This window comes from Pseudomonas sp. GQ91, from assembly GCF_059758795.1.
In genome coordinates this window covers 1-112,512 of sequence record NZ_JCAXED010000007.1, presented here as the reverse complement: position 1 = coordinate 112,512, position 112,512 = coordinate 1, and the positions used below count along the sequence as shown (strand labels likewise).

Genomic DNA, 112,512 nt, shown 5'->3' with positions numbered 1-112,512 from the left:
TTGGCGCGCATCTTTGCCATCGGCCAGTCAGGCATGAGTCACCACCTGAAGGTGCTGGCCCAGGCCGATCTGGTGGCGACGCGTCGCGAGGGCAATGCGATTTTCTACCGCCGCGCCCTGCCCCACTCCGAACAATTGGGTGGCAAGCTGCATGCCGCGCTGCTGGAAGAAGTCGACAACCTGGCCCTGCCCGCCGACGTGCAATCGCGGATCGCCGAGGTACATGGGCAGCGTGCCGCCGCCAGCCAGGACTTTTTCTCACGGGTCGCGGACAAGTTTCGCGCCCAGCAGGACTTGATCGCCGGCTTGGCGCAATACCGCGAAAGCGTATTGGCGCTCCTCGACAAATTGAGCTTCAGCGCCCACGCCACGGCATTGGAAGTCGGGCCAGGCGACGGCGGTTTCCTGCCGGAACTGGCACGCCGCTTTGAACAGGTCACGGCGTTGGATAACAGTCCGGCGATGCTGGAGCTGGCGCGTCAGGTGTGCGAACGCGAACGCTTGGGCAATGTCCGCCTGCAATTGGCCGACGCCTTGAATAATGTGGGCCTGCAGGCCGATTGCGTGGTGCTGAACATGGTCCTGCACCATTTCGCCGCGCCGGCCGATGCCCTCAAGCAAATGGCCGCTCTGTTGCAACCGGGCGGCAGCTTGCTGGTCACGGATTTATGCAGCCACAACCAAAGTTGGGCCAGGGAGGCCTGCGGTGATCTATGGTTGGGGTTTGAACAGGACGATCTGGCCCGTTGGGCCACCGCTGCGGGACTCGCTCCCGGGGAAAGCCTCTACGTAGGCTTACGTAATGGTTTCCAGATTCAGGTCCGCCACTTTCAGCGGCCGGCTGGCGACACTCACCATCGGTAAATATCAGGAAACCTTCGAGATGAGCGAATACTCCCTTTTCACCTCCGAGTCCGTGTCTGAAGGGCATCCGGACAAAATCGCCGATCAGATTTCTGATGCGGTGCTGGACGCCATCATTACCGAAGACAAGTTCGCCCGCGTGGCGTGCGAGACGCTGGTGAAAACCGGCGTGGCCATCATCGCTGGCGAAGTCACCACCTCGGCCTGGGTCGATCTGGAGCAGATCGTTCGTGACGTGATCACCGACATCGGCTACACCAGCTCCGACGTCGGCTTCGACGGCGCAACCTGCGGCGTGATGAACATCATCGGCAAGCAGTCGCCTGACATCAACCAGGGCGTCGACCGTGCCAGACCTGAAGATCAAGGTGCCGGCGACCAAGGCCTGATGTTTGGCTATGCCAGCAACGAAACCGAGGTGCTGATGCCCGCACCGATCACCTTTTCGCACCAGCTGGTGCGGCGCCAGGCCGAAGCCCGTAAAAGCGGCCTGTTGCCGTGGCTGCGCCCAGATGCCAAGTCCCAGGTGACCTGCCGTTACGAGGGCGGCAAAGTCGTCGGCATCGACGCCGTTGTACTGTCGACCCAGCACAATCCGGAAGTCTCCTACAACGACTTGCGCGAAGGCGTCATGGAGCTGATCGTCAAGCACGTCCTGCCTGCCGAACTGCTGACCAAGGACACCCAATTCCACATCAACCCGACCGGCCAGTTCATCATTGGTGGCCCGGTGGGCGACTGCGGCCTGACGGGTCGCAAGATCATCGTCGACAGCTATGGCGGCATGGCCCGTCACGGCGGTGGCGCGTTCTCCGGCAAGGATCCATCCAAGGTCGACCGTTCCGCGGCCTATGCCGGTCGCTACGTGGCCAAGAACATCGTCGCCGCCGGCCTCGCCGAGCGTTGTGAGATTCAGGTGTCCTACGCCATCGGTGTCGCCCAACCGACATCGATTTCGCTGAATACCTTCGGCACCGGCCGCATCAGTGACGACAAGATCGTCAAGCTGGTGCGCGAAGTGTTTGATCTGCGCCCTTACGCAATCACCACCATGCTCGACCTGCTGCACCCGATGTACCAGGAAACCGCGGCCTACGGCCACTTCGGCCGTACCCCTGAACAGAAGACCGTTGGCGACGACACCTTCACCACGTTCACCTGGGAAAAAACCGACCGCGCCAACGACCTGCGTACCGCTGCCGGCCTGTAATCGGGGTCGGCCTGCCCCAGGCCGACCCCAATGGCACCGTCAACGTCTCGGGTGGCCTGTTCCAGTCAGCAGACACACCCGGTAAAAAGCCCCGCGCCCGCGGGGCTTTTTTATCCGCGCTCGCTTGCCTTAGGCTGGGCACCCTTTCCGAGCAAGGATGCTCATGATGACCTCGCGACTGTTGATCTATCTGCTGCTTTTGCTGTGCCCTGCCCTCGCCTGGAGCGATGAATGCCCGGCCTGGCCACCCGCGCAGGCCAAGGACGAGATAACGGCGCTGCAGCGCCAGATCACCCTCTGGGATGACCATTACCATCGGCTCGGCCGCTCATTGATCAGCGACGAGCTTTACGATCAGGCCCGCCAACGCCTGGGCCAGTGGCGCGAATGCTTTGCCCAGGAAGCGCCGCCCGCCGACCATCCGCTGGCCAGTTCTCGCGGGACCTTGCGCCATCCGGTCCCGCACACGGGCCTGGAAAAACTCGCTAGCCAGCCTGCGGTGGAGGACTGGATCCGTGTGCGCGACGGCCTGTGGGTCCAACCCAAGGTCGATGGCGTGGCCGTGACCTTGATCTACCGGGCTGGTCACCTGGTCCAGGCCATCAGTCGTGGCGACGGCGTGTTTGGCCAGGACTGGTCCGCCTCGGCGCGCAAGATTCCGGGGATTGTGCAAAAACTGCCCGAACCCATCGACCTGTTGGTGCAGGGCGAGCTTTATTGGCGCCTGGACAATCACGTCCAGGGCACACAAGGTGGCATGAACGCCCGCGGTAGAGTTTCCGGGCTGATGAACCGCCAGCAACTCAGCGACGTCGACGCCGCCGGCATTGGCTTGTTTGTCTGGGCCTGGCCCCAAGGGCCGGCGGACCTCAAGGAGCAACTCGACACCCTGGCACGCTGGGGCTTCAGCGACAGCCGGCGGTATAGCCAACCCATCGGCAACCTCGAGGACGCACGTTACTGGCGCGTTTTCTGGCACCACCATCCGCTGCCCTTCGCCACAGACGGCATCGTGCTGCACCAGAATCGACGCGCCCCGGCCAACCGTTGGCAGGCCAGCACGCCGTACTGGGCCGCCGCCTGGAAGTACCCGGTTGTCAAAGCCCTGGCGCAGGTAAGAAAAGTGAATTTCAAGATCGGCCGCACGGGCCGTATAACGCCAATCCTGGAGTTGGATCCGGTGCTGCTGGACGACCGCCAGATCCGGCGAGTCAGCGTCGGCTCCTTGAAACACTGGCAGGAGCTGGATATCCGTCCCGGCGATCAGGTTTCCATCAGCCTTGCTGGCCAAGTGATCCCAAGGCTTGAACAAGTCATCTTGCGCAGCCAGACACGGGTCGAGGTCGAGGTGCCAGTGGCGAGCGATTTTCACCCTCTAAGCTGCTGGCAATTGATCCCGGGCTGCGAGGAACAGCTACTTGCGCGCTTGACCTGGCTGAGTAGCAATCAGGGGCTGGACCTCCCGCATATTGGCCGCGAGACCTGGAGCACACTGATCCAGGCCGGTCAAATCAATGGCTTGGTCGATTGGTTGAACCTTGATGAGGCAGAGCTTGCTAACATTGACGGACTCGGTGATCGAAGCAGCGAACGCCTGCTTGCCAGTTTGCGCAGTGCCCGCCAGCGACCATTCGTACAATGGTTGAGTGCTCTGGGTGTTCCGCCCACTGCGCGCAATAACCTGGAAGGCGGCTGGAATGCCTTGACCACTCGGGATGCTCGAGCCTGGCAAGCCGAAGCGGGAATCGGCCCGGGACGCGCCGTACAATTGAGCGCGTTTTTCCACGACCCGCATGTCGTGGCCATCGGCGAAACATTACGTGCCATTGGAATAGATGGCTTCTAGCGCGCTATCAGTCAGATTAACCGGTGCCGGCAGAAACCATCCTGCTCACCTTACAGCGACCTTGTTTACCTTGGAGTCTTTATGAAATTTCTTGCACCGCTCGCCCTCTTGACCGCCGCCTTCGCGAGCACACCGCTGCTGGCCGACGAAGCCGCATCGCAACTGACCGGCTGTGCCGCCAAGCGCCAGGCCATCACCACTCAGATCGAGCAGGCAAAAGCCCACGGCAACGATGCACAGCAAGCCGGCCTGGAAAAGGCCTTGAGCGAAGTCACCACCCATTGCACCGACGCCTCCCTGAAAAAGGAGCGTGAAAACAAGGTGCTCGATGCCAAGCACGAAGTCAGCCGTCGCCAGGCAGACCTCGACAAGGCCATGAAAAAGGGTGACTCCGAGAAGATCAACAAGCGCAAAGACAAGCTCGCCGAGTCCCGCAAGGAGTTGCAGGACGCCTTGAACGAGTTGGACAAGTAAGTCGCAGACGCTCTTCTTGTGCGGGCCGACTCAGTGATTGCGGAACTGTTTATGACAGGCGCTGCAGGCATCTTCGACTTTCTGCACCGCCGGCCCCAGGTTACTGGCTTTGTACGGCTGCACCTGGCTGGCGATTACCAACTCAGCGGTGGCCGTCTCGAGGTTGCGCGCCAGTTCCTGGAAAAGCGCCTGTTTTTGCCAGACATCGTCCGTGGCGCTGGTGTGATCTTCTTCGCGCACCTTCGGGAAATGTTTCCAGGGCTCATGGGACAGTTTGTCCAGCGCAACCGCGCCCTCGGAAAATCTTGCCCCGTCGAATGGCACCCGTCCACGCAGCATGCCACCCAGGTCTTCACTGGTTTTGAGCATCTGCTTGAAAATCGCCTTGCGCTGGCCCAACGGCGAATCGGGATCAACCCCGCCGCAAGCAGACAAGGTCAGGCAGGCCAGCAGTACAAGCGTCAGTTTTTTAAAAGTCATGGTGGCTCAGTCACGGAAAACGGCGGCCAGTATCCCCGCCCCGCCCGCAAAGACCAATAGCCCTATTAATAATATGGATTGCCGGAGCCGCCACTGACTCGGGTGATCATCTCAGGAATTGCATGCATGAATGTCCCGCTGAACCCCTGGAGCCGCCGCCTGGCGTGGGCTCTTCCGATGATCGCGCTGCTCGCCGGTTGCGACGGCGGCAACGCCCCGCAACCCAAACCAGAAGCCGAAAAGCCCCACGCCATCGCGACCTATGTCAGCACCACGTGGGACGCCTTGCCGGTGGTATCCGACAGCGACCTGCAAGCTGGCTTCGAATCCTGGCGCAGCGCCTGTCAACGGCTCAAGAACGACCCGATCTGGGGAACCACCTGCGCGGCGGCAACCAACGTTCCGGCGACCGCCAACGATATCCGCGGGTTCCTGAAGGCGCAGTTGGATGTCTACAGCCTGCGCTCGAAGGACGATACGCCGAATGGCTTGATCACCGGTTACTACGAGCCGGTGTATCCGGGCAGCCTGACCGAGACCGATACCGCTCACGTCCCCGTGTTCGGGGTGCCTGACGACCTGATCATCGTCAACCTGGAGAGCATCTACCCGGAACTCAAGGGCAAGCGTCTGCGCGGACGCCTGGAAGGACGCGTACTAAAACCCTACGACGATGCCGGTACCATCAACCAGCAAGGCTCCAGCGCCAAGCCCATCGCCTGGCTGACCAACCCGATGGACCTGCAATTCCTGCAAATCCAGGGCTCTGGTCGCATCCAGCTGGCCGACGGTCGTCAACTGCGCGTGGGCTATGGCGATCAGAACGGCTTTCCCTATCGTCCTATCGGTCGCTGGCTGGTGGAACAAGGCGAGCTGAAAAAAGCCGACGTGACCATGGGCACCATCAGCGCCTGGGCCAAGGCTCATCCCGAGCGTATTCCGGAACTGCTGGCGAGCAATCCCAGCTACGTGTTTTTCAGCGCCCGCCCCGACAGCAATGAAGGCCCGCGCGGTTCGCTGAACGTGCCGCTGACCGCTGGCTACAGTGTGGCAGTGGATCGCAAGGTGATTCCGCTGGGCAGCCTGCTATGGCTGTCGACCACGCGCCCCGACGGCGCGCCGATCGTCAGGCCGGTGGCGGCCCAGGATACCGGCGGCGCAATTACCGGCGAGGTCCGCGCCGACCTGTTCTGGGGCACCGGCGATGCAGCGGGTGAACTGGCCGGAAACATGAAACAGCAAGGCCAGATCTGGATGCTGTGGCCCAAAGGCGCGGTGCTGCCCAAAGTGCCGGATGCGCCTGCAGGAAGCTGAAGAGCAAATCCGGGAGCGGCGGTGTGACTTGCCGCTCCCAGACTGAACCGCGTCCAGCCTTTACATTGATACGAAAAAGAAAGACGCAATCAGCGCCATGCCCACAAACCACACCAGCGAACGCAATATTGCCCAGTCCGCCAGGTAGCAAATGATGTAGAGCAAGCGACTGGTGATGAACAGCACCGCCAGCACGTTGATGGTCACCAGTTCCGCGTTGCCCGCCATGTGCGCAATGATCACGGCCGCGGCAAACGCCGGGGTCACTTCAAAGCTGTTGAGCTGCGCGCTGTGGGCACGCCGGGCAAACCCCTCGAGCGTTTCCAGGAAGGCCCGGGGGTCATGGTTTTGCCGTGGCCCGAACTTGCCCTCACTGAACTTGGCGACGCCGGTACACACGTACGGCAGAAAAATTGCGATCAACACACACCAGAAAGCCACTGTCATTACTCATTCCTTTTTTTGGTTTTATCCGACGCTCAGAACTTCATCACGCACATGCCGATCAGTTCCCGCCCACACGCTATGAGGCGCGGCCGGCCGAAAGGTTCTTCCGGTATCACCTAACTGACAACTTACCCGGATCATTCGGTCCGCCCACAGCGCGGCAGCTTAGACACTAGCTCACTTGCCCGGAACACGCTGCATGTGCGCCTTCGTCTCGCCTCACGGCACCTTCTTGGAGCGCTGCGCTTGCGGTGGCTCCGCCGTCGGCTTGGGTACGCTGCTTTCACTGCGAACCTGCGCATGACTGATCAGGGCGAAGATAAAACTGCCACCGATAATGTTGCCGGCAAGCGTCGGTCCGGCAAACACCAGCCAGAAATCTTCCCACGGCAACTCGCCGGCGAACACCAGGTAAGAGACTTCCGCCGAACCTACGACAATATGGGTGAAGTCACCCAACGCCATGAAGTAGGTGATCAGAATAATGATCCAGACCTTCGCGCTTTCCATCGACGGGATCATCCACACCATGGTCGCGATCATCCACCCGGCGACAATACCCTTGGCAAACATCTGGCCGCTGTCGTTCTCCATGACCTTGCGCCCGATCTCCAGAAAAGCCAGGTCGGTCTTGGCATCGAAAAGCGGCAGATGCAAAATCACATAAGCGACCAACAACGTGCCGCACAGGTTGCCCACCAGCACCACCGTCCACAACCGCAGCAGTCGCCCGGCGTTGGCCAGCGTCGGCTTGCTCATCACCGGCAATACCGCGGTCAGGGTGTTTTCGGTGAACAATTGCTGGCGCGCCAGAATCACCGCCAAAAAGCCTGCGCAGTAACCAAAGCTGCTGATGACCTTGAAAGTTTCCTCGTCCGGCAGGCGTGCGGTGAGCAAGCCCATGCCCATCAGTGAAAGGCCCATGGTCAGACCAGCGGCCAACGCCGACCACCACAGCGCGGCAACGCTGCGCTCCAGCTCCTGATCCCCCTGGGTGCGAATGATTTCATGCAGAACCGCCGCCCGGGGCGGCTGATTCTTGTCCACATCCTGCTGTTCTTCCGCGGAGAGGTCGGCGGACTTGTCGTCTGTTTGGGTGACCATAATATTCCTGAATCCAAGGGAGGCCTGTAGCTACGACAGACTGGATCCGAAGCTGTTCACTGCAGCTTTGGTCAAGCCCGCATGCGCCAGGCCTTGGCCATCTCCACAGTGGTGGAGTGCTGCACTTTTTTCCAGGGCCGATTGCGCGCCACGTAGTGCTCGGCGATGCCATCGAGCACTTGATTGATTTGAGAAGCCGTGGTGGCCCGCGCCAGGTTTTGCTCGGCGCGCCGCAGCAAGGCGATGTTGCTATCCGGCTGTCCGGGGCGAAACAGCGACGGATAAATCACCTCCCGCGTGAAGTTATCGGCAATCACCGCGATGTCGCGTCTGCGCATTTCGGCCACCGCGCGGGCCATGACATGGGACACAGCCGTCGGCTGCACAGCACTGAATTGCAATAACTGCTGATAGTTGCGGTTATCCGCGGTATTGAGCCTTTGGCCCAACCATTCGACCTGCTCCGGACAACTGGCAAGCGCATCCAGATTACGCAACGCCCGCGCCAACCCGGGTGTCAGCAGCAGCGCTGGCGTCGCGTTGGCCTGGACGATGGCGGATTCCACGGCATGCAGCGCCAGCGACGCGTCGTGCCGGAACCGCAGCACGTCAGTGCATGCCCCGCTTTCCTGCAGCCGATTCACCGCCTGGGCCAACAGTTGGTCATCCATGGCCAGTACCGCGGCGTCCAGCGATTCGAACAGATGCCGTTCACGCACACTGGCGCGCGCCTGCAAATGCGCGTCGACGGCGCGGCGGGAGAGCTCTTGCAAATGGTCTTTCACCGCGCTGGGCATCGTGAAATTGACCGTGCCATTGAGCCAGCCTCGAAAATCACCCTTTTCACCGTTCAACGGCAGCGTCACGGTCTGGTCAGCGAAGGCCTTCAATCTGGCGCGTTTCAGCTCGCTGGCCGCCGTACAGGGAACGCCGCTGATGCAGTCGGTCAGGCTGCTGGCAAACCCGACCCGCACCACCGGTTTCAACGGCACTTCGGACTCGAACTTGATAATCAACTGTTCAGTCCGGTTCAACAGGCTTTCGGCGAAAGATCGCTGGAACAGCTCCTTGACCGGTGTATTGAGGAGCATGCCGCCGTCTTGAAAGGCCACTTTCTCGGTCGCCGCCTGAAATGGCTGGCCTTGTTCAACCGGCGAGCTGAACAGGATCGGCAGCGCGCCAGAGATATGAGCGGCATGGGCGATATCCATGTCCGGCGTCAGCTCGGCATTGAACACCACCAACTGTGGCCGTCCGTCGAACATCCCCGTGCCGGTGATACTGAGTTGCTTGATCGCCGGAATATGCCGACTCAACACCTGCAGGTCGCGGAACGTGGTGGTGCCGCCTGCGGCAAGCCTGCCAGCGATGGCGACTATCTCTGCCGCACGGCGGTTTTCGGGAAGGCGGGCGATATGGGCCAGCACGGCGTGCCGCGATTCAGTGCGCACCAGGGTTTCCAGGGGCGCGGCATCTGACTGCAGGCGCGGCAGCAGGGTCAGCAGCAATTGCGAGTAGCTGCCCACCGGGCCCGGCAGGCGCCCTAGCACTTTGCCGAGACTCGAACCGGCATTTTGCAGCCAGGCGACAACCGGGGTCTTACTGTTCAACAGCTTGGGAAGCTCAATAGTGTCCGATAACGTATCGAACGCTTCAGCATCCATGCCACTGGCCAGCAGCGCAGCTGAAATCCCCCCCGCAGACGAACCGATAATCACCTGGACGCCCTCTAGCGCGTGCTTATCCTCAAGCGCCTGGGCCACCCCGGGAAACGCGATACCCTTGGCGCCACCGCCACTGAGCACCAACCGCGAAACGGCCGGTGGCGATACCAGCAGTTCCACCACGCCATTGCTGTATCGACTGAGATCCAGCTTGCGCTCGCCCACGCCCTCCAACAACGAGGTTTTTGAGCCCCGAGGACGAACAAGCGCATTTATCGGACTGCCGAGCAGCGGCACTGCCAGCCCCGCACCGAGGACGTCCTGGCGGTCTACAGCTGAACATTGCGGCCCCGGCGGTGGAACATGAGTTGGGGCGAGGACCTTCATAAACACGCGCTCTCCTTAAGGGGTAGCCCTAAGTGTGGTGAGCGCGTGCGGGAATGATCCGTGCAGAATCATCCAGTCGCAAAAAACCGATGCCGTCCGTTACTGGCCGGGCGCCTCGTCCTGAAACTGATCCTTGACGTATTTGATCTCGGTACGCCCATGGGGCGCGGGCAGGCCATCTTCACCCAGGTTGACGAAGACCATCCTTTCCACCGTCAGAATGCTCTTGCGGGTGATCTTGTTGCGCACTTCACACATCAGCGTGATAGAGGTGCGACCGAACTCGGTGGCGGTAATGCCCAGCTCGATGATGTCGCCCTGGCGCGAAGCACTGACAAAATTGATTTCGGAGATGTACTTGGTCACCACGCGCTGGTTGCCCAGTTGGACGATGGCATAGATCGCCGCTTCTTCATCGATCCAGCGCAGCAGGCTGCCGCCGAACAGGGTGCCGTTGGGGTTGAGGTCTTCGGGTTTTACCCATTTGCGGGTGTGGAAGTTCATGGTCACTCCAAAGCGTCTGGCGAAATGATGGGCAACATCATGGCAGAGCCCGGACCCAAGCTCTATGCGCCATTGCCTATCAACCCCATGAGCGAACTGCATGCCGCCGACAGAAAGGCTTGGGAAGTACCGCGTACACGGCTATAATCGCCCCCGTTTCACAACGGTCATCGTCGATTGATACCGTTCTCCCGCCACCTGTCCGAGGGGCGCTGCAGCAGGCCTGGCCTGTCAGGCTCGGATGGGGCGTTGTCCGGCCTGGTTGTCCTGGCTGGATACTAAACGCACAACGGCGCCCATTCGCACACTACGAATGGAGGCTCTTCATGAGCGCTGTAAACACGCCTGCAGATTTCAACGACTACAAAGTCGCCGACATGTCCCTCGCTGCCTGGGGCCGTCGCGAGACCTTTATCGCCGAATCCGAAATGCCGGCCCTGATGGGGCTGCGCCGCAAATACGCTGCTGAGCAACCGCTCAAGGGCGCGAAGATTCTCGGCTGCATCCACATGACCATTCAGACTGCCGTGCTGATCGAAACCCTGGTTGCCCTGGGTGCCGAAGTGCGCTGGTCGTCCTGCAACATTTTCTCGACGCAAGACCAGGCCGCTGCCGCCATCGCCGCTGCCGGCATTCCTGTTTTCGCCTGGAAAGGCGAGACCGAGGAAGAGTACGAGTGGTGCCTGGAGCAAACCATCCTCAAGGATGGCGCGCCATGGGATGCCAACATGATCCTCGACGACGGCGGCGACCTGACCGAGCTGCTGCACAAGAAGTACCCGCAGATCCTCGACCGCGTCCACGGCGTGACCGAAGAAACCACCACCGGCGTACACCGTCTGTTGGACATGCTGGCCAAGGGCGAGCTGAAAATCCCGGCCATCAACGTCAACGACTCGGTGACCAAGAGCAAGAACGACAACAAGTACGGCTGCCGTCACAGCCTCAACGATGCGATCAAGCGCGGCACCGACCACTTGCTGTCGGGCAAGCAGGCGCTGGTGATCGGCTACGGTGACGTGGGCAAGGGTTCGTCCCAGTCGCTGCGCCAGGAAGGCATGATCGTCAAGGTCTCCGAAGTCGACCCGATCTGCGCCATGCAAGCTTGCATGGACGGTTTCGAAGTGGTTTCGCCGTTCATCGACGGCGTCAATGACGGTACCTCCGCCAGCATCGACGCGGCCCTGCTGGGCAAGATCGACTTGATCGTGACCACTACCGGTAACGTGAATGTCTGCGATGCCAACATGCTCAAGGCCCTGAAAAAGCGCGCCGTGGTCTGCAACATCGGTCACTTCGACAACGAAATCGACACCGCTTTCATGCGCAAGAACTGGGCATGGGAAGAAGTGAAGCCGCAGGTACACAAGGTTCACCGTACCGGCGCGGGCGATTTCGACCCACAGAACGACGACTACCTGATCCTGCTGGCCGAAGGCCGCCTGGTAAACCTGGGCAACGCCACCGGTCACCCAAGCCGCATCATGGATGGCTCGTTCGCCAACCAGGTCCTGGCCCAGATCTTCCTGTTCGAGCAGAAATACGCCGACCTGTCGCCGGCCCAGAAAGCCGAGCGCCTGACCGTGGAAGTACTGCCGAAGAAACTCGACGAAGAAGTGGCCCTGGAAATGGTCCGTGGCTTCGGCGGCGTGGTGACCCAACTGACCAAGACTCAGGCCGACTATATCGGCGTGACCGTTGAAGGCCCGTTCAAGCCGCACGCCTACCGCTACTAAGTAACCAGCTCTCCCCCTGTCGGAGCGGGCCTGTGTGGGAACCGCTTGTGTGGGAGCGGGCTTGCTCGCGATAGCGCAGTGTCAGTCAAAGCAGTCACGACTGACCCACCGCATTCGCGAGCAAGCCCGCTCCATACAAGCCCGGTCCCACAATGACGGTGAACACCTTCAGGCTTTTTGAGTTTCCAAGGATAAAACCATGTCCCAAGACCGTCGCTACAGCTTCGAGTTTTTCCCGACCAAGACCGATGCTGGGCATGAAAAACTGATGGCAACTGCGAAGCAGTTGGCCAGCTACCACCCCGATTTCTTCTCCTGCACCTACGGCGCGGGCGGCTCGACCCGTGATCGCACGATCAACACCGTGCTGCAGCTGGAAAGCGAAGTCAAAATCCCGGCCGCACCGCATTTGTCATGCGTGGGCGACAGCAAGGACGACCTGCGCGGCCTGCTGACCCAGTACAAGGCTGCCGGCATCAAGCGCATCGTCGCCCTGCGCGGTGACCTGCCATCCGGCATGGGCATGGCCAGCGGCGAGTTGCGCTACGCCAATGACCTGGTGAGCTTCATTCGTGAAGAGACCGGTGATCACTTCCATATCGAAGTGGCCGCTTATCCGGAGATGCACCCCCAGGCACGCAATTTCGAAAACGATCTGCAGAATTTCGTGCGCAAGGTCAATGCCGGCGCCAACAGCGCGATCACCCAATACTTCTTCAACGCCGACAGCTACTTCTACTTCGTCGAGCGTGTGCAGGCCATGGGTGTGGACATTCCAGTGGTCCCGGGCATCATGCCGATCACCAACTACAGCAAACTGGCGCGTTTCTCCGACGCCTGCGGCGCGGAAATCCCGCGCTGGGTGCGTAAACAACTGGAAGCCTACGGTGACGATGTCAAAAGCATCCAGGCATTCGGCGAACAGGTTATCAGCGAAATGTGTGAAACTTTGCTGCAAGGTGGCGCACCAGGGTTGCACTTCTATACCCTGAACCAGGCCGAACCGAGCCTGGCCGTCTGGAACAACCTCAAGCTGCCACGCTAAGGGTCGTTTTGTGCTGTACCCAGGCCCTCTTGATACGAGGGCCTTTGTCGTTCTACATGCCAACGGAAACCCGCAGTCCATGAATACAGCGTCCTCGACTCCCCGCCCGCAGCTGGTTTACCTGGTGTTCGGCGCCGAGACTTATCATCAGGAGGCGGTATTCAGCATCGCCAGCGCCTTGGCCAACCTGCGGGACACACCGGACGCCGTTCTCGATATCCAGGTTTTCAGCGACAACCCCGAGCCCTACCGGCTGTTGCCGGTGCGCGTCCGAGCGCTGGATGAAGCCACCCGCAAACGCTGGAGCGAGCCCCACGGGTATCACTTCCGTACCAAACACGTGGTGCTGCGCCAAGTGCTTTCCGAGTCGGAACTGGCACTGCTGATCGACACCGACACCTTTTTCCATCACTCGCCCATGGCGCTGTTCGAGCGAGTCCAGCCGGGCACCCTGCTGTGCAACGCGTTCTACACCAAGTACGGCGATAACCACGAAAGCATCCTGTACAGCGCATTGCGCCAGCGCCTGCTGGACATGGGCGTGGCCGACGACGAGATGATGACCCTCAATTCCGGGGTCATGGGCCTGACGCAACAGGACGCACATATCCTCGACCGTTCCATCGAGCTGATGGACGAACTCTTCCCCCATGCCCAAGGGGCGTACACCCTGGAAGAGTTCTGCCTGTCCATCGCCGCCTACCGCACGCTCAAGGTGCGCGAATGTCCGGACTTGATTCACCATTACTGGAGCCGCAAGCAACTGTTCCGTGCCAAGGTCAAGGCCTGGATCGCCAAGCACGCAGCCGACCCCACTTGCCCCGCGGCGCTGGACGACACTCGCCAGGTTTCCGCCCACCTGCCGCGCCCACCGCGCCTGCAGCGCATGATGTATAAGCTGATCACCCTGGTATTGCCCAAGCATCAGCAGCAGTTCATCCGCGAAATCCTGTATGGCTGCTATGAACATGAAAATGAGTTCGACCAGGCCTGTGGCCCGGTCTGGTGGGACAAGGCGCGCCAGAACCAGGAAGAGCGCCAGGGCCGCCCGATCGACGCCCATCTGCTGGAACACTGGTTCGCCAACCCCGTCGTGCGCCTGATCCTCGGGGAGCGCCGCCGCGCCATCTATGAACACCTGATGAAGTCTTCGTCACACTGAAGATTCACTAGCGCTCGCTGAAGATACCCATGCCAGAGCTTCTCTTTAACCGGAGAGCGTCGTAACCTCAGGGCATGCCCGTCATTTTCCGGTTGTTGTCCGCTGTTCTCTTCGCTTGCCTGAGCCTCACCGCCCAAGGCGAACAACTGCGCATTGTCACTGAACCCTGGGCCCCTTACGTCTACGAAGAAAATGGCAAGATGCGCGGGCTCGATTACGAGACCACCGTGATCATCTTCCAGCGCCTGGGGATCGACGTGCAATGGCAGTTCCTGCCTTGGAAACGTTGCCTGGCGATGCTTGAACAAGGCCACGCCGACGGCGCGCTGGATATTTTTCACAGCCACGAACGAGACAATCTACTGCTTTACCCCAGCGAACCGCTGTCCCAGGTCGAGTTCGTGATGTTCTACGCCAACGCGCGCCCTCACCCGTTCCAGACACTGGATGATCTGCGGGGCCTGACGATCGGCACCTCGCCCGGCTACCTCTATAGCGCCGAATTCCGCGAGTCCAGGCTCTTCACTCGCGAGCCAGCCCCCAGCCATGAGGCCAACTTCGGCAAGCTGGCCCGTGGGCGGATCGACCTGCTGATCACCGATCGCCGGGTCGGCCAGCATGCGATAAAAATGCTTGGGCTAGAGAAACAGATCAGTCAGGCGCCGAAGGTGATCAGCAGCCAGCAACAGTTCCTCGCCGTACGCCGTGGAGCCGGCATGGACCTGTTGATCCAGCGCTTTGGCGCCGAACTCAAGCGCTTCAAGCAAACCGCCGCCTACGCGGCCTTGAGCGAAAAATACGCAGGTTCCAGTAAAAAAATGGTCTTATCAGCGCCTTTGGAGCAAACCGTTGAGCAGCAGGAAAGCAGCGCACGCTGATTGCTCTGTTATACTCCGGCCTTTCCGCCAGGCTTACGCCCGGACGTTGGGTCGACAAAACGCCCCCCGATGCAGCTACTGCGCAGCTTTCACCGCCCGCGCGAGCCTTCGAGGTGCTGTCAGCCCCAGCTGGACCGGACGGGATTGCGTTCCTCTAAACGCCATTCACTCCCGGCAAGATTATCCCTTTGGGCCAAGCCCTAACTAAAACAGGATTACTCATGTCCTTTGCTTCCCTCGGTCTCTCCGAGGCTTTAGTCCGCGCCATCGAGGCAGCGGGCTATACCGAGCCTACTCCGGTGCAACAGCGGGCCATCCCCGCCGTGTTGCAAGGTCGCGACCTGATGGTTGCGGCGCAGACAGGTACTGGTAAAACCGGCGGTTTCGCCCTCCCTATCCTGGAGCGGTTGTTCCCTGGCGGTCACCCGGACAAGTCCCAACGTCACGGCCCGCGCCAACCCCGCGTACTGGTCCTGACCCCAACCCGCGAACTCGCCGCCCAGGTGCATGACAGCTTCAAGGTGTATGCCCGCGACTTGAAGTTCGTCAGCGCCTGCATCTTCGGCGGCGTCGGCATGAACCCACAGGTCCAGGCCATGTCCCGCGGTGTGGATGTGCTGGTGGCCTGCCCGGGTCGCCTGCTCGACCTGTGTGGCCAAGGCAGCGTCGATTTGTCTCACGTCGAAATCCTCGTGCTCGACGAAGCCGACCGCATGCTCGACATGGGCTTTGTGCACGACGTGAAGAAAGTCCTCGCGCGACTGCCGGCCAAACGTCAGAACCTGCTGTTCTCGGCAACGTTCTCCAACGACATCACCGCGCTGGCGGGCAAGTTGTTGCATAACCCCGAGCGCATCGAAGTCACGCCACCGAACACCACGGTCGAACGTATCGAGCAGCGGGTGTTCCGTCTCCCCGCGAGCCACAAGCGTGCATTGCTGGCCCACTTGATCACCGCCGGCGCCTGGGAACAGGTACTGGTCTTTACCCGCACCAAGCACGGCGCCAACCGCCTGGCCGAGTACCTGGACAAGCACGGCCTCACCGCTGTGGCGATCCATGGCAACAAGAGCCAGAACGCGCGGACCAAAGCCCTGGCCGACTTCAAGGCCGGCAGCGTACGCATCCTGGTCGCCACCGATATCGCCGCACGCGGCCTGGATATCGACCAATTGCCGCACGTGGTCAACTTCGAGCTGCCGAACGTCGACGAAGATTATGTGCACCGCATCGGTCGTACCGGGCGTGCCGGGCGTTCGGGCGAGGCCATTTCCCTGGTCGCGCCGGACGAAGAAAAGCTGCTGAAAAGCATTGAACGCATGACCAAGCAGAAAATCGCCGACGGCGACCTGATGGGCTTCGATGCCAGCGCCGTGGAAGCCGAAAAACCGGAAGTACGCGAGCGTCCTGACGTGCGTAACCCACGCAACCCACGCGGACCGAAGGGCGATGGCCCGAACGGCGGCGGTGGTGGCGGTGGTCGCCGTGACAAGGGCAAGGACAAGGGCGGCAAGGACAAGGCTTCGACCAACAGCCGTGGCGAACGCCCGGCCCGTGAGCAGAAGCCCCGCGAAGGCACCCCGGCCCGCGAACAGCGCCAGCCAAGCCAACCGCCCCGCGCCGCCGCTGACCGTGCCCCGGACGAGTTTCTTGACGACGATATCGATAACTTCGGTAACCGCGTGGACTACGTGCCCCAGGCCAAGCCGGCCCAGGATCGCGGTCGCCGTCCAGGCGCCCCGGCACAGGGCGCGGGTTCAGGCGCGCCGCGTAACGGCCAGTCGCAAGGTCGCCAGAACGGCCCACGCAGCAGCAACGGCAGCACCACCGGTACGCCGCCAGCCAAGCGCAATGGTCCACGTAACGGTGCTCCGCGTGACGGCCAGGCCCGTCGCGAAGACTCGCGCAATCGCCGCCCGGCGCGCGATGATCAGCCACGTTCATCCGAGCCGGCCGTGCAGAACCCGCGTGGCGGTCCTGCGCCGAAGATCATCCACAAGGAATCGAAAGCCGATCGCTTTCCGACCCCTGAGCAGTTGGATCAACTGCCGGGCCGTCCGCGTGGTGAAAAGCCAGCGTTGCTGACCCGCAACCGCTGATTTTCAAGGCGTCATAAAAAATGCCCCGCATCGAAAGATGCGGGGCATTTTTGTGTGCCGGACGAAAGTTACTTCGTCTTGACACCTTCCAGCGTGATGTCCAGATCCAGCGTCTGCGACGTCGGGCCTGGGCCTTTGATGCCGAAGTCGTTCAGGTCAAGCGTGGTCTTGGCGTTGAAGCCTGCACGCTCGCCGCCCCATGGATCCTTGCCTTCACCGTTGAATACAGCCTTGAACACGACAGGTTTGGTCACACCGTGCAGGGTCAAGTCGCCCGTGACATCAGCGGTTTTTTCGCCGGTGGGTTTGACACTGGTGGAGACGAACTTGGCTTCCGGATACTTCTTCACATCCAGGAAGTCAGCGCTGGCAATGTGCTTGTCACGCTCGGCGTGGTTAGACCACAAGCTGGCGGTTTTCAGGTCGACCGCGATTTTGCTGGCTTCCGGCTTGGCGGAATCCCAAGTGAACGTACCGTCGAAGTCCTTGAACGTACCGTTGATGAAGCTGTAGCCCAAGTGGCTGATTTTCCAATCGACAAAGGCGTGTTGACCTTCTTTGTCGATTTTGTAGTCAGCCGCCATCACCTGACCGGCAGACAGCAGAGCGGTACCGATTGCCAGAGCGGCGAGAGTCTTTTTCAACATGCTTTCTATTCCTTGTGAGTCGAGGTTGAACATCAGGCTTTGCGCCCCAGCATACGAGCCAGGGTCGCATCACGATCGATAAAGTGGTGTTTCAGGGCCGCCACGCCATGCAGGCCGGCGAAGATCACCAGCCCCCAGGCCAGGTAAAAATGCACCTCGCCGGCGACATCGGCCTGGTCCGGTAGACCGGAAACCACGGCGGGAATGTCAAACAGGCCAAACACCGGGATCCCCGCACCGTCGGCGGTGGAAATCAGGTAGCCGGCAATCATCACTGCAAACAGCCCGATATACAGCAACGCATGGCCAAACGCCGCGCCAATACGGGTCATGCGGCTATAGCTGGGCAGCGCTGGCGGCGGCGGGCTGAGCAAGCGCCAGACAATGCGCAGCAGCATCACGGCGAACAACGTAATCCCGATGCTTTTATGCAAGTCAGGCCCCTCTTTGCGCCAGGCACTGTAATAGTCGAGACCGACCATCCACAGGCCCAACGCGAACAGGCCGAATACCACCAGGGCCACGCCCCAGTGCATAACAATGCTGACCCAGCCATAGCGAGCCGATGAATTTCGTAATTGCATTACCCATATCCCCAAAAGCCATGCTCAAGACTAACGCTATATCTATCGATATAAAGCGGAAAATTTTGCTTTGAAGTATCGAGAAATACGATCTTGAGCCTAGAAACAATAAATTAACCAGAGATTAAGGACTATCCGGGCTAAACGTGACAGACCGTCCTGCTACAGCATCCAATTCACCTGCAATGGGTTGTGACACCGCTGCGCATTGCATAGGCTTGCGCGATTGTTTCGCCCGCGCGCGGCGCGACCTGCTTCGAGGAGAATGAACATGGGTTTGAATAACCAGTGGATGCAACGCGACCTCGCGGTGCTCTGGCATCCCTGCACCCAGATGAAAGACCACCAGCAACTGCCTCTGGTCCCGATCAAGCGGGGCGAAGGCGTGTGGCTGGAAGACTTTGAAGGCAAGCGCTATCTCGACGCCGTCAGTTCCTGGTGGGTCAACGTGTTCGGCCACGCCAACCCGCGCATCAATCAGCGCATCAAGGATCAGGTGGATCAACTGGAACATGTGATCCTGGCCGGCTTCAGCCATCAGCCGGTGATCGAACTGTCCGAGCGCCTGGTGCAGATGACGCCGGAAGGCCTGACCCGGTGCTTCTACGCCGACAACGGATCATCGTGCATCGAAGTCGCGTTGAAAATGAGCTTCCATTATTGGCTCAACCGCGGCCTGCCGAACAAGAAACGCTTCGTCACGCTGACCAACAGCTACCACGGCGAAACCATCGCCGCGATGTCGGTGGGCGATGTGCCGCTGTTCACCGAGACCTACAAGGCCTTGCTGCTGGACACGCTGAAAGTGCCGAGCCCGGACTGCTACCTGCGTCCTGAGGGCATGAGCTGGGAAGAGCACTCGCGCCATATGTTCCAGGCCATGGAGCAAACCCTGGCGGATCACCACGCGAGCGTTGCGGCGGTGATCGTCGAGCCGCTGATCCAGGGCGCTGGCGGCATGCGCATGTACCACCCGGTCTATCTCAAGTTGCTGCGCGAGGCCTGCGATCGCTACGGCGTGCACCTGATCCACGACGAAATCGCCGTCGGCTTCGGCCGCACCGGCAGCATGTTTGCCTGTGAGCAGGCGGGCATTCGTCCGGACTTTCTCTGCCTGTCCAAGGCGCTGACCGGCGGTTACCTGCCGTTGGCCGCCGTGGTCACCACCGAGGACGTCTACAGCGCGTTCTACGACGACTACCCGACCCTGCGCGCCTTCCTGCATTCCCACAGCTACACCGGCAATCCGCTGGCGTGCGCGGCGGCCCTGGCGACGCTGGATATCTTCGAAGAAGACAACGTCATCGAAAACAACAAGGCCCTCGCCACACGCATGGCCACCGCCACCGAACACCTGGTGGAACATCCGCATGTCTCGGAAGTGCGCCAGACCGGTATGGTGCTGGCCATCGAGATGGTCCAGGACAAAGCCAGCAAAACGGCCTACCCCTGGCAAGAACGCCGCGGCCTGAAAGTGTTTGAGCATGCCCTGGAGCGCGGCGCGTTGCTGCGGCCGTTGGGCAGCGTGGTGTATTTCCTGCCGCCCTATGTGATCACCCCGGAGCAGATCGACTTCCTGGCCGAGGTGGCCACTGAAGGCATCGATATCGCCACCAACAGCACAGTCAGCGTGTCAGTACCAAAAGACTTCCACCCAGGCTTCCGCGATCCCGGCTGATTCCCCAGAACCCTGTAGGAGCGAGGGCTAGGCCGCCCCCGTTCCGACCTAAACCTGTTCAGAGAACCGAAATGAGACTGTCCCGTTTTTTTGTCGACGCGCCGCTGAGCATTGGCGACCACCCGTTGCCTGAAGCCCAGGCCCATTACATCAGCCGCGTACTGCGCATGGGTGAAGGCGATGCCGTGCAATTGTTCGACGGCTCCGGGCAGGAGTTTCGTGGCTCGTTGCTGGAGGTCGGCAAAAAGCACGTCACCGTGCAACTGACGGAACGCTTCGCCGGCCAGGCCGAATCGCCCTTGCACATCCACCTCGGCCAGGGCTTGTCCCGGGGTGAGCGGATGGACTGGGCGATCCAGAAAGCCACCGAACTTGGCGTCATGCAAATCACCCCGATCTTCAGTGACCGTTGCGAAGTACGGCTCAAGGACGAACGCGCCGACAAGCGCCTGCTGCACTGGCGCCAGGTCGCAATCAGCGCTTGTGAGCAATGCGGGCGTTCGACCGTACCAGTGATTCATCCACCGCTGTTGCTGGCGGATTGGTTGAAGCAAACCGAGGCTGACCTGAAGTTGGTACTGCACCCGGTGGCCGAGCCGCTGGTCAGTCATGCCAAGCCGTCGAGCCTGGCTTTCTTGATCGGCCCTGAAGGAGGCTTGACCGACCACGAAGTCGAGACTGCCCAAGGCGCAGGCTTCCAAGCGGCCCGCCTCGGCCCGCGGGTGTTGCGTACCGAGACCGCGCCGGTAGTCGCACTCTCCGTCGCTCAGCAACTGTGGGGCGACTTCTAACCCGCCTTATAAACCCACTCAAAAAAATGTGGGAGCGGGCTTGCTCGCGATGACGGTATATCAGTCGAAATATCCAGTGACTGATACACCGCCATCGCGAGCAAGCCCGCTCCCACATGTGGAAGGCATGTTTATTCCACCGGATCACTCACCGGTTTGGCAATGATCGCTTTCAGCTCACGGGTCATCGGGAACTCCAGGTTCAAGCCCTTGGGGGGGATTGGCTGTTCGAACCAGCGTTGGTAGATACCGTTGATTTCCCCCGATCGGTACAGCTCGGCCAGGGTATCGTTGACCACCGCCAGAAACTGCGGATCGTCCTTGCGCACCATGCAACTGTAGATTTCCCGCGACTGCTCCTCGCCCACCACGACCCAGTTGTGTGGGTCCCTGGCCTTGGCGCGTTCGCCGTAGAGCAACGCGTCATCCATATAGAACGCCGCCGCACGGCCGCTCTCCAGCATCTTGAACGCTTCGCCATGGTCCTTGGCGCTGACCACCGACATATTGAGCGTGTGCTCGAAGTTATAGCGCTTGAGAAAACGCTCGTTGGTGGTACCGGCGGTGGTCACCACGTTCTTGTCCCTGAGGTCGGCGAAGCTTTTGATACCGCTGTCCTTGGCGGTCAGCAACTGGCCCTTCACGTAGATAAAACCGTAGGAAAACGCCACCTGCTTCTGGCGCTCGGCGGTCACGCCAGTAGAGCCGCATTCCAAGTCGACAGTGCCGTTCTGCACCAGCGGAATACGGGTCTGGGAGGTCACCAGGTTGTATTTCACGTTGAGCGTGGGCAGTCCGGTCTTTTGTTGGATGCGCTCGACAATCTTGCTGGCCAGGTCCACCGAGTAACCCATGGGTTTACCGCTGTGATCGCCGATATAGGAAAACGGCACCGATGCATCGCGGTAACCGAGAGTGATGCTCCTGGCTTCGGCAATCTTGGCCAAGGTGCCGTCCAATGGCGCCTCGGCTGCCTGGGCTTGAGCGCCCAGCAACAGTGCCAGTGCACCGCCTAACATTCGCCTGCCGCGCAATCCGCCGGGAGCGATACGGCGATCCGGCAAATCCCTTAGCCACACTGTGTGCATTGTCTTTCTCCGTGGGTTTTCTTGTCATCAACCGCGCACAGGCGGCCGTTGCTGTTGATTCGGGTAAGGGTCATGGATCTGTCCTAGGCGGCGCGAGGCGCAAGGCCCTGCATGTCGATGGAAGTCGTGTGCTGGCCAATCAGTTCAGTCAAGACTTGGCCGCTGCCGCAGGCCAGGGTAAAGCCGAGCGCGCCATGACCCAGGTTGAGCCACAGGTTGCGATAGACACTGGCACCGATCAGCGGCACGCCGCTGGGGGTGGCCGGGCGCATGCCGGCCCATTCGGTGGCCTGGGCATAATCGCCGGCCAACGGAAAGGTTTCGCAAGCCTGGCGCTTGATCAATGCCAGGCGCTTGGGCTCAAGGCGGGTGTCGAAACCAACGATGTCGACCATCGCCGCCACCCGCAGCTGCTTACCGATACGAGCATAGACAACTTTGCGGTCGTAGTCGGTGATGCTGATCGTCGGCGCCCGATGCTGCGCCCCAATCGGCACACTCAAGCTGTAGCCCTTGAGGGGATACAGCGGCAGCGCCATGCCAGGCAACGCCAGCGCCGGGCTGCGCACCCCCGCGGCCAGCACCAGGTGCTCGACCGGCATGACTTCACCGGCCAGTTCAATGGCCTGCACCGTACCGTGGGCGTGACGGATGCCGGTGACCTTGCGCCCCAACAAAAAAGTACAACGCCCCGAGGCTTGCAGCCGCGCTGCCAATTGCTGGCAAAAGCCATGACAGTCCGCCACTTCCTCATTGGGCGTGTAGATCCCGCCGACAAAACGCGCAGCGCCAAGGGTCGGTTCCAGCCGCTTGCAATCGGCCGTCGACAACACCTGCTGTTGCAGGCGATCGAACACTTTGTCTCGCGCATGCGCGAACGTGTGGTGGCTGCGGAATGTCACCAGTTTGCCGTTGCGCTGCCAGTCGAAGCCGTCCAGCCGATCCTCGTCGCGCCATTGCTGCAAGGTGTTTTGACTCAATGACGCCAGACGCAACAGGTGGCCGGCATTGCGCTTGTTGACCGACGCGCGGCAGGCGCCAAGAAAGGCCGCCATCCAGCGCCATTGCGCCGGGTCCAGGCGTGGCCGCAGTTTCAATGGCGAATCGCCGCGCAATAGCCAGCCGATAGCTTGCAACGGCACGCCCTTGTCGGCCAGCGGCGCGACGTAGCGATAGGAAAGCTGACCGCCGTTCGCAAAACTGGTCTCACTGGCCAGGCTTTCACGCGCCTCGATCACGGTCACGTCCATGCCGGCGCGGACCAGCGCATAGGCACTCGCCAGACCGATGACCCCACCCCCAATGATGCACACCCGCTGCGCCATGTCGTTCCCGCTCGTTGTATTCAGCGGCCAAGCGTAGCGGCAGGTGACAGGCGCCAGACAATGAATAAAGATGGACCACCTATAAGCAAAGGTTATGGACTCGTCATGCGCTTGCGTCATATCGAAATTTTCCAGGCCATTCGCCAGACCGGCTCGATCAGTGCCGCCGCTCAGTTGCTGCACGTCTCGCAACCCGCGGTGACCAAAGTGCTGCAACACGCCGAGCTGCAGCTGGGTTTCCCGCTGTTTCTGCGGATACGCGGCAAATTGCAGCCGACCCCGGAAGCGCTGGCCCTGGAGCGCGAAGTCGATAAGGTCAGCGAAAGCCTGCAAGGCGTCAGGCGGCTGGCGCATAACCTGCGGCGTGAGCCCGGTCAGAGCCTGCGGATCGGCGCCACGCCGGCCTTGGCGTTATCGCTGTTGCCACCGGCAATCGGTGAATGGACCCAGCGCTATCCGAACATTGCCTGTGAATTGTCCAGTGCCCACAGCCGTGAACTGGTGCAGAGCCTGTTGATGCGCGAGATGGATGTCGCATTGACGCTCAAGTCCCCGGACCATCCCGGGCTCAAGGCCCAGGCGCTGGCCCACGGCGTACTGGTGGCGCTGGCGCCGCGAGGTTATTGGCCGCAGGCAGAACTGACCAATCCGTTGCCCTTGAGGGGGCTGGCGGGGGCGCCGTTGATTGGTCTGTCCAGCGCCGACCCGTTGTCGGCACGGCTCGACAATTACCTGGAAGCCGTCGAGCCGCCACCTCGGGTGCGTATTTCGGTACAGACTTATTCACTGGCCCGCGCCATGGTGGAATCCGGCGCCGGGTTGGCGGTAATCGACCCGTTCACGGCGCTGGGCGCGTCGGCCACGGCGACCTGCATTCGTCCGCTGGCGCCGCCGCTGCCCATCACGTTGTACGCCCTGACCCGCGTCGATGAACCGCCGCCGCATATGCTCGCCAGCCTGCTGGAAATCTTCGGCAACCGGGCGCAAGAACAGTTGGATCGACTGTAAACGCACCTCGTCAAAGCACCACACATCCAATCTGGGCTTGCCTTAATGCGGTTGAGTTTTTTGTAGGAGCGAGGGGGGCGCCTAGCCCTTGCTCGCGAAAAACGTCAACGATAACGCGTGTTTCCTGAATAAACGCGGCGCCTATGAGTTTTTCGCGAGCAAGCTCGCTCCTACAAAAACTCAACGGTATTAGCCCACATACGCCAGCTCTCACAGTTTTAATCCCTGTGTCGGTTAAAGCACATACCGCATGATCGCCACAAAATGCAGCAGGCTGCCGCCGATCACAAACAAATGCCAGATTCCGTGAGAATGCCGCAAGCGGTCCTCCAGGGCAAAAAAGAGGATACCCACGGTGTACAACACGCCGCCCGACGCCAGCCAGATGAACCCCGTCGTGCCCAGCGCAGCGATCAGCGGCTTGACCGCCACCAACACGATCCAGCCCATCACCGCATAGATCACAATCGACAGGATCCGTGCTTCAGAGCGCGGCTTGATCTCCTGCAAAATGCCGATCACCGCCAGCCCCCAGACAATCCCGAACAGCGTCCAGCCCCAGGGCCCGCGCAGGGTCACCAGGCAGAACGGGGTGTAGCTCCCGGCAATCAGCAGGTAGATGGAAAAGTGGTCGACCTTCTGCATGATCTGTTTTCTGCGCCCGCGCACGCTGTGATAAACCGTCGAGGCGCTGTACAGCACCAGCAGCGTGAATCCGTAGATGGCCACGCTGACGATCTTCCAGGGACTGCCATCCAGACTCGCCACCACCAACATCCACACCGCACCGGCAAATGCCGCGATGGCACCGAGCAAATGGCTCCAGGCGTTGAATCGTTCTCCGTGGTACATCTGTCCGTCATCTCCCGTGTTACCGATTGGCTGGCAAGCCTCCAGCCTTGCGCATAAGAGTGCAAGGCTAATGTGATGTTCCGGGGACAGCGCTGGGAGCCCGGCGGTTTTGCGGGCACAATCGAGGGCATTCGAACAAGAGTCACCGCCATGCTGATCGACGAAGAGTTCACCCTCAAGAAGCTGGAAATCTTCCTGGCGTTCATGCGCACCGGCAACCTGGCCCGCGCCGCCGCCGAGTTGCAGACCAGCAATGTCAGCGTCCACCGCGCCATCCATTCCCTGGAAAACGCCCTGCGCTGCCCGCTGTTCAAGCACGAGGGTCGCAACCTCACGCCGCTGGAGAGTGCCTATGTGCTGGAGGAACGCGCGCAAAAGCTGGTACAGGAAGTGGTCGACAGCGTGCGCCTGACCCGCGAAGCCGCAGGTTTTTCCGCCGAGCGCTTCAAGCTCGGCGCCCTGTATTCGCTGACCGTGAAGACTGTACCGCAGTTGATCATGGGCCTGAAGATCCGCCGCAGCGAGCTGAATATCGACCTGATCCTCGGCTCCAATTTCGACCTGCTGTACAAGCTCAAGAACATGGAAGTCGACGCGATCCTGATCTCTCTGGACGAACACGCCAGCGACCCGGACTGTGCACAGATCCCACTGTTTTCCGACGATATCTACCTCGCCACACCGGCCGATTCACCTTTCGACCGCGCACACGAAATCGACCTGGCCGAAGTCCGCCACGCCACGTTCATCACCCTGACCCAAGGCTTCGCCACGCACCAGGATGGCAACCGGGTGTTCAAGCAGGCGGGCTTCGAGCCGAAGGTGGCGATGCAGGTCAACGATATCTTCACCCTGCTGAGCATGGTCAGCTCGGGCGTGGGGTATGCGCTGCTGCCGGGCAGGATTGCGGCGGTGTACGAGAATCGGGTCAAGCTGATTCCCCTGCAGGCACGTTACCGGTTGCAGCAGCACATCGGGGTAGTGTTCTTGAAGGCCAAGGAGCGTGATCCGAACTTGCTGGCGTTGCTCGCGGAGTGTCGGATGTATGCCAACCGACACTTGGCGGTCTGAAATACCGCCATCGCGAGCAAGCCCGCTCCCACATTTGAAATGCATTGCAATGTGGGAGCGGGCTTGCTCGCGATGGCGCCCGATCATTCAATCGAGACTACCGGATCAGCCCATCAGCCCGCGCATCATCAGGAACAACAACGACGGCCCGAGCAAACACCCCAGCGCCGTATAGAACGCCGCCGTCAGGCACCCGTAAGGCACCAGTTTCGGGTCGGTCGCCGCCAGTCCGCCCGCCACACCGCTCGAGGTGCCCATCAGCCCACCAAAGATCACCGCGCTGCGTGGATTGTTCAGGCCGATCAGCGGCGCCACGAACGGTGTCATGACCATCACCAGAATGGCCTTGATCAACCCGGCCGCGATGGACAGCGCCATGACCTCGGAACTCGCGCCAATCGCCGCGCCGGTCACCGGCCCGACGATGTAGGTCACCGCGCCCGCGCCGATGGTGGTCAGGCTGACCGCATCGGTGTAACCAAAGGCCATCGCCACGCCCACACCGGCAATAAACGATGAACCGACCCCGACAAACAGCGCCAGCACACCCACATACCCGGCGCGTTTAAGCTCATCGACACTGACCCCGAAGGCGGTGGCGACAATCGCGAAATCCCGCAGCATCGCCCCACCCAGCAGGCCAATGCCCGACAACAACGGGATATCCACCACGCCTTTCGAGCCACCGGTGAAGGCGCCGCCGACATAGGACAGCACCAGGCCCAGCAGAATCGCGATGGCCGAACCATGCAAGCGACCTTTGGTGAAGTTGTCGGAGATCCAGTAGGACACCCACATCGTCAAACCAATCAGCGCGAAACCGCTGATCAAGCCGTAGCCCGTAATGACTTTCATCAAGGATTCATACATGGCGATCACCCCACCGACTTGGTAGTGGAGGCAGCATCCGGCTCACTGTTGCCGATACGTACCAGGACGGGCACCAGGGCAAACGCCACCACCACCGCACAGGTTCCGGCCAGGATCGCCATGGGGCCGCCACTGATCGCGCCATAGACGTTTTGCTGGGCCGCCATCGCCACCACGATCGGGATGTAGATCGCCGCCCAAAAAGTCAGGCCTTGTTCCGACTTGCCGGTAAACAGGCCGCGCTTGCCCAGGTAGCTGCCAAAACCAATCAGCAGCAACATCGCGATGCCGACCCCACCGACGTTAGCCGGAATACCCAGCAACTTGCCCAGCAGCTCGCCGATAAACAGCCCGGTCAGGGTACATATGGCCAAGAACGCCACACCGTAAATAATCATCTTGGTAATCCTCTTTATGCTTATTCGAAATTGTTGTTGTTGTGCTTCGAAAGCCAAGGTCACGCTTTATCGGTGGTGGCTGCCCTCCTCTCGCAGGAGTGCCTGCAAGGTGTCCAGGCGCGTCCCCTCGAAGGCCATGACACGGCCTTGTTCAAACACGCGCCGCGACAAACCGCTGAGCACCGCGCCCGGAGGCAATTCGATTTGCAAGCGCACGCCGCGCTCATACGCACCTTGTACGGTGCCGCGCCAGTCGACGACGCGGCACATGTTGAAGGCCAAGTCGTCGCGCAACTGTTCGGGGTCGCGCATCGGGCGGGCGCGACTGCTGCTCAGGTAACGGATGGTCGGGGTCTTCAACGTGACCCCGGCAAACGCCGCCGCCAGCGCCTGGGCGGGTTGCTCCAGCAGCGGGCAATGCGACGGCACACTGACCGCCAGACGCTTGGCGACCCCGCGCCCGCGAACGCGTTCGGCGACGGCTTGCATGGCCGCATGACTGCCGGCGATGACGCTTTGGTTATCGGCGTTGATATTCGCCAGGTACACCGGGGTCTGCCGGCTGTGGACCTGGGCCAGCAACGCTTCCACGGCGGCCAGGTCCAGGCCGATGATCGCGGTCATGCCGTAGCCATCGGGATAAGCCTGCTGCATCAACTCGCCCCGCAGACTGACCAGTTTCAGCGCATCGCGAAATTCCAGCGAGCCCGCAATCACCGCTGCCGGGTACGCGCCGATGGACAGGCCCGCGACGTAATCCGCTGTGTGCTCCAGCAAACGCGCACTGGCGACCCCGGCGATCAACAGGCACAGCTGCACGGCGCGGGTAGACGTCAAAGCCTGCGCTGAATCGAGTTGGCGTACGTCTTCGCCCAAACTGTCGCTGGCCTCTTGCAGCACGTGGGCCGGCAACTGCGCGAGCATACCCGGACGCTGCGCGCCCTGGCCTGGAAACACCAGAAGGCTGCTCATGCAACGGCCTGCCACGGATCGCGCACCAATCGCGCGCCGTCGCTGGCCTTGAGCAGTACGCGCGCGGCGGTGCCGGCCCATTCGCGCAAGGCGAGCGCGCCCAAGGGGGTTTGCAGTTGCACGTCCACCGGGCAGAGCGCCGTGTCCAACAACGCCAGCCATTCAGCGGCCTCGCGTCGGTCCATTGGTTCGGGCGTGCACACAATCAGGTCCAGGTCACTGTCGGCATGCAACGCCTCAATGCCGCTGGCCAACTCAAATCCGGCGCTGCCGCTGACGCCCCAATCCAACGGTTCCAGCAAGGGCCGCAGTTGATCCAGTGCGCGCAGGGCGGGCAAATCCCGTGGCGAGGTCACATTGCGTAATGCCTGCGGGGTGACCCGCCGCTCAATTGCCTCAAGCGGCATCAACGTTGCGTAGCGTTGCTCGCGTAACGGGCCACGCACGCCGACCGGCAGCCAACCGCCGTCGACCACGGCGCGGCGCACCACCACCGGGTGTCCCGCGCGGACCGCGTCCAGCACCCAGTCCGGTGCATCGACCGGGAGCTGGGCCGGGGTCATGCCCCAGAGCAAGTCGTGCGCGTTCACCATTGCTCCCGCAGCAACTGACGAACGTGACTGGAGGCCGCGCGATGGGGCGCGCCGAGGCGACCGCTCAAGTCACGGCCGCCGCGCCGCACATCCGTGATGGCCTGCACCAGGCAGTCGCTGACCCGCGCCACGTCGTCGGCCGTGGGCTGCTCAATGTTGTTGACCGACAAGGTCTCCCACAGCAAACCCAGGCTGGCGAAACTGTCGATGTCATAGGCCATCGGCGGCACGCTGGCGGCCAGCGCTTCCAATTCTTCGACACTGCGCAAGGTCACCCGTGCCGCCGAGGCTTTGCCCATGGCATGAACCATGACGCCCGGATCGCGCAGGGCAATCAGGCGATTGGCTTGATAGCCGTGGGCGAGAAACGCCCCGGACATGGCCTTGCCCACCAGCAAGCCGATCACCGGGTGCCCGGCCAGCCGCGCGCGGGCGTAGCTGTCGGCGGCGGCGGCCAGCGCCTGGTGAATGCCCAGCGCCTCTTCGCGCCGTCCATAGGCCTGGCTCGGCACATCGACGATGGCAATCACCGGGCGCTTATCGCCGCTGGCAATCACTTCATCGACCGCCTTGGCCAAGCCCCAGCCTTCGAGCAAACCGACTTCACCGCTACGGGCACGGGGAAACCGATTGTGGCCATCGGGCACCACCGCGATAACGCGTACGGTTTGCTCGCCGAGCAGCGCATCCGCGACTTTCAGCGAGTCTGGCAAGCCGCTGACGGGCGTCGCGCCGGCACTCAACGCGTTGAACCACTGCACACCTCTCATGGGCGTTCTCCCTGATACAGATCACGAACCGCCGCCGCATCGATTTGCGGTTCGGCGTCCAGCGTGGCCAGGCGCGCCAGGTAGTCATCGGCTTGGCGACTGCGTTGGCTTGCCGGCAAACCCTGGTGCAACAGTTCAGTGACTTGCTGTTGGATCCGCGCCACATCGTCCGCCACATAACGGTCGGCCAAGCCACTGTTAAAGCGCTGTTCGCCGCCGGTCAGGCTCCAGATGAATGGCCGGTCGCGGGAATCGTATTCTTCAAGGCCGGCTTCCTGCTCAATCACTTGCGGGCCGTTCAAGCCCAGCCGTGCTTCGCGGGTCACCAGCAAGTAACTGCACAAGCCCGCGGCGATGGACATGCCGCCAAAACAACCGACGCTGCCCGCCACCACACCGATCACTGGCTGGTACTGGCGCAGGTCGACAATCGCGGCGTGGATATCGGCAATCGCCGCCAGTCCAAGGTTGGCTTCCTGCAAGCGCACACCGCCGGTTTCCAACAACAGCACCGCGCGGGTGGGAACACCGTTGCGGTTGTCTTCGGCGGCCAGTTCCAGGGCGCCGGCGATTTTCGCGCCACCCACTTCACCCAGGCTGCCGCCCTGGAAATTGCCTTCAATCGCGGCGATCACCACCGGCAATCCATCGATCAGGCCCTTGGCGATCACCACACCGTCGTCCGCTTGCGGCACGACGCCCTGACGACTCAACCACGGCGACATCACTCGCTGAAACGGGTCGATCAGTTCCCGGTAACTGCCGGCATCCAGCAAGGCCTTGGCCCGCTGCCGGGCACCCAGCTCGACAAAACTGTGTTTGCTGCGCAAATCAGTCATGGCCGACCTCCTCGAAACCTTGTTCCAGGCGCAGGCGCACCACGCCGGGCGTGGCGCCGAAGTCGTGGATATCAATGTTCAGGGCCGGTGGGGTCTGCTCCTGGAAGATCCGCTCGAACAGGTGCTGCCAACGTTGCCCGGCGCCGTTGACCGAGGTTTGCACCTGGATCGTCAAGGTGCCCGCGGTGCCCGGTTCCAACAACACTTCCAAGTCACCGGAACCGACACACCCCACCAGCGCACGGCCTTTTGGCGGCTGCCCGGCGGGGAATTCAAAGGATAAGGTTTCCATCAAAACGCTCCATCGCAAGACTCGATGCGGTCGATAAACAGGCAAGCGGCCAGCAGGTCGGCGGCGCCTCCGGGGGAAGCATTCAAGGCGAGCAACTGCTGATCCAGTTCGTTCAGTCGACGCCGCCCGGCCAGACTCGCGCTGCCGCCCGCATCCAGCACCGCTTGCGCGCCCTGTTGCATGGTCTGCAAGCCTTCGGTGCCGGCGCGGTAGAGCACGCAGGTGTCGGCCAGTCGGGTCATGATCGCCAGCAGTGCGTCGAGGCGGGCGTTCTGTTCGCCGTGCGGGTGCGCGCGGCTTTTTTTCAGCTGCGGCAGGCCGCGTTGCAGCACCGATGGGAAACCCAGTTGGGCTTCTTCGCGGGCGCCATGAGCACCGTAGCGGCGGGCAACTTGTGCGCCATGGCTCAGCGCTTGCGGCGCATGCCGGTCATTGAGCAGCGCCAGGCGCGCCGCCCGCAAGGCCAGCGCATTGGCGTTGCGTGATTCAGGCGCCAGGGCGGCGGCGGCGACCAGCAATCCAAGGGCCCAGATCGCCCCACGGTGAGTGTTCACGCCTTGGGTGGTGGCGAGCATTGACTGTTCGCCTTCGCGGCCGATTCGCCCTAGCGCCTCGCGCAACGGCAGGCCGATTTCACCCAGTGCGATCGCCGCCTCGGCCATTTCCTTGAAGGCCGGCCACAGGGACAGCGCCGACGCATGCATCAGGCCCAGGTGCAGATCGTTGTGGGCCCCATTGCCACGCCGATCCACCAGGGCCGGCTTCGGCGAAAGATCCGCTTCGTCGATCAAGGCCTCTACCGCCAGGTCAGCCAGTTGCTCGGCCAGCGTCAGTGTGTGCAGTTTGAGTGCGTGCATTTACCAGCTCCTGAACTTGGCGGGCGGGTTGTACAAGCCACCGGACCATTCCACCAGATCAGCCACGCTTTTCGCGGCCAGCAGCTCGCGGGTGGCGTCGGTGCGGCGGATACCGAGGTCTTCCGGCAAGGCGATCAACCCCTCGCGGCGCATGCGCGCGGTGTCCTTGGGGTTGTGGCGCAGGCCGATGGCGGTGACGCCGGCCACCGCCGCAATCATCGCCTGGCGCTCTTCCACGGAACGCGCCTTGTACAGGTAGGCAATGCCTTCTTCGGTGAGCAAGTGGGTCACGTCGTCGCCGTAAATCATGATCGGCGCCAGCGGCATGCCGCTCTTGCGCGCCACTTCCACCGCATCGAGGGTTTCGACGAAGGTCGGTTTGCCGCCTTCCTGGAACGTTTCGACCATTTGCACCACCAGCTTCTTGCCGCGCTCGAGCAAGGCTTCAGGCGCATCGCCGTGGCGCATGTCGAGCCAGGCTGGCGTGCCGTGACGCCGACCCCGCGGGTCGTGGCCCATGTTCGGCGCCCCACCGAAACCGGCGAGGCGACCGCGCGTCACGGTGGAGGAATGGCCGTCGCCGTCCACCTGCAGGGTGGCGCCGATAAACAAGTCCACGGCGTATTGCCCGGCGAGTTGGCAGAACATCCGGTTGGAGCGCATGGAGCCGTCGCGACCGGTGAAAAACACATCCGGACGGGCGGCGATGTAGTTTTCCATGCCTAGTTCGGTACCGAAGCAATGCACGCTTTCGACCCAACCGCTTTCAATGGCCGGGATCAAGGTTGGGTGAGGGTTGAGCGTCCAGTTACGGCAGATCTTGCCTTTGAGGCCGAGGGATTCGCCATAGGTCGGCAGGATCAGCTCGATCGCGGCGGTGTTGAAACCGATGCCGTGGTTCAGCGACTGGACATTGTGTTTCTCGTAGATGCCACGGATCGCCATCATCGCCATCAACACATGCACCGGTTTGATGTGCCGTGGATCGCGGGTGAACAGCGGTTCGATGTAGAAAGGCTTGTCGGCCACCACCACGAAATCGACCCAACTGGCCGGGATGTCGACGCGGGGCAAATCGCTGACATCGTCCACCAACTGGTTGACCTGGACGATGACAATGCCATCGCTGAACGCCGCGGGCTCGATCAGCGCCGGGGTGTCTTCGGTGCTGGGGCCGGTGTAGATATTACCGGCGCGGTCGGCCATGAAACCGGCGGACAGCACCACGTTGGGGATCAGGTCCACCACCAGCCGTGCGTAAAGTTCGATGTAGGTGTGAATCGCGCCGACTTCCAACAGCCCGTCTTCCAGCAGTTGGCTGATGCGCAGCGATTGGGTGCCGGCGAAGGAGAAATCGAGCTTGCGCGCAATGCCCTTTTCAAACAGGTCCAGGTGCTCGGAGCGCCCGACGCTGGGCATGATCATGTGCAAGTCGTGAAGCTTGGCCGGGTCGGCCTTGGCCAGGGAACGCGAGAGAAAATCCGCCTGCTTCTGGTTGTTGCCTTCCAGTACCACGCGGTCGCCGGGCAGGATCAGCCTTTCAAGCGCCTCGACGAGCCTGTCACTGGGGATCACCGCACCGTCGGCAATGGACTTGACCAGCTCGAGTCGCCGCCGCTTTTCATCGCGCCGCCGCGTCCAGCGCGAATCGGGGTTTATTGTTGTTGTCATGCTCGCTCCACGGGTTCGCTGTCGTGGGCTTACCTTAGGAGCGAATCACGGGCCCATCAATCAAGCTCGGCGGCGAACTGTTACGGCTGGAGTAACGGTGCGCATCACCTGGCGTCACGGGCGTTAATGCGCTGACGCCAGACCGTCCAGGCTAAAGCGAGCGCTGCCACCGCATGAAAACTCAAGACCGCCGTCCGCGCCCCGGTCCACAACCCGAGCAAGCCCTGCACATACACGGGCAGCAGGAACAGCAGCAATACCACCAACATGCCGGCGCCCAGCTGCTCCCAGTTTTTCAGTCGACGAGGACCGGCGGCTATCGCGTAACCCAAGCCTGCGCCCAGGAACACCACCAACAGGCTCGCTATCTCATGCTCCGTCGCCACGGGCCGTTGCAGCAGTGCCGGTAACAGGGAAGTAACGAACAGCACGAATGCACAGGCACCGATAAAAAAGAACGCGTACTCGAAGATATTCAACAGTCGATCACGAATGAAGGTACGGGCCTGAGTGTCTTCAGCCTCGTCAGGCCCTTGGGATATGGCCACCGCGAGCAGGCCAGAGCCAAGGCCACCCAAGGTCATCACCACCAGGTTGCTCACCACCGTTTTGAGCGCTTTTCCGTCGTCATCAAGATTGAGGCTTTCCAGGTACAACAAGATAATCACCGCACCGGCTGCGCTGACCACAAATCCCCACAGCTTCCCGCGGTTCGACTCGAACCTCATCGTCAAGCTCGCGGTCGCCACCAGCACCGCGAACCACATCAACAAGGCACCGGTAAACGGGCTCAGGTTGTACAACCAGGCAAATACGTCGAATAGCCACATTGCGTCGTTACTTCCACCGAAAGACTCCTCGGGTTATCGGCATATGTTCTGGGAGCTTTATCTGAGTATTCGCAAGTCCCAAACCGGGACCGATCGTTCCCTGTTTGGGACCGATCAAGTATCAGGGTGCAGGCGAAGGAGACAGCTGTTCCAAGGCCCGCTCCACCAACATCTGGCCCAGTTCGGTCATTTGCTGGATCGCAAGCATCACACCGCGCTGGGAACCCACCAGTTCAAAAGCCAGGCCGCCAGTCAAGGCGTTGAGTGAGGCAAGGGTTTCGCTGGCGTTGATCAACAGGGTTTCGGTGTTTTGGTGAGGATTAACGCTGAAGAGGCCGGATGAGGCGGGCGAATTGGGTGTGGGTTTGAACATGATAAAGCTCCTAAACAGTCAGTAAGGAGCGCCACCAATTGCTTGCACGCGAATGAAGGTGGCGACCGTGCGCAGGTGTGCAAGACCGGGCCTGTTTAGGACACCCAGCAGGTCCGAGGACCTCCTGCGCGCAGCCGCCATAAAGCAGCGAGCACAAAAAACGCCCGTTGGTTAGCTGGGCGTTTGCACGCCTAAACAGTTTCGTCGGACTTGCACGTCCGTGTCACCGTTTTTTGCGATGACCGTCAAAGACTAGGCTCGAAGGGGGCGAGCGACAAGTTCATGTGGGGCGCGAAAACTCGCGGGAAAAATCTGAAGGCATCATGCCGCGCGATCATTCCTACAGGCTTTTAGGGTTGTTACTCAGATGTCGTCTCTCTAGCCTTTGGAATTTGAATCAACTCGCTGGCGGAGCAGGATAAATAAGGTCCTTGTGGGAGCTGTCGAGCCCCGGCGAGGCTGCGATAGCAATCTGCCAGGCGACATAAATGTCGGCAGCTCCGCCCTCATCGCAGCCTCGCCGGGGCTCGACAGCTCCCACCTTTGATCTCCATCAGTCACAGGGATTTTGTTCAGGCCAACCCGGCCTCCACCAGCAGCGCTTCCAGCCCCATCAGGTCCGGGACCTTCGCCACCTGTTCGCCGATTTGTACCGCCGCCAGTTCCAGCGGGCAGAGCGGCACATCCACGTAACTCAACTGGCTGTCGACTTTGTATGAGCGCGGGATGCCCTGAATCACCAGCGCAATGAATTTCAGCGTCGCCCGTCCGCCCAGGGCATTGAGCACCACGATCCGTGCGTGCTCGCCCATTGCGCTGGCGCCACCGCAGGCGGCTTCAAAGCTGATCAGCGGCAGCTGCTGGTCGCGCCAGGTCACTTGGCGCAAGTACCACGGCGGTGCGTCACTGGCGGGTTCGCCGCGCTGGAAGTCGATCAGCTCCGCTACCGCCACGTTGGGCAACAACAGGTGACGGTCGGCCAGGGGCAGCAGCAGTCCGGTGAGTTGGCTGGCTCGATGATCAAGCATGTTTCGGGCTCCAGTAGGCGATGCTCTCCAACAACACCGACTCCTGATAAGGCTTGCCGAGGTAATCGTTGACGCCGATGGCCATCGCCCGGTCGCGGTGTTTCTGCCCGGTGCGGGAAGTGATCATGATGATCGGCAGGTGCTTGAGCCGTGGGTCGTTGCGCACCTGAATGGCCACTTCGAAACCGTCCATGCGTGGCATTTCAATGTCCAGCAACATCAGGTCGGGCGTGTGCTCTTCGAGCACGGCGATGGCGTCGACGCCGTCTTTGGCGGTCAGCACGTTCATGCCGTTGCGCTCCAACAGCCGGCTGGTGACTTTGCGCACCGTGACCGAGTCGTCCACCACCAGCACCCGCAACCGGCGTTTCTGTTGCGGCTCGTTGAGCGCCGGCAGCATGCCCGACGCTTGAGACGGCAAGGCGGGAGCCAACGCGCGAATATAGGCCAGCAGGTCGATAATCAGCACCACCCGGCCGTCCCCGAGGATCGTCGCCCCCGACAGCCCTTGCACCGTGGCAAATTGCGGGCCCAGGCCCTTGACCACAATCTCGCGAGTGCCGGCCATGGCGTCGACCTGCACGGCAACCTTTCGGTCATTGCAGTGCATCAGCAACACCGGCAACGGCTGGTGTTGACCCAGCAGTTCAGGCCGGGCGACGGTGTGCAAAAGCTCGCCCAGGTAATGCAACTCATAGCGCTGCCCAGCGTATTCATACACAGGAGGATCAAGTTGGTAGTGCCCCTCCAGTTCATCGGGCAGCACCCGCACCAGGCCCTGGATGGCGTTCAGCGGAATCGCGTATTGGTCGTCAGCGCACTGCACCATCAACGCCCGATTGACCGACACGGTGAACGGCAAACGAATCCGGAAATGCACACCCGCCCCGGGCGTGGAATCGATGACCATCGTGCCGCCAAGCTGGCGCACCTCTTCATGAACCACGTCCATGCCTACGCCACGCCCGGAAATCTGGGTGATTTTCTCGGCGGTGGAAAAGCCCGGTTGCAAGATGAATTGCAGCACATCGCGGTCGCTGATCTCGACGCTGGGGTCGAGCAAGCCGCGCTTGATCGCCTTGCGCCGCACCGCGTCCAGGGGCACGCCCGCGCCGTCGTCGCGCATGTCGAAGATGATGTCGCCACCTTCATGGGTCAGGTCCAGGGTGATCCGGCCTTTCTCCGGCTTGCCCGCCAACAGACGCGCCTCACGCGACTCCAGGCCGTGGTCGACCGCGTTGCGCAGCATATGCTCCAGCGGCGCGACCATGCGTTCCAGTACATTGCGGTCCATCTCGCCCTCGGCATTGCCGACCACGAACTCAACCTCCTTGCCCAGCTCGCTGGCCACTTGCCGCACGATGCGCTTGAGGCGCGGCAGCATGCGCTCGAACGGCACCATGCGCGTGCGCATCAAGCCTTCTTGCAGCTCAGTGTTGATCCGCGCCTGCTGCTGCAACAGGTTTTGTGCGTCCTGATTGCGCTGGTCGAGGGTTTCCTTGAGGTCCAGCAAGTCGGAGGCCGATTCAAACAGCGCACGAGACAGCTGTTGCAGTTGGGAATGGCGGTCCATTTCCAGCGGGTCGAACTCCTCGTAGCCCAACCGTTCGGCCTCGGCCTGCTGGCGGCTGAGGATCCGGCCCTGGGTTTCGATGTCGAGGCGGCGCAGTTGATCGCGCATCCGTTCGATGGTGGTCTCCACCTCGGTCAGCGCGAGGCGCGCATCGTTGACCTGCTGTTCGATACGCCCACGGAAAATCGAAGTTTCACCCGCCAGGTTGACCAGGTCGTCCAGCAGCTCGGCGGAGATTTTCACCATGTCCGCCGCCGGGTCACTGACGGCCGCCGCCTCGGGCTTGCCGGCAGACAGCGTCAGCGGGGCAGCGTGTTCCTCCGCCGGGCGAACCAGGCTTCTGATCCGCTCGATCAAGCGTTCCACCGACCCCACGGGCATACCCGCCGCCACCGCATCGACCATTTGCGCCAAGCGGTCGTGGCAGCCTTGCAACAGCGCGAACAGCTCCGCCGTGGATGACAGCAAGCCCGCCGACAAGCCTTCGTAGAGAAATTCCAGCTCATGGGCCAGGTCGCCTATCGGACCGATTTCGACCATCCGCGCACCGCCCTTGAGGGTGTGCAGATCCCGCAGCAGGGTTTCCACTTCCTGGCGACCTTGAGGGTCGGCCTGCCAGCGCACCAGTGCGGCGCCGGAACTGTCGAGGATATCCGCCGCTTCTTCGAGAAAGATCTCCAGCAATTCGGGATCACTGCCCGCCGCATCGGGTGCTGGCGGCGCTGAAGCGGCTATAGCGCCAGGCTGTTGGCGCCACTCGCGCAATTGACTGATCAACGTGCCGGAATCACTCAATGCTTGCTGCTGTTGCAATTGCTCCAACTGCAGCGCCAGGTGTTCGTGGCTGGCCATCAACCGCTGCGCCACTTCGTTGGAATAGCTGTAGCGCCGGTCGACCAGGCCTTCGTAAAGGGTCTCCAGCTCCAGCGCCAGATCGCCCACCGGACCGATCCCGGCCATGCGCGCGCCGCCTTTGAGCGTGTGCAAATCGCGTTGCAGAGACGGCAACGGCGCCGCGTTTTCGGGATCGAGCAACCAGCGCTTGAGGGACTGCCCGGCGCTGTCGAGGATATCCACGGCCTCTTCAAGGAATATCTCGACGATTTCATCGTCTAGCGCCGTGCTCTGCTCCAACTGTGCAGTGGCGGTGACCAACTCGGAAATACTCAGGCCGCGACTGCCATCGCTCTTGATCAGGCCAGTGGCGGCCGGGTCGAGGCCTTCTTCCAGCAGCTCGCGCAAGGCCCGCACCCGCAGCGGCGCGGGGCTGATTTCCTGGCCGGCGGCCAATTGATCGAGCATGTTGATCAGCGCTTCATGGGCCTGTTCGGCCTCGTGAAAAAAGCGCTCGCTGACGGCCAGGCTGCTCTCTTCCACCGCGCCATACAGGTCGAGCAGGGCTTCGCACAGCGCGTCCATCGGGTGTAGATCCGCCAGGTGCGCACCCTCGCCCAGGGTGGTCAACTCTTCCAGCAAGGCGCTGAGTTCCTGGCGCTCGCCGGGATGTTGCCGCCAGCGATGCAAAAGACTTTCGGCGTCGAGCAAGATGTCCATGCCCTGTGCCAGGAAGTTGCTGATCAACTGCGGATCACGCTTGATCCGCTTGCCTGCGCTCGGGCCGTTGATAAAGGCTTCAAGCTGGCTGTCGAGACGCCCTTGAATGCGCTCGATCAAATCGGCGGCACCGCTGATCGGCGCATGAGGCTCGCGGTCCAACTGACGCAAACCGCGCTGCAGCAGTGCTTCGGCTTCCAGCAGCAAGTCGATTTCGTCCAGGTCCAACGCCAACCGATGGGCCTTGTATTCACGGGTCAGGTGGTCCAGCGGCCGCGCCAGCTCAGCGATGGATAGCACGCCGGCCATATAGGCGCTGCCCTTTAGGGTATGCAGCGCGCGTTGCAGTTCGTCACTGACCTGCAACGGCATCTGCTCGGTGGCGCGCTGCAAAAAAAGGTTGATGCTGTCGAGATGGCTTTGAACCTCATTGCGGAAAATCTCCAGCAGCAAGGGATCCAGGGCGGGCGTGTCTTCCTCCTGCCTCTGCGGTAACTCGACACCCACGGCCAAGGCATGGGCTTGTGCCGCCAAGTGATCTACGTCATCGCGTTGACGCTGGGTACCGGCAGCGAAATCCGCGATCAGCTCAGGCAGCACTGCCACGGCATCCTCCAGAATCGCCTGGACCTCCGCCCCCGGCGCCACACTGCGTTCCAGCACCCGGTTGAGCAAGTTTTCCACGGCCCAGGCCAATTCCGCCAGCACCAGGGCGCGAACCATGCGCCCGCTGCCTTTGAGGGTGTGAAAGGCTCGGCGTATTTCGCTCAAGGTGGACTTGTCTTTCAAGCCCGCCGCGCCGTCCGGTACATGGCGATGCAAGACCTCGAGCACTTCTTCGGTTTCTTCAAGGAACACGTCCCGCAGCTCGTCGTCCACCGCTTGCTCATCGGCGGGCGGCGGCAGCAGGCTCCCGGGGCGTTGCAGCGCCGGCGGATTGAGGCGCGAGGTCGGATGGGCCAGCGCCTCGGCCAGCGACGCGGTTGACGGCCGCGGCTCATCGCTGGCCAGCGGCACAGCCTGGCGCCAAGGCAACGGGTTTTCGCTCGGGGCATAACCCAGCGCTGTCAGCCCCTCAAAGGTCACATCCAGCACCCGTTCGCCAGGCGCGTCCGGGTCCTGGAGCATGCGCTCCAGGTAGTACTCCAGGCTGGTGAGCACATCGGCGAAATGCGCAAGCGACACTTCGGCAGGCGCCACCTTGCTGCTCATCAGTTGTTCATCGACATAGTCATTGCACGCGCGCATCAGGCGCGCGGCGCGGGGCAACGGGATCATCGCCAAAGCGCCGCGGACCTGGGTCAACAACTCGGGCACCGACTCCAGGCGCTGCGAGTCCCAGCCTGCCTCAAGGCAATCGATGAGCAGTTCCCGGGCCTGTCGGAGACACTGGCACGATTCCTTGATGACCATCTGGTGGATCCGGGTCAGGTCGGTCGTCGGCAATCGGCTTTCTTCGCGGCTTTGCGGCTCGACGGTACCCACCATCCCGGCCAGGGTCGCTTCGACGTAGAGCAACGCTCCCGCAACGTCCATCAGTACCGCGTCGTTCGGCTCACGCTGGCCCTGGGCCAAACCCAACACGACCGCCAACTGGTCGATGATCACTTTGCGCGGCTGGCCGAAACCCAATACCGCCAAGGTGTCGGCGATCTGTCGCAAAGGTGCCAACAGACTGTCGAGGTCGGACGCATGCTGACGGTCGCTGCGCACGAACAGGTCCAGGCGCTCCTTGACCCGTACCAACTCTTCACACAACGCCCCCAGCACCGAGCCCATGGCATTGCGATCGGGCCCCGCCAGGCGCGCACGCTCGGCGTCCACCAGCGCGCTATCGGGCAAGGCTTCGTCCAGGCCGTAGCGTTCCTTGAGGCTTTGCATGCGCGGCGTCGGCCGGGTGACCTTGGCGATGTAGAACAACAGACTCTTGAGCAACTCATCCGGCGCCGGTGTGTTAATCGCGCCGATGCCGTGGGTTTGCAAGCGCTTGAGTTCCTGGTCACACGCCTTGAGCAGGCTGCGCAGCGCCGGACTGTTGGCGATAACGCCGGTGAGCATGCCTTCGGCCAGCGCCGAGGTGACTTGCCACAGCGGCAACAGCGGCGCGCCGTGGCACAACGCTTCGAGCTGGGCGAACACCCGCGCCATATCTTCCAGGTTGCTGGGGCCATGGTCTTCACGCAACAGCCCGGCCAGCCCCTGCTGCAGCATTTGCCGCCATTGTCGCACGTGCTCGGGGAAATCCTCTGGCGCACGCTGGGCCAGGGCATCTTCGGGCAGCGGCGCGATCACCAGCAGTTGCGGGCTGAACAGACTGGTTTCCGACAGCAGGCTTTTGCCATGCACGCTACGCAGATCGTTGAGCAGCGGCAGGACCACCAGCGGCAAGTCCCGACGCGCTCCGTGGACCCGGTCCAGGTACAACGGCAATTGCCCCAAGGCGTGTTGCAGCAGGCGAACCCCCTCATCACGCTGGCTGACGCGCCCGCCTTGCAGAGCCTGGGCCAAGTGCTCCATTTCTTCGGCAAGCAGCGCCGCGCCATAGAACTCGACCATTTGCAGGGCGCCGTGGACCTGATGAATGCCCGCGAGGCACTGCGTGATCGCCTCGCCGCTCGAATCGTCGACATAGGCGTCCAACGCCGAACGCGCCTGTTTCAGGGTGTCGGCGATTTCGCCCTTGACCCATTCGAGGGCAACGTAGTCGTGCCGGTCAACCATAACGGCTCCCATCTGAATTAACCGTGGGGTTCAATGGTGGGAGCGGGCTTGCTCGCGATAGCGGTGTGTCAGATACGGATAAGGTGACTGACACACCGTTATCGCGAGCAAGCCCGCTCCCACACAAGCCCGCTCCTACAGAGGGGCTGCGGTGATGTTGAGGGTGCATTTTATTCATCGGTCTTGCGGGCGGGCGGCAAGGTAAAGCCCGATACCGAGCGCCGTAACTGGTTGGCCATTTTCGTCAGGTTGCCAATGCTTTCGGCGGTGGCGGTGGAGCCTGACGAGGTCTGGCTGGTGATCTGCTGGATCACGTTCATGGTCAGGGAGATCTGCCCCGCCGACGACGTCTGCTGTTGTGCCGCGTTGGAGATGCTCTGGATCAACGCCGCCAGGGTCTTGGACACGCCTTCAATCTCTTCCAGCGCCACTCCGGCGTCGTGGGCCAGTCGCGCGCCGCGTACCACCTCGGTGGTGGTCTGTTCCATGGAGATCACGGCCTCGTTGGTGTCGGCCTGAATCGCCCGAACCAGCGTTTCGATCTGCCGGGTGGCCGCCGACGAACGCTCGGCCAACCGCTGTACTTCATCGGCCACCACCGCAAACCCACGCCCGGCATCGCCCGCCATACTGGCCTGGATGGCTGCGTTGAGGGCGAGAATGTTGGTCTGTTCGGCGATATCGTCGATCAGGCTGACGATGTCACCGATTTCCTGGGATGACTCGCCCAGGCGCTTGATGCGCTTGGCAGTGTCCTGGATCTGTTCGCGAATGTTGTCCATGCCATGGATGGTGTTATGCACCACCTCATTGCCCTTGTTGGCGATCTCCACCGAGCGTTCGGCCACTGCCGAGGATTCAGCCGCGTTGGCCGAAACCTGATCGATGGACTGGGCCATCTGGTTGATCGCCGTCGACGCTTCGGCAATCTGCTGCGCCTGGTGTTCGGACGCCTGGGCCAGGTGCATGGCGGTGGCCTGGGTGTCCTGCACCGCGCCGGCCACCTGGCCGGCCGTGAGGTTGATGGTCGCCACCAGGTCCCGCAGTTGATCCACGGAATAATTGATCGAATCGGCGATGGTGCCGGTGAAGTCCTCGGTCACCGAGGCGGTTACCGTGAGGTCGCCGTCGGCCAGGTCTTCGATTTCGTCCAGCAGGCGCATGATCGCGTTCTGGTTGCGTTCGTTTTTCTCGGCGGTTTCGCGCAACTGGCGATTGGTCTCGCGCACCATTACCAGGCCGATCAGGATGATCGAGGCCAGCGCCAGCAAGCCCAGGACATAGCCGCCAATCGTGTCGAGCGTGCGCCCGTCCGCGAGGTTTTCAAACCCCGTGGCCAGGTGCGAGGCTTCATCGAGCAGGGTTTGCGACAGGCTGAAAATGTTGCTTGCTGAAGCGCGCACCTGGAACAATTGCGGCGAAGTTTCAAGGATTTCGTCCACGGAGCCGGAGACGAACTCGAACAGCTCGGCTATTTCCGCCAGCCGCGCGCGCGCGTCGGGGTCTTGCACCTCGGTGATCTTCAACGCGGCGTTGCCCTGGAGCATGCCGCCGAGCACCTGGCCAAAGCGGTTGGCGTCGCGTCCAAAGGCGTCGGCGGCCTTCACCGCCGTTTCGTCACCCGCCAACACCGTGTTGACCGCCCCCAGAATGCGTTCGGCCAGCAGAGATTGGCGCTGGGCCACGGCCACTTGGCTGGCAGGCGCACCGCGCTGCAAGAGGATTTCCACGACTTTTTCCGATTCCAACTGCAATTGCGGAACGGTTTCGGCCAGGGTCGCCGCCACTTGATGCAGGGACAGCACCGTCTGTTCGCTGGCCAGGATCACGTCGGTGTTTTTCAGCAACGCTTCCCAGTCATGCTGCACGGCGCGCATTTCGCTGTGCACGGCGCTCGGCGCGGCGGGCAGGCCGGTGCCCGGGTCGCCCTTCTTCAGGTAACCCCAGCGCTGGGCAAAATCATTGCGCGCCTCGCTCAGCAGCTTGAAGGCCGCAGCCTTGCCGGTAGCCGACTCCGTGGCGTTCTTGGCAATGCGCTGGGACAACACCCGCAACTCGCCCGCATGACCGATGTACTGTTTGTCGTAGCCGGATTGCGTGTTGAGGTACGCAAAGTTGGCGAACAGCAACATGATGAAGATGATCAGCGCGATAAACAGCACGATGATCTGCGAACGGCTACGGGAGGCTTCCTGCGGTTTGACGGGGCTGACGCTGGTCATGCTGCAACATCCAGAAAGCCCGGGGCCCGGGCCAGGGCAAAGGGGCTGAAGACCTGCCACAGCGGCTCGCCGCTGAACTGGCCTTGAATAAATGCCGCACCGCTCGTCGTCGACGCTTCTGGCGGGATGCGTTCCAACAGATCCTGGGCAAAATGTTGCAGGCCGACGACTTCGTCCACCAGCAACCCGACAAACATGTCTTCGTGCTCAATCACCAGCACTCGCCGCTGCTTGCGCACAACGGACAGCGTGTGGCCGAAAAATCCGCACAAATCGATCACCGGCAATAACCGCCCACGCAGGTTAGCCACGCCCCTGACCCACGGCTTGACCCCGGGCATCCGGGTACAACGCGGCTCGTGCATCACTTCGCCAACCTCGCCCATGGGCGCGACATACCAATGCTCGGCCAGCCGAAAGCCGATCCCGCTCCAACTGTGCGAGCGGGTTTCCTGGGACGGCAGATCCGCGGCCAGCAGACGGCAGCGGCGGTCGATGTCCAGCAGCAGCTCGAAGGCGGTGTGCGACTCGGTCATGGGCACCAGCCGTCAGCCTAATACCGCGTTCAAGGTCTTGATCAGCGTTTCTTCGTCCACCGGTTTGGTCAGGTAGTCCTTGGCCCCCTGGCGCGTGCCCCAGACCTTATCGGTGTCCTGGTCCTTGGTGGTGATGATGATCACCGGGATATGGCCGGTCTCGGGATCCTTGGTCAATTGACGCGTGGCCTGGAAACCATTGAGGCCCGGCATGACGATATCCATCAGCACCGCGTCAGGCTTTTCCTGACGGGCCAGGGCGACGCCATCACCGCCATTGACCGCCTTGAGCACCTGGTGCCCGTGTTTTTCAAGCATTTCGGTGAGTTTGTACATTTCAGTCGGCGAATCGTCGACGATCAGGACACGTGCCATGGTTTTCCCCACTACATTGGTGGACGCAAGCCCTTCGGGGCTGGGTCAGTGTGCTTGTTCTACCGGCGCGAAACCCGGCGCATAGGCCTTGATCGCACTCAGCAGTTCTTCCTTGCTGAACGGTTTGGTCAAAAACTGATCAGAGCCGACGATGCGCCCCTTGGCCTTGTCGAACAGACCGTCCCGGGAAGACAGCATGATCACCGGGATCGCCTTGAACGCCGGGTTGTTCTTGACCAGGGCGCAGGTCTGATAGCCATCCAGGCGCGGCATCATGATGTCGACAAAAATAATGTGCGGGTGATGATCAACGATCTTGGCCAGGGCATCGAAACCGTCGATGGCCGTAATGACTTCGCACCCCACGTTCTTCAACAGTGTCTCGGCGGTGCGGCGAATCGTTTTCGAATCGTCGATCACCATCACTTTCAAGGCGTTGGAATGCTGTTCCATATCTGCTCTACCATCGCCACAGCGAATCGGTTTTCGGTGTGTACTGCCTGATGTTGCCAAGGACGCGCGTCAAACCCTTGCCGTGCAAGGGCCAGTACGCTTTGGCAGCCTTTTTAGCACAGACTGGGAAGGCAATCTATCAGCCAGCCGGCAAGGTGGTTTTTCCTTGACCCACAACGGCCTGCGCGCCACTCTGACGCCACTTTTCATGCGCCCTTATTTGTCAGAGGATTCCCCCCCATGAGCGTTCGCGTCGGCATTGTCATGGACCCTATCGCCAGCATTTCCTATAAAAAGGACAGCTCGCTGGCCATGCTGCTGGCCGCCCAGGCCCGCGGCTGGAGCCTGTTCTATATGGAGCAGCGCGATCTTTACCAGGGTGACGGTGAAGCGCGGGCGCGGATGCGTCCCTTGCAGGTGTTCGCCAACCCTGACAAGTGGTTCGAGCTGCAGGACGAAGTCGACAGCCCACTGAGCGACCTGGACGTAATCCTGATGCGCAAGGATCCGCCGTTCGACATGGAATTCGTCTATTCCACCTATCTGCTGGAACAGGCCGAGCGCGCCGGCGTGCTGATCGTCAACAAGCCGCAAAGCCTGCGTGACTGCAATGAAAAGCTGTTCGCCACGCTGTTCCCGCACTGCACGCCGCCCACCGTGGTCAGCCGTCGCGCCGACGTGTTGCGCGAATTCGCCGCGAAACACGGTGACGTGATCCTCAAACCGCTGGACGGCATGGGCGGCACCTCGATCTTCCGCCATCGCGCAGGCGATCCAAACCTGTCGGTGATCCTCGAGACCCTGACCGCGCTGGGCACCCAGCAGATCATGGGCCAGGCGTACCTGCCGGCGATCAAGGACGGCGACAAGCGCATCCTGATGATCGACGGCGAACCCGTGGATTACTGCCTGGCGCGCATTCCAGCGGCGGGCGAAACCCGTGGCAACCTGGCGGCCGGTGGGCGTGGCGAAGCCCGTCCGTTGAGCGACAAGGACCGCTGGATCGCCGCTCAGGTCGGTCCGACGCTGAAGGAAAAGGGCTTGCTGTTCGTGGGCCTGGACGTGATTGGCGAGCACCTGACGGAAATCAACGTCACCAGTCCGACCTGCATTCGTGAAATCGATAATGCGTTCGGCACGAATATCGGCGACATGCTGATGGCCGCGATTGCCTCCAAGCTACAAGCCAAGTGACATAGAACAGCCGGATGTAAACCAACATTGCGCTATCATGCCCCACCTGTGAAACGCACGATGTTGGTTTTCCTGCTATGACGCTCCCGTCCAATCCGCCCCCCGAATTCACCCGCAGCGGCGTACGCCCGGCTGATCGGCTCGGATTTACGCTGTTTCTCGCGGCGCTGATCCATTTGGCGCTGATCCTCGGCCTGGGCTTCACGTTCGTCGAACCCAAGCAGATCAGCCAGACCCTGGAGATCACGCTCGCCACCTTCAAGAGCGAGAAGGCGCCCGAGAAAGCCGACTTTCTCGCCCAGGACAATCAACAAGGCAGCGGCACGCTGGACAAGAAGGCCGTGCCCAAGACCACTGAAGTGGCGCCGTTCCACGACAACAAGATCAATAAGGTCACGCCGCCTCCGGTGCCCAAGCCCGAGGTCAAGCAGGCTGCGCCCAAGGCCGCGGTCGCGACCACCGCGCCAAAACCGCAAAAAACCGTGACCCAGCGGGAAAAGGTCAAGACCGAGCCGGCCCCCAAGACACCTGCCCCGACGTTCGACAGCTCGCAGCTTTCCAGCGAAATCTCCAGCCTGGAGGCCGAACTGGCCAATGAACAGCAGTTGTACGCCAAACGCCCGCGCATCTACCGGCTGAATGCCGCTTCGACCATGCGCGACAAGGGCGCCTGGTACAAGGACCAATGGCGCAAGAAGGTTGAGCGCATCGGCAACCTGAACTACCCGGACGAAGCCCGACGCCAGCAGATCTACGGCAACCTGCGACTGCTGGTCTCGATCAACCGCGACGGCAGTCTGTACGAGGTCCTGGTGCTCGAGTCCTCCGGCCAGCCGTTGCTGGACCAGGCAGCCCAGCGCATTGTGCGCCTGGCGGCGCCCTTCGCGCCGTTTACCGGCGACCTGGCCGACATCGACCGTCTGGAAATCATCCGCACCTGGCGCTTTGCCAAGGGCGACCGGCTGTCCAGCAACTGATCACGCCCGCAACACATCCCCAGCTTGTCAGTTCGTCCCTCCAACGCCACACTAGCGAACATGAAAAACGTCAGCCCGACCTACCTCAAGCACCAATTCCTGATCGCCATGCCCCATATGGCCGACCCGAACTTTGCACAGACCTTGACCTATATCGTCGAGCACACGGCCAATGGCGCGATGGGCTTGGTGGTCAACCGCCCGCAAGACCTGAACCTGGCCGATATCCTCGAGCAATTGCGCCCGGACGTTGATCCGCCCGCCAGTTGCCAGGCCGTGCCGATCTATTTCGGCGGGCCGGTGCAGACTGACCGCGGTTTTGTGCTGCATCCGAGCGGGCCCACGTTCCAGGCGACGGTGGATCTGGACGGGCTGTCCCTGTCGACCTCCCAGGACGTGCTGTTTGCGATTGCCGACGGCGGCGGGCCGGCGCAAAGCCTGATTACCCTGGGTTATGCCGGGTGGGAAGCCGGTCAACTGGAAGCAGAGTTGGCCGATAACGCCTGGCTGACCTGTCCGTTTGATGCCGACATTCTGTTCAACACCCCCAGTGAATTGCGCCTGGGTGCGGCAGCGGCGCGGCTGGGCGTCAACCTCAGCCTGCTGACCAGCCAGGCGGGGCACGCCTGATGGCCTTGCGTCTGATCCTCGGCTTTGACTATGGCACCAAGCAGATCGGCGTCGCCGTGGGCCAGGTGATCACCGGCCAGGCCCGCGAGCTGTGTACCTTGAAGGCGCAGAACGGCGTGCCGGACTGGAATCAGGTCGAAGCGCTGATCAAGGAATGGCAACCCGACGCCGTGGTCGTCGGCCTGCCCTTGAACATGGATGGCAGCCCCAGCGAGATGTGCCTGCGCGCCGAAAAGTTCGCCCGCCGCCTCAACGGTCGTTACAACCTGCCCTTCTATACCCACGATGAACGCCTGACCACGTTCGAGGCCAAGGGCGAACGCCTGACCCGTGGCGGGCAGAAAGGCAGCTACCGCGACAACCCGGTGGATGCGATTGCCGCGGCCTTGCTGTTGCAGGGTTGGCTGGACGAAAACACCGCTTTATTTGAATCCTGACTGACGCGGCTTGCCGCGTCTTCTTACGTTTGAGCCCGGACTTTGTCAGCCCACGCTGGCCAAGGCCTTGAAGGAGCCACCATGAGCCTGCCGAATCCCGCCGAACTGATCAGTCAGATGGCGACGCGCCTTACCGCCCATCTGCACCATCGCGCCATCCGCGAGCCGCGCTTTATCGGCATTCGCACCGGCGGCGTCTGGGTGGCCCAGGCGTTACTCGAAGAACTGCGCAGCGATTCGCCCCTGGGCACCCTGGACGTGTCTTTCTACCGCGACGATTTCAGCCAGAACGGTCTGCACCCACAAGTGCGCCCCTCGGCCCTGCCCTTCGAGATCGAAGGCCAGCACCTGGTGCTGATCGACGACGTATTGATGAGCGGCCGCACTATCCGCGCCGCAATGAACGAGTTGTTCGACTACGGCCGTCCGGCCAGCATCACCCTCGTGTGCCTGCTGGACCTGGACGCCGGCGAGTTGCCAATCAGTCCGGACGTGGTGGGCGCGACACTGTCGCTGGACGCCAACCAGCGGGTAAAATTGTCCGGTCCCACGCCGCTCGAACTCGAACTGCAAGACCTCGTCCTTTAAACCGCCTTGTAAAGAGTCCCCGCGATGACGCCTCTAGATGCCAAGCGCCCGCTGCAGCTCAATGCTCAGGGCCAGTTGCAACACTTCCTGTCTCTCGACGGTTTGCCCCGCGAACTGCTCACTGAAATCCTCGACACCGCTGACTCGTTCCTGGAAGTCGGCGGCCGGGCCGTGAAAAAAGTCCCGCTGCTGCGTGGCAAGACCATCTGTAATGTGTTCTTCGAGAACTCCACGCGCACCCGCACCACCTTCGAACTGGCGGCCCAACGCCTGTCGGCGGATGTGATCACGCTGAACGTCTCCACCTCATCGGCGAGCAAGGGCGAAACCCTGCTCGACACCCTGCGTAACCTGGAGGCCATGGCGGCCGACATGTTCGTGGTGCGCCACGGCGATTCCGGCGCAGCGCATTTCATCGCCGAGCACGTATGCCCGCAGGTGGCGATCATCAATGGCGGCGACGGCCGTCATGCCCACCCGACCCAGGGCATGCTCGACATGCTGACCATTCGTCGGCACAAGGGCGGGTTTGAAAACCTCTCGGTGGCGATCGTCGGCGACATCCTGCACTCGCGGGTCGCGCGCTCGAACATGCTGGCCCTGAAAACCCTTGGCTGCCCGGACATCCGGGTGATCGCGCCGAAGACCTTGCTGCCGATCGGCATCGAGCAATATGGTGTGAAGGTCTACACCGACATGGCTGAAGGCCTGAAGGACGTCGACGTGGTGATCATGCTGCGCCTGCAGCGCGAGCGCATGTCCGGCGGCCTGTTGCCCAGTGAAGGCGAGTTCTACCGCCTGTTCGGCCTGACCACCGCGCGCCTGGCCGGTGCCAAGCCGGACGCCATTGTGATGCACCCCGGCCCGATCAACCGCGGCGTGGAGATTGAGTCGGCGGTGGCCGACGGGCCGCACTCGGTGATTCTCAATCAGGTCACCTACGGCATTGCGGTACGCATGGCAGTGTTGTCCATGGCCATGAGCGGGCAAACCGCCCAACGTCAATTCGAGCAGGAGAACGCCCAGTGAAGCTCAGCATTCTCGGCGCCCGAGTCATCGATCCGGCCAGCGGCCTGGATCAAATCAGCGATCTGCACCTGGAAGCCGGCAAGATCATTGCCATCGGCGCCGCTCCCAACGGCTTCAGCGCGCTCGAAACCATCGACGCCAATGGCCTGGTCGCCGCCCCAGGGCTGGTGGACCTGAACGTCGCCCTGCGCGAACCGGGTTACAGCCGCAAAGGCAGCATCGCCAGTGAAACCCGCGCCGCCGCGGCGGGTGGCGTCACCAGCCTGTGCTGCCCACCACAGACCAAGCCGGTGCTGGACACCTCGGCCGTGACCGAGCTGATCCTCGACCGTGCCCGTGAAGCCGGCAACTGCAAGGTGTTCCCGATCGGCGCCCTTAGCAAAGGCCTGGACGGCGAGCAACTGGCCGAGCTGATTGCCCTGCGCGACGCCGGTTGCGTGGCCTTCGGCAACGGCCTGGAGAGTTTCCGCAGCACGCGCACCCTGTGCCGCGCCCTGGAGTACGCCGCGACGTTCGACCTGACGGTGATTTTTCACTCCCAGGACCACGACCTGGCCGAAGGCGGCCTGGCCCACGACGGCGCCACCGCCGCCTTCCTGGGTCTGCCGGGCATCCCGGAGACTGCTGAAACCGTGGCCTTGGCCCGTGATCTGCTGCTGGTGGAGCAAAGCGGCGTACGCGCGCACTTCAGCCAGTTGACCAGCGCCCGGGGCGTGGCCCTGATCGCGCAAGCCCAGGCGCGTGGCTTGCCGGTGACGGCGGATGTGGCGTTGTATCAACTGATCCTGACGGACGAAGCCCTGATCGACTTCTCCAGCCTGTATCACGTGCAACCGCCCTTGCGCACCCGCGCCGACCGCGAGGGTTTGCGGGCTGCGGTGAAATCCGGCGTGGTGTCGGCGATTTCCAGCCATCACCAACCTCATGAACGGGACGCCAAGCTGGCACCGTTTGGTGCCACTGAGCCTGGTATCAGCAGCGTCGAGTTGTTGTTGCCGTTGGCGATGACACTGGTCGAGGACGGATTGCTGGACCTGCCAACGCTGCTGGCACGCCTGAGTTCAGGCCCGGCCCAGGCCTTGCGTCTGCCCGCCGGCAAACTGGCGGTGGGTTCGGCGGCGGATCTGGTGCTGTTCGATCCGGCCAGTTCAGTGGTAGCCGGGGAAGCCTGGTTGTCCAAAGGCGAAAACTGCCCATTCATGGGTCACAGCTTGCCAGCGAAGGTGCGGTACACCCTGGTGGACGGGCGCATCACCTTCCAGGCCTGATCGCTTGCCCGCCTGATGTGGGCGGGCCGGGTTGTTCGCGGTGGCTTCACCCTTACAACCCCCTCACCCTAAAGGCATCTACACACCTTTGCCACAACGCTTAAATCCAGGCAGATAGGGCTGTTGTGGCGAGCGGGCTTGCCCCGCGTAGGGCTGCGAAGCAGCCCCAGTAAGCCAAATGCGGTGTATCAGATACTCCGTAGCCGCTGGTTTTGGGGCTGCTTCGCAGCCCTACGCGGGACAAGCCCGCTCGCCACAGGGACATTCGTCAGCTTCTGAAAGTTGTGTAGATACCTATGCCCTCCGGGAGAGGGCTAGGGTGGCTTTTGACCCGCTTATCGCCCACCAATCCGTTCAGCATTGCGGATGGAAATCTGCGTGTTCAACGTCCAGAAGTCATACAGCACCCCAATCAGGAACAAACCGCCGGTCAGCAGATACAAAATGCCAGTGAGCCATTTGCCCTGATACATCCGGTGCAAGCCAAACACCCCCAGGAACGTCAACAGAATCCACGCCACGTTGTATTCAATGGGCCCCGCGGTAAAACGCAAATCCGCTTCCCGGTCCATGGCCGGAATCAGAAACAGGTCGATCAGCCAACCGATGCCCAGCAGGCCGAAAGTGAAAAACCAGATCGTGCCGGTCACCGGCTTACCGTAATAAAAGCGATGAGCCCCCGTGAAGCCAAAAATCCACAACAGGTAACCGATCACCTTGCTATGGGTGTCCTGCTGCGAAACATCCTGTCGATAGGTGTTCATGAATGACCTCTTTTGCCTCGATAGATAAATATTTCTGGTTTATTTGTGACTTTTTTTCAAGCACCCGACGTACGGCAAATCCTACCGTCGCTACCCTCAAAGCCTTATGCCACTTGAGTCGTGTAGGACAATTGCGACAGTTAGTCGCGGATTTCATGAAATTGACCCCAAGGTTCAGTCGACAAACGGCCTGAGAAAGACACAGAAAGCTGTTATAAAGTTGCGCGCAAACCAATACGAGCCTGCCTGATGCGACCATTTTTAAAGACATGGCTAACCATTTGCCTATTAGTGCCACTGGCCGCCCACGCCACCAATCGTGAGCAACGACTTCCGAACGTTAACGGTTTTACCCCTAAACTTCACGTCACCACCCGCCCAGCCAAAGCCGTCAAGCTCACCGTCAAGCGCCCGGCTCAACTGAACAAGGCCCATGGCAAAGCAGTCCCAGGCCTTTTCGCGAACAACAACCAGCCGAGCAGCAAAGTCTTGAGCCGTGCCGTCAACGTGCTCGGTACTCCTTATCGTTGGGGCGGCAGCAGCCCAAGTAAAGGGTTCGATTGCAGCGGCCTGGTGAAATATGCGTTTAACGACGTCGCCTCGGTGGATTTGCCCCGCACCTCCAACGCCATGGCCAGCGGCCACGGGCAGAAAGTCAATCGCAAGGACCTGAAACCCGGTGACCTGCTGTTCTTCAAGCTCAAAAGCCGCAGGGTCAACCATGTTGCCATTTATCTGGGCAACGACCGTTTCATCCACGCGCCGCGCCGTGGCAAGACGGTCAGCATCGATACGCTGAAAAAGCCGTTCTGGAGCAAGAACTACGTGATTGCCAAACGCGTCTTGCCTAAGGAACAGAACAATCTGCGGATTGTGCAACGCTGACAGAGCAAGCGTCCGCCCACATTTGGACTGCATTCAAAGGTGGGCACTCGCCTCACATCTCCCCAGGCGCACGCGCCCTCTCCCGGGCATCCTCTCGACTGATCAGGCCTTGGTTGACCAACGCCTTCAGGCTCATGTCCAACGTCTTCATCCCGAACGCCCCACCGGTCTGAATCGCCGAGTACATCTGCGCCACCTTGTCCTCGCGGATCAGGTTACGGATCGCCGGCGTGCCGAGCATGATTTCATGCGCCGCCACCCGCCCGCCGCCGACCTTTTTGATCAAGACTTGAGACACCACCGCCTGCAACGACTCCGACAGCATTGAGCGGACCATCGCCTTTTCACTGGCGGGAAACACGTCCACCACCCGATCCACGGTTTTCGCCGCCGTCAGGGTGTGCAAGGTGCCAAACACCAGATGCCCGGTTTCCGCTGCCGTCAGGGCCAGGCGAATGGTGTCCAGGTCACGCATTTCCCCCACCAGAATCACATCCGGGTCTTCTCGCAGTGCGGAACGCAAGGCTGCGCAGACGCTGTGGGTATCGCGATAGATCTGCCGCTGGCTGACCAAGGCCTTTTTGGAGGGATGGACGAATTCGATCGGGTCTTCAAGGGTGAGGATGTGCCGGGGACGATGGCTGTTGAGGTAATCGATCATCGCCGCCAGGGTCGTGGATTTGCCCGACCCCGTGGAGCCGGTCACCAGTACCAGGCCTTGGGGCAGATCGGCGATACGCCGGAACACCTCGCCCAGCTGCAGTTCGTCGAGGCTCAGTACCCGTGACGGAATCGCCCGGAACACCGCGCCCATCCCCCGGTGCTGCTGAAAGACATTCACTCGAAAACGCGCCACATCAGGCAACTCGAACGAAAAATCCGTTTCAAGAGATGTTTCGAAATCCTTTTGTTGATGTTTATTGAGTAGCGGGCTGAGCATGTCCGCCACTTGCGTAGCGCTCAGTGCCGGCCAATCGAGAGATCGAATGTCGCCGTCGATCCGCACCCGCGGCGCCAGACCGGCTGACACATGCAGGTCTGAGGCGCCATGGCTGACGCTTTCGGCCAGCAATTGAGTGATATCCATAGGGCTTTCCATTTCCAGTAGAATGCCGCGGACTCCATATCCGCGGGCGCAACTTGAATGTCGACCATAGCAGACAATATTGGCCTGGTTAATGACCGGATCCGTACCGCGGCCCAGGCCGTGCAGCGGGATGAAACCAGCGTGCATGTGCTGGCCGTGAGCAAGACCAAACCCGCGCAAGCCGTGCGCGAAGCGCATGCCGCCGGAATGCGCGACTTTGGCGAGAACTATCTGCAGGAAGCCCTCGGCAAACAGGCCGAATTAACTGACCTGCCCTTGAGTTGGCACTTCATCGGCCCCATTCAATCGAACAAGACGCGTGCTATCGCCGAAAATTTCGCTTGGGTGCACTCCGTGGACCGTTTGAAAATCGCACAACGCCTCTCCGAACAACGCCCGGCTGACCTGGCGCCGTTGAATATCTGCATTCAGGTCAACGTCAGTGGCGAGGCCAGCAAATCCGGCTGTACACCCGCCGATCTGCCGGCATTGGCCGAAGCGATCAACCGGCTGCCGCGCCTGAAACTGCGTGGCTTGATGGCAATTCCCGAGCCGACCGACGACCGCGCCGAGCAAGACGCCGCGTTCGCCAAGGTTCGCGACTTGCAGGCGGGCTTGAATCTCCAGCTCGACACACTATCCATGGGCATGAGTCATGACCTTGAGTCAGCCATTGCCCAAGGCGCTACCTGGGTGCGGATCGGTACCGCGCTGTTTGGCGCCCGCGACTACGGCCAGCCATGAAATGGCTGACTTCCATCTGAGTAAGGACCTGTCATGAGCAACACGCGTATTGCCTTTATCGGCGCCGGGAACATGGCGACCAGCCTGATCGGCGGGCTGCGGGCCAAGGGTCTGGACGCTGCGCAGATTTGCGCCAGCGATCCGGGTGCCGAGAGCCGCACCCGTGTGAGCACTGAACACGGTATCGAGACCTTTGCCGACAACGCCGAGGCCATCCAGGACGCCAACGTGATTGTGCTGGCGGTCAAGCCACAAGCCATGAAAGCCGTGTGTGAAACCCTGCGCCCGAGCCTCAAGCCCGATCAACTGCTGGTTTCCATCGCGGCCGGCATCAACTGCGCCAGTTTGAAGAACTGGCTGGGCGCCCAGCCAATCGTGCGGTGCATGCCGAATACGCCATCGCTGGTGCGCCAAGGGGTAAGCGGCCTGTACGCCACGGCTGAGGTCAGCGCCGAACAGCGTGACCAGGCCCAGGAGCTGTTGTCCGCCGTGGGCATCGCTGTGTGGCTGGAAGAGGAGCAACAACTGGACGCGGTGACCGCCGTTTCCGGCAGCGGCCCGGCCTATTTCTTCCTGCTGATCGAAGCCATGACCGCCGCCGGCGTGAAGCTTGGCCTACCCCAGGCTGTCGCCGCGCAGTTGGCCGCGCAAACCGCGCTGGGCGCCGCGCACATGGCCGTGTCCAGCGATGTGGATGCCGCCGAGCTGCGCCGCCGCGTGACCTCCCCCGGCGGCACCACGCAGGCCGCCATCGAATCATTCCAGGCCGGGGGCTTTGAAGCCCTGGTGGAAAAAGCACTGGGTGCCGCCGCGCACCGCTCGGCCGAACTGGCCGAACAACTGGGTCAATAAGGAGCCAACATGATTGGTTTGAACACCGCAGCCGTCTACGTGCTGCAAACCCTCGGCAGCCTCTACCTGCTGATCGTGCTGTTGCGCTTTGTCCTGCAATTGGTACGCGCCAACTTCTACAACCCGCTCTGCCAATTCGCCGTGAAGGCCACTCAGCCGCTGCTCAAGCCATTGCGCCGGGTAATCCCGAGCGTGTTCGGCCTGGACATGTCGTCGCTGGTGCTGGCGATCCTGGTGCAACTGGCGCTGATGGCCCTGACCTTGTTGCTGACGTACGGCTTTATCGGCAATTTCCTGCAATTGCTGGTCTGGGCCATCATCGGCGTGACCGCGCTGTTCCTGAAGATTTTCTTCTTCGCCCTGATCATCAGCGTGATCCTGTCGTGGGTCGCACCGGGTAGCCATAACCCTGGGGCGGAACTGGTCAACCAGATCTGCGAGCCGGTGCTGGCGCCGTTCCGCAAGATCCTGCCGAACCTGGGCGGGCTGGATATCTCGCCAATCCTCGCGTTCATGGTGCTCAAGCTCCTGGATATGCTGGTAATCAACAACCTGGCGGCGATGACCATGATGCCGGACATCCTGCGCCTGCTGATCTAAACCCAACACCGACCCAAAATGTGGGAGCGGGCTTGCTCGCGATAGCGATGGATCAGTCGACATCTCAATCGACTGATCCATCGCTATCGCGAGCCAGTCGAATCGTCGCACCGCCGCTCCCACATTTTGTAACTGCGTATTGAGTTGAATCCATGCCGGCCTTCGCTTGCCGCTTGCCCCCCCGGTCTTTAGACTTACGCCTCATTTAAATGAGAGCAGGGTCGATGCCAGCTGCCTTTCCCCCCGATTCTGTTGGACTGGTCGTGCCGCACGTGGCGCACTTCAGTGAACCGCTGGCCTTGGCCTGCGGCCGTTCGCTGCCAGCCTATGACCTGATTTACGAAACCTACGGTGAGCTGAACGCCACGGCGAGCAATGCCGTGCTGATTTGCCACGCCCTGTCCGGCCATCATCACGCCGCCGGCTACCACAATGTCGACGAGCGCAAACCCGGCTGGTGGGACAGTTGCATCGGCCCCGGCAAACCCATCGACACCAACACGTTCTTTGTGGTCAGCCTGAACAACCTTGGCGGTTGCAACGGTTCCACCGGCCCCAGCAGCCTCAACCCGGAAACCGGCAAGCCTTTTGGCGCCGATTTCCCGGTGCTGACCGTGGAAGACTGGGTCCACAGCCAGGCGCGTCTTGCCGACAAGCTGGGCGTCAGCCAATGGGCCGCAGTGATCGGCGGCAGCCTGGGCGGCATGCAGGCGCTGCAATGGACCATCACCTACCCGGACCGCGTGCGCCATTGCCTGGCCATTGCCTCGGCCCCCAAGTTGTCGGCGCAGAACATCGCGTTCAACGAAGTGGCGCGCCAGGCGATCCTCACCGATCCCGAGTTCCACGGCGGCTCGTTCCAGGAACAGGGCGTGATCCCCAAGCGCGGGCTGATGCTGGCGCGCATGGTCGGGCACATCACCTACCTGTCGGACGACTCCATGGGCGAGAAATTCGGCCGTGGACTCAAGAGCGAGAAGCTCAACTACGACTTCCACAGCGTCGAATTCCAGGTCGAAAGCTACCTGCGTTATCAGGGCGAAGAGTTTTCCGGGCGCTTCGACGCCAATACCTATTTGCTGATGACCAAGGCCCTGGACTACTTCGACCCGGCGGCGAGTTTCGACAATGACCTGGCGAAAACCTTCGCAGGCGCCACCGCCAAGTTCTGCGTGATGTCGTTCACCACTGACTGGCGCTTCTCCCCGGCCCGCTCCCGGGAACTGGTGGATGCGCTGATGGCGGCGAAGAAAGACGTTTGCTACCTGGAGATCGATGCTCCGCAAGGCCACGACGCCTTCCTGATTCCGATCCCGCGCTATTTGCAGGCCTTCAGTAACTACATGAACCGCATAACTTTGTGAGAACGCCATGAGAGCCGACCTGGAAATCATCCAAGACTGGATCCCTGCTGGCAGCCGCGTGCTCGACCTGGGGTGCGGCGATGGCGAACTGCTGAGCTGGTTGCGCGACAACAAGCAAGTCACCGGTTATGGCCTGGAAAACGATGCGGACAACATTGCCCAGTGCGTGGCCAAGGGCATCAACGTGATCGAGCAGGACCTGGACAAGGGCCTGGGCAACTTCGCCAGTAACAGCTTCGATATCGTGGTGATGACCCAGGCCCTGCAGGCTGTGCACTATCCCGACCGGATCCTCGACGAAATGTTGCGGGTCGGCCGCCAGTGCATCATCACCTTCCCCAACTTCGGCCATTGGCGCTGCCGCTGGTACCTGGCTACCAAGGGCCGGATGCCGGTCTCGGATTTCCTGCCGTACACGTGGTACAACACGCCGAACATTCACTTCTGCACCTTCGAAGACTTCGAAGCGCTGTGCGGTGAACGTAAAGCCAAAGTGCTCGACCGCCTGGCCGTCGATCAACAGCACCGCCACGGCTGGGCGAGTAAGCTATGGCCTAATCTGTTGGGCGAAATCGGTATCTACCGGGTCAGCAGCCCGGGCCTGACCGACCACCAGATTGCCGTCTAATCATTTTCAAGAGGGACGATCATGAGTCGCCTGGCTGTTTTTCTACTTACCGCGTGCCTGGGCGCCAACGCCATGGCCGCCGATGTCATCGACAGCAATCGCCAGAAGGCGTTTGGTGATATCACCGTGCATTACAGCACCCTGAGCACCACCTACCTGCAGCCCGAAACCGCCCAGGCCATCGGCGTGGTGCGTAGCAAGAACAAGGGCCTGATCAATGTGTCGGTGATCAAGGGCGTCGAGCCGGTGGCGGCGCAAGTGACCGGCTCCATCAAGGACCTGACCGGCAAGAGTGAAATGCTGACGTTCAAGCAGATCAACGAAAAAGGCGCGACCTACTACATCGCGCCCTATTCAGTGCCGCAACAAGAAGTCCGAGTGTTCACCATCAACGTTGAAACCGGCGGCAAGGCCCATGGTTTCAGTTTCAGCCAAGAACTGTTTCCGACCGAAAAATGAACCTGACCCAACTCGTACTGGCCAGCCATAACGCCGGCAAACTCAAAGAACTCCAGGCCATGCTTGGGGCCTCGGTACAACTGCGCTCGATTGGCGAATTCAGTCAGGTCGAGCCGGAAGAAACCGGCTTGTCGTTTGTCGAGAACGCGATCCTCAAGGCACGCAATGCGGCGCGCATTTCCGGCTTGCCGGCCTTGGCCGACGATTCGGGCCTGGCCGTGGATTTCCTCGGCGGTGCGCCGGGCATCTATTCGGCGCGTTATGCCGACGGCAAAGGTGACGCGGCGAACAACGCCAAGCTGCTGGACGCCCTCAAGGACGTGCCGGACGCCGAGCGCGGTGCGCAATTCGTCTGCGTGCTGGCCCTGGTGCGTCACGCTGATGACCCATTGCCGATCCTTTGCGAAGGCTTGTGGCACGGGCGCATCCTGCATGCGGCCAGCGGTGAACAGGGTTTCGGCTACGACCCGCTGTTCTGGGTGCCAGAGCGCAATGTCTCCAGCGCCGAGCTGAGCCCGGCCGACAAAAACCAGATCAGCCACCGCGCCCGCGCCATGGTTTTGCTGCGCCAGCGCCTGGGCCTGAAATGACCCACGACACCCCGGCGCTGCCGCTGATCCACGGCGGCGCGCAGACACCTCGGGCGGCCCTGCCTCACCTGCCGCCCCTGGCGCTGTATATCCACATCCCGTGGTGCGTGCGCAAATGCCCGTATTGCGACTTCAACTCCCACAGCGCCAGCCCGGTGCTGCCGGAGGAAGACTATGTCGATGCGTTGCTGGCCGACCTCGATCAGGACCTGCACGCGGTCTACGGCCGCGAGTTGAGCTCGATCTTCTTCGGCGGCGGCACCCCGAGCCTGTTCAGTGCGGCAGCATTGGGTCGGCTATTGGAGGGCGTGGAGCAGCGTATCCGCTTCGCCCGCGACATCGAGATCACCCTGGAAGCCAACCCCGGCACCTTCGAACAAGAGAAGTTCGTCGCCTACCGCGCGCTGGGGATCAATCGTCTGTCCATCGGCATCCAGAGTTTCCAGCAAGAAAAGCTCAAGGCGTTGGGCCGTATCCACAACGGCGACGAAGCGGTGCGCGCGGCGGGCATGGCGCGTCAGGCCGGGTTCGACAATTTCAACCTGGACCTGATGCATGGCTTGCCCGACCAGTCCCTGGAGGATGCCCTCGACGATCTGCGCCAGGCTATCGCCCTCAAGCCGACCCATTTGTCGTGGTACCAACTGACTCTGGAACCCAATACCGTGTTCTGGAACCAGCCGCCTGAGCTTCCGGAAGACGACACCTTGTGGGATATCCAGGAAGCCGGCCAGGCGCTGCTCGCCGAACACGGTTACGCCCAGTACGAAGTCTCGGCCTACGCCCAACCCGGCCGGGCAGCACGGCACAACCTGAATTACTGGAGCTTCGGCGACTTTATCGGTATCGGTGCCGGTGCCCACGGCAAGCTGAGCCATCCGGACGGACGCATTGTGCGCACCTGGAAAACCCGCGCGCCGAAGGACTACCTCAACCCGGCAAAAGACTTCCAGGCTGGGGCGAAAGCACTGACTAACGAAGAGCTGCCTTTCGAGTTCCTGATGAACGCCCTGCGCCTCACCGACGGCGTCGAGGCCAAACTCTATGCCGAACGTACCGGTCTGCAGCTGGCCAGCCTGGATGACGCTCGCCGAGCGGCAGAACAAAGTGGCTTAATGCAGGTCGAACCGTCACGCTTGGCGGCCACCGACCGTGGACAACTCTTTCTCAATGACCTGCTGCAGAAGTTTTTGAGCTGACCGCTCTAAGGAAATCGAATGGATCTGGTACTCGACCTGCTCGCCACCGTATCCCGCTGGAGCCGCAGTAATCTGTCGGAAATCTCCCTGGCTCTTGTCGGCTGTCTGCTGGTGCTGTTCGGCGCTGACATCAAGGGCTGGGTCGAAGCGCGCCTGGGCAACATCGCCGGCGCCTTGCGCGTCCCATTGATGGCCCTGCTGTGCATGATCGGCAGCGGCGCCGCGCTGATCTACGCCACACCCTGGATTGTTCGCGGCTTGAGCCAATTCAATAACTACAGCCTGGCGCCGGTATTGCTGGTGGTGCTGGTGTTGATCGGCGTCGTGGCCGACCGTCGCTGATCACCCCCGCCACAAAACAACTGTAGGAGCGAGCTTGCTCGCGAAGAACCACAACGACAACGCAGCGTTATCAGAAAGTCCGCGTCGGCCGTGCGTTTTTCGCGAGCAAGCTCGCGCCTACAGTTGATCACATCCGTTGAGTGCGTTCCGAGCGCGCGTTTCGAGTGGGGTAGCGGCTTACGCCAGCTTCTCGAACTTCAAATCCCAGACGCCATGCCCCAGTCGCTCGCCGCGACGCTCGAACTTGGTGATCGGGCGTTCGGCCGGGCGTGGCACGCATTTGCCGTCTTCGGCCAGGTTGCGATAGCCGGGAGCGACGTTCATCACTTCCAGCATATATTCCGCGTAGGGTTCCCAGTCGGTGGCCATGTGCAGGACGCCGCCGACCTTGAGCTTGCTGCGCACCAGCTCCGCGAACGAAGCCTGGACGATGCGACGCTTGTGGTGACGAGCTTTGTGCCATGGGTCAGGAAAGAACAGCATCAGGCGGTCGAGGCTGTTGTCGGCGATGCAGCGGTTGAGCACTTCAATGGCATCGCAATCGTAGACCCGCAGGTTTTTCAGGCCCTGGGTCAACACACCGTTGAGCAGCGCACCGACGCCCGGGCGATGCACTTCCACACCGATAAAGTCCTGCTCCGGCGCGGCGGCAGCCATTTCCAGCAGGGAATGGCCCATGCCGAAGCCGATTTCCAGCGAGCGTGGAGCCGAACGACCAAACACCTGGTCGAAATCCACCGGCGTGTCGGCCAGCGGCAGCACGAACAGCGGTGCGCCCTGCTCCAGGCCTTTCTGCTGGCCTTCGGTCATGCGTCCGGCGCGCATCACGAAGCTCTTGATCCGGCGGTGCTTGGACGCGTCGCCTTCTTCCACGGTGCTCGGTGTTTCGTTTGATTCAGTCATCAATGGCTCTTACTTGATCAGACCATCCAGCGGCGAGGAGGCGCTGGCGTAAAGTTTTTTCGGCATGCGCCCGGCAAGGTAGGCCAGGCGCCCGGCGACAATCGCGTGTTTCATGGCTTCGGCCATCATGATCGGCTGTTGCGCGTTGGCGATCGCCGAATTCATCAGTACCGCTTCGCAACCCAGTTCCATGGCGATGGTGGCATCGGAAGCAGTCCCGACACCGGCGTCCACCAGTACCGGAATCTTCGCTTCTTCGAGAATGATCTGCAGGTTGTAGGGGTTGCAGATCCCCAGGCCTGTACCGATCAAACCGGCCAGCGGCATCACGGCAATGCAGCCGATCTCGGCCAATTGACGGGCGATGATCGGGTCATCGCTGGTATAAACCATCACGTCGAAACCTTCCTTGACCAGCGTTTCTGCGGCCTTGAGGGTTTCGATCACGTTGGGAAAGAGGGTTTTCTGGTCGGCCAGGACTTCCAGTTTGACCAGGTTGTGGCCGTCGAGCAGTTCGCGCGCCAGGCGGCAGGTGCGTACGGCTTCAATGGCGTCGTAGCAACCGGCGGTGTTCGGCAAGATGGTGTAGCGGTCTGGCGGCAGGATATCCAGCAGGTTCGGTTCGCCCGGGTTCTGGCCGATATTGGTACGACGCACGGCCACCGTCACGATCTCGGCGCCAGAGGCTTCGATGGCCAGGCGGGTTTCTTCCATGTCGCGGTACTTGCCGGTGCCTACCAGCAAACGCGACTGGTAGGTACGACCGGCCAGGACGAAGGGCTTGTCGCTACGAACGATGCTCATGGGAAATCCTCTGTTGGGATGAGGTTCTGCAGTATTCGGGGCCACATAAGAGCGTGGCGCGGGCGCCGGAAGAACGACTAGCCGCCGCCGATGGCGTGGACCACCTCGACCTGATCGCCCTCGGCGAGGGCGGTGTCGGCATGCTGGCTACGCGCAACGATATCCTGATTCAGTTCCACTGCAACGCGACGTCCGGTCAGCTCCAGACGGGTCAACAGGGCCGCAACGGTTTCACCGTCGGGCAGTTCAAAGGATTCGCCGTTCAACTGAATGCGCATGCAACGGGCCGCCATCGTTTTTAGGGGCCAGTATTCTAGCCCGATTGGGACCTAAAGGTCAGCTACAAGCGTCAAGCGGTCAGTGGCAAGCGCCACGCGGCCAGCCCCAGAAATAACCACCCAAGCAGGAAGGCCATGCCACCAAACGGGGTGATTATCCCGAGTTTGGTAATGCCGGTCATCGTCAGCACATAGAGGCTGCCGGAGAACAGCAGGATACCCACGGCAAACGCAGCGCCCGCCCACATCACCAGACGCCCGGGAAGATGCGCGGCCAGTAACGCCACGCCAAACAGCGCCAGCGCATGCACCAGTTGATAGGTGACGCCGGTATGAAAAATCGCCAGGTAGTCGGCGCCCAGACGGTTTTTCAGGCCGTGGGCGGCGAAGGCGCCAAGGGCGACACCCGTGAAACCGAAAAAGGCAGCCAGCATCAGAAAGCCACGCAGCATGAGGAACTCCAGTCAGACTCATCGGGCAGGGTCTGTATAATGGCCCGCTCAACGGGTTCGGCCAAGCCATCTCTATGCTGCGTTTTCTCTTCAGTCGTGTTCTCAAAGCCGTGAAATGGTTCGTCATCGCCAGCATCTTGCTGGTGCTGCTGTTTCGCGTGGTGCCGCCCCCGGGGACTGCGCTGATGGTCGAGCGCAAGATCGAATCCTGGGTCGATGGCGAGCCCATTGACCTGCAACGTAGTTGGGTGCCGTGGAATGAAATTTCCGACAACCTGAAATTGGCGGTCATGGCGGGCGAAGACCAACGTTTCCCGCAACATTGGGGCTTTGATTTCGGCGCGATCCAGGCCGCCTTACTGCATAACGAGCGTGGCGGATCACTGCGTGGCGCCAGTACGCTGAGCCAGCAAGTGTCGAAGAATCTATTCCTGTGGTCGGGCCGCAGCTGGTTGCGAAAAGGCCTGGAAGCGTGGTTTACCGGGCTGATCGAAGTGCTTTGGCCCAAGCAGCGAATTCTTGAGGTGTACCTCAATAGCGTCGAATGGGACGACGGCGTGTTTGGTGCGCAAGCGGCCGCACGGCATCACTTTGGTGTAGGCGCCAAGGCCCTGAGTCTTCGGCAGGCCAGTTACCTGGCGGCGGTGTTGCCTAATCCGCGGGTATGGAGCGCCAGTCATCCGACGGCGTATGTAGCACGGCGGGCGGCGTGGATTCGCCAGCAGATGAGTCAGTTGGGTGGGACAGGTTATTTGGCGGAGTTGAACAACTCCCGAAAAGCCCCTTGGGCTGACTGACACGCCCCAAAACAACTGTGGGAGCGGGCTTGCTCGCGATAGCGTTAGATCAGTCACTATTTGCGGCGTCTGATCTAACGCTATCGCGAGCAAGCCCGCTCCCACACTACATCGTGTGATCGCGTTGCTGGTTAGGCGGCGATCGACAGCTTGAGCTTATTCATCGCGCTTTTCTCAAGCTGGCGAATACGCTCGGCCGACACGTTGTACTTCTGCGCCAGGTCGTGCAGCGTGGCTTTTTCTTCCGCCAGCCAACGCTGGTAGAGGATGTCACGGCTGCGGTCGTCCAGCACTTCCAGCGCTTCGTGCAGATTGTGATTGGAGTTGTCGCTCCAGTCGGCATCTTCCAGTTGGCGCGCCGGGTCATACCGGTGGTCTTCCAGGTAATTGGCCGGCGATTGGAAAGCACTGTCGTCGTCCGCTTCCGCGGCCGGATCGAACGCCATGTCATGGCCGGTCAGGCGGCTTTCCATCTCGCGCACTTCACGTGGCTCTACACCGAGGCTCTCCGCCACACGGTGGACTTCCTCGTTGTTCAGCCACGCCAGACGTTTCTTCTGGCTGCGCAGGTTGAAGAACAGCTTGCGCTGGGCCTTGGTCGTCGCGACTTTCACAATGCGCCAATTGCGCAGGATGAACTCGTGAATTTCCGCCTTGATCCAATGCACGGCGAACGAAACCAGGCGCACGCCCATTTCCGGGTTGAAGCGCTTTACAGCCTTCATCAGGCCGACGTTGCCTTCCTGGATCAGGTCAGCCTGAGCCAGACCGTAGCCGGAATAGCTACGGGCGATATGTACGACAAAACGCAGGTGGGCGAGCACCATCTGCCGAGCCGCCCCCAAATCCTGCTCATAGTAGAGACTCTCGGCCAGTTCACGCTCCTGCTCGGGCGTCAGCAAGGGAATGCTGTTAACCGTATGCACATAGGCTTCCAGGTTTGCACCCGGGACCAGAGCATAAGCAGGTTGCAAAGAAGTGGTCATACGAATAAACCTCCGACTCACATAACTCGTGCAGTTCAGCACTGCGAAAATTGACCGGGGAACCGTAGGACAAGTTCCCTAAATTACGAATACGGCCAATACAAGCAAAACCACATTAATCTGACATTAACTACTTCGGCGCCAGCTCACGTAAATGCCGTGCCACCGCAATCCATGCACCGATATACCCCAACAGCACCGCGCCAAGCAAGAGCGACAGACCATCGGCTACCGGCACACCGGCCAAGGCAAAATCACTGCCATACAAACCCGCCAGGCCGACGACCGCGTCGTTCAGCCAATCCAGGCCAAACGCCAATACGCCCCAGGACAGAATCCCGGCTCCAAAGCCATATAACGCGCCCATATACAGAAAAGGACGACGCACATAGCTGTCCGTGCCGCCGACCAGTTTAATCACTTCTATCTCGGTGCGACGGTTTTCAATATGAAGACGAATGGTATTGCCTATCACCAAAAGTAATGCAGACACCAGCAGCACCGTCAGGCCGAAGACAAACCGGTCGCCCAGCTTGAGAATCGCCGCCAGGCGCTCGACCCAGACCAGGTCAAGTTGCGCCTGTTGCACCTTGGGCAATTCGGCGAGTTTTTGCCTTAAGGCTTCAAGCGCCTGCTTGTCGACCTCATTCGGCGTGACCAGCACCACGCCGGGCAGCGGGTTTTGCGGCAACTCTTTAAGCGCCTCGCCCAGGCCTGATTGCTGCTGGAACTCTTCCAGCGCCTGCTCACGGCTGATGTACTCGGCCTGCGCCACACCCGGCAGATTGCTGATCTGCTCGCGCAAGGCTTCGCCTTCGCTGGCACTGGCGTCCAGTTGCAGGTACAGGGAAATCTGCGCCGCACGCTGCCAGGAGCCGCCGAGGCGCTCGACATTATTCAGCAGCAGCGAAAGCCCCATCGGCAGGCTCAGTGCCACGGCCATCACCAGGCAGGTGAAAAAGCTGCCGATCGGTTGCTTGCCCAGGCGCCGCAGGCTGTCGAGCAGGCTGGCGCGATGACTTTCGATCCAGGCATGGAGCAAAGTGCTGAAGTCCGGACCTTCATCGTCGTCGCGTTTCTTTTTCTGCGGCTGCGGATCGGCCGGTTTCGGCGCCACGCGCTCGGAGACCTTGGGGCTGCGTGTCGCACTCATACGCCAGCCTCCCCGTCACCGATCAGGCGGCCACGTTGCAGGGTCAGCATGCGGTGGCGCATGCGCGCGATCAGCGCCAGGTCGTGACTGGCAATCAGCACGCTGGTGCCCAGACGGTTGATATCTTCGAAAACCCCCATGATTTCCGCCGCCAGGCGCGGATCGAGGTTACCGGTCGGTTCGTCCGCCAGCAGCAAGGCCGGGCGGTGGACAATCGCACGGGCAATCCCGACGCGCTGTTGCTGGCCGGTAGACAGGTCGCCCGGGTACAAGTCGGTCTTGTCCGACAGCGCCACGCGCTCCAGGGCCGAGTCCACGCGCTTGATGATTTCCGCCTTGGACAGACCAAGAATCTGCAACGGCAAGGCGATATTGTTGAACACCGTGCGATCGAACAACAGCTGGTGATTCTGGAACACTACGCCAATCTGGCGACGCAGGAACGGGATCTGCGCATTGCTGATGGTAGCCAGGTCCTGGCCCGCCAGCAGCAGCTTGCCGGTGGTCGGACGTTCCATCGCCAGCAACAAGCGCAATAAAGTACTTTTACCGGCGCCGGAGTGGCCGGTTACAAACAAGAACTCGCCACGCCGCACTCTGAAACTCAGCTCATGCAAGCCAACGTGCCCATTGGCGTAGCGTTTTCCCACCTGCTCGAAACGAATCATGAACGCTCCCGCTCGGCAAACAGTGCCTGGACAAAGGGTTCGGCTTCAAATGTGCGCAGATCATCGATGCCTTCACCGACACCGATATAACGAATCGGCAACCCGAATTGTTTGGCCAAGGCAAAAATCACCCCGCCCTTGGCCGTGCCATCGAGCTTAGTCAACGCCAGGCCGGTCAGTTGCACCGTTTGGTTGAATTGCTTGGCCTGGCTGATGGCGTTCTGACCTGTACCGGCGTCCAGCACCAGCAGGACCTCGTGCGGCGCATCGGCGTCCAGCTTGCCGATGACCCGGCGCACTTTCTTCAATTCTTCCATCAGGTTGTCTTTGGTGTGCAGGCGACCTGCGGTGTCGGCGATCAACACATCGATGTTACGAGCCTTGGCAGCCTGCACCGCATCGAAAATCACCGACGCCGAATCGGCGCCCGTGTGTTGGGCAATCACCGGGATCTTGTTGCGCTCGCCCCAGACCTGCAACTGCTCAACCGCTGCGGCCCGGAAAGTGTCGCCGGCGGCGAGCATGACTTTCTTGCCTTCCAACTGCAGCTTCTTGGCCAACTTGCCAATGGTCGTGGTCTTGCCGGCGCCATTCACGCCCACCACCAGAATCACGAAAGGCTTGTTCTGCGCATTGATGACCAGGGGCGCTTCCACCGGCTTGAGCATCGCAGCCAACTCGGCCTGCAGCGACGTGTAGAGCGCATCGGCGTCGGTCAACTGCTTGCGGGCAACCTTCTGGGTCAGGCTCTGGATGATCACCGCCGTGGCTTCGACGCCTACGTCAGCCGTCAGCAGACGGGTTTCGATGTCTTCCAGCAGCTCGTCATCAATGATTTTCTTGCCCAGGAACAGGCTGGCCATGCCTTCGCCAATGCTTGCGCTGGTTTTGCTCAAACCTTGCTTCAGGCGGGCGAAAAAGCCGGTCTTGCCGGTTTCAGTCGCGGCCGCGACCGGCTCGAGGTCCGCTGCCGGCTCGATAACAGCCGGCGCGGCGGCCACCACAGGAACAGGCTCGACGGCCAAGGGCGCAGGGGCTTCGACGGCCGGCGGCGACTCAAGCGCTACGGGTACGGGCTCGACAATGGCCGGAATCGGCGGCGCCACGTGTGCGGCCTGCACATCTTCAACCAACGCCACGGGCTCTTCGGCGACCGGCAATGGCGGCCAAGGCTGGTGTTCTGGCTCTGGAGCAGGATCGGCCTCAACCACCGGTTGCAACACCGGTTCAGCGATAGGCAGCACCACCGGCTCCGGCACCTCGACCACCGGCTCCGACGCGACGGTCGGTTGAGGAATCGATTCAGGTTGGATAGGTGGCTGTTCGACGACGGTTTCCTGCGGCTTTTTGCGCAGCCATCCGAACAGGCCTTTTTTCTCGCCAGCCGCAGCTGGGGTCTTCTTGTCGTCGTTGGAACCAAACATGGAGGACGGCTATCTCAAGGTAGCGACGCGCCCAGGTGGCGCCTCGGTAAATAATATTCGATGCGCAACAGACTGTTTTTTAGCCAGCTTGTTCATGCGCAACCTGGTGTGAGGCGTTAATCCAACCTCAACAAATCGATTCAAAGTAGGATTGAAGCGATAAAATCGGCGAAAAATGAAAGATATTCGGGGAAACCCAAGGCAAATCTCACAATTCCTGCAACTCGATTCGAATTGACCTGACAGCCGCAGTGGCCGCGGTTAATTCGGATCAGTATCCTAGCACCTCCTCGCCCGCCGACGCTAAGACCACGCGGGCAGCTCAACAGGTTTAAAAACGAATGAATGCTCTAGCCCGCCGCGCCGCTGGCCTGCTGCTCAGCACAGTTTGTCTGCCCCTTTCAGCCTTGGCCGCTGATCCACAACCCACCCACGAATTCACCCTGGACAACGGCCTCAAGGTCGTCGTGCGCGAAGACCATCGCGCGCCGGTGGTGGTGTCGCAGGTCTGGTACAAGGTCGGCTCCAGCTACGAAACACCCGGCCAGACCGGTTTGTCCCATGCCCTGGAACACATGATGTTCAAAGGCAGCTCCAAGACCGGCCCCGGCGAAGCTTCGTTGATCCTGCGTGACCTCGGCGCCGAAGAGAACGCCTTCACCAGTGATGACTACACGGCGTATTACCAGGTCCTGGCCCGCGACCGCCTTGGCGTTGCGCTGGAACTGGAAGCCGATCGCATGGCCACCCTGCGCCTGCCGGCCGACGAGTTCAGCCGTGAAATCGAGGTGATCAAGGAAGAGCGCCGCCTGCGCACCGACGATAACCCGATGTCCAAAGCCTTCGAGCGTTTCAAGGCCATGGCGTACCCGGCCAGCGGCTACCACACGCCGACCATTGGCTGGATGGCGGACCTGGAACGCATGAAGATCGAAGAACTGCGTCACTGGTACCAATCCTGGTACGCACCGAACAATGCCACGCTGGTGGTGGTCGGCGACGTGACGCCGGACGAGGTCAAGACCCTTGCCCAACGTTATTTCGGTCCGATCCCCAAGCGTGACGTGCCGCCAGCGAAAAAACCGCTGGAACTGGCCGAGCCGGGCGAGCGCCTGTTGACCCTGCATGTGCAAACCCAACTGCCGAGCGTGCTGCTGGGTTTCAACGTGCCAAGCCTGGCCACCACTGAAGACAAACGCTCGGTCAATGCCTTGCGCCTGATTTCGGCGCTGCTGGACGGTGGCTATAGCGCCCGCATCCCGACCCAGCTGGAGCGCGGTGAAGAACTGGTGTCCGGCGCCTCGACCGATTATGACGCCTACACCCGTGGCGACAGCCTGTTTACCCTCAGCGCCACGCCCAACCAGCAGAAGAACAAGACCGTCGCCCAGGCCGAAGCCGGGCTGTGGCGCCTGCTGGACGAACTCAAGGACAAGCCGCCGACGGCCGAGGAACTGGAACGCATCCGCGCCCAGGTAATCGCCGGCGTGGTCTACGAGCGCGACTCCATTACCAGTCAGGCCACGGCGATTGGCTCGCTGGAGACTGTCGGCCTGTCCTGGAAACTCATGGACACCGAACTCGCCGAGCTGCAGAGCGTGACCCCGGAGGATATCCAGAAAGCCGCGCGTACCTATTTCACCCGCGAACGTCTCAGCGTCGCCCATGTCCTGCCCGAGGAGACCGCTCATGAGTGATCGCACACGTAACCGCCTGGTGCTTCCCGGCCTGATCGTTGTCACGCTGGTCGCCGCAGTCGCGGTGTATATAGGCCGGCCGGACGCTTCCGTCGCCAGTCAGGCGCTGGATCAGGCCAAGTCCGCCAACACCCTGCAGTCCCTGGCGGAGTTGGACGGCAAGAACCCGACCAACCGCACGCTCAACGTACAAACCTGGAACACCGCCGAGGGCGCCAAGGTGCTGTTCGTCGAAGCCCACGAATTGCCGATGTTCGACATGCGCCTCCTGTTCGCCGCCGGCAGCAGCCAGGACGGCGACACGCCAGGCCTGGCGCTGCTGACCAATGCGATGCTCAACGAGGGCGTGCCGGGCAAGGATGTCGGGCAGATTGCGGCCGGTTTCGAAGGCCTCGGCGCCGATTTCGGCAATGGCGCCTATCGCGACATGGCCCTGGTTTCACTGCGCAGCCTCAGCGCTGTCGACAAGCGCGACGCTGCGCTGGCGCTGTTTGACCAGGTGATCGGCCAACCCACTTTCCCCGCCGATTCCCTGGCGCGGATCAAGAACCAACTGCTGGCCGGCTTCGAGTATCAGAAACAGAACCCCGGCAAACTGGCGAGCATTGAACTGTTCAAGCGGCTGTATGGCGATCACCCTTACGCCCATCCGAGCGAAGGCACACCCGAGAGCGTGCCGGCCATTACGCTTGCGCAGTTGAGGGCATTCCACGCCAAGGCGTATGCCGCCGGCAACGCCGTGATTGCCCTGGTGGGTGACTTGTCCCGTGCCGATGCCGAAGCCATGGCCGCCAAGGTGTCCGCTTCGCTGCCCAAGGGCCCGGCGCTGGCGAAGATCGCCCAGCCGGTCGAGCCTGCACCCAGCATCGGCCATATCGAGTTTCCGTCCAAGCAGACACACCTGCTGTTCGCCCAACTCGGCATCGACCGTGCCGACCCGGACTACGCGGCCCTGTCGCTGGGCAACCAGATTCTCGGCGGCGGCGGATTCGGTACCCGCTTGATGAGCGAAGTCCGCGAAAAGCGCGGCCTGACCTACGGCGTCTACTCCGGCTTCTCGCCGATGCAGGTGCGTGGTCCGTTCATGATCAATCTGCAGACCCGCGCCGAAATGAGCGGCGGCACCTTGCGCCTGGTGGAGCAAGTGCTGGCCGACTACCTCAAGACCGGCCCGACCCAGAAAGAGCTGGACGACGCCAAGCGTGAACTCGCCGGCAGCTTCCCGCTGTCCACGGCCAGCAACGCCGATATCGTCGGGCAACTGGGCGCCATGGGTTTCTATGACCTGCCGCTCAATTACCTGGAAGACTTCATGAAGCAGTCCCAGGCGCTGACGGTGGAGCAAGTCAAGGCGGCGCTGAACAAACACCTGAGCAGCGATAAGATGGTGATCGTGACCGCCGGTCCGACCACCGCGCAAAAGCCACTACCGCCACCCACTGATAAACCTGCCGAGCAGCCGCTCGGGGTTCCGGAGCATTAATGGCTAGTCCATCGCGTCCCAAAAAACCTGTCCACAACGTGCACAATGGCGTGGGTCAACTGCGCATCATTGGCGGCGAATGGCGCAGCCGCAAGCTGAGCTTCCCCGATGTCGTGGGCCTGCGTCCGACGCCGGACCGGGTCCGCGAGACCTTGTTCAACTGGCTCGCGCCGTACATTGCCGGGGCCAAGGTACTCGATCCGTTCGCCGGCAGCGGCGCGCTGTTCCTCGAGGCCCTGTCCCGTGGCGCGGCCGTGGGCCAGGCGCTGGATGCCAGCAATGTCGCGGTTTCCAGCCTGCGTGAACACTTGGGCACGCTGCGTTGCACCACCGGCCAGGTACAGACCGCCGACGCTTTGCGCTATCTGGAAACCCAACCGGCCAGTGCATACGACGTGGTGTTCCTCGACCCGCCGTTCAATCAGAACCTGTTGCCAAACGTTTGCGCCCTGCTCGAGGAACGTCAGTGGCTGGCCGATGACGCCTGGATCTACACCGAGAGCGAAACCGCGCCGTCATCGCTGGGCCTGCCCGCGAACTGGCGCCTGCACCGGGAACAGAAATCCGGGCGAGTGTATTACGCGTTGTGGCAACGTACGGTGTAGGCGCTCCCCTCGCTGCCACAGTGATCGGTGTTTATGACCCCTTCTTCCAGCCGCTTCACCCCCGCCTTCGGTCTCGGCAATCCGCACCTGCAAACGCTGTGGGGACCGCTGTGGCGCAAGACCACTCACATCGAACGCCTGCGCGAGCGACTGTGGCTGGATGACGGCGACTTTCTCGATCTCGACTGGCACGGCCCGCATGACGCGCAGACCCCGCTGGTGCTGGTGCTGCACGGGCTGACCGGTTCGTCCAATTCACCTTATGTCGTCGGCCTGCAAAAAGCCCTCGCGGCGCAAGGCTGGGCCAGCGTGGCACTGAACTGGCGTGGCTGCTCGGGTGAGCCGAATCTGTTGGCACGCAGCTATCACTCCGGTGCCAGCGAAGACCTGGCGCAGGCCATTGCCCACCTGCGCGCCAAACGGCCGTTGGCGCCTTTGTATGCGGTGGGCTATTCGCTGGGGGGCAATGTATTGCTCAAGCATTTGGGGGAGACCGGCGAAGCCTGCGGCTTACAAGCGGCGGCGGCGGTGTCGGTGCCGTTTCGCCTGGACCAGTGCGCCGACCGTATCGGCCTGGGCTTTTCGCGGGTTTATCAGAAGCACTTCATGCGCGAAATGCTCGCCTACATCCGCGTCAAACAACGTCAATTCCTGCAGGATGGCCGCGCGGACGGGCTGAAAACCCTGGAGTCGCTGGGTTCACTGGAAAAAATGCGCACGTTCTGGGACTTCGATGGCCGGGTCACCGCGCCGCTGCATGGTTACCTGAGCGCCGAGGACTACTACCGCCGGGCATCCAGCCGTTACTTCCTGGGCGACATTCGCACGCCTAGCCTGATTATCCACGCCGCCGATGATCCGTTCGTGTTTGCCCACAGCTTGCCGGACGCCTGCGAGCTGTCGGCGTGCACCGAGTTCGAGCTGACGGCCAAGGGCGGGCATGTGGGATTTGTCGATGGCACGCTGCGCCAGCCCGGTTACTACCTGGAGCGGCGGATCCCGCAATGGCTGCTGGCACGCCACAACCAGCACGCAACAACACCGCAGACGCAGCCTCGCTGGGCATAGGTATCTACACAACTTTCAGAAACTGACGAATGTCCCTGTGGCGAGCGGGCTTGTCCCGCGTTGGGCTGCGAAGCTGCCCCCAAACCAGCTGCTATGAAGTATCTGATACACCGCATTCGGCTTACTGGGGCTGCTTCGCAGCCCAACGCGGGACAAGCCCGCTCGCCACAACAGTCCTATCTGCCGGGATTTAAGCGTTGAGGCAAAGTTGTGTAGATACCTATGCTCGCTGGGGCTCGACAGCTGCTACGGGGTAACTTATGTCGAGACTGGCGCTTGCTCGACTTACACTCTACGGGCGTTTCAGATAGGAGGCACCTCAATCGCCAGTCGCAATAGCTCGCGCCGGGTCGGTAATCCACTCGCTCCACGACCCCGCATACAACTTGCCCAACGGATAACCTGCCAGGCACAACGCAAACAGGTTGTGGCACGCCGTCACCCCGGAGCCGCAATACGCCACCAACTCATCCGGCGAACGGTCTTGCAGCTGGGCAGCGAAACGCTGCTTGAGCTGTTCAGCCGGCAAGAAGCGGCCATCACTGCCCAGGTTTTCACTGAACGCCGCACACTGCGCGCCGGGAATATGCCCCGCAACCGGATCGATAGGTTCCACTTCACCGCGAAAACGCGGCAGGGCGCGGGCGTCAATGAGGGTCAGGCCCGGCTGTCCGAGACGTTTTTGCAGGTGTTCGGCGTCCAGCAGCATGCGGCTGTCCGGCGTACCCGCAAACGTTCCCGGCTCGACCTGCGGCGCATCCAGACTCAGCGGAAAACCCGCGGCGTGCCAGGCTTTCAGGCCGCCATCGAGGATAAACACAGCGTCACGCTTGCCCAGCCACGCCAGCAGCCACCAGGCACGGGCGGCATAGGCACCGGGACCATCGTCATACAACACGATTTCGCTATCGCTGCCAATGCCCCAGGCCTGCAACTGTGCGACCCACGTGGCCGGTGCCGGCAGCGGATGACGACCGGTCACGCCCTTGCTCACCGGGCCACTGAGGTGGCGCTCCAGATCAGCGTATTGCGCGCCTTCGATATGCCCTTCGGCATAGCTGCAACGTCCGTAGTCCGGGTCTTCCAGGGCAAAGCGGCAATCGAGAATGACTAAAGCCCCCTGCTTCTGGCGCTCGGCCAATTGTTGCGGGCTGATCAGTTGCGCAAGCGGCATAACAGACTCCTGACAATACGTTCGGGAAAGGGCCTACTTCACTTCTTCCAGTGCCTGATTCAACGGCACGTAAAACTCTTTGAACAACGCGTCCACCGCTTCTTTAGCCTGTGGCGTGACAAAACCCGCCTCCAGCACCAACACCTGATACACCCCGCGCTTGATGGCCTCGGCACTCAAGTGCGCAGAGTTTTCATTGGTGGTGCACAGGAAACGCACCCAGGAGGTGAGGATAATCCAGGCATTGAGGGTCAGCGCTTCGGTCTGCACCGGGTCCATGTTCAGGATCCCGGCCTCGACAAACCCACGATAGATCGCGTTGCCCTGGATCAGACAACGCTGGGAGAAGCGCCGATAGCCCGTGGCCAGCTCCGAGTCGCTCTCCAGCAGATGTTCGAGATCGCGGTGCAGGAAACGGTACCGCCACATGCCGGCCAGTACCGCCTGAAGATAGAAACGCTTGTCGTCCACGACCATCGCGCGCCCCTGAGGCGGGCGCAGGAAACTGTCCACCAGCGTTTCGTACTCGCGAAACAACACCGCGATGATCGCCTGTTTGTTGGGGAAGTGGTAATACAGGTTGCCCGGCGAGATTTCCATGTGGGCGGCGATGTGGTTGGTGCTGACAGTGCGCTCGCCCTGCTGGTTAAAAAGCTCCAGGCTGGCTTGCACAATGCGTTCGCTGGTCTTTACTCGTGTGGGCATGGGAGATCGGCTTCTCAAATCCTGATACAAACATCTTACGATCTATCCCGGCCAGGATAAAACCGCATGTTGCTGCAATGTCATTTGACAATTTAGAGTAATAACTCTAAAAGTTGATGCATTCCAATAACAAGCGGGACCCGCGCCATGCCTGCCAACGTTGCCTACCTGCAAAATTCCCCGGAGCTGGACCAACTCCAGGACCTCTTCGATGCCCAACGTCGCGCCTATGCAGCCAATCCAATGCCGCCGGCCGCGCAGCGTCAGCAATGGCTCAAAGCGTTGCGGGAGATGCTCAGCGACGAGCGTCAGGCGCTGATCGAGGCTATCAGCCGCGATTTCAGCCATCGCAGCGCTGACGAAACCCTGTTTGCCGAACTGATGCCCAGCCTGCACGGCATTCATTACGCCAGCAAACACCTCAAGCGCTGGATGAAAGCGTCCCGGCGCGCCGTCGGCATCGCCTTCCAGCCGGCTTCGGCCAAGGTTATTTATCAGCCGCTGGGCGTGGTGGGGGTCATCGTGCCCTGGAATTACCCGTTGTACCTGGCCATCGGCCCGCTGGTGGGCGCACTGGCCGCGGGCAACCGGGTAATGCTCAAGCTCAGCGAGTCGACACCGGCCACCGGGCAGCTACTCAAGACCCTGTTGGCAAAGATTTTCCCCGAAGACCTGGTGTGCGTGGTGCTGGGCGAAGCCGAAGTGGGCATGGCATTTTCCAGGTTACCCCTTGATCACCTGCTGTTCACCGGGGCTACCAGTATCGGCAAGCACGTGATGCGCGCCGCCGCCGAACACCTGACCCCGGTCACCCTGGAACTGGGCGGCAAATCACCGGCGATTGTTTCAGCCGATGTGCCCCTCAAGGACGCCGCCGAACGGATCGCCTTCGGCAAGGCGCTGAACGCCGGGCAAACCTGCGTGGCACCGGACTACGTGCTGGTGCCGGAAGATCGCGTCGACGGTTTCGTCGAGGCCTACAGTAAAGCCGTGCGCGGGTTCTATCCGACCCTGACCGACAATCCGGACTACACGGCCATCGTCAACGAGCGGCAACTTGCCCGGCTCAACGGCTACCTCAAGGACGCCACCGATAAAGGCGCCACCGTGCTCCCGCTCTATGATCAGGACCAGGACCGACGCATGGCCCATGCCCTGCTGCTCAATGTGACTGATGAGATGACGCTGATGCAGGACGAAATCTTCGGCCCGCTGCTGCCGATCGTGCCCTATCGCGGTCTCGACCAGGCCTTCGCCTACATCAACCAGCGCCCTCGTCCGCTGGCGTTGTATTACTTCGGCTACAACAAAGCCGAACAGAACCGTGTCCTCCACGAAACCCATTCCGGCGGCGTGTGCCTGAACGACACCCTGCTGCACGTGGCCCAGGACGATATGCCTTTCGGCGGCATCGGCCCTTCAGGCATGGGCCACTACCACGGGCATGAAGGCTTCCTGACGTTCAGTAAGGCCAAGGGCGTGCTGGTCAAACAGCGCCTGAACGCGGCCAAGCTGATTTATCCGCCCTACGGCAAATCCATTCAAAAGCTGATCCAGAAGCTGTTCGTCCGCTAACGCCATCTCAGGGATAACAATAAAAATGCACCCTAGCCTGACTGAATCACCCGCGCTGTCACGGCGCGGCGTCTTGAAACTCGGCCTCTGCGCCAGCGCTTTCCTGGCCACCGCCGGGCTTGGTGCCAGCCTCAGCGGCTGTTCCAGCAGTACGCCCGCCAGCGGCTTTGCCATGTTACGCAGCAGTGACCTGCCGTTTCTGCGGGCGGTGATCCCGGTATTGCTGGAAGGCGCTGCCAGCGCCGAGGCCGTGGCCGCGGGCATCGAGGACACGCTGAAAAAGCTCGATTACAGCCTGCAACACCTGTCCCCCGAGATGTTCAAGCTGACCCAGCAGTTGTTCGATGTGCTGGGCATGGCCGTCACCCGAGGACCACTGACCGGCATCTGGGGCAGCTGGGAAAATGCCAGCGACGAGCAAATCCGCAACTTCCTCCATCGCTGGGAAAACAGTTACCTGAACCTGTTGCGCATGGGCCAGGGTTCGCTGCTCAAGCTGGTGATCATGGCCTGGTACTTCCAGCCCGCGTCATGGGCCCATTGCGGCTATTCCGGCCCACCCACTATCTGACCTGCGCGCACCTTCAATAAAAACAAGAGAGCCATCGAATGCCCGTACCTGATCTGTTCCGCGACGGCCTGGCCCGCGGCTGGAAGACCCACAATGGCGCCGCCCTCGACCGGGACCTGATCCTGGAAGCTGACGTCGCGATCATCGGCAGCGGCGCGGGCGGTGGCACCACCGCCGAAATCCTCAGCGCAGCAGGCTACAAAGTGCTGCTGATCGAAGAAGGCCCGCTCAAGACCAGCAGCGACTTCAAGCTGCTGGAAGACGAGGCCTACGCCAGCCTGTATCAGGAAGGCATCGGCCGCATGAGCAAGGATGGCGCCATCACCATCCTCCAAGGTCGTGCAGTGGGCGGCACCACCTTGATCAACTGGACCTCCAGCTTCCGCACCCCGGATCAGACCCTCGCGCACTGGGCCAGCGAATACGCCATCAAAGGCCACAGCAGCGCCGAGATGGCGCCCTGGTTCGAAAAAATGGAGCAACGCCTGGGCATCGCGCCCTGGGCCGTGCCACCCAACGCCAACAACGACGTGATCCGCAAAGGCTGCGAAACACTCGGCTACAGCTGGCATGTGATCCCGCGCAACGTGCGTGGCTGTTTCAACCTGGGCTATTGCGGCATGGGTTGCCCGGTCAACGCCAAGCAATCGATGCTGGTGACCACTATTCCTTCCACCCTCGAGCAAGGCGGCGAGCTGCTGTACCTGGCCCGCGCCGAACACTTGAAGTTCAGCGGCGATACCATCACCAGCCTGGAATGCGCGGCGATGGACGCGCGCTGCGTGGCACCCACCGGTTATAAAATCACCGTCAAGGCCAAGCATTACGTGCTCGCCGGCGGCGGTATCAACAGCCCGGCGCTGCTGATGCGTTCGGATGCGCCCGACCCCCACTCGCGACTGGGTAAACGGACCTTCCTGCATCTGGTGAATTTTTCCGCCGGGTTGTTCGACGAAGTGATCAACCCGTTCTACGGCGCGCCACAGTCGATTTATTCCGACCACTTCCAATGGCAGGACGGCACCACCGGCAAAATGTCTTACAAGCTGGAAGCACCGCCCTTACACCCGGCCCTGGCCAGCACCTTGTTTGGCGGTTATGGCACGCAGAACGCGCTGGATATGAACCAACTGCCCAAAACCCACGCGATGCTAGCGCTGCTGCGGGACGGTTTTCACCCCGACAGCCAGGGCGGCAGCGTGGACTTGCGTGGCGATGGCACACCGGTGCTCGACTATCAGGTCTCGCCCTACGCGTGGGACGGGCTGCGTCGGGCATTTCACAGCATGGCCGAGATCCAGTTCGCCGCGGGCGCCAAGTCGGTGAAACCGCTGCACCATGACGCACGCTACGTCACCACGCTGGCCGAGGCCCGCAGCCTGATCGATGGCCTGAACCTGGAACTGCACCGTACCTGCCTGGGCAGCGCCCACGTCATGGGCGGCTGTGCCATGGGCGAAGAGCCGAAAAACGCGGTGGCCGACAGTCTCGGGCGGCATCACCAATTGCGCAATCTGTCGATCCACGACGGTTCTTTATTCCCCACCAGCATTGGCGCCAACCCGCAATTGTCGGTGTACGGATTAACCGCGCAATTGGCGACAGCATTGGCCGAACGTCTGAAAACAGCATGAAAAAACACGCTATTCGTGGTGTCTATAGTGCTTTCTTCTGCATAAGTTGACTTGGCCGACCGGGATGGCTGCGATACCATCCGGTTCCCCAACGGACTCCGCCAGGACGACGCGATGAACCGAGTGTTGTACCCAGGAACCTTCGACCCGATTACCAAAGGCCATGGCGATCTGGTCGAACGCGCCTCACGCTTGTTCGACCATGTGATCATCGCAGTCGCTGCCAGCCCCAAGAAAAACCCGCTGTTTCCCCTGGAACAGCGCGTGGAGCTGGCGCAAGAGGTCACCAAACACTTGCCCAATGTCGAGGTGGTCGGCTTTTCAACGCTGCTGGCGCATTTCGCCAAGGAACAGAATGCCAATGTGTTCCTGCGCGGCCTGCGAGCGGTCTCGGACTTCGAATACGAATTCCAGCTGGCCAACATGAACCGCCAACTGGCGCCGGACGTGGAAAGCCTGTTCCTCACTCCGTCGGAACGTTATTCGTTCATTTCCTCGACGCTGGTCAGGGAAATCGCGGCCTTGGGCGGTGATATCACCAAGTTTGTGCACCCGGCAGTCGCCGATGCGCTGACCCTGCGCTTCAAGCAGTAACGACCGCTCAACCGGCGCCCGCTCGCACTGCGGGCGCCAATGCGGCACAATTGCGCGCATTAAGTTTTCAGATGCCTTGGCTCAAGCGCCCTGGCAGGAGTTTCCATGTCCCTGATCATCACCGACGATTGCATCAACTGCGACGTCTGCGAACCCGAGTGCCCGAATGCCGCCATTTCACAGGGCGAAGAGATCTATGTGATCGACCCCAACCTGTGCACCCAGTGTGTCGGCCACTACGACGAACCTCAGTGCCAGCAAGTCTGCCCTGTGGACTGCATTCCGTTGGATGAAACTCATCCTGAAACGCAAGAGCAGTTGATGGAGAAGTACCGGAAGATTACCGGCAAGGCCTGACGATTTTTTAGCGCCTGGCAGGGCGCCTTCGCGAGCAATCAACGCTGGCACTTGGGGCAAAACACACTCGCCCGCTGCCCCAGCACCACATTGCGCAGTTCGGCCCCGCAGACCTTGCACGCCTCACCGCCACGGCCGTAGACGAACAACTCCTGCTGGAAATACCCCGGCTGGCCGTCGCCACCAATAAAGTCGCGCAACGTAGTGCCGCCACGCTCGATGGCCGCCGCCAGAATGCGCTTGATCTCGATCGCCAGTTGCAGATATCGCCCGCGGGAAATGCCCTTGGCCTCCCGGCGAGGATCAATCCCTGCGGCGAACAAGGCTTCCGTCGCATAGATATTGCCCACGCCCACCACCACCGCGTTGTCCATGATGAATGGCTTGACCGCCATGGAGCGTCCACGGGACAGCTGAAACAGGCGGTCGCCGTCGAACAGCGCGGTCAACGGCTCGGGCCCCAGGCGAATCAGCAGTTCATGGTTGTGCGGGTCCTGGCTCCAGAGCATTGCGCCAAAACGTCGAGGGTCGGTGTAGCGCAGGGCCAGTCCGGACTCCAATTCGATGTCCACATGCTCATGCTTGGCCGCCGGCATGCCGACTTCCACCAGGCGCAAGTTGCCCGACATGCCCAGGTGGCTGATCAGGGTCCCCACTTCGGCGTTGATCAACAGGTACTTGGCCCGCCGCTCCACCAGCACGATGCGCTGTCCGGACAGGCGCACATCGAGGTCCTCGGGGACCGGCCAACGCAGTCGCCGTTCACGCACGATCACGCGGCTGACGCGCTGGCCTTCGAGGTGCGGGGCAATCCCGCGCCGGGTGGTTTCGACTTCAGGCAACTCGGGCATGTGTACCTCTTGAATGAAGGATCAGTGCACGCCCAGCTCGCGGATCGACAACTTCATGCTTTCGAAGTCGTAGTCCGACAGGCCGACATGGTCGAGCACCAGATGGCCGACGCTTTCCCATTCGAGATCAACCGTTTGATTACCCAGCACCCGGTAGGAAGAACAGATGTGCTCGGCCATCTTGAGGATCGCCAGCAGGTTTTTCAGTTGCGGATTGCGCGTCGATTCGTCGCTGAAAATCGCCAGGGCATTGTGGTGATTGGCGATAGCGTCGGTCACATGCTCCGGCAGCCGCCAGGACTTGGCCGTGTAGTAGCCGACCACGGCGTGGTTGGTGTTGAACGCGCGGTTTTCCGTATCGACCACACGCCACTCTGGGCCCGCGCTGGCATAAGCGTCCTCCAGCACCGCCATGTAATTGGGGAACCGCTTGAGCATCAACGGCACGCCACAATCGTGGAACAACCCCAACGCGTAGGCCTCGTCCACCGCCTGGGAGCCCGTGCGCTTGGCCAGGGTCAGGCAGGTCATGGCGACATCCTGGGCGGTGTCCCAGAAGCGGTTGAGGGTGACGATAGTGTCATCGCTCATCTCGCCCTTGATCGACTGGGCGTTGATCAGGTTGATCACCGAGCGACTGCCCAACAGGTTCACCGCACGCTGGATCGAAGCGATCTTGTTGCTCAGGCCGTAATAAGGCGAGTTGACGATCTTCAGCAACGCCCCGGACAAGCCCGGATCCTGGGAAATCAACCGGGCGATCACTTCCAGGTCCGGATCGGGCATGTACTGCTCCATCTGCAAATCCACCATGATTTGCGGTTGAGGCGGCACACTGATGCCCTGCAGGGCTTGTTGGATCTGTTCGGCGGAAAGCTCTGGGGACATAAGTAAACACTCTGGGCTAGGGCGCGATTCTAACCTCTATCGCGGTCTTTTGTGGGAGCGGGCTTGCTCGCGATAGCATCGCCACCGTACGTCAGATACACCACACCGCCTGCATCGCGAGCAAGCCCGCTCCCACATCAATCCCTGCACAACAGGTATACTCCCGCTCTTTTTTCCGGAGCGACGTCATGTCCCTGCCAAGCCTGCGCCTCAAAGCCAACGCCGATCGTCGTTTGCGCAACGGCCACCTGTGGGTCTACAGCAACGAGATCGACGTGGCCGCCACCCCACTTCACGGCTTCCAGGCAGGCGACCAAGCCATCCTGGAGGCGGCCGGCGGCAAGACCCTGGGCATCGTGGCCATGAGCCCGAACAACCTGATCTGCGCGCGCCTGCTGTCGCGCGACATCAAGTTGCCTCTGGACAAGTCGCTGCTGGTGCACCGCCTGAATGTGGCCCTGTCCCTGCGCGACCGCCTGTTCGACAAGCCGTTCTACCGCCTGGTGTACGGCGATTCAGACCTGCTGCCAGGCTTGGTCGTCGACCGTTTCGGCGACATCCTGGTGGTGCAGATCGCTTCGGCGACCATGGAAGCCCATAAGGACGACGTGATCGCCGCCCTGACCCAAGTGCTCAAGCCCAGCGGCATCCTGTTCAAGAACGATTCCGCCGCGCGCGACGCCGAAGGCCTCAACCGCTACGTCGAGACCGTCTTCGGCCTGGTACCGGAGTGGGTCGCGCTGGAAGAAAACGGCGTGAAATTCGAAGCCCCGGTGATCCAGGGCCAGAAAACCGGCTGGTTCTACGACCACCGCATGAACCGCGCCCGCCTGGCTCCCTATGCCAAAGGCAAGCGCGTCCTCGACCTGTACAGCTACATCGGCGGCTGGGGTGTGCAAGCGGCAGCCTTCGGCGCCAGTGAAGTGTTCTGCGTCGACGCCTCCGCCTTCGCCCTCGATGGCGTGGAACGCAACGCCGCGCTGAACGGCTTCGCCGAGAAAATGACCTGCATCGAAGGCGACGTCTTCGAAGCGCTGAAAGAACTGAAAGCCAGCGAAGAACGCTTCGACGTGATCGTCGCCGACCCACCGGCCTTCATCAAACGCAAAAAAGACATGAAGAACGGCGAAGGCGCCTACCGTCGCCTGAACGAACAAGCCATGCGCCTGCTCAGCAAGGACGGCATCCTGGTCAGCGCTTCATGCTCGATGCACCTGCCGGAAGACGACCTGCAGAACATCCTGCTGACCAGCGCCCGCCACCTGGACCGCAATATCCAGATGCTCGAACGCGGCGGCCAGGGCCCGGACCACCCGGTGCACCCGGCGATTGCCGAGACACGGTATATCAAGAGCATCACGTGCCGGTTGTTGCCCAATAGCTGATTGAGCTACACCACGCCTGTAGGAGCGAGGGGGGCGCCTAGCCCTTGCTCCTACAGTTACAGCAATGGCTCACGTACGTATCGGAAAGTTCGCACGCTACTGCTGATTGAATTGTGTTTTTCGCAGACTAGTATCGGTTTCTGGTTTTATTCCGGAAAACAAAAACAATGTCTGAGTCCTCCTGCTCGCCGCCGCTCAGTGGCGACCTCAAGCGCCAACAATTCTCCCGCTTCATCCTCATCACCTGCATTTCCCTGATCAGCTTCTTCCCGATCAATATCCTGCTGCCCTCTTACCCCGCCCTGTCCGCCAAATTCGATAGGCCATCCGCAGACATCGCACTGTCCGTCAGTCTGTTCACACTGGTCTTTTCGATCTCTCAGTTGATCGCCGGCCCGCTTTCGGATAAATGGGGCCGCAAGGAAGTCCTGCTCGGCTGCATCACACTGTCGATCCTGAGTGCTCTCGGTTGTGCATTGGCGTCGGATTATCCGGCCTTCCTGCTGTTTCGCGCGGTCCAGGCCATGGGCTGCGGCTTCTTTGTACTCGGCCATGCGTTAGTGGAAGACTTGTTCGACGAACGAGACCGCGCCCGTGTGCGCCTTTATTACATGACGCTGAGCGGTTCCTTTGTCGCGCTGTCGCCGCTGATCGGCTCGTGGCTGCAAACCACATTCGACTGGCAGGGGAGTTTCTATGGCTTCGCGCTGATGGCGCTGGGCATGTTGATCCACGCGTCCTGCATCTTGCCGTCCAAGTCCGCCAGCCCACACCGCGCCTCCCTATCGATCATCGGCACGCTGAAAGCCGTCGCACGCAACCGAGACTTCCTGCGCTACTGGTGGATCGCCGCGCTGGTATTTGCCTGCTACTTCGCCTTGATCAGCGTGACCCCGCTGATTTTCATGGATGGGTTGAAGCTCACCGAATACCAGTACGCACTGGTACTGATGGTATATGGCGCGGCTTATCTGCTCGGCGGGGTTGCGGCGTCGTTCTTGCAAAAACACATCTCACTGTCCCTGCAAATCAACATTGGCCTCGGATTGCTCTGCGTCGCCGGCGTGCTATTAACGCTGGTCGTCAGCTTGAATGCCATCAACACCGTGACCCTGCTGATCCCCATGTTGATCAGCGCCCTGGCCGTCACCCTGGTTCGGCCCGCCGCGATTTCTGCGGCAATGCTGCTGTTTTCAAGCAGCGCAGGGACGGCGGCGTCGGCGGGCAACAGCATCATGTTCCTCACGGCCGCCGTCAGCAGCGCAGCGCTTGCGCAAACCGGAACCCTGTTGTTGATGAGCATTGCCGTCAGCTTCATGGTGTTCAGCCTGTGGGGCGCCTGGACGAATACCCAGATCAACCGCTGACGTTTTGCCCTGGACGAATGCCCGAATCAACCGCTGACGCGTTTCCTTGTAGGAGCGAGCTTGCTCGCGAAAAACTCAAAGGCACCGCGGGTTACCGGGTAGCGCTGCGTTATCGTTGACGATCTTCGCGAGCAAGCTCGCTCCTACAGAGAAGGTGTTTCACAGCCAGATTGCGTCCCACAGTGAATATTGGCCGATACGCTCGACCAGACCCGCGCGCAAGGGATTGGCGACGATGTAGCGCGCCATCGCCTTCAGGTCATCCTCCCGACGCAGCGCCCGGTCGAAGTAACCCTTTTGCCAAAGCGTCCCGTGAGAGCCTCTGGCCTTATTGATGGCATGGGCACTTCGCGACTTCGTGATACGCATCAGCCTTGGCAAATCGCCGTTATGCAATTCAATCAGCCAGTGGAAATGATCCAGCATGACCACCCAGGCAAGCGACGTCGCTTCGCCATCGTCTTGAGCCTTCCTGAACTCGCTGACCAGCAAGCGGCCCATGCGCCAATCTTGAAAGATTCGGTGTCTTTGGTGGGTGACGGCGGTGAGCAAGTAGATGCGCCCGGCTTCTGAATAGCGTCTCGTGCGCAGTCGGTGTGCGTTTTGCTGAATGGACATTCCTTCGTCCTCTTTGCTGGCTGGAAGAGAAACAGTAGGCATCTCCAGCGTTTATTGGCGCTTAAACAGTGGTTCCGGATATGTCCCGGCCTGCGTAGGAGCGAGCTTGCTCGCGAAAACCTCGAAGGCACCGCGGGCTGCCTGATGGCGCTGCGTTATCGTTGGATTTTTTCGCGAGCAAGCTCGCTCCTACAGGTAGACGGCCATTCCCTCCAGCCGCCAGCGGTGTAGAATCGGCTCTATTCATCGCCAGTCATCCCCCGGCGGGTTTATGAGCTCGAGGCCCACGCACGCGGCGATCCCGCACTGCGAGTGGCAACTTCCGGACACACGGCCATTTGCGGTGTGTTCCAGACGTCCATAGAAGCTCACTTCCCTTAGCACCTGATTAGTCCTGATTTGCCGCCCGGAGTGCTCCATGCCAGATTACCGCTCGAAAACATCCACCCACGGCCGCAACATGGCCGGCGCCCGTGCCTTGTGGCGCGCCACGGGGATGAAAGATGACGACTTCAAGAAGCCGATCATCGCGATTGCCAACTCGTTCACCCAGTTCGTACCGGGCCACGTGCACCTCAAGGACCTCGGCCAACTGGTCGCCCGCGAAATTGAGCGCGCAGGCGGCGTTGCCAAGGAATTCAACACCATCGCCGTGGATGACGGCATCGCCATGGGCCATGACGGCATGCTGTATTCCCTGCCGAGCCGCGAGATCATCGCCGACTCCGTGGAATACATGGTCAACGCCCATTGCGCCGACGCCATCGTATGCATCTCCAACTGCGACAAGATCACCCCCGGCATGTTGATGGCGTCCTTGCGCCTGAATATCCCGGTGATCTTCGTCTCCGGCGGCCCGATGGAAGCCGGCAAGACCAAACTGGCCTCCCACGGCCTGGACCTGGTCGACGCCATGGTCATCGCCGCTGATTCCAGCGCGTCTGACGAGCAGGTCGCGGAATACGAGCGCAGCGCCTGCCCGACCTGCGGTTCGTGCTCCGGCATGTTCACCGCCAACTCGATGAACTGCCTGGTCGAAGCCCTGGGCCTGGCCTTGCCCGGCAACGGTTCCACCCTGGCCACCCACAGCGACCGCGAGCAACTGTTCCTGCAGGCCGGCCGCACCATCGTCGAGCTGTGCAAGCGTTACTACGGCGAGAACGACGAGTCGGTGTTGCCGCGCAATATCGCCAACTTCAAGGCGTTCGAAAACGCCATGACCCTGGACATCGCCATGGGCGGTTCCACCAACACTATCCTGCACTTGCTGGCTGCCGCCCAGGAAGCCGAGATCGATTTCGACCTGCGCGACATCGACCGTCTTTCCCGGCATGTGCCGCAACTGTGCAAGGTCGCGCCGAACATCCAGAAGTACCACATGGAAGATGTGCACCGCGCCGGCGGGATCTTCTCGATCCTCGGCTCCCTGGCCCGTGGTGGCCTGTTGCACACTGACTTGCCGACCGTACACAGCACGTCCATGGCCGAAGGCATCGCCAAATGGGACATTACCCAGACTGACGACGAAGCCGTGCATACCTTCTTCAAGGCGGGCCCGGCGGGCATTCCGACCCAAACCGCGTTCAGCCAGTCGACCCGCTGGGACACGCTGGACGACGACCGTGAAAACGGCTGTATCCGCAGCGTCGAGCATGCCTATTCCCAGGAAGGTGGCCTCGCCGTGCTGTACGGCAACATCGCCCTCGATGGTTGCGTGGTGAAAACCGCCGGCGTGGATGAGTCGATCCATGTGTTCGAAGGCCGCGCCAAGATCTACGAAAGCCAGGACAGCTCGGTTCGCGGCATCCTCGCCGACGAAGTGAAAGAAGGCGACATCGTGATCATCCGCTACGAAGGCCCGAAAGGCGGCCCGGGCATGCAGGAAATGCTCTACCCGACGTCGTACCTGAAGTCCAAGGGCCTGGGCAAAGCCTGCGCGTTGCTGACCGACGGTCGCTTCTCCGGCGGCACCTCCGGCCTGTCCATCGGCCACGCTTCGCCGGAAGCGGCTGCCGGCGGCGCGATTGGTCTGGTGCAGGACGGCGACAAGGTGCTGATCGACATTCCCAACCGTTCGATCAACCTGTTGATCAGCGACGAAGAACTGGCGGCGCGCCGGGTCGAGCAAGACAAGAAAGGGTGGAAACCGGTGGAAAAGCGTCCGCGCAAAGTCACCACCGCCCTGAAAGCCTACGCCCTGCTGGCGACCAGCGCCGACAAGGGCGCCGTGCGTAACAAGGCGATGCTGGATGGCATGTAAATAGCTGCAGGCTTCAAGCTACAAGCCGCAAGAAAAGCGCACCGGCTTTTACTTGCAGCTTGCAGCTTGAAACTCCCCGCTGTAACTACTGAATATCTTCAGGCTTGACGATCACCCAATTCTTGTCCGCCGTCACCGGCAACCCTGCCTTGGCCTGGGCGGCCGCATGCTTGGCCATCATGCCGTTGAGCTGAGTCATGTACTTGTCCTTGCGGTTGATCCACAAGTGAATACCGCCCTTGGCCACGTCCACATCATGGAACAGCATGTAGCCGTCACTGGTCGGCGTATCACCGCCCACCAGCAGCGGTTTTTTCCATTCGTCGATGTAGGTGAGGATCGCCGCGTGCTTGCCTGCCATCCAGGTCGCCGGAGTCCACAGATACGGGGTCAATTCCAGAGCGAGGTTGGCTTTTTCGTCATACGTGCCGGCACTGATTTGCTTGCGGGAGGTGGTCAGTTCGCCGGTCTTGCGGTCCTTGAGCAGCAAGCTGACACCAATCACATTCTGCGGCTTGACGTTGTAGCCGTACTTCGGATCGGACGCGACCATACGCACCAGCTCCTCGGAGGCCGCAGTCATCACATACACCTCGATGCCGTTTTCCATGAGCTTGTTGTACAGCTCCTGCTGGCCGGTGAAGATTTTCGGCGGCTGCACCTGCATGTTCTTCACCACGTCGCCTTCGTAGTAGGTGACCGGTACCGGCTTGCCGGACGCCATCAGTTCGTCGACATAGCCTTTGAGTTCCTTGAGGGTGAACCCGGAAAACACCTGTGCAACCCACGGGTAGCAGACCATGTCATCCACTTCGCACAAGCGATAGTAGTAACTGAACAGGCTTTCCTTGTGGTCGGCGGTGTCTTTGAAGGGCATCAGTTTGAGTGACGGGTCGAGGCTCTCGCGAGTGATCAGGCCCTTGTTCTCCAGATAGGGCAGCAACGACTCTTCGAGGTCGAAACGGTAGCTGGTGTTGTCCATGTCGAACACCGCGAAATGACCCTTGTTGGCGTTGGCGGCGATCATTTCATCCAGTTGCTTGGCGGCAGGTGCCGGCCAGTGTTTCAACTCGGTAGCGGCCATGACCTGCGTGGCGAGCCCCAGACACAGCGCGGCAGCAAACAATCTCGGTACGAGCTTCATCGGCGTTATCTCCCTGAGTGAAAGGCATCGACGCTAACAAATCCCGAAGAACCCGCCCACCACGAGCACGACCGGCTGCGTCGTGATTCCGCCAGCGGCATATACCTGCGCGCCACTTTCTTATTCCAGAAACGACAGTCACCATTCCATAACGGTATTAAATCAATATATTTCAAACTGTTAGGATTTTCGGCTCGCAGTCGCTGGCCCATGCGATTGGCAGCCTTTTTTCCTGGAGCTTCAATGAATCTGCCGCTGATTCTCAATCTGCTGGTGTTCCTGGCGTTATTACTGGGCCTGGCACAAACCCGCCGTACTGACTGGAGCCTGGCCAAGAAAGTCTTGGTCGCACTGGTGCTGGGCGTAGTGTTCGGTGTGGTCTTGCACACTATTTACGGTGCCGGCCATCCGGTGCTCAAGGCCTCGATCAGTTGGTTCGATCTGGTGGGCAATGGTTATGTGCAGTTGCTGCAGATGATCGTGATCCCGCTGGTGTTCGCCTCGATCCTCAGCGCCGTGGCGCGCCTGCACAATGCCTCGTCCCTGGGCAAAATCAGCTTCCTGACGATCGGCACGCTGCTGTTCACCACGGCCATTGCGGCGCTGATCGGTATCGGCCTGACCAACCTGTTCGGGCTCACCGCCGAGGGCCTGGTGGCCGGGACCCAGGAAATGGCGCGTTTGCAAGTGATCCAGAACGATTACGCCGGCAAGGTCGCCGACCTGAATGTGCCGCAACTGCTGCTTTCGTTCATCCCGCAGAATCCGTTTGCCGACCTGGCACGGGCCAAGCCGACCTCGATCATCAGTGTGGTGATTTTCGCCGCGTTCCTGGGAGTTGCCGCGCTGCAACTGCTCAAGGACGACGTGGAAAAAGGCCAGAAAGTGCTCAACGCCATCGACACGCTGCAAGCCTGGGTGATGCGCCTGGTACGCCTGGTGATGAAGCTGACGCCCTACGGCGTATTGGCACTGATGACCAAGGTAGTCGCCGGTTCCAACCTGCAAGACATCCTCAAGCTCGGCAGCTTCGTGTTGGTCTCCTACCTTGCGCTGGGGCTGATGTTTGTCGTCCACGGCCTGTTGTTGTCGCTGGCCGGGATCAACCCGCTGCGGTTTTTCCGCAAGGTGTGGCCGGTGCTGACCTTTGCGTTCACCAGCCGCTCCAGCGCCGCGAGTATCCCGCTGAGCATTGAAGCGCAAACCCGTCGCCTCGGTATTCCGCAGTCCATCGCAGGATTCGCCGCCTCGTTCGGCGCGACGATCGGCCAGAACGGTTGCGCCGGCCTGTACCCGGCGATGTTGGCCGTGATGGTCGCGCCGACCGTGGGCATCGACCCGTTGGATCCGTTGTGGATCGCCACGCTGGTGGCGATTGTGACCTTGAGTTCGGCAGGTGTCGCCGGCGTGGGCGGCGGCGCGACGTTTGCCGCACTGATCGTGCTGCCCGCCATGGGCTTGCCGGTGTCCCTGGTGGCGTTACTGATTTCCGTGGAGCCGCTGATCGACATGGGCCGCACGGCCCTGAACGTGAACGGCTCGATGACAGCGGGGGCGATTACCAGCCAGATCATGCAGCAGACGGACAAGACGTTGCTGGATGCCGATGAGCATGCCGAATTGGCGCAGGCATAAAGGCGTATAACCTGTAGGAGCGAGCTTGCTCGCGAAGAACGTCAGGATGACGCGGGCATTCTGAATGAACGCGGCGCCTTCAAGTTCTTCGCGAGCAAGCTCGCTCCTACAGTCAGTTTCGTTCCCAAACCTCAAAGTTGTACGCCGGCTTATCGCCCTCGGCCGGATTCTCCAGGTTTGACACCAGCGTCCACTGATCCTGGTCAACCTCGGGAAACCACGCATCCCCGTCCGGATTCAACGCGACTCGCGTCAAATACAGGCGGTCCGCCTGCTCCAGGCCTTGCGTATACAACTGTGCGCCGCCGATCAGCATCAGCTCATCGACTCCCTGCTCAAGCGCCCACTCTTCAGCTCGCGCCACCGCGGCTTCGAGTGACGGAAAAACTTCCGCACCTTCAAGCCTCAGCTCGGTCTGACGGCTGACCACAATGTTCAAGCGACCCGGCAGCGGTCGGCCCAGGGAATCCCAGGTCTTGCGCCCCATGATGATCGGCTTGCCGAGGGTGGTAGCCTTGAAATATTTGAAATCCCCCGGCAAATGCCAGGGCATGCTGTTGTCGACGCCGATCACGCGGTTTTCACCGAGGGCCGCGATCAGGCTTAAAGGGAGAGTTTTTTTCATGGCGACGAGAATACCAGAGGCACGCCCGGCATACCCCAACCACCTTCACAGCGGTTATGCTCCCACTTCACTTGTACAACAGGACGGCGCGTGACTGCACTGAATCCCCTGCAAAAACTCTGGCTGACGGAAACCGTACGCCTGCGCGAAGAGCATGCCGGCCCTTTGGAAGACCAGGAAGCCAATCGCCTGGCCCGCAGCAGCGGCGGCGACCTGCCGACGCGTATTCAAAATCGCGCTGTATGGCTGGCCGAACGTGATGGCCTGGGCGCTGCGCTACGGCATTGGCTGCAAGGCGCGCGCCTGGCGTTGATGGTGCTGGCAGTGCTCGCCATCGTCAGCGGCGCCGGCCTGGCCTTTGCCGCCCTGGGCAACGGCTTGGCCCCGGTCAACGTGTTCTGGGCCTTGGGCAGCCTGCTGGGCCTGAACCTGATTCTGCTGTTGAGTTGGGCCCTGGGCCTGCTGTTCGCCGGTGAACACAGCGCCAGCCTCGGGCGCCTGTGGCTGTGGCTCAGCGAAAAGCTCGCCCGCGACGCCAAGGCCGCGCAGCTGGCGCCAGCGCTGTTGGTGTTGCTGCAACGCCAAAAACTCAATCGCTGGGCCGTCGGTGTGCTGGTCAACGGCCTGTGGTTGCTGGCCCTGCTCAGCGCCGTGGTGATCCTGTTGAGCTTGATGGCCACGCGGCGCTACGGCTTTGTCTGGGAAACCACGATTCTGGGGGCCGATACCTTCGTCAACGTGACCCAGACCCTCGGCGCCCTGCCCGCCTTGCTTGGTTTCAGCGTCCCCAGCGTCGAAATGATCCGCGCCAGCGGCGATACCGCGCTGACGATCGAAAGCGCCCGCCAGACCTGGGCCGCATGGCTGGTGGGCGTGGTGTTGATCTACGGCATCCTGCCCCGGCTGATCCTCGCCCTGGTGTGTCTGTGGCGTTGGAAAAACGGGCGCGCAGCCTTGCGCCTGGACCTCAACTTGCCTGGCTACAGCCAGTTGCGCGAATTGTTGATGCCCAGCAGCGAACGCCTCGGTATCAACGATACCGCCCCGGAACAGTTGCACCAGGTGACCGGCGGTGTCAGCGAGCTGCACAGCGACGGCGCGCTGCTGGTGGGCATCGAACTGGACGACCAACGGCCTTGGCCGCCGAAGCTGCCGTCCACCGTCAACGACGCCGGCATCCTCGACAGCCGTGAATCACGCAACAAGCTGCTGGAACAACTGAGCCGCTTCCCGCCCGCACGCCTGGCCATCGCCTGCGACCCCCGGCGCTCGCCGGATCGCGGCAGCCTCGCACTGATCGCCGAACTGGCCCGCAGCGCAAGCGCAACGCGGGTCTGGCTGCTGCAAGCGCCAGCGGGACAGGCGCTGGATGCCGAACGCCTCGGTGATTGGCACACCGCCTTGCAACAATTGGACGTGCCGTTTGCCGATTGTGCGCCGCTCACTTGGCTGGAGACCGGTCATGACTAACCCTCTGAAGCTCGCGGTGGTCGGCCATACCAACGTCGGCAAGACCTCGCTGCTGCGCACCCTGACCCGCGACGTGGGTTTTGGCGAAGTCTCCCATCGTCCCAGCACCACCCGTCATGTGGAAGGCGCGCGCTTGTCCGTCGACGGCGAGGCCTTGCTGGAGCTGTATGACACGCCGGGCCTGGAAGATGCAATCGCCCTGCTCGACTACCTCGAACGCCTGGACCGTCCCGGCGAACGTCTCGACGGCCCGGCACGACTGGCGCGTTTTCTGGAAGGCAGCGAAGCCCGGCAACGCTTCGAGCAGGAAGCCAAGGTGCTGCGCCAACTGCTCGCCTGCGACGCGGGCCTGTATGTGATCGACGCACGGGAGCCGGTGCTGGCCAAGTACCGTGATGAACTGCAAGTGCTGGCCAGTTGTGGCAAGCCTTTATTACCCGTGCTCAATTTTGTCAGCAGCACCGCGCACCGTGAACCGGATTGGCGCGAAGCCCTGGCGCGACTCGGCCTGCATGCATTGGTGCGTTTTGACAGCGTCGCGCCGCCGGAAGACGGCGAGCGCCGGCTGTACGAAAGCCTCGCCTTGTTGCTGGAAACCTCGCGAGGGCAGTTGGAACGACTGATTCTTGATCAAGAGGCCCAGCGCCAGGCCCGCCAGCAAAGTGCCGCGCGCCTGATCGCCGAGTTGCTGATCGACTGCGCCGCGTGCCGACGCAGCGTGCTCACTGAAGACGAGCAGCAAGCCATCGGCGATCTGCGCAAGGCAGTACGTCAGCGCGAACAAAAATGCGTGGAAGCCCTGCTCAAGCTGTTCGGCTTCCGTGCACAAGACGCCGCCGCGAGCGATTTGCCGCTGCTGGATGGCCGCTGGGGGGACGACCTGTTTAACCCGGAAACCCTCAGGCAACTCGGCGTGCGCGTAGGCGGCGGCATTGCCGCGGGCGCGGCAGCCGGTGCCGGCGTGGACCTGCTGGTGGGCGGCCTGACACTGGGCGCCGCCGCGCTGGCCGGCGCCATCGCCGGTGGCGCGCTGCAAACCGCGCGCAGCTATGGCAGCCGCCTGCTCGGCAAACTCAAAGGCCAGCGCGAACTGACCGTCGACGACAGCGTACTGCGCCTGCTGGCCTTGCGTCAGCGGCAATTGCTCAAGGCCCTGAACCTGCGCGGCCACGCGGCCATGCACAGCATCAAGATCGACACTGCGCAGGACAAGACATGGCGCGAAGGCAAACTGCCAGAAGCCCTGAACAAAGCCCGGGCCCATCCGCAATGGTCGTCCCTCAACCCTCACGCCAGACTGAGCCAGGCCGAGCGCCAGGAGCAGATCGAAGCCCTGGCCCAGCGCCTGGATGCCGACTAAGCCGTCAGCAGTCCTCTTCGGCGCTCATCACGCAGCGCCCCACAGTTCAGTGATGTTGCGCTCGGCCATCGCCGGTCCGACGCTCATGCCCACACCGGTGTGCATCAGCGCCGCACTCACCCCGGGCGCCGCTCGCAGGAAAGAAAACGGCCCCGGCCCACGGGCGCCATAGACGCCTTGCCAGCGCTCCACGACCTGGATCTGGCAGCCCAGAGTCTGCTGCGCCAGTTCGATCATCCAGTTGTCCACCTGTTCAGCATTGAACGGTGAAGGATCGCTGCCGTAATGATGAGAATCACCGATGATCAATTCTCCATACGGCGTAGGACTGATCAGCAGATGAATACCGTTTGCCTGCAAGTGCGGCACGTCCCGCAGTATCTGCGCCTGCACCGGCGCCGCTTCCGGCAGGTCGGCGAAGGCCCCGTAATGCACGCAGCTCAACCCGGTCAGCAGGGCATGTTGCAGCTGCAAATCCACCTGAGGCCGCGCACGCAGCATCTGCAGTCGGCAAATGTGCGGGTTGAGTTCGGCGATTTCCTCGGCCAGCAAGGTTTGATAGTCGTGACCGGAACACACGATGATCTGCTCGCCACCAAACGTCCCGGCCGTGCTGCGCAACTGGCCAGGTTCGATGTCGCGTACCAGGGTGGAGAAGTGAAACTCCACCTTGAGTTCACCGCACAGGTAGTTGATCAGCGCGGGAAGCGCTTCGCGGGAATACACTTGTTGATCGTCCAGGCCGTGAAGCGCCGCACGGTGATGGCGGAACTGGCCGTTATACAGATCGTCCATCGCCGCGCCTTGTAGCAGATTCACCCGATAGCCATATTCCTCGGCGCGCCCCCTGCAAAAAGCTTCCAGCAGTTGCTCTTCCGCTTCGGTACGGGCAAACAGGTACGAGCCGTTGCGCTTGAGTTGCAGGCCCGCAACGCGTGCCCATTGCCCCCAGATATCGCGGCTTTCCCGAGCCAGATCAAGCATCGGGCCCGGCGGCTGGCCGGTGACCAGGGCTTGGCCGAAGTTCCGTACCGAAGCCCCCAAAGGCGTGGCGCTGCGCTCGAAGACCTTGACCTTGAGGCCGCGTTTGGCGGCGGCGTAGGCATGGGACAAGCCGAGGATGCCGGCGCCGACGATCAATAGATCACTGTGTTGTGTCATGAATTTTGCAGCCTCCTGTAGGAGCGAGCTTGCTCGCGAAAAACCTGAGGGCGCCGCGGGCATCCTGACTACCCGCGTTATCGTTCACGTTCTTCGCGAGCAAGCTCGCTCCTACACTTATGGAATCAGAGGTTATTTATTGTTTTTCCGACTTGCCGTCATAACGCTTGCGCCATTCGGCCAGGATCTTGTCGCGGTTTTTCGAGGCCCAGGCAAAGTCGTTCTTGATCAAGCGTTGCTCGTAGTCCGCCGGCAATTCGGTCTGTGGCTTGGCAATCCCCGGCTGGGCAAGAACCGCAAAGTTCTCCTTGTACAGCTCCATGGCGGCAGGACTGGCGGAAAAGTCGGCGAGTTTTTTCGCCGCTTCTGCATGCGCGGTGCCCTTGAGCACCGCCGTGGCTTCAATCTCCCAGCCCAAGCCTTCCTTGGGCAGGACGATATCCAGCGGCGCGCCTTGGCGCTTCAACTGCACCGCCGGGTATTCGAAGGAAATACCAATCGGGAACTCACCGGAAGCCGCCAACTTGCAAGGCTTGGAGCCGGAATGAACGTACTGGCCGATGTTCTGGTGCAAGTCGTCCATGTACTGCCAGCCCTGTTTTTCGCCAAAGGTCTGCAACCAGGCGCTGACGTCGAGGAAGCCGGTGCCGGACGATGCCGGGTTAGGCATGACGATCTTGCCCTTGTACTCAGGCTTGGTCAGATCCTGCCAACTGACCGGCTTGGTCAGCCCCTGTTTTTCGGCTTCAACGGTGTTGAAGCAGAGCGTCGCGGCCCACACGTCCATGCCGACCCAGGTCGGCGGGTTGGCCGCATCGCGATAGTTCGCGCCGATCTTGTCCAAGTCTTTCGGCGCATAGCCTTGCAGCATGCCTTGCTGATCCAGGATCGCCAGGCTGGAGGCCGCCAGGCCCCAGATTGCATCCGCCTGCGGGCGAGCTTTTTCGGCCAGCAACTTGGCGGTGATAATCCCGGTGGAGTCACGCACCCACTTGATTTCAACGTCCGGATTGGCCGCTTCAAAGGCGTTCTTGTAGGTCTTCAATTGTTCGGCTTCGAGGGCCGTGTAGACCGTCAACTCGGTTTTCGCGGCGAACGCATTCAGGCTGAACGCGGTGAGCAAAACAGCGGCTGACGCCAAGGGCTTGAACATGGTGCGTTTCCTTTGATCAGGACAGAGTTATTGACCCGGCGCGGTTTGGCGCCAAGCCTGGGAGCGGCGCAACAAACCGCGAGAGGCCCACGCCAGCAGCAGCGACACGCCGGCGGAGGTGAACAGAATCAGGGTCGACATGGCTGCCGCGCCACCGACGTTGCCGGCGTCGTCCATGTTCAGGACCGCCACCGCCGCGAGGAGGGTGTCGGGGCTGTAGAGGAAGATCGCGGCGGACACGGTGGTCATCCCCGACACGAACAGGTAACGGACGATATCCAACAGTGCCGGCAGGCAGATCGGCAGCGTGACGCGCAGGTAATGGCGGTACAGCGGCGCCTTGAGAGACAGCGCGGCGGCTTCGAATTCCGCATCCAGTTGGCGCAGAGCGGTGGTGGCGGTCATTTGCGCAGTGGTCAAATAATGAGCAATGGTGCACACCACCAGCAACGTCATGGTTGCGTAGAACACGTGCAACGGGTTGCCGGGGAGGTTGAAAAAGAACACGTAGCCCAGGCCCAGGACCAGGCCCGGTACCGCCATCGGTACAAAGCTGAGCATGCGCAGCGCCAGGTTCAGCCCGCGTTGGTTTGGGGTTTTCTCCATCAGATAGGCGCCGGTAAAAATCAGCACGCTGCCGATCAACGCGGTACACAGCGCCATGGTCAGGCTGTTGCGATAGGCCAACCAGCCGCCACCCGCGGTATCGCTGAAGTGATAGTGGTCCAGCGACAGCGACAGGTTGTACGGCCAGAACTTCACCAGCGATGAATACACCGCCATGCCGAACACCAGCAGCAACACCGCGCACATCAACAGGACAATCACCAGGTAGCAGCCATCGCGCAGCCGCGACGGAGCCGGCCGAAAGGCTTGGGCACGGCCACTCATGGCGTCGCCGTGGCGACGGCGCAGCCATGCATCGACGCCGAAGCTGAACAGTGCGGGCAGCAACAGCACCATGCCGATCAAGGCCCCCCGGCCGAACTGCTGCTGGCCGACCACCGCCTTGTAGGCTTCCAGCGCCAGCACCTGATAATCACCACCCACCACCACGGGCACGCCGAAGTCGGTAATGGTCAGGGTGAACACCAGGCAAAATGCGCCGAACACGGCCTGGCGCGTCGCCGGCCAGGTAATGCTGCGAAACGCCCGGGCCGGGCTCGCGCCCATGCTTGACGCGGCATCGAACAGTCGCGCATCCGCCAGGGACAATGCCGACAACAGAATCATCAGCGCGTGGGGAAAGGTGTAGATCACCTCACCCAGGACAATGCCCCAGAAGCCATAGATGTTGTCCGACAGCACGTCGCGCAACAGGCCCTGGTTACCAAACAGATACACCAGGGCAATGCCTGGCAGCATCGACGGCGCCATCAGCGGCAGCAACGACAGACCGCGCCAGACGGTTTTGCCTGGGATCAGCGTGCGCTGCAACGCGTAGGCAAACAGATACGCCAAGGGCACGACAATGCAGGCAACGCTGAGGGAAACCTTCAGGCTATTGCCCAACAGCCAGTGGAAATTGGCGCTGCAGAGCAGCTCGCGGGCCGCCACCCAACCGCCGCCCTGCCCGGCTTCGGCGCTGAATCCGCGCCAGAAGATCGCCAGCAGCGGCAATAGTACGGCGACACTCAACAGGCACAACATCAGCAGTTTGCCGCCGAGGACAAACACTCGGTCGCCGAGGTCGGTACGGGCAGCCTGTCGGGTCATGGGATCGCGTAGCGGCAGGCTCATGTCAGCGGGCATCTCAGGCAAACACCTGCAGGCTGCGCGGCGGCAACGCGACCCAGATCGCCTGCGCCCGCAGGCGAGGCATGGCGTCCGGCGTCAGCTCGGCCAGCAACGGATGGCCTGGCAACTGGTCGAGCTCGAAGCTCATGCGGCAGCGATTGCCGAGGAACGTAATGTCACGGACCTTGGCCGGGAACAGGTTTTCCTCATGCACCGGTGGATTGACGCTGATGGCTTCCGGACGGCAGAACAATCGGCCCGAGGCAGCTTTGCCGGAATCATCGGCCAGGCGCACGTTCATCCCGCCGACCTGGGCGTGGCTGGCACTGTTGCGGCTGAAGGGCAACCAATTGCCTTGGCCGACAAACTCGGCCACGAACGGGGTGGCCGGACGGTCGTAGATTTCCTGGGGCGTGGCGTACTGCTCGACCTTGCCGTTGTGCATCACGGCGATACGGTCGGCCATCAGCATCGCCTCGTCCTGATTGTGGGTGACCATCAGCGTGGTGATCCCCAGGCGCCGTTGCAGCTGGCGCAACTCGCTACACAGATGCTCGCGGACCCGGGCGTCGAGGGCCGACATCGGTTCGTCCAACAGTAACAGCGAGGGTGCCGGCGCCAGGGCACGGGCCAGGGCGACCCGTTGTTGCTGGCCGCCAGACAATTGGCCGGGGTATTTCTTTTCGCTGCCGGTCAGGCCCACCAGCTCCAGCATTTGCGCCACCCGCTTGCGCACTTCATCGCGTCCACTGCCGGCCAGGCCGTAACCGATGTTGGCTTCAACCGTGAGATTGGGAAACAGTGCGTAGGACTGAAACAGAATGCCGTAGTCCCGTGCCTGGGGAGCCAGCAGGGAAACATCCCGATTGCCCAGGTACAACTCGCCGCTGTCCTGACGCTCGAGGCCGGCGATGCAGCGCAACAAGGTGGTCTTGCCACAGCCCGATGGACCGAGCAGGCACACCAGCTCGCCGGCGGCGACATCCAGGGACACATGGTCCAAGGCGGTGAAAGCACCGAAACGCTTCTGGATACCACGCACCTTCATCGGCGCGCCGGGGTTGCTCAGGGCTGTGTTCATGAAGGCACCTCATCGAACGGATGAAGGCCATGCTAGGCAGGCAATGCGTCCCTGTTGTGGCAGAAAGGCAAAACCCGGCGATAGTGGTATTGATGGATTTGGGTAGGGCCACAAGGAGGTGGTGACTGATCTGGCGCCATCGCGAGCAAGCCCGCTCCCACATTTGGATCTGTGAATATATTCAAATGTGGGAGCGGGCTTGCTCGCGATGGCGGCTTCAAGACCACCCGACAACCTCAGATCGGCGACATTTCCTGCGCCAGCCCCAGAAAGGCCGCCGGCAACCGCGCGCCTTTTCGCTCTTTCAGGCAGTACAGGTATTCGGCGATCTGTGGCGCATTCTCGAGGGGCAGCACCCGCAGCTGCGGGTCATGGGGCACTTCCTGGCGGGCAATGATGCTGATGCCGATGTTGCGCAACACCGCCTCGCGGATCGACTCGCGGCTGCCGATCTCCAGCAGCGGTCCGTAGCTCACGCCGGCGTCCTCCAGCATGTCCTCGGTGAGTTGGCGGGTGGTGGAGCCGGCTTCACGCATCAACAATGTATGCCCGGCCAATGCCGTCAAGGGCACATGGTCGAGCGTCGCCAGCGGATGATTGCGATGCACCGCGAGCACCAGCGGGTCGGTGCCCAATACGCGGCGAATCAGGCGCGGGTCATCCACCCGTTGTGACGAGGCCGCGACGTCCACGCGGTAGTCTTCCAGGGCCTCGATGACCTGCTGCGAATTGCCGATCTCTACCGATACGTCCACCTGCGGCAGACGCTCGCGAAACGCCTTGACCAGATCGAGGATGTAGTACGGCGCCGTCGCGGCGATGCGCAATGCGCCCTGGACCTGGCCACTGTTGCGCAGGAAAAACTCGATATCCGCTTCCTGCTGCAACAGCGCCTTGACCATCGGCAACAACCGCGCGCCTTCGTCGCTGACGGTGAGCCGACGACCACCGCGGTAGAACAACTCAACCGAGTACTGACTCTCCAGATGACGAATCTGGGTCGTCACCGTGGGCTGGCTCAAACCGAGTTTTTTCGCCGCCTGGGTAATGCTGCCCAGACGCGCGACCTTATAAAACGCCTTCAGCTCGGCACTCAGCACATCGCCCTCTCATCGACTATTTGCGCAACAGGCGCAGTCCGTTGAACACCACCAGCAGGCTCACGCCCATGTCGGCAAACACCGCCATCCACATGGTGGCCATACCCAGAAAGGTGACCGCGAGGAAGATCGCCTTGATCACCAGCGCCAGCGCGATGTTTTGCTTGAGGATACTCGACGTTTGTCGCGAGAGCCGTATGAATGCCGGAATCTTGCGCAAATCATCGTCCATCAGCGCCACGTCGGCGGTTTCGATGGCGGTGTCCGTCCCGGCGGCGGCCATGGCAAACCCGATCTCGGCGCGTGCCAGGGCGGGAGCGTCGTTGATGCCATCACCGACCATGCCGACGCGATGGCCTTTGCCATACAAGGCTTCTATGGCCTGCAGCTTGTCGACGGGTAACAGATCGCCCTGGGCCTGGTCGATGCCCACCTGGGCGGCAATCGCCTGGGCAGTGTGGGTGTTGTCGCCGGTGAGCATCAGGGTCTTGATGCCCAATTCATGCAGTTGCTGGATGGCTTCGCGGCTGCTGTCCTTGACCGTGTCAGCCACGGCAAACAGCGCCAGCGGACCGGACTTGTCCAACAGCAGCACCACGGATTTGCCTTGTTTTTCCAGGGCGAAGAGTTTTTCTTCGAGGGCCGGCGAACACAGGCCCAGCTCTTCAACCAGGCGGTGGTTGCCCAGGTGATAGACCTCGCCATTGATCTCGCCGCGCACTCCACGCCCGGCCAGGGCCTCGAAGTTATCCACAGCGAACACCGCCAGTTGTTTATCCACAGCCGCATTGGCGATAGCCAACGACACCGGATGATCGGAACGCCCGGCCAGACTGGCGGCCAACGCCGGAGCGGTGGCTTCGACAGTGGGCTGCAATGCCAGGAAATCGGTTTGCACCGGTTTGCCGTGGGTGATGGTGCCGGTCTTGTCGAGGGCCAGGTAATCCAGCTTGTAACCGCCCTCCAAGTACACGCCGCCCTTGATCAGGATGCCCTTGCGCGCGGCAGCGGCCAGGCCACTGACAATGGTCACCGGCGTAGAGATCACCAGCGCACACGGACACGCGACCACCAGCAGCACCAGCGCACGGTAGATCCAGTCAAACCAGGCGGCGCCCATGAACAAAGGCGGGATCAACGCTACGCCCAAGGCAAACAGGAACACCGCCGGGGTGTAGATTTTCGAGAAACTGTCGACGAAGCGCTGGGTCGGCGCCCGTGCGCCCTGGGCCTGCTCCACCGCATGGATGATGCGCGCCAGGGTCGAGTTATTGGCGACGGCAGTAACGCGGTACTCCAGGGAACCTGCCTGATTGATGGTGCCGGCGAAGACTTTGTCGCCCACGGTTTTTTCAATCGGCAGGCTTTCACCGGTGATCGGAGCCTGGTCGATGGTCGACTGCCCGGCACTGACTTCACCGTCCAGGCCGATACGCTCGCCGGGACGAACCCGCACAATCGCGCCCAATTCGATGAGTTTGGCCGCCTGTTCGAGCCAACTGCCGTCCGCCTGACGTACCGTGACCTGTTCCGGGGTCATTTGCATCAAGCCACTGATGGCATTGCGGGCGCGGTCCAGGGACTTGGCCTCGATCAACTCGGCCACGGTGAACAGGAACATCACCATCGCCGCTTCCGGCCACTGGCCGATCAGGATGGCGCCGGTCACGGCGATACTCATCAGGGCATTGATGTTGAGGTTGAGGTTCTTCAGGGCAATCCAGCCCTTTTTGTAAGTGCTGAGGCCACCGCTGAGGATCGACACCAGCGCTACCAATGCCACCACCCAGGTCGGTGCCGCGTGGGTGAAGTGGATCACCTCGGCCGCCAACGCACAGACACCGGACAACGCCAGCAGCCACCCGTGTTTCTTCGCGGGCGGCGCGGCGGCCACGACGCCGTCTTCGAACGGCTCGGCCTGCATCCCCAGGGATTTGATGGCCGCGATGATCGGCGCGGTGTCCGGCAGGTCGTGGGTGACCCCGAGAACACGGTTGATCAGGTTGAATTCCAGTTGCTGCACACCGGCCAGCTTGCCCAGTTTGTTCTGGATCAGCGTTTGCTCGGTAGGGCAGTCCATGGCTTCGATACGGAAGCTGCTCAGGCGCGAGCCAGCGCTGGTCGGCTCGCTCAGCTTCACCAGCGCGGGCGCGGCGGCGCTGGAACAGCAAGAGCCGCCATGGCTCGACTGATCGTGCCGTGGCGCTGAAGCCAGCTTCGCGCCGTGATCGTGATCGTGATCGTGATCGCGTTGATCATGGGGGTGCCGGGTATGGATGGAATCGCTCATGGGTACAGTCCGCAAAAGGTGCCTGTTGCCAAGTAAAGACCCTGTAGCCACTATAGGGTCAAGCACCCTTTTGGAGATTGCTGCGATGAAGATCGGTGAATTGGCCAAACTGACCGACTGCCCCGTGGAAACCATCCGTTATTACGAGAAAGAAGGCCTGCTGCCACCGCCAGCCCGTAGCGAGGGGAACTACCGCCTGTACACCCAGGCCCATGCCGAACGGCTGACCTTTATCCGCAACTGCCGCAGCCTCGACATGACCCTGGAGGAAATCCGCAGCCTGCTGGGCCTGCGCGACAGCCCGCAGGATCAGTGTGAAAGCGTGAATGCGCTGATCGACGAGCATATCCAGCACGTCAAAGCGCGGATTGATGGTTTGTTGGTATTGCAGGAGCAACTGCTCGACCTGCGCCAGCGTTGTGGCGAAGGACCGGATGTTGATCAGTGCGGGATTCTGCAGCGCCTGGAAGTCAGCGGGAGTGTGGCGACGAGTGACGCCGAGCATTCCCATGTGGGCCGCAGCCACGGCCACTGATCGTTCCCACGGAGTGGGAACGATCACATCACTCAGATGGCCACGTCGGCCTTGATGCTTGGATCTGCGTCATAGCCCACGATTTCGAAATCTTCGAACCTGTAGTCGTAGATCGACTCGGGTTTGCGCTTGATCACCAGGTTCGGCAGCTTTTTCGGGGTACGCGCCAGCTGGGTCTGGATCTGCTCCATGTGATTGCTGTAGGCGTGGGTGTCGCCGGTGGTGACGATGATCTCGTGGGGGATCAGGTCGCATTGCTGGGCCAGCATGTGGGTCAGCAGCGCCAGCGCGGCGGTGTTGTACGGCAGGCCGAGAAACACGTCGGAGCTGCGGATATACAGCTGCATCGACAGATGACCGTCATGCACGAACGCCTGATACAGCAGGTGGCACGGTGGCAGGGCTTGCTTACCGTTGCGCGCATTTTCCTGGGGGCTTCTGGTCTCATCCGGCAGGTATTCGACGTTCCAGCCGTGGAACAGGATGCGGCGGCTGTTGGGGTTGGTCTTCAACGTCTCGACCATGTAGTCGATCTGGTTGATCTTGCCGCCGTCCTTGGTCGGCCAGGCGGTCCACTGCTCGCCATAGACCGGGCCCAGGTCACCGTCCTCGGTGGCCCACTCGTCCCAGATGCGCACGCCGTTCTCATTCAGCCACTTGATGTTGGTATTGCCGCTCAACATCCAGATCAGCTCATTGGCGATGCTCTTGAAATGCAGCTTCTTGGTAGTCAGCAGTGGGAAGCCGTCGGCCAGGTTATGCCGGAACTGACGGGCAAACACCGCTTTGGTACCGGTGCCGGTGCGATCGCCTTTGGTCAGGCCATTGGTTACGACGTCGCTCAATAGTTCGAGATATTGCTTCATGACATTACCTGTATCGGTGCAGCCGAGGCTCGCGGGCCTCGGCGTTCGAATTTAAAGCGCGCTGCTCTTGATCGCCTGTGGGCGATTGTAAGCCCACCACAGCAAGCCCAGCCCCGCGAGAATCATCGGAATGCTGAGAATCTGACCCATGGTCACCCAGCCGAACGCCAGGTAGCCCAACTGGGCGTCCGGCACCCGCACGAACTCGACGATAAAACGGAAGATTCCGTAGAACAGCGCGAACATCCCCGAAACCGCCATGGTGGGCCGTGGCTTGCGCGAGAACATATAGAGGATCAAGAACAGCGCCACTCCTTCCAGCGCGAACTGGTAGAGCTGCGACGGATGGCGCGGCAGCTGCGCCGGATCGCTGAACGGCGGGAACACCATGGCCCACGGCACGTCGGTCGGTTTGCCCCACAATTCGGCATTGATGAAGTTACCGATGCGCCCGGCGCCCAGGCCAATCGGCACCAGCGGTGCGACGAAATCCATCAGTTGGAAGAATGACTTGCCGTTGCGGCGGGCAAACCACCAGGCCGCGATCATCACCCCGATAAAACCGCCATGGAAGGCCATGCCGCCTTTCCAGACCTCGAAGATCAGGGTCGGGTTGGCCAGGTAGGCACTCAAGTCGTAGAACAGCACGTACCCCAGGCGCCCGCCGATGATCACCCCCATCGACAACCAGAACACCATGTCGGAGAGTTTCTCCTTGGTCCAGGTCGGGTCGAAACGGTTCAAGCGCCGGGAAGCCAGCAGCCAGGCGCCGCCAATACCGATCAGGTACATCAACCCGTACCAATGGATTTTCAGCGGACCGATGGCCAGGGCCACCGGATCGATCTGCGGGTAAGCCAGCATTGCGACTCCTTGTTAAATCATTCGTTATTGCGCCCGGACCATGCCGGAGCGCGATTAAGCCAGTATTTCGTCAAAACGACGGCATCAAATTAAAAAGCTCAAGCCCACGCAAAACAGCAACCCGGCAAACAGACGCTTGAGCAAACGCGCTGACAAGCGGTGCGCGAGGCGTGCGCCGAACCGGGCGGCGACCATGCTGGTCAAGGCGATGCCCAACAGCGCAGGTAAATACACGAACCCGAGACTATGCGCGGGCAGCAGCGGATCGTGCCAGCCCAGAATCATGAAACTTAATGCACTCACCACGGCAATCGGTAAACCGCAGGCCGACGAGGTGGCCACCGCCTGCTGCATCGGCACGCTGCGCCAGGTCAGAAAGGGGACGGTCAACGAACCGCCGCCCACCCCGAAAATCGCCGAGGCCCAGCCGATCACGCTGCCCACCAGGGCCAGCACAGGCTTGCCCGGCACCTGTCGGCTGGCCTTGGGCTTGACGTCCAGCGCCAATTGCACGGCGATGACCAGGGCGAATACACCAATGATCTTCTGCAAGTGCGGGCCGGAGATAGCCTCGGCGGTGAGAGCACCAACGCCTGCGCCGAGCAAAATGCCCACGGTCATCCAGGCAAAGATCGGCCAGCGCACCGCGCCACGGCGGTGATGTTCACGCACGGCATTCACCGAGGTGAAAATAATACTCGCCAGGGAGGTGCCGACCGCCAGGTGCGTCAGCACCTGCGGGTCGAAGCCCTGCAAGGTAAAGCTGAACACCAGCACCGGCACAATGATGATCCCGCCGCCCACGCCGAACAGCCCGGCGAGCACGCCCGCACAGGCGCCCAGCGCCAAATACAGCAGAAATTCCATGGGAGCCCCCAAAATCGAACCGGCATGTTAACGGATGCAAAGCACAGGGTTCTATGGGTAGAGTGGGCAAAACACCAAGGGATCGCTTTATGTGCCTGATTGTTTTTGCCTGGCGGCCGGATCATGCCCAGCCGCTGATCGTCGCCGCCAACCGCGATGAGTTCTACGCCCGCCCCAGCTTGCCATTGGCCCAATGGCTCGATGCACCGCAGGTGTATGCCGGACGCGACCAGGAAGCCGGCGGCACTTGGTTGGGAGTCGGCGCCGACGGCCGGTTTGCGGCATTGACCAATATTCGCGATCCCCACCAGCCCCCCGCACGCAAATCCCGGGGCGAGCTGGTGGCGCGCTTTCTCAACGGTTCGCTGCCAATTGACCAATATTTAGCCGACGTTCACGGCAGATCCATCGAGTATGCCGGGTTCAACCTTCTGCTCGGTACGCGACAAGAATTGTGGCATTACAACGCCAACGCCACCGACCCTACGCGGCTGAGTCCGGGTATCTACGGGCTATCGAATGCCCAGCTTGATACGCCTTGGCCGAAGTTGCTCAAGGCCAAGGCGGCGTTGGCCGAGGTGCTCGACGATCCGCATCCCGATGCCCTGTTGGCCATTCTGGGCGATCCGCAACCCGCTCCGTTCAGCGAGTTGCCGGATACCGGCGTGGGGCTGGCGACGGAGAGTCTGCTGTCGAGCGTGTTCATCGCCAGCCCAAGTTACGGGACGCGGGCGAGTACGGCGCTGATTGTGCACGCCGATGGGACACGGCATATGGTCGAGCGCAGTTTTGGGCCGCATGGCGGTCGGCTGGGCGAAGTCGAACTCAATTTTTAGCACAACATTGATTGTGGCGAGGAGGCTTGTCCCGTTGGGCTGCATAGCAGCCCCAAGAAGATCGCTGCGTTCTTCAGACAGAGGCTGTGAAGGGGCTGCTTCGCAGCCCAACGGGGGACAAGCCCCCTCGCCACAGAAGCCCCACTTGCCCTCGAATTCAGAGGTTTTTCGCAGAAGCCGGATTGATCATCCGCGCCAACCCGAGGTTTTTCAGGGCCAGTTGCAGCGAGCTGTGGATAACTTGCGGGTTGTCGATGGTCATCAGCTCGGCCAGCATGTCCTTGGCCTTGCTGAGGTTGATCTGACGCAGCATCCACTTCACTTTCGGCAAGTTGGTGGCGTTCATCGAGAGGCTGTCGAAGCCCATCGCCATCAACAGCACCGCCGCTGCAGGATCACCGGCCATTTCACCGCAGATACTCACCGGCTTGCCTTCGGCATGGGCGTCACGCACCACATGTTGCAAGGCTTGCAGCACCGCCGGATGCAGATAGTCATAAAGGTCCGCGACCCGTGGGTTGTTGCGATCCACGGCCAACAGATATTGGGTCAGGTCGTTGGAGCCCACCGAGAGGAAATCCACCTGCCGCGCCAGCTCCTTGGCCTGGTACACCGCCGCCGGAATTTCGATCATCACGCCAATCGGCGGCATCGGCACATCGGCGCCTTCGTCGCGCACTTCGCCCCAGGCGCGGTGGATCAGGTGCAGGGCTTCTTCCAGCTCGTGGGTGCCGGAGATCATCGGCAGCAGGATGCGCAGGTTGTTCAGGCCTTCGCTGGCCTTGAGCATGGCGCGGGTCTGGACGAGGAAGATTTCAGGGTGATCGAGGGTTACACGAATGCCACGCCAGCCAAGGAAGGGATTGTCTTCCTTGATCGGGAAATAAGACAGTGACTTGTCGCCGCCGATGTCCAGGCTGCGCATCGTCACCGGTAGCGGATGGAAGGCAGACAGTTGCTCGCGATAAATCGCCAGCTGCTCCTTCTCGCTCGGGAAACGCTGATTGATCATGAACGGCACTTCGGTGCGGTACAGCCCCACCCCTTCGGCGCCACGCTGTTGCGCCCGCGCCACGTCCGCCAGCAGGCCCGTATTGACCAGCAGCGGTACGCGGTGGCCATCGAGGGTCACGCACGGCAATTCACGCAGGGCATCGAGGCCCTGGGACAGTTGGCGCTCCTCCTCGACAACCTCGGCGTACTGCTTGCGCAACACGTCGCTGGGGTTGGTGTAGACCTCGCCGTGGTAGCCATCGACGATCATGTCGATGCCATCGACCTTGGAATACGGCAGGTCCACCAGCCCCATCACGGTCGGGATGCCCATGGCCCGGGCCAGGATCGCAACGTGGGAGTTACCCGAACCCAATACTGAAACCAGGCCCACCAGTTTGCCTTCCGGCACTTCACCGAGCATGGTCGCGGTCAGTTCTTCACTGATCAGAATGGTGTTGTCGGGGTAGACCAGGTTGGTGGTGCGGTCTTCCTGCAGGTAAGCCAGGAGACGACGACCGAGGTCGCGCACATCCGAGGCACGTTCGCGCAGGTAGGCGTCGTCCATCAACTCGAAACGGTTGACGTGATCGGTGACCACCTGGCGCAGCGCGCCCTGGGCCCACTGGCCGGTCTTGATCACGGTCTTGACTTCGTTCCCCAGGGACGCGTCGTCGAGCATCATCTGGTACACATCGAACAGCGCCCGCTCTTCGGGGCGCAGCTGGGTGGCCAATTTGGTCGACAGGTTGCGCATATCGGCGCGCACGCCTTCCAGGGCGGTCTTGAACAGCTTGATTTCGGCTTCGATGTCAGTGACGGTCTTGTCCGGCACCACATCCAGGTCGGCCGGCGGCAGCATGACCACCGCGGTGCCAACCGCCGCGCCGGGCGAGCCAGGCACCCCGACAAACTTGGCTTCCTGGATGCCCTTGCCCTGGCGCCCCAGGCCGCGAATCGAGCCGGTGGCCTCGGCGTGGGCGATAACCCCGGCCAACTGCGCACTCATGGTGACGAGGAAGGCTTCTTCGCCCTCGTCGAACTGGCGACGCTCTTTCTGCTGGATGACCAACACGCCGACGACGCGGCGGTGGTGAATGATCGGGGCGCCGAGGAAGGAGGCGTAACGCTCTTCACCGGTTTCGGCAAAGTAGCGATAACGCGGGTGATCCGCGGCGTTTTCGAGGTTCAGAGGTTCTTCACGCGTCCCGACCAGGCCCACCAGACCTTCATTGGGCGCCATGCTGACCTTGCCGATGGAGCGCTTGTTCAAGCCCTCCGTCGCCATCAGCACAAAACGGTTGGTCTCGGGGTCCAGCAGGTAAACCGAGCAGACCTGGCTGCCCATGGCTTCCTTGACGCGCAACACAATAATCCCCAACGCCGCCTTGAGATCCTTGGCGGAGTTAACTTCCTGGACGATCTTGCGCAGCGTATTGAGCATGGCTCGGGGTCGAACTCCGTCGTCAGTCGCGCGCTAAGAGGCGCGGGGCAAGCTCTTTGAGAGCGCGACGATAAACTTCGCGCTTGAATGTCACCACCTGGCCCAACGGATACCAATAACTGACCCAGCGCCAGCCATCGAACTCCGGTTTACCGGTCAAATCCATCCGCACCCGCTGCTCGTTCGAGATCAGGCGCAGGAGAAACCATTTCTGCTTCTGGCCGATGCACAGCGGTTGGCTGTGGGTACGTACCAGGCGTTGCGGCAAACGATAACGCAACCAGCCACGGGTGCAGGCGAGAATCTGCACATCTTCGCGCTCAAGGCCCACTTCTTCGTTCAACTCACGGTACAGGGCGTCTTCAGGGGTTTCATCGGGGTTGATCCCGCCTTGAGGAAACTGCCAGGCATCTTGGTTGATACGGCGAGCCCATAGCACCTGTCCGGCATCATTCGTAAGAATAATCCCGACATTAGGACGGAAACCATCGGGGTCGATCACGGCAACAACCTCGCAAACGCATGTCGCCGCATTGTTCCACAAAGCTTGTTGCAGCGGCAACGAGGCTGCTTACCTTATGTGCACTCTTGTGAAAAGACCGTATTCTGGACGTCTTTTTACAGACTTTTCAGCGAGTAACCGCAATGCGCCTGGCTTTATTCGACTTGGACAACACGCTTTTGGGCGGCGACAGCGACCACGCCTGGGGTGATTACCTGTGCGAGCGCGGCATTCTGGATGCCGTCGCCTACAAATCCCGCAACGACGAGTTCTACCAGGACTACCTGGCCGGCAAGCTGGACAACGCCGCTTACCTGAACTTTTGCCTGGAAATCCTCGGTCGTACCGAGATGGCCCAGTTGGACGAATGGCACCGCGACTACATGCGTGACTGCATCGAGCCGATCATGCTGCCGCTGGCCGCCGACCTGTTGGCCAAACACCGGGCGGCTGGCGACAAGCTGGTGATCATCACCGCCACCAACCGGTTTGTCACCGCACCGATTGCCGCACGTTTAGGGGTTGAAACCCTGATTGCGACCGAATGCGAGAGGGTCGATGGTCGTTATACCGGGCGCAGCACTGATATTCCGTGCTTTCGCGAAGGCAAGGTGACGCGCCTGAATCGGTGGTTGGAGGAAACGGGATATAGCCTGGACGACAGCTATTTCTACAGTGACTCGATGAATGACCTGCCGTTGCTGGAGCAGGTGACACATCCGGTGGCGGTGGATCCGGATCCGAGTTTGCGGGCCGAAGCGCAGAAGCGTGGGTGGCCGGTGATTAGTTTGCGTAGCTGATGGTGCCTTCGCGAGCAAGCCCGCTCCCACATTGGACGCTGTTCACAAATTAAAATGTGTGAATGCATTCCAAATGTGGGAGCGGGCGTGCTCGCGAATGAAGTCGACTCGGTCTAAAGCCTTTAAACCGGTTTAGCCCCCATCAACCCGGCAATCGCCACGAACCCCATCAGGCTCACCACCGCCAGCACCAGGGTGAAATTCAGGTTGCCGCCCCCGCCCAATCGCAACCGGTTGAGTCGCGCCAGCAACCAGAACCAGGCGAGCGCCGCCACGCTATAGATCACGCTGGAACCCAGGATCCAGGTCTGCCCCAACGGCCAGCCGATCAAGTGCACCAGCCACCAGCCGGTGAAAGGCATGCTCACCAGGCTTATCCCCATCAACAACCAGACAAACACCCACGGGCGTCGCAGGGTGCAGGCCGGCCCGACGCTGCGTTTGCGCCAGGCCAGGATGGCCAGTGCCAGGCCGCAGCCCAATAACAGCACCGTGGCCACCACGTGAATGACTTTGAGGGTAGTCAGCGTTTCCATGTTCTCGATTCCTTGAAGGCCGCTCAGTCAGCGTAGTCGCTCAACCGAGGAACAGTTGATACGCCGGATTATCGCTCTCATCCCAGTACGGATAGCCAATCGCTTCCAGCGCCGCCGGCACCAGATGACGTTCGTTTGCCGGCACTTGCAGGCCGGCGACCACCCGACCGTCGGCCGCGCCGTGGTTGCGGTAGTGGAACATCGAGATGTTCCAGCGTCCGCCCAATTTGTTAAGAAAGTTGAACAAGGCGCCCGGGCGCTCCGGGAACTCGAAGCGAAACACCACTTCATTACTGACGTGCGCCGCATGACCGCCGACCATGTGGCGAATGTGCAGCTTGGCCAGTTCGTTTTCGGTCAGGTCCAGCACCGGGAAACCCTGTTCGGTGAGGCTGGCGATCAAGGCGCTGCGCGGATCGTTTTCCGGATGCGTCTGCACCCCGACAAAGATGTGCGCTTCGCTGCCGGAGTGATAGCGGTAGTTGAACTCGGTGATCTGGCGCTTGCCCACGGCTTCGCAGAACGCCTTGAAGCTGCCGGGTCTCTCGGGAATGGTCACGGCGATGATGGCTTCGCGGCCTTCACCCAATTCGGCGCGCTCGGCCACGTGGCGCAAGCGGTCAAAGTTGACGTTGGCCCCGGAGTCGATGGCGACAAAGGTCTGCCCGCTGACACCACGGGTTTCGACGTACTTCTTGATCCCCGCCACGCCGAGGGCGCCGGCCGGTTCGGTGATGGAGCGGGTGTCGTCGTAGATGTCCTTGATCGACGCACAGATTTCATCGGTGCTGACGGTGATCACCTCGTCGACGTAATCCTTGCAGATGTCGAACGTGTGCTGGCCGATCTGCGCCACCGCCACACCGTCGGCAAAAATGCCCACGGTTGGCAGCACCACCCGCTCACCGGCGGCCATGGCCGCTTGCAGGCAATTGGAGTCGTCCGGCTCGACGCCGATGATCTTGATTTCCGGCCGCAGGTACTTCACGTAGGCGGCAATCCCGGCAATCAGGCCGCCCCCGCCCACCGGGACGAAAATCGCATCCAATGGCCCCGGGTGCTGGCGCAGGATCTCCATTGCCACGGTGCCCTGCCCGGCAATGGTGTGCGGATCATCGTAGGGGTGAATGTAGACGTAGCCTTTTTCGTCGACCAGTTTCAGCGAATACGCCAGGGCTTCGGGGAAAGAGTCGCCGTGCAGCACCACTTTGCCGCCACGGGAGCGCACACCTTCGACCTTGATTTCCGGGGTAGTCTTGGGCATCACGATCGTCGCCTTGACCCCCAGCACCTTGGCCGCCAGGGCCAGGCCCTGGGCATGGTTACCCGCCGATGCGGTGACCACGCCACGTGCGCGCTCTTCGACCGTCAGCTGCGTCAACTTGTTGTAGGCACCGCGAATCTTGAAGGAAAACACCGGCTGCAAGTCTTCGCGCTTGAGCCAGACCTTGTTGCCCAGTCGCTCGGAGAGCTGGCGGGCGGTCTGCAACGGGGTTTCCACGGCAACGTCATAAACGCGCGAGGTGAGAATCTTTTTGACGTACTGTTCGAGCATCGGCAAGCATCACTGGGCGGGTTGGGCAGGGCCAAGGAGTCTAACCCAGCGTTTGGCCGGGCGACCACACGAATCCAGAGGTTTTGTTGGGTTATACTCGCGGCCCTCTTTACTCCCCGCCCGTTCCGGAGCCCGCATGACCCAGGATCAACTCAAACAGGCAGTAGCCCAGGCCGCCGTCGATTTAATCCTTCCTAAACTCGACGATAAGAGCATCGTCGGTGTCGGCACCGGCTCCACCGCCAACTGCTTTATCGATGCGCTGGCCGTGCACAAGGGCGCATTCGACGGCGCGGTTGCCAGCTCCGAAGCCACGGCCGCCCGGCTCAAGGGCCACGGGATTCCCGTGTACGAACTCAATACCGTGAGCGACCTGGAGTTCTACGTCGACGGCGCCGATGAAAGCGACGAGCACCTGAACCTGATCAAGGGCGGCGGCGCGGCCCTGACCCGCGAGAAGATCGTCGCGGCCGTGGCCAAGACCTTTATCTGCATTGCCGACGCCAGCAAGCTGGTGCCGGTGCTGGGCAATTTCCCGCTGCCGGTGGAAGTGATTCCGATGGCCCGCAGCCACGTGGCCCGCGAGCTGGTGAAACTGGGCGGCGACCCGGTGTACCGCGAAGGTGTGTTGACCGACAACGGCAATATCATCCTCGACGTGTTCAACATGCAGATCACCAATCCGGTGGCGCTGGAGACGCAGATCAATGCCATCGTCGGCGTGGTCACCAATGGTTTGTTTGCCGCGCGTCCCGCTGATGTGCTGCTGCTGGGTACCGCCGAAGGCGTGAAAACCCTCAAGGCCTAAGTACACCGCAGTTCTAATGTGGGAGGGGGCT

Annotated in this window: 108 protein-coding genes and 1 riboswitch (1 of these 109 only partly in view); of the genes, 51 read left to right on the top strand and 57 right to left on the bottom strand. The window is 61.4% G+C overall.

Annotated features, from left to right (window positions below; translation table 11 throughout):
* The 4 genes from AC6CIA_RS12520 to AC6CIA_RS12505 all read left to right on the top strand — a co-directional run.
* Positions 1–864, top strand: the 3' portion of a protein-coding gene (locus tag AC6CIA_RS12520) for an ArsR/SmtB family transcription factor (RefSeq protein WP_498312368.1). Its footprint begins 132 nt before the window's first position; 864 of the gene's 996 nt are visible here — the last part of the coding sequence; its start codon lies off the left edge, out of view; its stop codon occupies positions 862–864.
* A gap of 19 nt (positions 865–883) precedes the next feature.
* On the top strand, positions 884–2,074 hold the full coding sequence (gene metK / locus AC6CIA_RS12515) for a methionine adenosyltransferase (protein WP_498312366.1): 1,191 nt from the start codon (positions 884–886) through the stop codon (positions 2,072–2,074).
* 163 nt (positions 2,075–2,237) lie between these two features.
* The gene (gene ligB / locus AC6CIA_RS12510) at positions 2,238–3,920 is read left to right on the top strand and encodes an NAD-dependent DNA ligase LigB (protein WP_498312364.1); all 1,683 of its coding nucleotides are present in this window, start codon (positions 2,238–2,240) and stop codon (positions 3,918–3,920) included.
* Between the two features lie 81 nt (positions 3,921–4,001).
* Complete coding sequence (locus tag AC6CIA_RS12505) at positions 4,002–4,394, top strand: DUF1090 domain-containing protein (RefSeq protein ID WP_339528102.1); 393 nt, start codon at positions 4,002–4,004, stop codon at positions 4,392–4,394.
* Positions 4,395–4,424: 30 nt separating this feature from the next.
* On the opposite strand, the gene AC6CIA_RS12500 is transcribed toward AC6CIA_RS12505, so the two are convergent.
* A complete protein-coding gene (locus tag AC6CIA_RS12500) occupies positions 4,425–4,874 on the bottom strand; it encodes a c-type cytochrome (RefSeq protein WP_498312362.1) in 450 nt (149 codons plus the stop codon).
* A 126-nt stretch (positions 4,875–5,000) separates the two neighbouring features.
* Between AC6CIA_RS12500 and mltA the strand changes: the two genes are divergently transcribed.
* Complete coding sequence (gene mltA / locus AC6CIA_RS12495; RefSeq protein ID WP_498312360.1) at positions 5,001–6,188, top strand: murein transglycosylase A; 1,188 nt, start codon at positions 5,001–5,003, stop codon at positions 6,186–6,188.
* 60 nt (positions 6,189–6,248) lie between these two features.
* Here the strand turns inward: mltA and AC6CIA_RS12490 are convergent, their stop codons facing one another.
* The 4 genes from AC6CIA_RS12490 to AC6CIA_RS12475 form a co-directional block, all read right to left on the bottom strand.
* A complete protein-coding gene (locus AC6CIA_RS12490; RefSeq protein WP_084378519.1) occupies positions 6,249–6,635 on the bottom strand; it encodes an MAPEG family protein in 387 nt (128 codons plus the stop codon).
* Between the two features lie 219 nt (positions 6,636–6,854).
* Positions 6,855–7,739 (bottom strand): formate/nitrite transporter family protein, encoded by an 885-nt coding sequence (locus AC6CIA_RS12485; RefSeq protein WP_498312358.1) that lies wholly within the window; start codon positions 7,737–7,739, stop codon positions 6,855–6,857.
* A gap of 71 nt (positions 7,740–7,810) precedes the next feature.
* Positions 7,811–9,790, bottom strand: coding sequence for a patatin-like phospholipase family protein (locus AC6CIA_RS12480; protein WP_498312356.1), 1,980 nt, complete (start codon positions 9,788–9,790; stop codon positions 7,811–7,813).
* Positions 9,791–9,889: 99 nt separating this feature from the next.
* The gene (locus AC6CIA_RS12475; RefSeq protein WP_339528091.1) at positions 9,890–10,294 is read right to left on the bottom strand and encodes an acyl-CoA thioesterase; all 405 of its coding nucleotides are present in this window, start codon (positions 10,292–10,294) and stop codon (positions 9,890–9,892) included.
* A 198-nt stretch (positions 10,295–10,492) separates the two neighbouring features.
* Positions 10,493–10,599: riboswitch (S-adenosyl-L-homocysteine riboswitch) on the top strand.
* Positions 10,600–10,620: 21 nt separating this feature from the next.
* On the opposite strand from AC6CIA_RS12475, the gene ahcY reads away from it, so the two are divergent.
* From ahcY to rhlE2, 5 genes are all read left to right on the top strand, one after another.
* Entirely contained in the window at positions 10,621–12,030 is a 1,410-nt protein-coding gene (ahcY, locus tag AC6CIA_RS12470) for an adenosylhomocysteinase (RefSeq protein ID WP_084378523.1), read from the top strand.
* A 199-nt stretch (positions 12,031–12,229) separates the two neighbouring features.
* A complete protein-coding gene (metF, locus tag AC6CIA_RS12465) occupies positions 12,230–13,075 on the top strand; it encodes a methylenetetrahydrofolate reductase [NAD(P)H] (protein WP_339528087.1) in 846 nt (281 codons plus the stop codon).
* 79 nt (positions 13,076–13,154) lie between these two features.
* Complete coding sequence (locus AC6CIA_RS12460; RefSeq protein ID WP_498312353.1) at positions 13,155–14,237, top strand: hypothetical protein; 1,083 nt, start codon at positions 13,155–13,157, stop codon at positions 14,235–14,237.
* Between the two features lie 74 nt (positions 14,238–14,311).
* Entirely contained in the window at positions 14,312–15,115 is an 804-nt protein-coding gene (locus tag AC6CIA_RS12455; RefSeq protein WP_498312351.1) for a substrate-binding periplasmic protein, read from the top strand.
* Between the two features lie 221 nt (positions 15,116–15,336).
* The gene (rhlE2, locus tag AC6CIA_RS12450; RefSeq protein ID WP_498312349.1) at positions 15,337–17,214 is read left to right on the top strand and encodes an RNA helicase RhlE2; all 1,878 of its coding nucleotides are present in this window, start codon (positions 15,337–15,339) and stop codon (positions 17,212–17,214) included.
* Positions 17,215–17,282: 68 nt separating this feature from the next.
* Here the strand turns inward: rhlE2 and AC6CIA_RS12445 are convergent, their stop codons facing one another.
* Positions 17,283–17,861, bottom strand: coding sequence for a YceI family protein (locus AC6CIA_RS12445; protein ID WP_339528079.1), 579 nt, complete (start codon positions 17,859–17,861; stop codon positions 17,283–17,285).
* A 32-nt stretch (positions 17,862–17,893) separates the two neighbouring features.
* Positions 17,894–18,445 carry a cytochrome b gene (locus AC6CIA_RS12440; RefSeq protein WP_498312347.1) on the bottom strand — a complete coding sequence of 184 codons (552 nt, stop codon included), beginning with the start codon at positions 18,443–18,445 and terminating at the stop codon, positions 17,894–17,896.
* A 271-nt stretch (positions 18,446–18,716) separates the two neighbouring features.
* On the opposite strand from AC6CIA_RS12440, the gene AC6CIA_RS12435 reads away from it, so the two are divergent.
* Both AC6CIA_RS12435 and AC6CIA_RS12430 read left to right on the top strand, forming a co-directional pair.
* Positions 18,717–20,123 (top strand): adenosylmethionine--8-amino-7-oxononanoate transaminase, encoded by a 1,407-nt coding sequence (locus tag AC6CIA_RS12435; protein ID WP_498312345.1) that lies wholly within the window; start codon positions 18,717–18,719, stop codon positions 20,121–20,123.
* A gap of 71 nt (positions 20,124–20,194) precedes the next feature.
* Positions 20,195–20,914, top strand: a complete 720-nt coding sequence (locus AC6CIA_RS12430; protein WP_084378531.1) for a 16S rRNA (uracil(1498)-N(3))-methyltransferase — start codon at positions 20,195–20,197, stop codon at positions 20,912–20,914.
* Positions 20,915–21,045: 131 nt separating this feature from the next.
* Here AC6CIA_RS12430 and AC6CIA_RS12425 read toward each other — a convergent pair whose 3' ends face one another.
* Together AC6CIA_RS12425 and AC6CIA_RS12420 are read right to left on the bottom strand one after the other, a co-directional pair.
* A complete protein-coding gene (locus AC6CIA_RS12425; protein ID WP_498312611.1) occupies positions 21,046–21,933 on the bottom strand; it encodes a transporter substrate-binding domain-containing protein in 888 nt (295 codons plus the stop codon).
* 152 nt (positions 21,934–22,085) lie between these two features.
* The gene (locus AC6CIA_RS12420) at positions 22,086–23,327 is read right to left on the bottom strand and encodes a D-amino acid dehydrogenase (RefSeq protein ID WP_498312343.1); all 1,242 of its coding nucleotides are present in this window, start codon (positions 23,325–23,327) and stop codon (positions 22,086–22,088) included.
* 105 nt (positions 23,328–23,432) lie between these two features.
* On the opposite strand from AC6CIA_RS12420, the gene AC6CIA_RS12415 reads away from it, so the two are divergent.
* A complete protein-coding gene (locus tag AC6CIA_RS12415; protein WP_498312341.1) occupies positions 23,433–24,335 on the top strand; it encodes a LysR family transcriptional regulator in 903 nt (300 codons plus the stop codon).
* A 234-nt stretch (positions 24,336–24,569) separates the two neighbouring features.
* On the opposite strand, the gene trhA is transcribed toward AC6CIA_RS12415, so the two are convergent.
* Positions 24,570–25,187: a PAQR family membrane homeostasis protein TrhA gene (gene trhA / locus AC6CIA_RS12410; protein WP_339528069.1), complete on the bottom strand. Its 618-nt coding sequence runs from the start codon at positions 25,185–25,187 to the stop codon at positions 24,570–24,572.
* A gap of 150 nt (positions 25,188–25,337) precedes the next feature.
* Between trhA and AC6CIA_RS12405 the strand changes: the two genes are divergently transcribed.
* A complete protein-coding gene (locus AC6CIA_RS12405) occupies positions 25,338–26,258 on the top strand; it encodes a LysR family transcriptional regulator (protein ID WP_339528067.1) in 921 nt (306 codons plus the stop codon).
* A gap of 105 nt (positions 26,259–26,363) precedes the next feature.
* On the opposite strand, the gene madM is transcribed toward AC6CIA_RS12405, so the two are convergent.
* From madM to pilG, 17 genes are all read right to left on the bottom strand, one after another.
* Entirely contained in the window at positions 26,364–27,128 is a 765-nt protein-coding gene (gene madM / locus AC6CIA_RS12400) for a malonate transporter subunit MadM (protein ID WP_339528065.1), read from the bottom strand.
* A 5-nt stretch (positions 27,129–27,133) separates the two neighbouring features.
* Entirely contained in the window at positions 27,134–27,526 is a 393-nt protein-coding gene (gene madL, locus AC6CIA_RS12395; RefSeq protein WP_498312338.1) for a malonate transporter subunit MadL, read from the bottom strand.
* A gap of 66 nt (positions 27,527–27,592) precedes the next feature.
* Entirely contained in the window at positions 27,593–28,498 is a 906-nt protein-coding gene (gene mdcH, locus AC6CIA_RS12390; protein ID WP_498312337.1) for a malonate decarboxylase subunit epsilon, read from the bottom strand.
* The gene (locus AC6CIA_RS12385; RefSeq protein ID WP_498312335.1) at positions 28,495–29,091 is read right to left on the bottom strand and encodes a malonate decarboxylase holo-ACP synthase; all 597 of its coding nucleotides are present in this window, start codon (positions 29,089–29,091) and stop codon (positions 28,495–28,497) included. Before AC6CIA_RS12385 ends, mdcH begins: the two co-directional genes overlap by 4 nt.
* Entirely contained in the window at positions 29,085–29,861 is a 777-nt protein-coding gene (gene mdcE / locus AC6CIA_RS12380) for a biotin-independent malonate decarboxylase subunit gamma (RefSeq protein WP_498312333.1), read from the bottom strand. The genes AC6CIA_RS12385 and mdcE overlap by 7 nt, the downstream gene beginning before the upstream one ends.
* Positions 29,858–30,700 (bottom strand): biotin-independent malonate decarboxylase subunit beta, encoded by an 843-nt coding sequence (locus tag AC6CIA_RS12375; protein WP_498312331.1) that lies wholly within the window; start codon positions 30,698–30,700, stop codon positions 29,858–29,860. The genes mdcE and AC6CIA_RS12375 overlap by 4 nt, the downstream gene beginning before the upstream one ends.
* Positions 30,693–30,992, bottom strand: coding sequence for a malonate decarboxylase subunit delta (locus tag AC6CIA_RS12370; RefSeq protein WP_084378543.1), 300 nt, complete (start codon positions 30,990–30,992; stop codon positions 30,693–30,695). The genes AC6CIA_RS12375 and AC6CIA_RS12370 overlap by 8 nt, the downstream gene beginning before the upstream one ends.
* Positions 30,992–31,849 (bottom strand): triphosphoribosyl-dephospho-CoA synthase, encoded by an 858-nt coding sequence (locus AC6CIA_RS12365; protein ID WP_498312329.1) that lies wholly within the window; start codon positions 31,847–31,849, stop codon positions 30,992–30,994. Before AC6CIA_RS12365 ends, AC6CIA_RS12370 begins: the two co-directional genes overlap by 1 nt.
* On the bottom strand, positions 31,850–33,520 hold the full coding sequence (mdcA, locus tag AC6CIA_RS12360) for a malonate decarboxylase subunit alpha (RefSeq protein WP_498312327.1): 1,671 nt from the start codon (positions 33,518–33,520) through the stop codon (positions 31,850–31,852). It abuts the gene before it with no gap.
* A gap of 104 nt (positions 33,521–33,624) precedes the next feature.
* The gene (locus tag AC6CIA_RS12355) at positions 33,625–34,350 is read right to left on the bottom strand and encodes a hypothetical protein (RefSeq protein ID WP_498312325.1); all 726 of its coding nucleotides are present in this window, start codon (positions 34,348–34,350) and stop codon (positions 33,625–33,627) included.
* A 121-nt stretch (positions 34,351–34,471) separates the two neighbouring features.
* The gene (locus AC6CIA_RS12350) at positions 34,472–34,723 is read right to left on the bottom strand and encodes a DUF6124 family protein (RefSeq protein WP_498312324.1); all 252 of its coding nucleotides are present in this window, start codon (positions 34,721–34,723) and stop codon (positions 34,472–34,474) included.
* Positions 34,724–35,295: 572 nt separating this feature from the next.
* Positions 35,296–35,751 carry a chemotaxis protein CheW gene (locus tag AC6CIA_RS12345; RefSeq protein WP_339528039.1) on the bottom strand — a complete coding sequence of 152 codons (456 nt, stop codon included), beginning with the start codon at positions 35,749–35,751 and terminating at the stop codon, positions 35,296–35,298.
* Entirely contained in the window at positions 35,744–41,599 is a 5,856-nt protein-coding gene (locus AC6CIA_RS12340; RefSeq protein WP_498312322.1) for a hybrid sensor histidine kinase/response regulator, read from the bottom strand. Before AC6CIA_RS12340 ends, AC6CIA_RS12345 begins: the two co-directional genes overlap by 8 nt.
* 170 nt (positions 41,600–41,769) lie before the next feature.
* Positions 41,770–43,821: a methyl-accepting chemotaxis protein gene (locus tag AC6CIA_RS12335; RefSeq protein WP_498312320.1), complete on the bottom strand. Its 2,052-nt coding sequence runs from the start codon at positions 43,819–43,821 to the stop codon at positions 41,770–41,772.
* Positions 43,818–44,357, bottom strand: a complete 540-nt coding sequence (locus AC6CIA_RS12330; protein WP_498312318.1) for a chemotaxis protein CheW — start codon at positions 44,355–44,357, stop codon at positions 43,818–43,820. The genes AC6CIA_RS12335 and AC6CIA_RS12330 overlap by 4 nt, the downstream gene beginning before the upstream one ends.
* Before the next feature lie 12 nt (positions 44,358–44,369).
* Positions 44,370–44,732, bottom strand: coding sequence for a twitching motility response regulator PilH (pilH, locus tag AC6CIA_RS12325; RefSeq protein WP_339528031.1), 363 nt, complete (start codon positions 44,730–44,732; stop codon positions 44,370–44,372).
* Positions 44,733–44,777: 45 nt separating this feature from the next.
* Positions 44,778–45,185 (bottom strand): twitching motility response regulator PilG, encoded by a 408-nt coding sequence (gene pilG, locus AC6CIA_RS12320; RefSeq protein ID WP_084378557.1) that lies wholly within the window; start codon positions 45,183–45,185, stop codon positions 44,778–44,780.
* A gap of 240 nt (positions 45,186–45,425) precedes the next feature.
* Here pilG and gshB point away from each other — a divergent pair, with 240 nt between their 5' ends.
* From gshB to AC6CIA_RS12285, 7 genes are all read left to right on the top strand, one after another.
* Positions 45,426–46,379 (top strand): glutathione synthase, encoded by a 954-nt coding sequence (gene gshB / locus AC6CIA_RS12315; protein ID WP_339528029.1) that lies wholly within the window; start codon positions 45,426–45,428, stop codon positions 46,377–46,379.
* Between the two features lie 77 nt (positions 46,380–46,456).
* Positions 46,457–47,356: an energy transducer TonB gene (locus AC6CIA_RS12310; protein WP_498312316.1), complete on the top strand. Its 900-nt coding sequence runs from the start codon at positions 46,457–46,459 to the stop codon at positions 47,354–47,356.
* A gap of 60 nt (positions 47,357–47,416) precedes the next feature.
* Positions 47,417–47,986, top strand: a complete 570-nt coding sequence (locus tag AC6CIA_RS12305) for a YqgE/AlgH family protein (RefSeq protein WP_339528026.1) — start codon at positions 47,417–47,419, stop codon at positions 47,984–47,986.
* Positions 47,986–48,423 carry a Holliday junction resolvase RuvX gene (gene ruvX, locus AC6CIA_RS12300; RefSeq protein ID WP_084378561.1) on the top strand — a complete coding sequence of 146 codons (438 nt, stop codon included), beginning with the start codon at positions 47,986–47,988 and terminating at the stop codon, positions 48,421–48,423. The genes AC6CIA_RS12305 and ruvX overlap by 1 nt, the downstream gene beginning before the upstream one ends.
* An 81-nt stretch (positions 48,424–48,504) precedes the next feature.
* Entirely contained in the window at positions 48,505–49,011 is a 507-nt protein-coding gene (gene pyrR, locus AC6CIA_RS12295; protein ID WP_498312314.1) for a bifunctional pyr operon transcriptional regulator/uracil phosphoribosyltransferase PyrR, read from the top strand.
* 24 nt (positions 49,012–49,035) lie between these two features.
* Positions 49,036–50,040, top strand: coding sequence for an aspartate carbamoyltransferase catalytic subunit (locus AC6CIA_RS12290; RefSeq protein WP_339528021.1), 1,005 nt, complete (start codon positions 49,036–49,038; stop codon positions 50,038–50,040).
* On the top strand, positions 50,037–51,308 hold the full coding sequence (locus AC6CIA_RS12285; RefSeq protein ID WP_498312312.1) for a dihydroorotase: 1,272 nt from the start codon (positions 50,037–50,039) through the stop codon (positions 51,306–51,308). Before AC6CIA_RS12290 ends, AC6CIA_RS12285 begins: the two co-directional genes overlap by 4 nt.
* 335 nt (positions 51,309–51,643) lie before the next feature.
* Here the strand turns inward: AC6CIA_RS12285 and AC6CIA_RS12280 are convergent, their stop codons facing one another.
* A complete protein-coding gene (locus AC6CIA_RS12280) occupies positions 51,644–52,072 on the bottom strand; it encodes an NINE protein (RefSeq protein WP_498312310.1) in 429 nt (142 codons plus the stop codon).
* A gap of 249 nt (positions 52,073–52,321) precedes the next feature.
* Here AC6CIA_RS12280 and AC6CIA_RS12275 point away from each other — a divergent pair, with 249 nt between their 5' ends.
* The gene (locus AC6CIA_RS12275) at positions 52,322–52,957 is read left to right on the top strand and encodes a C40 family peptidase (protein ID WP_498312308.1); all 636 of its coding nucleotides are present in this window, start codon (positions 52,322–52,324) and stop codon (positions 52,955–52,957) included.
* A gap of 52 nt (positions 52,958–53,009) precedes the next feature.
* Here the strand turns inward: AC6CIA_RS12275 and AC6CIA_RS12270 are convergent, their stop codons facing one another.
* Positions 53,010–54,044, bottom strand: a complete 1,035-nt coding sequence (locus AC6CIA_RS12270; RefSeq protein WP_339528013.1) for a type IV pilus twitching motility protein PilT — start codon at positions 54,042–54,044, stop codon at positions 53,010–53,012.
* 57 nt (positions 54,045–54,101) lie between these two features.
* Here AC6CIA_RS12270 and AC6CIA_RS12265 point away from each other — a divergent pair, with 57 nt between their 5' ends.
* The 9 genes from AC6CIA_RS12265 to AC6CIA_RS12225 all read left to right on the top strand — a co-directional run bounded on the left by AC6CIA_RS12265 (position 54,102) and on the right by AC6CIA_RS12225 (position 60,822).
* Entirely contained in the window at positions 54,102–54,788 is a 687-nt protein-coding gene (locus AC6CIA_RS12265) for a YggS family pyridoxal phosphate-dependent enzyme (RefSeq protein ID WP_498312306.1), read from the top strand.
* 33 nt (positions 54,789–54,821) lie between these two features.
* A complete protein-coding gene (gene proC / locus AC6CIA_RS12260) occupies positions 54,822–55,640 on the top strand; it encodes a pyrroline-5-carboxylate reductase (RefSeq protein ID WP_498312304.1) in 819 nt (272 codons plus the stop codon).
* Between the two features lie 9 nt (positions 55,641–55,649).
* The gene (locus tag AC6CIA_RS12255; protein ID WP_339528007.1) at positions 55,650–56,240 is read left to right on the top strand and encodes a YggT family protein; all 591 of its coding nucleotides are present in this window, start codon (positions 55,650–55,652) and stop codon (positions 56,238–56,240) included.
* A gap of 224 nt (positions 56,241–56,464) precedes the next feature.
* Entirely contained in the window at positions 56,465–57,604 is a 1,140-nt protein-coding gene (gene metX / locus AC6CIA_RS12250; protein WP_498312302.1) for a homoserine O-succinyltransferase MetX, read from the top strand.
* Between the two features lie 7 nt (positions 57,605–57,611).
* Complete coding sequence (gene metW / locus AC6CIA_RS12245; RefSeq protein WP_498312300.1) at positions 57,612–58,232, top strand: methionine biosynthesis protein MetW; 621 nt, start codon at positions 57,612–57,614, stop codon at positions 58,230–58,232.
* Between the two features lie 21 nt (positions 58,233–58,253).
* Entirely contained in the window at positions 58,254–58,691 is a 438-nt protein-coding gene (locus AC6CIA_RS12240; RefSeq protein ID WP_339528001.1) for a DUF4426 domain-containing protein, read from the top strand.
* On the top strand, positions 58,688–59,281 hold the full coding sequence (gene rdgB, locus AC6CIA_RS12235) for an RdgB/HAM1 family non-canonical purine NTP pyrophosphatase (protein WP_498312298.1): 594 nt from the start codon (positions 58,688–58,690) through the stop codon (positions 59,279–59,281). The genes AC6CIA_RS12240 and rdgB overlap by 4 nt, the downstream gene beginning before the upstream one ends.
* Positions 59,278–60,480 (top strand): radical SAM family heme chaperone HemW, encoded by a 1,203-nt coding sequence (gene hemW, locus AC6CIA_RS12230; protein ID WP_498312296.1) that lies wholly within the window; start codon positions 59,278–59,280, stop codon positions 60,478–60,480. The genes rdgB and hemW overlap by 4 nt, the downstream gene beginning before the upstream one ends.
* An 18-nt stretch (positions 60,481–60,498) precedes the next feature.
* Entirely contained in the window at positions 60,499–60,822 is a 324-nt protein-coding gene (locus tag AC6CIA_RS12225) for a DUF3392 domain-containing protein (protein WP_029300493.1), read from the top strand.
* Positions 60,823–60,999: 177 nt separating this feature from the next.
* On the opposite strand, the gene trmB is transcribed toward AC6CIA_RS12225, so the two are convergent.
* From trmB to AC6CIA_RS12205, 4 genes are all read right to left on the bottom strand, one after another.
* Positions 61,000–61,725: a tRNA (guanosine(46)-N7)-methyltransferase TrmB gene (gene trmB, locus AC6CIA_RS12220; RefSeq protein WP_498312294.1), complete on the bottom strand. Its 726-nt coding sequence runs from the start codon at positions 61,723–61,725 to the stop codon at positions 61,000–61,002.
* Positions 61,726–61,734: 9 nt separating this feature from the next.
* Entirely contained in the window at positions 61,735–62,529 is a 795-nt protein-coding gene (locus AC6CIA_RS12215; protein ID WP_017845016.1) for a thiazole synthase, read from the bottom strand.
* Between the two features lie 77 nt (positions 62,530–62,606).
* A complete protein-coding gene (gene thiS, locus AC6CIA_RS12210) occupies positions 62,607–62,807 on the bottom strand; it encodes a sulfur carrier protein ThiS (RefSeq protein ID WP_498312292.1) in 201 nt (66 codons plus the stop codon).
* Positions 62,808–62,878: 71 nt separating this feature from the next.
* Positions 62,879–63,259, bottom strand: a complete 381-nt coding sequence (locus tag AC6CIA_RS12205) for a DUF423 domain-containing protein (RefSeq protein ID WP_498312290.1) — start codon at positions 63,257–63,259, stop codon at positions 62,879–62,881.
* Positions 63,260–63,333: 74 nt separating this feature from the next.
* Between AC6CIA_RS12205 and mtgA the strand changes: the two genes are divergently transcribed.
* Positions 63,334–64,056: a monofunctional biosynthetic peptidoglycan transglycosylase gene (gene mtgA, locus AC6CIA_RS12200; RefSeq protein ID WP_498312288.1), complete on the top strand. Its 723-nt coding sequence runs from the start codon at positions 63,334–63,336 to the stop codon at positions 64,054–64,056.
* A gap of 131 nt (positions 64,057–64,187) precedes the next feature.
* Here mtgA and rpoH read toward each other — a convergent pair whose 3' ends face one another.
* The 4 genes from rpoH to ftsY form a co-directional block, all read right to left on the bottom strand.
* Positions 64,188–65,042 (bottom strand): RNA polymerase sigma factor RpoH, encoded by an 855-nt coding sequence (rpoH, locus tag AC6CIA_RS12195; RefSeq protein ID WP_003176698.1) that lies wholly within the window; start codon positions 65,040–65,042, stop codon positions 64,188–64,190.
* A 130-nt stretch (positions 65,043–65,172) separates the two neighbouring features.
* Entirely contained in the window at positions 65,173–66,195 is a 1,023-nt protein-coding gene (gene ftsX, locus AC6CIA_RS12190; protein ID WP_498312286.1) for a permease-like cell division protein FtsX, read from the bottom strand.
* Positions 66,192–66,863, bottom strand: a complete 672-nt coding sequence (gene ftsE / locus AC6CIA_RS12185) for a cell division ATP-binding protein FtsE (protein WP_017476533.1) — start codon at positions 66,861–66,863, stop codon at positions 66,192–66,194. Before ftsE ends, ftsX begins: the two co-directional genes overlap by 4 nt.
* The gene (gene ftsY, locus AC6CIA_RS12180; RefSeq protein WP_498312284.1) at positions 66,860–68,287 is read right to left on the bottom strand and encodes a signal recognition particle-docking protein FtsY; all 1,428 of its coding nucleotides are present in this window, start codon (positions 68,285–68,287) and stop codon (positions 66,860–66,862) included. The genes ftsE and ftsY overlap by 4 nt, the downstream gene beginning before the upstream one ends.
* A gap of 341 nt (positions 68,288–68,628) precedes the next feature.
* Here ftsY and AC6CIA_RS12175 point away from each other — a divergent pair, with 341 nt between their 5' ends.
* Genes AC6CIA_RS12175 through AC6CIA_RS12160 form a run of 4 tightly spaced genes read left to right on the top strand, consistent with a single transcriptional unit; the run spans position 68,629 to position 73,140 of the window.
* Positions 68,629–69,984 (top strand): M16 family metallopeptidase, encoded by a 1,356-nt coding sequence (locus tag AC6CIA_RS12175; protein WP_498312282.1) that lies wholly within the window; start codon positions 68,629–68,631, stop codon positions 69,982–69,984.
* The gene (locus tag AC6CIA_RS12170; protein WP_498312280.1) at positions 69,977–71,467 is read left to right on the top strand and encodes a M16 family metallopeptidase; all 1,491 of its coding nucleotides are present in this window, start codon (positions 69,977–69,979) and stop codon (positions 71,465–71,467) included. Before AC6CIA_RS12175 ends, AC6CIA_RS12170 begins: the two co-directional genes overlap by 8 nt.
* A complete protein-coding gene (rsmD, locus tag AC6CIA_RS12165; RefSeq protein WP_339527977.1) occupies positions 71,467–72,072 on the top strand; it encodes a 16S rRNA (guanine(966)-N(2))-methyltransferase RsmD in 606 nt (201 codons plus the stop codon). The genes AC6CIA_RS12170 and rsmD overlap by 1 nt, the downstream gene beginning before the upstream one ends.
* Before the next feature lie 33 nt (positions 72,073–72,105).
* Positions 72,106–73,140, top strand: a complete 1,035-nt coding sequence (locus AC6CIA_RS12160; RefSeq protein ID WP_498312278.1) for a hydrolase — start codon at positions 72,106–72,108, stop codon at positions 73,138–73,140.
* Between the two features lie 319 nt (positions 73,141–73,459).
* On the opposite strand, the gene AC6CIA_RS12155 is transcribed toward AC6CIA_RS12160, so the two are convergent.
* Both AC6CIA_RS12155 and AC6CIA_RS12150 read right to left on the bottom strand, forming a co-directional pair.
* On the bottom strand, positions 73,460–74,314 hold the full coding sequence (locus tag AC6CIA_RS12155; RefSeq protein ID WP_498312276.1) for a sulfurtransferase: 855 nt from the start codon (positions 74,312–74,314) through the stop codon (positions 73,460–73,462).
* Positions 74,315–74,347: 33 nt separating this feature from the next.
* A complete protein-coding gene (locus AC6CIA_RS12150; protein WP_498312274.1) occupies positions 74,348–75,019 on the bottom strand; it encodes a TetR/AcrR family transcriptional regulator in 672 nt (223 codons plus the stop codon).
* A gap of 147 nt (positions 75,020–75,166) precedes the next feature.
* On the opposite strand from AC6CIA_RS12150, the gene AC6CIA_RS12145 reads away from it, so the two are divergent.
* The 5 genes from AC6CIA_RS12145 (at position 75,167) to AC6CIA_RS12125 (ending at position 79,750) form a co-directional block, all read left to right on the top strand.
* Positions 75,167–76,594: a coniferyl aldehyde dehydrogenase gene (locus tag AC6CIA_RS12145; protein ID WP_498312273.1), complete on the top strand. Its 1,428-nt coding sequence runs from the start codon at positions 75,167–75,169 to the stop codon at positions 76,592–76,594.
* A gap of 25 nt (positions 76,595–76,619) precedes the next feature.
* Complete coding sequence (locus AC6CIA_RS12140) at positions 76,620–77,165, top strand: twin-arginine translocation pathway signal protein (RefSeq protein WP_498312271.1); 546 nt, start codon at positions 76,620–76,622, stop codon at positions 77,163–77,165.
* Between the two features lie 38 nt (positions 77,166–77,203).
* Positions 77,204–78,799, top strand: coding sequence for a GMC family oxidoreductase (locus tag AC6CIA_RS12135; protein WP_498312270.1), 1,596 nt, complete (start codon positions 77,204–77,206; stop codon positions 78,797–78,799).
* A gap of 114 nt (positions 78,800–78,913) precedes the next feature.
* Positions 78,914–79,393: a pantetheine-phosphate adenylyltransferase gene (gene coaD / locus AC6CIA_RS12130; protein WP_498312268.1), complete on the top strand. Its 480-nt coding sequence runs from the start codon at positions 78,914–78,916 to the stop codon at positions 79,391–79,393.
* Positions 79,394–79,498: 105 nt separating this feature from the next.
* A complete protein-coding gene (locus tag AC6CIA_RS12125; protein WP_339527963.1) occupies positions 79,499–79,750 on the top strand; it encodes a YfhL family 4Fe-4S dicluster ferredoxin in 252 nt (83 codons plus the stop codon).
* Positions 79,751–79,788: 38 nt separating this feature from the next.
* On the opposite strand, the gene mutM is transcribed toward AC6CIA_RS12125, so the two are convergent.
* The gene (gene mutM, locus AC6CIA_RS12120; protein ID WP_498312266.1) at positions 79,789–80,601 is read right to left on the bottom strand and encodes a bifunctional DNA-formamidopyrimidine glycosylase/DNA-(apurinic or apyrimidinic site) lyase; all 813 of its coding nucleotides are present in this window, start codon (positions 80,599–80,601) and stop codon (positions 79,789–79,791) included.
* 21 nt (positions 80,602–80,622) lie between these two features.
* Positions 80,623–81,435, bottom strand: a complete 813-nt coding sequence (locus AC6CIA_RS12115; protein WP_498312609.1) for an HDOD domain-containing protein — start codon at positions 81,433–81,435, stop codon at positions 80,623–80,625.
* Positions 81,436–81,677: 242 nt separating this feature from the next.
* On the opposite strand from AC6CIA_RS12115, the gene AC6CIA_RS12110 reads away from it, so the two are divergent.
* Both AC6CIA_RS12110 and AC6CIA_RS12105 read left to right on the top strand, forming a co-directional pair.
* Positions 81,678–82,874: a class I SAM-dependent rRNA methyltransferase gene (locus AC6CIA_RS12110; protein WP_034101304.1), complete on the top strand. Its 1,197-nt coding sequence runs from the start codon at positions 81,678–81,680 to the stop codon at positions 82,872–82,874.
* 167 nt (positions 82,875–83,041) lie between these two features.
* On the top strand, positions 83,042–84,241 hold the full coding sequence (locus AC6CIA_RS12105; RefSeq protein WP_498312264.1) for an MFS transporter: 1,200 nt from the start codon (positions 83,042–83,044) through the stop codon (positions 84,239–84,241).
* Positions 84,242–84,400: 159 nt separating this feature from the next.
* Here AC6CIA_RS12105 and AC6CIA_RS12100 read toward each other — a convergent pair whose 3' ends face one another.
* Complete coding sequence (locus AC6CIA_RS12100) at positions 84,401–84,859, bottom strand: REP-associated tyrosine transposase (protein WP_498312262.1); 459 nt, start codon at positions 84,857–84,859, stop codon at positions 84,401–84,403.
* Positions 84,860–85,277: 418 nt separating this feature from the next.
* Here AC6CIA_RS12100 and ilvD point away from each other — a divergent pair, with 418 nt between their 5' ends.
* Positions 85,278–87,119: a dihydroxy-acid dehydratase gene (ilvD, locus tag AC6CIA_RS12095; protein WP_498312260.1), complete on the top strand. Its 1,842-nt coding sequence runs from the start codon at positions 85,278–85,280 to the stop codon at positions 87,117–87,119.
* Positions 87,120–87,204: 85 nt separating this feature from the next.
* Here the strand turns inward: ilvD and AC6CIA_RS12090 are convergent, their stop codons facing one another.
* Positions 87,205–88,263 (bottom strand): HAD family hydrolase, encoded by a 1,059-nt coding sequence (locus tag AC6CIA_RS12090; protein ID WP_498312258.1) that lies wholly within the window; start codon positions 88,261–88,263, stop codon positions 87,205–87,207.
* A 243-nt stretch (positions 88,264–88,506) separates the two neighbouring features.
* Between AC6CIA_RS12090 and AC6CIA_RS12085 the strand changes: the two genes are divergently transcribed.
* Positions 88,507–89,898 carry an L-cystine transporter gene (locus AC6CIA_RS12085; RefSeq protein ID WP_498312256.1) on the top strand — a complete coding sequence of 464 codons (1,392 nt, stop codon included), beginning with the start codon at positions 88,507–88,509 and terminating at the stop codon, positions 89,896–89,898.
* A 112-nt stretch (positions 89,899–90,010) separates the two neighbouring features.
* Here the strand turns inward: AC6CIA_RS12085 and AC6CIA_RS12080 are convergent, their stop codons facing one another.
* Positions 90,011–90,523 carry a dihydrofolate reductase gene (locus tag AC6CIA_RS12080; protein WP_498312254.1) on the bottom strand — a complete coding sequence of 171 codons (513 nt, stop codon included), beginning with the start codon at positions 90,521–90,523 and terminating at the stop codon, positions 90,011–90,013.
* Between the two features lie 90 nt (positions 90,524–90,613).
* Between AC6CIA_RS12080 and AC6CIA_RS12075 the strand changes: the two genes are divergently transcribed.
* Entirely contained in the window at positions 90,614–91,993 is a 1,380-nt protein-coding gene (locus AC6CIA_RS12075) for a DUF2868 domain-containing protein (RefSeq protein WP_498312253.1), read from the top strand.
* A complete protein-coding gene (locus tag AC6CIA_RS12070) occupies positions 91,986–93,353 on the top strand; it encodes a GTPase/DUF3482 domain-containing protein (protein WP_498312251.1) in 1,368 nt (455 codons plus the stop codon). The genes AC6CIA_RS12075 and AC6CIA_RS12070 overlap by 8 nt, the downstream gene beginning before the upstream one ends.
* A gap of 27 nt (positions 93,354–93,380) precedes the next feature.
* Here AC6CIA_RS12070 and AC6CIA_RS12065 read toward each other — a convergent pair whose 3' ends face one another.
* From AC6CIA_RS12065 to AC6CIA_RS12040, 6 genes are all read right to left on the bottom strand, one after another.
* Positions 93,381–94,514 carry a TIGR03364 family FAD-dependent oxidoreductase gene (locus AC6CIA_RS12065; protein WP_498312249.1) on the bottom strand — a complete coding sequence of 378 codons (1,134 nt, stop codon included), beginning with the start codon at positions 94,512–94,514 and terminating at the stop codon, positions 93,381–93,383.
* Positions 94,515–94,650: 136 nt separating this feature from the next.
* The gene (locus AC6CIA_RS12060; protein ID WP_498312247.1) at positions 94,651–95,667 is read right to left on the bottom strand and encodes a putative 2-aminoethylphosphonate ABC transporter substrate-binding protein; all 1,017 of its coding nucleotides are present in this window, start codon (positions 95,665–95,667) and stop codon (positions 94,651–94,653) included.
* Between the two features lie 27 nt (positions 95,668–95,694).
* Positions 95,695–97,419, bottom strand: a complete 1,725-nt coding sequence (locus tag AC6CIA_RS12055) for a putative 2-aminoethylphosphonate ABC transporter permease subunit (RefSeq protein ID WP_498312245.1) — start codon at positions 97,417–97,419, stop codon at positions 95,695–95,697.
* A gap of 1 nt (position 97,420) precedes the next feature.
* The gene (locus AC6CIA_RS12050; RefSeq protein WP_498312243.1) at positions 97,421–98,485 is read right to left on the bottom strand and encodes a putative 2-aminoethylphosphonate ABC transporter ATP-binding protein; all 1,065 of its coding nucleotides are present in this window, start codon (positions 98,483–98,485) and stop codon (positions 97,421–97,423) included.
* A gap of 236 nt (positions 98,486–98,721) precedes the next feature.
* Positions 98,722–99,585, bottom strand: coding sequence for a LysR family transcriptional regulator (locus tag AC6CIA_RS12045; protein ID WP_498312241.1), 864 nt, complete (start codon positions 99,583–99,585; stop codon positions 98,722–98,724).
* A gap of 16 nt (positions 99,586–99,601) precedes the next feature.
* Positions 99,602–101,875 carry a heavy metal translocating P-type ATPase gene (locus AC6CIA_RS12040; protein WP_498312239.1) on the bottom strand — a complete coding sequence of 758 codons (2,274 nt, stop codon included), beginning with the start codon at positions 101,873–101,875 and terminating at the stop codon, positions 99,602–99,604.
* A gap of 85 nt (positions 101,876–101,960) precedes the next feature.
* Between AC6CIA_RS12040 and cadR the strand changes: the two genes are divergently transcribed.
* Positions 101,961–102,410: a Cd(II)/Pb(II)-responsive transcriptional regulator gene (cadR, locus tag AC6CIA_RS12035; protein WP_498312237.1), complete on the top strand. Its 450-nt coding sequence runs from the start codon at positions 101,961–101,963 to the stop codon at positions 102,408–102,410.
* A gap of 32 nt (positions 102,411–102,442) precedes the next feature.
* Here cadR and AC6CIA_RS12030 read toward each other — a convergent pair whose 3' ends face one another.
* The 3 genes from AC6CIA_RS12030 to AC6CIA_RS12020 form a co-directional block, all read right to left on the bottom strand.
* Positions 102,443–103,276, bottom strand: a complete 834-nt coding sequence (locus AC6CIA_RS12030; protein WP_498312235.1) for a thymidylate synthase — start codon at positions 103,274–103,276, stop codon at positions 102,443–102,445.
* 51 nt (positions 103,277–103,327) lie between these two features.
* Positions 103,328–104,140 carry a prolipoprotein diacylglyceryl transferase gene (gene lgt / locus AC6CIA_RS12025; protein WP_339527927.1) on the bottom strand — a complete coding sequence of 271 codons (813 nt, stop codon included), beginning with the start codon at positions 104,138–104,140 and terminating at the stop codon, positions 103,328–103,330.
* Between the two features lie 84 nt (positions 104,141–104,224).
* Entirely contained in the window at positions 104,225–105,007 is a 783-nt protein-coding gene (locus AC6CIA_RS12020; protein ID WP_339527925.1) for a sulfite exporter TauE/SafE family protein, read from the bottom strand.
* A gap of 89 nt (positions 105,008–105,096) precedes the next feature.
* Between AC6CIA_RS12020 and AC6CIA_RS12015 the strand changes: the two genes are divergently transcribed.
* Positions 105,097–105,843, top strand: a complete 747-nt coding sequence (locus tag AC6CIA_RS12015) for an NRDE family protein (RefSeq protein ID WP_498312233.1) — start codon at positions 105,097–105,099, stop codon at positions 105,841–105,843.
* Positions 105,844–106,000: 157 nt separating this feature from the next.
* On the opposite strand, the gene ptsP is transcribed toward AC6CIA_RS12015, so the two are convergent.
* On the bottom strand, positions 106,001–108,280 hold the full coding sequence (gene ptsP, locus AC6CIA_RS12010; protein ID WP_339527921.1) for a phosphoenolpyruvate--protein phosphotransferase: 2,280 nt from the start codon (positions 108,278–108,280) through the stop codon (positions 106,001–106,003).
* A gap of 22 nt (positions 108,281–108,302) precedes the next feature.
* Positions 108,303–108,782, bottom strand: a complete 480-nt coding sequence (locus tag AC6CIA_RS12005; protein WP_003176750.1) for an RNA pyrophosphohydrolase — start codon at positions 108,780–108,782, stop codon at positions 108,303–108,305.
* Positions 108,783–108,925: 143 nt separating this feature from the next.
* Here AC6CIA_RS12005 and AC6CIA_RS12000 point away from each other — a divergent pair, with 143 nt between their 5' ends.
* Positions 108,926–109,582 (top strand): histidinol-phosphatase, encoded by a 657-nt coding sequence (locus tag AC6CIA_RS12000; RefSeq protein WP_498312231.1) that lies wholly within the window; start codon positions 108,926–108,928, stop codon positions 109,580–109,582.
* 122 nt (positions 109,583–109,704) lie between these two features.
* On the opposite strand, the gene AC6CIA_RS11995 is transcribed toward AC6CIA_RS12000, so the two are convergent.
* On the bottom strand, positions 109,705–110,118 hold the full coding sequence (locus AC6CIA_RS11995; RefSeq protein ID WP_498312229.1) for a DUF2269 family protein: 414 nt from the start codon (positions 110,116–110,118) through the stop codon (positions 109,705–109,707).
* A gap of 40 nt (positions 110,119–110,158) precedes the next feature.
* Positions 110,159–111,673: a threonine ammonia-lyase, biosynthetic gene (gene ilvA / locus AC6CIA_RS11990; protein WP_339527915.1), complete on the bottom strand. Its 1,515-nt coding sequence runs from the start codon at positions 111,671–111,673 to the stop codon at positions 110,159–110,161.
* 136 nt (positions 111,674–111,809) lie between these two features.
* Between ilvA and rpiA the strand changes: the two genes are divergently transcribed.
* Positions 111,810–112,481, top strand: coding sequence for a ribose-5-phosphate isomerase RpiA (gene rpiA / locus AC6CIA_RS11985; RefSeq protein ID WP_084378617.1), 672 nt, complete (start codon positions 111,810–111,812; stop codon positions 112,479–112,481).
* Positions 112,482–112,512: the final 31 nt, after the last annotated feature.

What these genes read in the sequence shown, in the direction of transcription:
- metF (WP_339528087.1), top strand. Translation starts at nt 12,230, where the DNA reads ATGTCCCAAGACCGTCGCTACAGCTTCGAGTTTTTCCCGACCAAGACC.
- AC6CIA_RS12490 (WP_084378519.1), bottom strand. Translation starts at nt 6,635, where the DNA reads ATGACAGTGGCTTTCTGGTGTGTGTTGATCGCAATTTTTCTGCCGTAC.
- AC6CIA_RS12270 (WP_339528013.1), bottom strand. Translation starts at nt 54,044, where the DNA reads ATGGATATCACTCAATTGCTGGCCGAAAGCGTCAGCCATGGCGCCTCA.
- AC6CIA_RS12405 (WP_339528067.1), top strand. Translation starts at nt 25,338, where the DNA reads ATGCTGATCGACGAAGAGTTCACCCTCAAGAAGCTGGAAATCTTCCTG.
- AC6CIA_RS12485 (WP_498312358.1), bottom strand. Translation starts at nt 7,739, where the DNA reads ATGGTCACCCAAACAGACGACAAGTCCGCCGACCTCTCCGCGGAAGAA.
- AC6CIA_RS12040 (WP_498312239.1), bottom strand. Translation starts at nt 101,875, where the DNA reads ATGAGCGATTCCATCCATACCCGGCACCCCCATGATCAACGCGATCAC.
- AC6CIA_RS12030 (WP_498312235.1), bottom strand. Translation starts at nt 103,276, where the DNA reads ATGAAGCAATATCTCGAACTATTGAGCGACGTCGTAACCAATGGCCTG.
- AC6CIA_RS12155 (WP_498312276.1), bottom strand. Translation starts at nt 74,314, where the DNA reads ATGCCGCTTGCGCAACTGATCAGCCCGCAACAATTGGCCGAGCGCCAG.
- AC6CIA_RS12275 (WP_498312308.1), top strand. Translation starts at nt 52,322, where the DNA reads ATGCGACCATTTTTAAAGACATGGCTAACCATTTGCCTATTAGTGCCA.
- proC (WP_498312304.1), top strand. Translation starts at nt 54,822, where the DNA reads ATGAGCAACACGCGTATTGCCTTTATCGGCGCCGGGAACATGGCGACC.
- rsmD (WP_339527977.1), top strand. Translation starts at nt 71,467, where the DNA reads ATGGCTAGTCCATCGCGTCCCAAAAAACCTGTCCACAACGTGCACAAT.
- AC6CIA_RS12455 (WP_498312351.1), top strand. Translation starts at nt 14,312, where the DNA reads ATGCCCGTCATTTTCCGGTTGTTGTCCGCTGTTCTCTTCGCTTGCCTG.
- AC6CIA_RS12345 (WP_339528039.1), bottom strand. Translation starts at nt 35,751, where the DNA reads ATGCTTGATCATCGAGCCAGCCAACTCACCGGACTGCTGCTGCCCCTG.
- AC6CIA_RS12445 (WP_339528079.1), bottom strand. Translation starts at nt 17,861, where the DNA reads ATGTTGAAAAAGACTCTCGCCGCTCTGGCAATCGGTACCGCTCTGCTG.
- AC6CIA_RS12265 (WP_498312306.1), top strand. Translation starts at nt 54,102, where the DNA reads ATGTCGACCATAGCAGACAATATTGGCCTGGTTAATGACCGGATCCGT.
- AC6CIA_RS12070 (WP_498312251.1), top strand. Translation starts at nt 91,986, where the DNA reads ATGACTAACCCTCTGAAGCTCGCGGTGGTCGGCCATACCAACGTCGGC.
- AC6CIA_RS12335 (WP_498312320.1), bottom strand. Translation starts at nt 43,821, where the DNA reads ATGACCAGCGTCAGCCCCGTCAAACCGCAGGAAGCCTCCCGTAGCCGT.
- AC6CIA_RS12100 (WP_498312262.1), bottom strand. Translation starts at nt 84,859, where the DNA reads ATGTCCATTCAGCAAAACGCACACCGACTGCGCACGAGACGCTATTCA.
- AC6CIA_RS12430 (WP_084378531.1), top strand. Translation starts at nt 20,195, where the DNA reads ATGAGACTGTCCCGTTTTTTTGTCGACGCGCCGCTGAGCATTGGCGAC.
- coaD (WP_498312268.1), top strand. Translation starts at nt 78,914, where the DNA reads ATGAACCGAGTGTTGTACCCAGGAACCTTCGACCCGATTACCAAAGGC.
- ftsE (WP_017476533.1), bottom strand. Translation starts at nt 66,863, where the DNA reads ATGATTCGTTTCGAGCAGGTGGGAAAACGCTACGCCAATGGGCACGTT.
- pilH (WP_339528031.1), bottom strand. Translation starts at nt 44,732, where the DNA reads ATGGCACGTGTCCTGATCGTCGACGATTCGCCGACTGAAATGTACAAA.
- AC6CIA_RS12240 (WP_339528001.1), top strand. Translation starts at nt 58,254, where the DNA reads ATGAGTCGCCTGGCTGTTTTTCTACTTACCGCGTGCCTGGGCGCCAAC.
- metX (WP_498312302.1), top strand. Translation starts at nt 56,465, where the DNA reads ATGCCAGCTGCCTTTCCCCCCGATTCTGTTGGACTGGTCGTGCCGCAC.
- AC6CIA_RS12255 (WP_339528007.1), top strand. Translation starts at nt 55,650, where the DNA reads ATGATTGGTTTGAACACCGCAGCCGTCTACGTGCTGCAAACCCTCGGC.
- AC6CIA_RS12060 (WP_498312247.1), bottom strand. Translation starts at nt 95,667, where the DNA reads ATGTTCAAGCCCTTGGCGTCAGCCGCTGTTTTGCTCACCGCGTTCAGC.
- AC6CIA_RS12090 (WP_498312258.1), bottom strand. Translation starts at nt 88,263, where the DNA reads ATGAAGCTCGTACCGAGATTGTTTGCTGCCGCGCTGTGTCTGGGGCTC.
- AC6CIA_RS12340 (WP_498312322.1), bottom strand. Translation starts at nt 41,599, where the DNA reads ATGGTTGACCGGCACGACTACGTTGCCCTCGAATGGGTCAAGGGCGAA.
- AC6CIA_RS12145 (WP_498312273.1), top strand. Translation starts at nt 75,167, where the DNA reads ATGCCTGCCAACGTTGCCTACCTGCAAAATTCCCCGGAGCTGGACCAA.
- AC6CIA_RS12280 (WP_498312310.1), bottom strand. Translation starts at nt 52,072, where the DNA reads ATGAACACCTATCGACAGGATGTTTCGCAGCAGGACACCCATAGCAAG.
- AC6CIA_RS12160 (WP_498312278.1), top strand. Translation starts at nt 72,106, where the DNA reads ATGACCCCTTCTTCCAGCCGCTTCACCCCCGCCTTCGGTCTCGGCAAT.
- AC6CIA_RS12020 (WP_339527925.1), bottom strand. Translation starts at nt 105,007, where the DNA reads ATGGAATTTCTGCTGTATTTGGCGCTGGGCGCCTGTGCGGGCGTGCTC.
- AC6CIA_RS12385 (WP_498312335.1), bottom strand. Translation starts at nt 29,091, where the DNA reads ATGGTGAACGCGCACGACTTGCTCTGGGGCATGACCCCGGCCCAGCTC.
- AC6CIA_RS12440 (WP_498312347.1), bottom strand. Translation starts at nt 18,445, where the DNA reads ATGCAATTACGAAATTCATCGGCTCGCTATGGCTGGGTCAGCATTGTT.
- AC6CIA_RS12065 (WP_498312249.1), bottom strand. Translation starts at nt 94,514, where the DNA reads ATGACACAACACAGTGATCTATTGATCGTCGGCGCCGGCATCCTCGGC.
- ruvX (WP_084378561.1), top strand. Translation starts at nt 47,986, where the DNA reads ATGGCCTTGCGTCTGATCCTCGGCTTTGACTATGGCACCAAGCAGATC.
- ahcY (WP_084378523.1), top strand. Translation starts at nt 10,621, where the DNA reads ATGAGCGCTGTAAACACGCCTGCAGATTTCAACGACTACAAAGTCGCC.
- ftsY (WP_498312284.1), bottom strand. Translation starts at nt 68,287, where the DNA reads ATGTTTGGTTCCAACGACGACAAGAAGACCCCAGCTGCGGCTGGCGAG.
- pilG (WP_084378557.1), bottom strand. Translation starts at nt 45,185, where the DNA reads ATGGAACAGCATTCCAACGCCTTGAAAGTGATGGTGATCGACGATTCG.
- AC6CIA_RS12365 (WP_498312329.1), bottom strand. Translation starts at nt 31,849, where the DNA reads ATGCACGCACTCAAACTGCACACACTGACGCTGGCCGAGCAACTGGCT.
- AC6CIA_RS12080 (WP_498312254.1), bottom strand. Translation starts at nt 90,523, where the DNA reads ATGAAAAAAACTCTCCCTTTAAGCCTGATCGCGGCCCTCGGTGAAAAC.
- AC6CIA_RS12135 (WP_498312270.1), top strand. Translation starts at nt 77,204, where the DNA reads ATGCCCGTACCTGATCTGTTCCGCGACGGCCTGGCCCGCGGCTGGAAG.
- rhlE2 (WP_498312349.1), top strand. Translation starts at nt 15,337, where the DNA reads ATGTCCTTTGCTTCCCTCGGTCTCTCCGAGGCTTTAGTCCGCGCCATC.
- madL (WP_498312338.1), bottom strand. Translation starts at nt 27,526, where the DNA reads ATGATTATTTACGGTGTGGCGTTCTTGGCCATATGTACCCTGACCGGG.
- ligB (WP_498312364.1), top strand. Translation starts at nt 2,238, where the DNA reads ATGATGACCTCGCGACTGTTGATCTATCTGCTGCTTTTGCTGTGCCCT.
- ilvA (WP_339527915.1), bottom strand. Translation starts at nt 111,673, where the DNA reads ATGCTCGAACAGTACGTCAAAAAGATTCTCACCTCGCGCGTTTATGAC.
- mtgA (WP_498312288.1), top strand. Translation starts at nt 63,334, where the DNA reads ATGCTGCGTTTTCTCTTCAGTCGTGTTCTCAAAGCCGTGAAATGGTTC.
- mdcH (WP_498312337.1), bottom strand. Translation starts at nt 28,498, where the DNA reads ATGAGCAGCCTTCTGGTGTTTCCAGGCCAGGGCGCGCAGCGTCCGGGT.
- gshB (WP_339528029.1), top strand. Translation starts at nt 45,426, where the DNA reads ATGAGCGTTCGCGTCGGCATTGTCATGGACCCTATCGCCAGCATTTCC.
- rdgB (WP_498312298.1), top strand. Translation starts at nt 58,688, where the DNA reads ATGAACCTGACCCAACTCGTACTGGCCAGCCATAACGCCGGCAAACTC.
- AC6CIA_RS12170 (WP_498312280.1), top strand. Translation starts at nt 69,977, where the DNA reads ATGAGTGATCGCACACGTAACCGCCTGGTGCTTCCCGGCCTGATCGTT.
- AC6CIA_RS12505 (WP_339528102.1), top strand. Translation starts at nt 4,002, where the DNA reads ATGAAATTTCTTGCACCGCTCGCCCTCTTGACCGCCGCCTTCGCGAGC.
- mutM (WP_498312266.1), bottom strand. Translation starts at nt 80,601, where the DNA reads ATGCCCGAGTTGCCTGAAGTCGAAACCACCCGGCGCGGGATTGCCCCG.
- AC6CIA_RS12330 (WP_498312318.1), bottom strand. Translation starts at nt 44,357, where the DNA reads ATGACCGAGTCGCACACCGCCTTCGAGCTGCTGCTGGACATCGACCGC.
- AC6CIA_RS12460 (WP_498312353.1), top strand. Translation starts at nt 13,155, where the DNA reads ATGAATACAGCGTCCTCGACTCCCCGCCCGCAGCTGGTTTACCTGGTG.
- rpoH (WP_003176698.1), bottom strand. Translation starts at nt 65,042, where the DNA reads ATGACCACTTCTTTGCAACCTGCTTATGCTCTGGTCCCGGGTGCAAAC.
- AC6CIA_RS12000 (WP_498312231.1), top strand. Translation starts at nt 108,926, where the DNA reads ATGCGCCTGGCTTTATTCGACTTGGACAACACGCTTTTGGGCGGCGAC.
- AC6CIA_RS11995 (WP_498312229.1), bottom strand. Translation starts at nt 110,118, where the DNA reads ATGGAAACGCTGACTACCCTCAAAGTCATTCACGTGGTGGCCACGGTG.
- mdcA (WP_498312327.1), bottom strand. Translation starts at nt 33,520, where the DNA reads ATGACAACAACAATAAACCCCGATTCGCGCTGGACGCGGCGGCGCGAT.
- mdcE (WP_498312333.1), bottom strand. Translation starts at nt 29,861, where the DNA reads ATGAGAGGTGTGCAGTGGTTCAACGCGTTGAGTGCCGGCGCGACGCCC.
- ptsP (WP_339527921.1), bottom strand. Translation starts at nt 108,280, where the DNA reads ATGCTCAATACGCTGCGCAAGATCGTCCAGGAAGTTAACTCCGCCAAG.
- AC6CIA_RS12375 (WP_498312331.1), bottom strand. Translation starts at nt 30,700, where the DNA reads ATGACTGATTTGCGCAGCAAACACAGTTTTGTCGAGCTGGGTGCCCGG.
- AC6CIA_RS12150 (WP_498312274.1), bottom strand. Translation starts at nt 75,019, where the DNA reads ATGCCCACACGAGTAAAGACCAGCGAACGCATTGTGCAAGCCAGCCTG.
- AC6CIA_RS12500 (WP_498312362.1), bottom strand. Translation starts at nt 4,874, where the DNA reads ATGACTTTTAAAAAACTGACGCTTGTACTGCTGGCCTGCCTGACCTTG.
- trhA (WP_339528069.1), bottom strand. Translation starts at nt 25,187, where the DNA reads ATGTACCACGGAGAACGATTCAACGCCTGGAGCCATTTGCTCGGTGCC.
- AC6CIA_RS12435 (WP_498312345.1), top strand. Translation starts at nt 18,717, where the DNA reads ATGGGTTTGAATAACCAGTGGATGCAACGCGACCTCGCGGTGCTCTGG.
- thiS (WP_498312292.1), bottom strand. Translation starts at nt 62,807, where the DNA reads ATGCGCATTCAGTTGAACGGCGAATCCTTTGAACTGCCCGACGGTGAA.
- cadR (WP_498312237.1), top strand. Translation starts at nt 101,961, where the DNA reads ATGAAGATCGGTGAATTGGCCAAACTGACCGACTGCCCCGTGGAAACC.
- AC6CIA_RS12140 (WP_498312271.1), top strand. Translation starts at nt 76,620, where the DNA reads ATGCACCCTAGCCTGACTGAATCACCCGCGCTGTCACGGCGCGGCGTC.
- AC6CIA_RS12050 (WP_498312243.1), bottom strand. Translation starts at nt 98,485, where the DNA reads ATGAACACAGCCCTGAGCAACCCCGGCGCGCCGATGAAGGTGCGTGGT.
- hemW (WP_498312296.1), top strand. Translation starts at nt 59,278, where the DNA reads ATGACCCACGACACCCCGGCGCTGCCGCTGATCCACGGCGGCGCGCAG.
- metK (WP_498312366.1), top strand. Translation starts at nt 884, where the DNA reads ATGAGCGAATACTCCCTTTTCACCTCCGAGTCCGTGTCTGAAGGGCAT.
- AC6CIA_RS12290 (WP_339528021.1), top strand. Translation starts at nt 49,036, where the DNA reads ATGACGCCTCTAGATGCCAAGCGCCCGCTGCAGCTCAATGCTCAGGGC.
- AC6CIA_RS12305 (WP_339528026.1), top strand. Translation starts at nt 47,417, where the DNA reads ATGAAAAACGTCAGCCCGACCTACCTCAAGCACCAATTCCTGATCGCC.
- madM (WP_339528065.1), bottom strand. Translation starts at nt 27,128, where the DNA reads ATGTATGAATCCTTGATGAAAGTCATTACGGGCTACGGCTTGATCAGC.
- mltA (WP_498312360.1), top strand. Translation starts at nt 5,001, where the DNA reads ATGAATGTCCCGCTGAACCCCTGGAGCCGCCGCCTGGCGTGGGCTCTT.
- rpiA (WP_084378617.1), top strand. Translation starts at nt 111,810, where the DNA reads ATGACCCAGGATCAACTCAAACAGGCAGTAGCCCAGGCCGCCGTCGAT.
- AC6CIA_RS12105 (WP_498312264.1), top strand. Translation starts at nt 83,042, where the DNA reads ATGTCTGAGTCCTCCTGCTCGCCGCCGCTCAGTGGCGACCTCAAGCGC.
- AC6CIA_RS12215 (WP_017845016.1), bottom strand. Translation starts at nt 62,529, where the DNA reads ATGAGCATCGTTCGTAGCGACAAGCCCTTCGTCCTGGCCGGTCGTACC.
- AC6CIA_RS12480 (WP_498312356.1), bottom strand. Translation starts at nt 9,790, where the DNA reads ATGAAGGTCCTCGCCCCAACTCATGTTCCACCGCCGGGGCCGCAATGT.
- AC6CIA_RS12475 (WP_339528091.1), bottom strand. Translation starts at nt 10,294, where the DNA reads ATGAACTTCCACACCCGCAAATGGGTAAAACCCGAAGACCTCAACCCC.
- AC6CIA_RS12085 (WP_498312256.1), top strand. Translation starts at nt 88,507, where the DNA reads ATGAATCTGCCGCTGATTCTCAATCTGCTGGTGTTCCTGGCGTTATTA.
- AC6CIA_RS12125 (WP_339527963.1), top strand. Translation starts at nt 79,499, where the DNA reads ATGTCCCTGATCATCACCGACGATTGCATCAACTGCGACGTCTGCGAA.
- AC6CIA_RS12370 (WP_084378543.1), bottom strand. Translation starts at nt 30,992, where the DNA reads ATGGAAACCTTATCCTTTGAATTCCCCGCCGGGCAGCCGCCAAAAGGC.
- AC6CIA_RS12175 (WP_498312282.1), top strand. Translation starts at nt 68,629, where the DNA reads ATGAATGCTCTAGCCCGCCGCGCCGCTGGCCTGCTGCTCAGCACAGTT.
- AC6CIA_RS12425 (WP_498312611.1), bottom strand. Translation starts at nt 21,933, where the DNA reads ATGTTAGGCGGTGCACTGGCACTGTTGCTGGGCGCTCAAGCCCAGGCA.
- AC6CIA_RS12310 (WP_498312316.1), top strand. Translation starts at nt 46,457, where the DNA reads ATGACGCTCCCGTCCAATCCGCCCCCCGAATTCACCCGCAGCGGCGTA.
- AC6CIA_RS12350 (WP_498312324.1), bottom strand. Translation starts at nt 34,723, where the DNA reads ATGTTCAAACCCACACCCAATTCGCCCGCCTCATCCGGCCTCTTCAGC.
- AC6CIA_RS12015 (WP_498312233.1), top strand. Translation starts at nt 105,097, where the DNA reads ATGTGCCTGATTGTTTTTGCCTGGCGGCCGGATCATGCCCAGCCGCTG.
- AC6CIA_RS12420 (WP_498312343.1), bottom strand. Translation starts at nt 23,327, where the DNA reads ATGGCGCAGCGGGTGTGCATCATTGGGGGTGGGGTCATCGGTCTGGCG.
- AC6CIA_RS12225 (WP_029300493.1), top strand. Translation starts at nt 60,499, where the DNA reads ATGGATCTGGTACTCGACCTGCTCGCCACCGTATCCCGCTGGAGCCGC.
- trmB (WP_498312294.1), bottom strand. Translation starts at nt 61,725, where the DNA reads ATGACTGAATCAAACGAAACACCGAGCACCGTGGAAGAAGGCGACGCG.
- lgt (WP_339527927.1), bottom strand. Translation starts at nt 104,140, where the DNA reads ATGCTGGCTTACCCGCAGATCGATCCGGTGGCCCTGGCCATCGGTCCG.
- ilvD (WP_498312260.1), top strand. Translation starts at nt 85,278, where the DNA reads ATGCCAGATTACCGCTCGAAAACATCCACCCACGGCCGCAACATGGCC.
- AC6CIA_RS12415 (WP_498312341.1), top strand. Translation starts at nt 23,433, where the DNA reads ATGCGCTTGCGTCATATCGAAATTTTCCAGGCCATTCGCCAGACCGGC.
- AC6CIA_RS12055 (WP_498312245.1), bottom strand. Translation starts at nt 97,419, where the DNA reads ATGCCCGCTGACATGAGCCTGCCGCTACGCGATCCCATGACCCGACAG.
- metW (WP_498312300.1), top strand. Translation starts at nt 57,612, where the DNA reads ATGAGAGCCGACCTGGAAATCATCCAAGACTGGATCCCTGCTGGCAGC.
- AC6CIA_RS12110 (WP_034101304.1), top strand. Translation starts at nt 81,678, where the DNA reads ATGTCCCTGCCAAGCCTGCGCCTCAAAGCCAACGCCGATCGTCGTTTG.
- AC6CIA_RS12205 (WP_498312290.1), bottom strand. Translation starts at nt 63,259, where the DNA reads ATGCTGCGTGGCTTTCTGATGCTGGCTGCCTTTTTCGGTTTCACGGGT.
- pyrR (WP_498312314.1), top strand. Translation starts at nt 48,505, where the DNA reads ATGAGCCTGCCGAATCCCGCCGAACTGATCAGTCAGATGGCGACGCGC.
- ftsX (WP_498312286.1), bottom strand. Translation starts at nt 66,195, where the DNA reads ATGAGTGCGACACGCAGCCCCAAGGTCTCCGAGCGCGTGGCGCCGAAA.
- AC6CIA_RS12355 (WP_498312325.1), bottom strand. Translation starts at nt 34,350, where the DNA reads ATGTGGCTATTCGACGTATTTGCCTGGTTGTACAACCTGAGCCCGTTT.